The sequence below is a fragment of the Eubacterium segne genome (assembly GCF_014287775.1).
GTDB lineage: Bacteria > Bacillota > Clostridia > Lachnospirales > Lachnospiraceae > Eubacterium_G > Eubacterium_G segne.
The window spans coordinates 115,343-230,685 of record NZ_JACOOZ010000004.1; the positions used below are offsets into that span (position 1 = coordinate 115,343).

The following is a 115,343-nucleotide window of genomic DNA, read 5'->3' on the forward strand; positions in this document are numbered from 1 at the left end:
CCTTAGCTACTACCTTGTCCATTATTTCCTGAAACTGCTCCATTTTACTTCCTGAAGGCTCTGAAACCTCCAGCCTTCTGTTTTGCTGCATTGCCGGTGTCATTACCATTCCCTTGTTTCCATCCTGCCTGTCCGGGTCGGTAAGCATCATTTTAATGGTTCTTAAGCTATAACCCTGATTCTTTAAATCTCTAACGTTTTTTAATAAATTAATATGATTTTCCGTATAATAGCGATGCCCCATTTCGTTTCTTGGAATTGACACATTAAGTTCTTCCTCCCAATATCTTAAAACATGAGATTCTACTCCCAGCATTTTAGATGCATCTGATATAATATATCTCTTTTCCCCCATCTCATCCTCCTAAAAAATAAAATTAAACATTTTCCATGCTGTCTGCCCTAAAGATTCATTCCAGCAATTTTGCGGGCAAATTGCATACTTTTTATTAAACACAAATAAATTATAAATCCATTATATTCCCCCTTCAATATGTTCATTACCGCAAATATTGTAACCTTTTGCGGTAGTGTCGAGGAGGGCAGAAAAAAGGAGCTTAAAGCCAATGCCACTGACCTTAGAGATATTTTTCATAAAACATATCTATTCTTCACTGTTCCTTACAAAATCATACGTTACTTTCACTTTCTTAACGTTTTTTAATTTTGATTTCTTTGATTCAATAATATATGTGTTTGCTCCATATATGACCACGGCAGTTTTATATTGTCCCTCTTCCAACAAATCTCTTTTTTCAACATTTAAAGTGACCTTTTTGTCTTTTTTAGTTATAGAAAGAAGTTTATAACTAAAAAAATTTAAGTCAATATTTTCTGTTGCGAAAATCAATGCCTTCTTCTTAAAATATGATTTTTTGTATTTATTGAGTTTTTTTATATATTTTTTAGGATTATTATAATTTTTCTTTATGTATTTTTTTAATTTTACCAAATCTTTATATGATCTTATAATTTTCTTATAACTATTCTTATTGTTCGTATCAGAGTATTTACCGGATACACTAATTTTCTTACAAATATAACCATCTACATTTGCCGCTTTAACATTTACAGAACAGATTGATAAAACTGTCAATATAACCACAAAATATTTTAATCCCTTTTTCATATATTTAACCTCGTAATCTCCTCTTTCAACTTATAATTTCCTGAATTTTTCATAGTTAAAATAATATTTCATCCACGACAAATTAACATAATCCCTACCAAATTCCTGCATCTGAAACTTCATTAAACTTTGTTACTTAATACTGAATATGCGTAAGGTTTTTTCATTGTATCTTAAAAGTCAATTCGTGTCAATTTTTCACTAGCCTTTTGTTTTTCCGGTGAATTTTTTTAATAAATGTTTAAACATAACCAAAAAAGTTGTACTATAACAATTATAATTTGCTACAGTACAACTCCCAATGATTTCTATAAATAGTCCCCTAAATACATTAAATTTGCTCTTCTGCCTGTTCAGCGTCCTCAAATTTTGTAAACTGTGGTAACCAGACTAACTGAACCTCACCTACAGGGCCGTTTCTTTGTTTAGCAACATTTAAAATAATCCTATTTCTGTCTTCTTCCTTCTTTTCCTTATCATAATATCTTGACATAAGCATTACAACGTCGGCATCCTGCTCAATAGAACCGGATTCACGTAGGTCAGCCATAATAGGTTTTCTGTCTTCACGGGTTTCAGATGCACGGTTAAGCTGCGACAGTGCAATAACCGGCACATTTAACTCTCTTGCAATACCTTTAAGAGTTCTTGAAATTTCCGCAATTTCCTGCTCACGGCTTCCGTGAGGTGTATTAGTAGTCATTAACTGCAGGTAGTCCACTATAACCAACTGTATGTCTTTTTCCAGCTTGAACTTTCTGCACTTTGAACGCATCTCACCAATACTGATACCCGGTGTATCATCTATAATAATATTAGAATTTCCAATAATATTAGCAGACTCAACTATGTTAGCCCACTCATTATCACTTAAATCACCAATACGTATTTTCTGAGAGCTAACCATTGAATTCTGGGAAAGAATACGGTTAATAAGCTGCTCGCTGGACATTTCCAAACTAAAAATGGCTACAGGAATATTGTGCTTAACAGCAACTGTTTCCGTTACATTTAACACAAACGCCGTTTTACCTACTGACGGACGGGCTGCAATTAGAATTAAGTCTGACGGCTGCAAACCGGATAGCTGTGTATCAAGTTTCCTGAAACCGGTTTCAATACCTGTAATGGTGCCCTTGGTCTGGGCTGCCTGTTCTATCTTGTCAAAAACATTTAGCACTATCTGTCTTACCGGCACATAATCCCCGGTATTACCTGTCTGTAACAGTGAAAAAATATCCCTTTCCGTCTCTTCTAATATGGCATCAAGAGGTTTATTTCCTGCATAACACGTATTTGCTATTTTTTCATTTGCCCTGATTAAATTTCTCATAACGGCTTTCTCATAGACAATCTCAGCATATTGTCTGATATTAGCTGATGTAGGAACCATATCAAGAATATTTCTGATAAAGTCAATACTTATTACCTCTGAAGGAACCTCCATTTCCTCTAACTTATTTTTGATAGTTACAAGGTCACATTCTTTTCCTTCATTAAAAATTTCAACCATTGCCTTAAACAATGAACCGTATTGTTTATTGTAGAAATCTGCATCAGAGAGTTTTTCCATTGCAATGGGGATAGCCTCCGAATCCATAATCATAGAGCCGATTACAGCCTGCTCCGCCTCATTGCTGTGGGGCATTATCCTTTTAACAACTGCCTCTTCCATTAATTTTACCTCTGCATGTAATCTAAATTATTTTGCCACTACTTTAACTGCCAAAGTACCTGTAACATCCTTGTGAAGCTTAATGTTTACATTGTATGTTCCAAGAGACTTAATGGCATCAGGAATAACAATTTTTTTCTTATCAATGTCCATGTTAAGCTGTTTCTTTGCTTCAAGGGCGATTTCCTTGCTGGAAATTGAACCAAATACCTTTCCTTCAACTCCTGCCTGGATTCTTACGATAATGGACTTATTTTTAAGGTCTTCAGCTAAAGCTTTAGCTGCCTCTAATTTTTCCTTTGCTACCTTTTCTTCATTCTGTTTATGAAGCTTTAAATCGTTAAGATTCTTCCCTGTAGCTTCAAGTCCTAAATTTTTCTTTAAAATAAAATTTCTGGCATAACCGTCGTTTACTTCTACTATCTGACCCTTTTTACCAAGAGTTTTAACATCTTCTAATAAAATAACTTTCATTATATGTCACCCTCCTCTAATTTTCTTTCTATAATATCTTTTAAATGTTCAATGACTTCCTCTACGCTACTATCCCTAACCTGGGCTCCTGCTAAGTTCATATGTCCGCCACCGCCAAATTCTTCCATAATAACCTGTACGTTTACTTTATCTACGGAACGGGCGCTAATATATATCTGGTCTCCATAAGGAGTAAACACAAAGGATGCTTTTATATCCTTTATATTTAAAAGTTCATTTGCTGCCTGAGCCCCAACGACAGTAGGCGAAGATACATCCTGTGCGTTACATACGGATATGGCATATTCATCCATAAATACTTCCGTATTTTCAATGGCTTTGGCTTTTGCCTTATAATCATTTAAATCATCTCTGAACATTCTGCGAACCTTTGTAATGTCGGCTCCATTTTTCTTTAAATAAGCTGCTGCCTCAAAAGTTCTTACACCGGTTCTGTTTATGAAATTGTTAGTATCAATCATAATACCGCCGTAAATTGCTTCTGCCTCTAGCTTGGTAAGCTTAACTGTTTCGTTAATATATTGCATAATCTCTACAACCATTTCACATGTAGAAGATGATGATAATTCAATATAAGATAACTGTGCATTGTCAATAACGTCCGTACTTTGTCTGTGATGGTCAAATACCAAAAGACACTGGGAACGTCTTACCAATTCAGGATATTCCGTATAATTTGCCCTGCTTACATCCACCACAATTAAGGCATCATTTTTAGTCATTTTAAGGGCTGCTTCCTGACCTGTAATAAACATATCCTCGTCGTATATTTCCATTTCCTTAAAAGCTTCTACTAACGGAACAACACTGCTGCTTACCTCACCTAATACAATGTGGGCATCTTTTCCTATGGTTTTTGCAATTCTGTAAAATCCAATAGATGCTCCAAAGGAATCATTGTCCCCAATGTGGTGTCCCATAATGTATATGGTTTCCTTTGTTTCAATTAAATCACGAAAGGCTGTTGCCTTAACTCTTGATTTAACCTTTGTATTTTTTTCAACGGACTTTGTTTTTCCACCGTAATAATAAACCTTGTTGCCATCCTTCAATACCGCCTGGTCGCCGCCACGACCTAATGCCATGTCAATGGCAGTTCCTGCCAGGTCATAATTTTCAACCAATGTACTGCTTCCCATACCTATACCAATACTTATGGTAATTGGAAGCCCGTTTCCAATATTAACCGTCTTAACCTCGTCTAATACTGAAAATTTATTTGTCTGCATTTTACTTATATACTTTGTCTTGAAAATAACGAAATACTTATCGTTTTCCAGTTTTCGCACAATTCCGTCATACTGGGCAAAATATTTATTAATTTTTCTGTCAATAAGAGCAACCAAAAGTGTTCTTCTTGTTGCCTCAATACTTTGAAGCACCTCGTCGTAATTATCAATATATATATGTCCTGTAACTAAACGTTCTTCCCTGTTTTCCTTAGTCAGCTGTCTTACGTGGGTTTCATCAAACATATACATGGAAATAAGGGTTCCGCTACTTTCAGACAAAGCCGCAAGAGGACTTTCCTCACTGTTTCTCATATCAAACAGCTTAAGAACTACTCTGTATTCTCCCTGTTCCATTTCCACGTCAAATTCATTTCTTCCACTTTCGTCAAACTCTAAATATTCCGGTTTAAAGCTTTCAAAAAGTGCCATTGCAGATTTGCTTCTTACATCTTTTCCCTTAAAAATATTTTCCATCTCAATATTAGTCCATAAAATCTTTCCATCCATGTCTAAAAGACTATAGGGAATTTCCATTTCACGAAGCATATGCCTTTGAACCTGACTGTAATCAGCCCCAAATTCCACCAGCATTTTCATTATATTAGGTTTAAATCCTAAATATGCAATAACCGTTAAAACTAAATATACACCCTCGGCTAATGCCATAAAAATTCCGGCTTTAATATCCACTGCAAACATTACCACAGTAATAATTAACCAAAATGCATTGTAATAAGCCGGCCACTTAAGGTATTGCTTCATCTGACCCTTCAGTCGTAATCCTTTTCTTTTCTCTTTCATGGTTTTCTTATCCATATATCGCTCCATCACGCCTGTTTAACGCAGTTTACAATATTTTTTAAGATATTTGTAATATATTTTACGTCTCTTAATGCCTCTTAGTATACCATTTTTCCGTAAATAATAAAAGCATATAGTTTTGCAGGTGCAACTTATCCCTTTTCTAATTTACTTTTTTATGTTTTTGTCTTAAAATAATGCTGTGAATTAAGATTATGAACGGAGATTATTTATGTTTAGAGTTTGGGCAAGAACCTTTAAAAGTAACAAAATGCTTAAAAGCACCACAATAGAACTGGATATTCCTAACGAAACAAGAACTCACAAAGTGTTTATGGCACTGGAGCAGGTTTGTGAGGAATTTGATTTAAGCAATCCTATCTGGCTGGATACAAATATTAATGAATTTAAACGTATCGCCCGCACAAGGTTTTATTCTGACAGTTTTGTTGAAACTATAGATTTTGATTATTTGGATTTTTACGTTATAGAAGAGGATGATGTTTAGTACTTACATCACCGTAAATACTAAACATATCCTAAAACTAATTTTCACATCAAATATTTAGTTTTCCACTTTTGTCTTGTCTTTTCCGTTATTTTTTTCTTCCATTTTTCTTAGAATTATTTCCCCTTTTTTCTGCATATACACTGCTATTGCTTCTTTAAGTAATTTCTTTGAAATCATATCCTTCATCTCTTTACACCTCACTTATTTTTCTTAAGAGAACTTTTTTGGCATATATAGTACACTATATATAAATCTCTCTATATATACCAACGTGTGAAAAAGCATTTCGGAACAAAACTTTTTTATTTTCGTTGTTTTGCACAAATTTAGTTTTCTTTTTTGTACATTTATTCCCTACTTAGACATTGTTTTGCAAAAGGAATATGTAAACGTTCTTCTTTGGGTAAACTGTCCCATAACACTATTTTTCATTGCTGTTTCATGCATATATTTTAAAGCATCCTTTGCATTATTAAATTTTGCCTTTCCCTCATAATGCTTTATACACTCATCAGTTATGGCTCTTGCGTTTTTAGGATTTTGCCAGAACAAATCGCAGAAATAGGCAATTAACCGGCTGTTGGTAAGTCCATATTCACTGCGGGCAACATTTATTCTTACTGCTACATCTGACTGAACCTGTGATTTTTGTACTTCTATGCCAAAACTGCTGCCTAAAAGTGCCTTCACTGCCACTAATTCTTCCTCACTAAAGCTTCTGGCACCATTTTCCCAGCTATCTCCTGACAAAATATCCGAGTATAACTTATCAGCCTTTTTCTTTTGTTTCTTTTTAGAGCCGGTAAAGGAGTTGTTAATTATATCTCTCGCCTCCTCTACATTAGTGGCACATATTCTTTTAAGCAGATCATGGGCTCTTTCCCCATACCACTGCCATGCTCCTACTGTAATGGTCTTTTCTCCCTTAAACTGAGCCAAACCATTTCTGGCTGCCATATAGTTTCCCGACTCATTTTGTGCCAAAAGTGAAATAATGCTGTTGGTAAGTTCATCACTTCCGCTAAAAGAACCTACATTTATTACACTTTGAAGCTGAGCCTGATACTCTAACTCCTGTTCTTCTTTATAATCTTCATATTCTGACTTTGTCATTGCCAACTCTGCCACAATATCAATAGCTACGGAAGAAACCGGCACCCATCCTGTTATGGATTCCGTCCTTTGAACCCTGAGATATTTTTTATTATTGCTAAATCCGATAACCGGATATGAACGTCCTGAATATCCCATACCTACAGCCACATCTTTTCCTTTAGCTTCACTTTTTAACGCCACATCTTTTGTAAATTTCGCCTCTATTAAATTGTCATCTAATAAAACCGTCTCCACATCGCTGTCCACCACAACATCTTTAACAGACACATATCCGGTAATTTTTCCTGACTTTATTTTATATTTCTTACCGTCCTGCTCAACAACCTTCATTATTCCTTTATCCGGCAGATAACCGATAACTTTTGACTTTTTATCTTTTGTTTTGTAGATTTTGGCACACTCATCGTCGTTGTCACTTAAATCAACTACACCCATATCAAATATTTTCTTTTTATATTTATCAATTTCAGATAATTTGGTTTTCTTTTTATTCTTTTTCTTAACCGTCTTCTTTTGAAGCTTTGTAACATTTAAATCTTTATTTAATACGCTGATATTATTTCCTATGGTTTCAATATTATTTTGTATATTTATTGCTCCTAAATCAGCTGCCGGTGTATCAGCAGATACACACAATGTTAAAACCATACCTAAAATTAACGCTTTTGCTCGCATTTTCCGTCCATCCTTTCAAATAAATTTCAAGGCTTTTGTTAGTCTTTCTATTCAACATTATCATTATATCACCGGTGACAAATACCACCAGCAATTTACCCTATATTTCATAGAACTTTAACAATTTTATATCTCCCCTATTTGTTTATATCCATTATCATCCAAATTTAGCATAATTACCCCACAGTTTTTCTGTAGCCCCCCTGACCAATATTCATCAATGCCGTGATTTAACACGTAGCACATAATGCCTTTATTCATTGCCCCATGTCCTGCAATCAGCACTCTGTTTAGCTTGTTTCTTTGTGGCTCAATAACCTGTTTCATAAACTCCTTTGTTCTATGACACACTTCCTCAAAGGATTCCCCGTTTTCAGGTGGAATGTAATGCCCCGGATCATCAAAAAACTTACAAAAAGAGTTGCTTTTGTCCTTTTTTAGCTGGTCTGCCTGCATTCCTTCATTTATTCCGAAATTAATTTCCCTTAATCTATCATCCTTTATAATAGGTATATTACGCTCTCCCCTAATAATGCATGCTGTTTCGTATGCACGGTTAAGAGGTGAACTGTAAATTACATCAAAATCCACATTTTCAAGCTGTTTTCCCCTTTCTCTTGCCTCATTTCGTCCTACTTCACTTAAATCAATATTCCTGTTTCCCTGAAGACGTTTTGATTTATTCCAAAGGGTTTCACCATGTCTTACAATATATATTTCCATTTATTTCTCCTTTAAATGCTTTTGCCTTATGAATTATAGCACTATGATCTTTTTACTTCAAACCGTGTTTATTGACAATATCCTATTTTTTACTTATAATCATTTAAAACCATTGTTATGGAGTGGATTTTTTTAAGACTTAGGTTTTATTTTCGCCACACAGCTTAATACAAGTTGTGTGGCTTTTATATTGTCAAAAAAGGAGAATTATAATGAATCAGACTTTTATGAAGGAAAAGCCGATTTTTCCACTGGTTTTATCCATGGCTTTGCCTATGACTATATCTATGCTGGTAAATGCCTTATATAATATAGTAGACAGTTATTTTGTTGCCAGTATCAGCGAAAGCGCAATGACTGCTTTGTCACTGGTTTATCCTATACAAAACATAGTAACCGCAGTAACTGTTGGCTTTGGTATTGGAATTAATGCCCTGGTGGCTTTTTTTCTTGGGGCTGATAATAAGCATATGGCTAACCGTGCCACATCTCTTGGAATGCTGTGCAATTTTATTCACGGAATACTTTTAACTATTATCTGTATTTCCATAATGCCCGGCTATCTTGGGCTTTTTACGGAAGATGCAGGAGTAATTTCTCAGGGACTTACTTATTCCCACATTGTTTTTGCTTTTTCCATACCTATATCCGTGTCTATTAGCTTTGAAAAAATTTTTCAGGCTGTTGGGCGTATGAAGGTTTCAATGGTATGCATGATGATTGGGTGTGTTGCTAATATTATTTTGGATCCGTTTTTTATATTTGGAATTGGATTTTTCCCAAAACTCGGGATTGAAGGTGCGGCTATTGCCACTGTAATAGGTCAGATTGCCACCCTTTTAGGATATGTTTTGGTTTATTTTTTAAGACCTATGCCTGTTAAAATCAGAATTTCTGATATGGGATTTGATTTAACATTATTAAAAAGATTATATGTTGTGGGATTTCCGGCAACTCTTAACTTGGCTCTGCCTTCACTTCAGGTATCTGTTCTTAACAGGATTCTTTCAGTCTACTCAGGCAGTTATGTTTTAGTTTTAGGTGCCTACTACAAGCTTCAGACGTTTTTGTACCTTACGGCAAATGGTGTGGTGCAGGGAATGCGCCCTCTCATATCCTATAATTATGGTGCCGGTGAAAAGGTACGTGTCCAAAAGATTTTTAAAACAGCTCTTAGCATAATCATTGCCGTTATGGCTCTTGGAACCGTCCTTTGCCTGTGGATTCCTCAGTATCTTATTGGACTATTCTCCGACAATGAAGCTACCATTGAAATCGGTTGTACCGCTCTTCGCTTTATTAGTGCAGGATTTATTGTTTCTTCCCTGTCTATCACGGTATCCGGTTCCTTAGAAGCTTTGGGAAAGGGATTTTCTTCCCTTGTTATTTCAATGTTGAGATACATTGTAGTTATGTTAGGACTTGCTTTCATATTAAATCACTTCTATGGTACTTACGGAGTTTGGGCAAGTTTCGGTGTCACAGAACTTATTACCGCCTTGTTCGCCTATGTTATCCACAAAAAAAGCGGATGCGGGGCAGTTAAGTGAGGTGGTTAACGTATATTCACATCGCTTTCTAGTGATAGAATATTGTCCTTAGGTGACAATATTCTATTATCATGAGTTGCCACAACCACCATTGAATTGTTTTCTGTATTTATCTGCCTTAATTCTCTCATGATTATCCGGGCATTATCAGCATCTAATGAAGCCGTTGGTTCATCTGCAATAATAACATCCGGATTATTTATGAGTGCCCTTGCCATTTCAACTCTTTGCTTTTCTCCACCAGACAATTTTTCCACAATAACATTTTTTAAGTTGCCAATTCCCAGTCTTTCCAGTAGTCCGAAAGCCTTGGTATAGGCGTTGCCATTCACCTTTCCACCAATATATATGGGCAATAACACATTGTCTAATACAGATAGCTTAGATATTAACATAGCTTCCTGATGTACATATCCTATTCTGGAATTTCTATATTTTAATATTTCTTTTTTATTTTTATATTTAATGGGACTTCCGTCAAAATAATAAACTCCCCTGTCCATTTTTTCCACAAGTCCGATTATATTCAATAACGTTGTCTTTCCTGTTCCGGAATCACCTACAATAAAGTTAATCTTCTCACTATCCAATTTCAGAGAATAATCACTAAAAATTTGTTTACTCCTAAAATAATCCACCTGATATTTTTTATACATATTGTGTATTTCAATCTTCATTTTCTTTTCCTTAATAAAATCTACTTTATTTTATGCAACATTAACATGGTATAAATTCCCTGTAGTCCCATAATTATTGCAAACAATGAGCCAATTATTATATAGCTGCTTTCACTGTATAGTATTTTTTGAACTTCTCCATTATTTCTACTGTTGCACAAAATCTCTATTATAAAAACTATTCCAAAGGCAACTATGCACTGTAAAAGCATATCTAACATACATAATGCAAATATTTTTTTCTTAGACATTCCCAATGCATAAAACACTTTATATATTTCCAGATTTAAGTTATAAATCATTGCCGATATTAGAACAAAGCTATTAATGATTAATACCCCAAACATTAATATGTATATGCCTGATGTACTAAGTTTTTCTCTCATTTCATTGCTTGAGTTCCTTTTCACCTCTTCAAAGGATGTTATATCATAATTTGAAAAGGCTTTCCTTATATCCTGTTCATTTCCCTTTGCAATTAAAGATATAATTGAAACCTTTCCCGTAATACTTTTAGCCATCTCTTTACTATTTGTAATAAGGCAATTATTATCCATTTTCTCTAACATCAGCTGATAGTCCATTTGTTTTCCACCTGAATTAAGTTTTGCAAATACAAAATCCTTTTTTAATATTCCACTCACCTTGCCTTTAACCTGTGTGCCTGTACTTAATGTTATTTTTATTATATCTCCTATTTTATATTTGCGATTCCAATCATAGCCTAAAATAAACTGCTGTTTCTTTTTCCCTTCAAACCACATTCCATATTTCAGCTTATACCGGATTTTTTCCATGGTATCATTAACATATATCACAGTTACATACTCCCCATTTAGCTGTGCATTTCCCTGTAATTCATAACCTACCTCAATTCCGTACCTACCCTGAATATCCCTGCATTTCTTTGTCAATGTATTTACATCCTGTGATTCATTAACACAGTTTGATATATAGTACATATCACTATCATAGCGTATGCTTTCATTTATATTTTTTTGTTCCCAAAGATCAAATACTTCTCCCTTGATAAATAGCACAAATATTATTATCTGTATTATAAACAGAATTTTATATTTTCCGTTTACCTGTAATGTTTTTAAAAAAAGTGTCACTTTTTTTCTCCTTAATTTCTACTGCCCCAAACACACTTATTACCAAACCAAATGCCAGTGAATAAATCCCCCAAAAAACAGGCAACTCATAAATCACAAATTTAATAACCTGACTAATTGATATGAACCACCCTCTGGAAATCAGCAATATTCCAACAGCCGTTCCTAAATAAGCTAACAGAAAAAACATCAATTCAAAAATGTAATAGCATAATATAATTTTTTTCTTTCCTGCACCATATTTGTAAAATATTTTAAATAAATTACAATTTCTTCCTGTATATTCCCCAAAAAATATCAGATAGCCTACTGCAAAAAGAATCAGTACAATTTGAATATTTATATTTATCACATTTTCTATTGTATATTCTCCCCAATAATAACAGGAAATAAAATATATACAAAAAATGCATATTAGTTGAAATGTCAGTAATGTTCTAAATAATATATTATTTTTTATTAATGTTTTAAAAAAAATTTTAACCATAATGTTGATATATAAATAATGAGGCTATAAATAGCCTCATTATTTATCAAAAAATTTTGCAATACCTTTCTCTATTTTTGTATTATTTAACAGATGAATAATCAATATCGATAATATTATTCCTATAAAATTCAAAATAACATCATCCACATCACATACTTTATTAGGAAATTTTGTGATTATATCTATAATATACTGTGTTATTTCTATAAAAACAATAGCCATAAAGCAATAAACAATGCATTTTCTGTAAGATTTTATAAAAAAAACATAATACAAAAAAAATACTAAAGGCATCAATAAGAGAATGTTTCCTCCCACCTGTACAGCAAAATTATGCACGCTTCCGACTCCCGTAATGGTCCTAAATGGTACGAAATTTGCGTAATTCATTTTCATCTTTTCCACCATATCATCACTCATTGCCCTATTAAACACGATTCTAACTGGTGTGTATACAACCTTAACTAAACATAAAATATATAATTCAAACAAAATCAAACCATATATGTTATACTGGTTTTTCTTTTTCAGTTTATATATTAATAATGTAATACACAGTATTAATATATATAATAGGGCAAAAATTTCTAAATGTAAATCAATTACTATCATTTAGACCTCCATGCCTATGGAGCATCCCATGTAAATGTAACTGTTCCCTCCACATGATATCTATACGGAGATGACAAATATACCCTGTAGGTAGCCTTTTCTTTTGTCGTAAATGTTACTGTTTTAAACTCGTGACTATTAACACTCTTGGACGAAATGTCAGCGCCCCCCCAACCATACCAACGTTTTTGTTCAACATAAATATCAATTGGACAATCATAACTTCTGACACAATTAGGTTGCATACCTACCTTTAATTTGCCTTTCTTTTTTATGTTCATTGACTTACTATAAACCCCCGCACTCATAGAGTATGTTGTTTTACGAATCTTTGTATCCGCAAACACAACCGTTGTTGACAAAACTGTTATAATCAGAATTGCCAACACTTGTTTTAAATGATGTTTCATATAGATAACCTCCATTCCTTTCAATTTTTTCTACATTTTTCCAATGTAAACATCCCTCCCATTTTACATTTATTTTTATATGAAGTCAAATATTTTTTACTTTTTCATCTTTTTTGCAAATATTAAAATTAACATTTTATTCTATATCAATTCGATTTTTAACTATATTTTTATTCCCACTTCATATTTTATAGTAGCCTTTATAAATATTATTACTGTCTGCACTCCCTTTGTTTTAATGGGATTTCTCTATTCTTGTTTTTATCATTGTTCGTGATATGTCTTTCGATTGGTGTAGTAATTGGTGTAGTAGAAAACTAGGTTTGTATCTCCCAAATTATGAGATTTTTATATTATTTAATTTGCTCAACTCCTGTTGTTTCTTTTCTTCGGTAACATGCGTATAGATATTCATTGTCGTTTTAATATCAGCATGCCCCATTATGGATTGGGTTGTTTTCACGTTTAAATCATTTTCACATAATCTTGTACAAAATGTATGTCGCATTATATGTGCAGAAAACTCTGGCATTTCTATTGCTTCTCTGTTTTCTTTTTCCGCCTTTTGTATTTCCTGCTCCTGCTCTCTTAATTCAATTATATTATTTGCATATATTGTCTGTCGCTCGCCTGTATCATCCGTAAAGCGATACATATACAGACCGTCTTTTCTTTGGCTTTCTCCTACTTTTAAAACTCTGCCCTTTGAATCTACTCGCTTTTTTCTTGCCATAGTTTTATATCCTTTCTGAAATTAGTTTGAAAGAATACTCACACTATGATAAGATTATTTCGTAGTGCAGAGTATTCTTATTTTGTACTAAGTCAATGGGTTAGTCATTCGCTTTGGTCGGGGAGTGACTAACTTTTTTATTTACCTAATAACAAGTTTATTCCCTGTCGTATGGCTTCGCCTTTGGTTATATTGTTTTTCTTGCAATACTCTTGTAATGCCTGTTCCGTTTTAATATCTAAACGGACGCTAAACCTTATATCCTTTTTTACGTCAGCACTTGCTTTCGGTCTGCCGACTTTTTGTGACACTATCTTTTCACTTCCTTTCTATTTTTGTCACACCTATATTGTAATATTTGTCACGCAAAAATTCAACTATGAATTTTAATCAATGTATGTATCTAAAACTTTGCTTGCTGTCGGAATATCGATTCTTACGGATTTTCCAAAACGCTTTATTGCTCCTGTTCCGTCAAGCAAATTCATAAGGGTATTTCTTCCAAGTTTGTAATAATCACAAGCCTGTGGAACTGTTGCATATTTTTCTATTGTATCTGAATAACTGCCTTTTCGCATAAATAGCACTTCCTTTCAATCATATTAAATATTATCGTAGCCTGTAAATTTTTATTTGTTTCAGTTCCTCATCTGATATGGCATGAAACTCTTCATCCCTATGCAGATATTTTTCAACAGAATCATATACGTCTAGCGTTCCATCTGCATGATAGTGGTGTACTTCATGAATCCTGCGTAGAAATGCCTGCCAAGATTCAGGACTGTTTTTTTGTACCTCTGAATACTGCATTTCCAAACTCCAATTAGATATTATGTAAACTCTGCTGTAGCAGGCAAATTTATTGCTGTACCTTGCAGGAAGTTCAATCGGATATATGTCACAGTAGTTGAGCATATCAGATATTTTTATACCCGACCTAAATTCGTCGAAGGCAATTACTTCCTGCGTTCCATAACCATCAAAAGGATGTAAATAGTCACTGACCCTGTACACATTGGAATTGCCGTGTTCGTCTAATACCCCTCGGGTTTTGCCAGTGCCTGTTGCACCATAGATATATATCACTTTTAAATCCAATCGTCTTTCATTCTTGTATTTTTCCGTTAACAGCATAGTTCGGACTTTATCCAGTTTGTCAATGTTCAAGATATAATCATTATTTATAGCCAAAATTTCAGCGTTTGAGTATCCGTTTTTTATCATCTCATAGAGTTCTTCCATGTCGGCTTTTTTACCTCTTTGTGTGGGAATCTCTCCCCATTCCTCAAAAGTACCTTCAACGCTTGTTTCTGCCTTGTTTGTTTCTGCCCATTTTCCTGTTTTCTTAATATATTCAACATTAGATTGAGCAGAGCCTTTGGCAATTTCAATATGTGCTTCATCAAAATTTTTCTTCACTTTCGACCAACGAACTCTAGAAGAAAAGACAACATAGATATGCGTATGATACGTACCCTGTCCCCCGATTTCATCAGCCATACAGAAATACTTTAAAGTGGTAAAATTCATAATCAGTGTTTCTTTTATCTTTTCGTGAGTATAACCATATTCAACAGGGTTATTGATTGTAAGTTGAAAGGCATTTCTCTGCACATTCTTTATGTTTTCCTGTTGCAATTTTTATCAACTCCTTTCCTTACATATAAACTAACACATTACTTCGTTTATTCAAATTTCAATGCTCACCCCTAAAAGTAGGAGAGTACAAAGCTTATTTTGTTCGATTTGTTCATTTGGTGCGAACAGGAATTTTGAACCTTAAAACCCTTCATTTATGGGGATTTTATTAATGATTTTATTTGTTTGTGCATGGCACGGTAGTATTTACCAGTTTTGCTAAGGAAGCTTTTCCTATTATCAGATATCGTACAAAGGACATTACATATATCACAAGAGAGAAATGTAAATGTGGCAGAACTCACGCACGTATTCACAGACTTATGGGACGTTCAGATGACATGCTTATTATCAAGGGTGTTAATGTTTATCCTTCACAGGTTGAAGAAGTTCTTATTAAACACGGTATGCCTGCTAACTATCAGCTTATTGTTGACCGTGTAAATAACAGCGACACAATGGAAGTTTTAGTTGAGATGACACCTGAAATGTTTTCTGATACAGTTAGCTCAATTGAATCCAAGGAGAAAGAAATTGTTGCTGCTCTTAAGAGCATGCTTGGCATTTATGCTAAAGTTAAATTGGTTGAACCAAAGTCAATTACACGTTCAGAAGGAAAAGCTGTCCGTGTTATAGATAAACGTAAAATTTAAGGAGGTTTTTATATGTATATTCATCAGATTTCAGTGTTCGTTGAAAACAAGCCGGGTAACATTGCAAACTTTACCAATTTTCTGGCTGAACACAAAATAGACATGCGAGCATTCCAGATTGCTGATTCAAGCGATTTTGGTATTATTCGTATTATTGTAGACGATTCTTTTAACACTCTTACTTTATTAAGAGACCATAATTGGGTATGTAATCTTGCACACGTCATTGGCGTAAAGCTTCCGGACGAGCCGGGTTCAATGTCTAAGGCAATGAATGTTATTGCTGCCAACGGATACAGCGTTGATTATGTTTATGCCTTCCTTGCAAGAGGCACAGACGATGCCCTTATGGTATTCCGTGTTAAGGACGAATACACAGACAAAGTCGCTTCATTATTGGTTAAGAACGGAATGAAAACTGTTGACCAGGAAGATTTGACTAAGATGTAGTTTAGACGTTGATATTATTATTGAGCTAAACGGCAAATGCCATTTAGCTCTTTTTTCGTAGCATTATAGCAATACAAAAAGCGCCCCTCTACCTAAAGGAACAGGGCGACTGCTACGGTTACCAGTTTTCCAAACCGCTCCATTGACAAAATTCTAAACTACAATTTTTCGACAGATGCGCCTGAAGAAAGCTAAACCCGACGATCACAAGACCGTCGGGTTTTTCGTTTTCTCACTATGTATTTACTTTATTTTTACATTTGTTCCGTCCAGGGATTTGTTTTATTTCGGAAGTTTTACTTCGCTCTGATCACTTTTTTAATCTGCGGTCCCTGACCATTGCTCTTATTTAATCCTGTATTCATATAAATGTTCAGCTTCTTACCAGTCTGTGCTCCCTTTGGCAGCCATACAGTGTAGCTTTTCTTATTGCCTTTTATCCATGTATCACCAATCCTCATACCGCCGATCTTCGGAACTTTCTTCTTCAATGTTACTTTTACTTTATATTTTGTCCATGTGTACGGTTTGTGGTAAATCGGTGGGTACCAGTAATCTCCACTCCAGTGTCCTGGAGATGTCCAGCCTCTTACTTTCACCTTTTTCTTCTGTACAATCTTAATAGACTTCACAGCCGGTTTTACTGCCGAACCAGTCTTCAATGTCACTACGTCAGACGGTGTACCGGTTGCTCCATTCGCATAAGCCTGCGTACGGAACTTATAAGTTGTCAACGGCTTCAGATTCTTTACTATAGTTGCTTTATAACAATTATAATCTTTCACCGTTTTTACAGTTGTCCACTTACCACCTTTGTAAATCTGAATTCTAGCATTTGTCCCCATCATCTTCGTGGATCCTACGGTTACTTTTGCATAATTATGATAAGTCACTACTGTAGGTTTTTTTAATTTCTCTACCGGTACATAAAGATTTGTTGTATAAGTCTTTCCATTCTTTGTTTTGAAGGTAAGCCAACTCTGTCTACCAGCTTTAATATTATAGATTGGAACTTCGCCATGAGCAACCTTGTTGCTGTTATAGTTCCATGTCTTTCCAGAAATATGATCGTATACTTCTACGATTTTATCATCGGAATTTGCAGGTACCGTCTCTGCAACGACTTTTATGTTTCCTAACTGTGATTTCTTTACTTCTTGATGAGAACATTTAATCTTCTCAGCCGAAATATAGTTATGTCCATTCAGATTAAAATCAAAAATTGCCGGGTAATAAGCACCCTTGCTAGTAGATATGCATACATAATATATTCCACGCGTTAGTACCTTTGCTCCAGGCTCCCACGCCTCTTTGCCATTGTATTGTGAGGATCCTTCGCTATAGATTTGATTATTATTAGAGTCATAGACACGAATGAACGTACGATTCTGTCCGAAATAAGTTGCTCTTTCTGTGTTAACAAGGTGGAAGCTTGGATCAATCACTGCTTTGTCTGCAACATTAAACTTGTACCAACGTTCATCTGTTCCCGTTCCTGTCAGACCTTCATAAAGACTGTACGGATGTCCGGATAACGGAATCTCATATGCTGTATCTTTTGTAAGACCAATCTCGTCTTCTTTGAATCCGATTTTTTGATCAATGAATTCTGCGGTGATAGTAATATCCGTATAAGCTGCTGCATTTCTTGTAAATTCCACTTCACAGGCCTTTTCTACCCACTGACACGGATATAAATAAAGTACATTTGCATCCTTTACTGCTGTAGCCATACGGCTGGCAACTTCATGACCGCCTATCCATAATTTCGTATGGTAATTCCGCATAGGAATATTGTGCGAAAATGTTACTTTCATCGGCCTCTGTGTATTATTTGTTACTTCAATATGCTGTTCAAGCCCATCTGTTCTCTCAAATTGTACTATTTGTGATCCTTCAGATTTAAATTCCACTGAGTGCGTAACAGATTCCGCTTTCACTCCAATATCAGTTGTGAACCAGCCACCTACAACCAGGGTGCATAGCAGCAATCCCTTCAGTAAATAGTTACCTATTCGTTTCGACTTTAATTTCCTCATAACTTGTCCCTCCTTCTTATCTTCTTTTAATAAGTTCCAGAATATCTTTTAAAAACGACACGATTTTTCTAGTTAAAGTATAACAAATGCATTCGTTTTTTACCCTGTACTCAAGGACAGGTTTTCGTTATTTTACTGAGAATTTCAATATGTAAACAAATATTTTCTGAACAAAGTGCGAATATTATTGAATTTTTTCCGGGCTACTCGGAATGATAAAGTTTTTATTTGTCACTGCGATTGCCAGCCGCGTCTTATTGGCATAACCGGTTTTTGACAAAATATTAGAGACATGGTATTTCACCGTCCTTACGGAAATGTTCATCCGCTCTGCGATCTCGCTGTACTCAAGCCCATCGCACACAAAGCGAAGCACTTCTATCTCTTTATTGGTAAATTCTGAACTATCCGCGAGACCAAGCTGTACGCTCGGTGTTTTATCTGGAAATACACTTTCCCCGTCCATCGTCCGATTGATCACATCAATCAATCGTTCAGGGCTAATATCCTTATACCAGAAGCTGTCTACTTTCGCCTCTCTTGCCCGCTGCAAATATCCGACTTCCACCATGGAAGTTACGATAATGATTTTTATATTTGGAAACTCTGCCTTTATTTCTGCTGCCGCTTCGATCCCATCTTTATTTCCGGCTGTGCATACGTCCATCAACACAAGGTCGATCCGCTGTCTTCTACATATAGCAAGGGCGACATCCGCCCCATTTACGCTTGCCGCAAACTCATAATTATTGCTCTCTGAGATGACCCTCTCCATATTTTCACGGGGCATTCTCTGATCCTCTACAATTAATACCTGTTTCATGCTCTCTCCTCTTGAAATGTAATCGTCAACGCAAAGTACGGAAATGACTGTATTCGCATTTCTCCACCATAGTCAAATACATGTCGGGAAATATTATACAATCCGCCTTTTGGAACGATCTCTTTATCCGGCGCTGCTCCATTATTTGTGATGCAAATGCTGTATTGATGATTTTCATTTTGCATCTTGATGGAGAGCTCTGTCGCACCGGCATGGCAGACGCCATTTGTCAGGCACTCGCGCATTGCAAGGATGCAGATACTAGCCAGTTCCTCTGACTCCGACAAATCTCCCACACACACCACTTCTACGCCAAGTGTCTTTGCATCCTGCAGAAATCTTTCAAAATCGCCTTCTTCCAGCGGATATTGGTTGTCGTTCCAGATTGCATTTACGGCGTGGCGAAATAAGCGCACCGCCTCTTTATCATCTGCATTCTCCTGTGTCAGACTCTGTCGGATCGCAGTCAGTCCGGCTCCCATCTGATCGTGAAGCTTTGTCTTTGCCGCAAGTACTTCTCGTTCACGTGTCAAGATTAACACATTATCCGACAGATAGCGGAGTTCTTTTGCTATTTCTTTTAACTGTTCGGTCTGCTTTGTCAGATTTATTTTTTCTTCATATTTTTTTGTAATATCCAGGAAAATAGCTTCTGTATAAGCCTTTCCTTTCCGGTCTGTCACTTCATTTTCCCGATAGCTCCATGCCTTCCCGTCAGGAAAAAGGTAGATTTCTTTGTTGTTAATCCGGCTCACGCCATAACGCTCACACAGGCACAGTGCCTCTTTTAATTCCTCTTGCTTTTGCAAATCTCTGTGAGCGATTGTTTGAAATAGGCGATACATCTGTTCATTGCAAAGTTTCACATATCCATCTTCTGTAAAATAACAGATTCCAATGGGCAATACATTCATCGCCTCTTTAATAGAATTCTGTCGGATTTTTTCTTTTCTTGTACGATGCAGCCAAAATCCTTCCCAGATAAGCAATCCATCGATCACACCGACGATGCACCACCAAATCCACAGTGAGACATCCGGCATTTGAAAATAAGCTGGTTTTCCTCGCTCTGCCTCGTAAGAATAGGCCAATGCATTTACAAGAAGAAACAAAAATACGAAGATTGCGATATTCATATGCCACTTTCGATTGTCGATCTTCATATCGTGGAAAACAAGAAGCAAGATCAAACTCGCCACGAGACTTAATAATATTGCCAGCATCAAAAATGTCTGCATTACGATTCACCTGCCTTTTCCACTGTAAATACAAATCGCCATATGCCATCTTCGCATGTGCAGGACTGTGCCATTTCTGAAAAACAGGCAAGATCGGTCTCGCTTTCGATCTCCATACAGAATAGAATATCTTCACTCTGACTGCGGAGCTTTATCCACACCGAAGCGCAGCTGTCTACACATTTTTCCACTACATTTTCAAAAAATTGATACATAACAACAGCATCTCTTACATAGATTTTCTCCCCTTCCGGGAATGAGCATGCGCAGTCAATATCTAACAATCGTAAACTGGAAAAGGATTCCTCTATACAGGCTTCCAGCTCGACGACGTCTGATACTTTTGATCTTTCTTCGATAAACTCTAGATTTCCGCGTCTTTTTATATATGTTCCAATGAGGCTGATTTTCACTAAAAGGATACGGCTTTTCTCCAGCTCTTCTTCCTCTTCGTAACGATTGAGCAATTCATTTAAAAGATTGATCTGTTTGGCAGTCTGTGTCTGCAGTTTGTCGAATAAGCGGTTTTTCTCACGCAGCATATTGATGGCTGCCTTCGTCTGATAATTTTCCTGCTCGATACAGTTACTTTCTTCGATCGTCTTTCTATTTTCTTCCATTCTCTCAAGAAGCTTAATAATGTCTTCCATATCTTCCTGCCAGAGAACATGACCGCCACGAATTGTTCGATTCTGGATCCGCGTCTTTTTATCGATCACCACATCCTTCTCCACCGCATCCTTCATCGTCTTTTTCGATAATGGCATTGCATTCGCAGACGCATAACAAACGTTGTAATTCTGATCCGTAATCTGAGCACCCAATGTACAGACTTCAAACAGTTGATCGTACCCAGTATTTGTCTGGATCAATCCGCAGCGCACACAGCTTTCCAGTATTCCAACGAAAAACAGACATAAGACAGCGGTAATGTCTCCGCCAATTTCCTGTACCCACGCCACACCGCTTATGAAGAGCACTGCATAGAGAACTGCAGCGCCGATCCCAAAAAGGGGAAGGTATTTCTTTTTCTGTGAATGCCTGCACTTGTAAATCATCAGAACAAAAGCAGTTAGAGCGCAGACTACTTCCCAAACCAACACCACATAATAGCCCCATCCGTATGTGTAATGACTATCTGACCACGCAGACCCTACCGGAAAAGAAAATACAAGCTGGTGCAAATCATTGGACAGCACAAGCAGAACTAAGACAGCTGTTGGAATATATACTCCTTTTAACCATTTAGGCAACCGATATTCTTCCGACTTTCCGAGAAAGAATGCTGCCTGCAATACTGCTACAGGAATGAACAACATCGGTATGTAATAGCTGTACCACAAGTAACGCGCGATCTGGTTATCCATTGTGAAAAAATATTTTGTCGTGCGCACAACAAACCAGAATATGATCAATTCTGCTATAAAAATCAATACATTCCGCACCGATTTCTGAATAACTCTTTTATAAATACTGATGCCCCATCCGATATATACTCCAACGTAGATCATTGTCCGCAGCATACCACATATAATGCGGAGCGAACTTATTTTTCCTAATCTGCGACAGAGCAATGCCGCGAGCATACATAGCAAAAAGAGCTGGATATTCAACTGTTCTCTGGATTCGTTTTTCTTTTTCATTAGCGTATTCAAATGTATTCCTTTACTGTATTATTCTATATTTTCTATCACTTCTATCTTACTATATTTGCACAGTTTCGACCATATGATAACGCATTTTATACCATCGCCATAACTACTGTTGACACGCTTCGACTTGTAACCGTTTCGATAATCATCGGATTCTGAACGTTGTGATTTTGAATACCCCAAATGGTCATCCATTTCAGCTTCCATCATTTCCTTGATTGTACCTCCAAGAAGATCTTTTAATGCATCCTGGATGTCTTCAGCTGTCTGGATGTCATATTCATCCAATAGCTGGTGGATGATGGCACGTTTGCCATCGGTCATTTGTACCTTGTGTACTTTTTTTCTCTTGCCATAATTAAGGCATCCTATAATAAATTTTATCATAGAAGGCCTATTAATTATATTTAAATATTAAATTTACAGAAAAACTTTCACAAAAGAGGGTGCGGACAAAATTCTGGACTACTATAGGGCTTCGAAAGGAGCTTTTTTATGTATTCAAAAGAACAAAAAGATATTGCACTACGGATATATCATCAAACAGAGTCTGTAACTGAAACTATTAGGATTCTAGGGTATCCAACACGTAGAAATCTGTACACATGGATTGCTGAGGAAAATACCCCACCCAAAACAAGGAAAGAATATCCTGTAATTAATAATCCTCCTGATCATCCTCGCAATCCTCCATTAGAAGTAAAATTAGATGCAATTCACCGTTGCTATGAGCTCGGAGAAAATATAAAATATGTTTCAGAAGACATTGGGTATAGTAGAGCTAGTATTTATCAATGGCGAAAACGTTATTTAAAAGAAGGTACATTAGGTCTTATGAATCACAAAAACATTACTCCGGGAACATTAGTAGAAGGTTCTGTTTCAAGTACAGATATTTCTTCTGATGAAATAAATCAGTTGAAGACTCAAATACAAGATATGCAATTAGAAATAGATATTCTTAAAGAAACGATAAATGTATTAAAAAAAGACCCAGACATCGATCAGAGTGCTCTCAGCAACAGAGAGAAGGCGGTGATAATCGATGTCTTGAAAAATAGATACTCACTGCCATTATTATTACAGAAATTACAATTATCAAAAAGCAGTTATTATTATCAGGAACAATCCCTACAAAAAGAAGATAAATATACACTTTTACGTGTTAGAGTCATTGAATTATTTACAGAGAATAAAGGTCGATATGGTTACAGACGAATTCACGCCCTACTTAAGCGTGAAAATATAATTGTCTCAGAAAAAGTTATTCGTAGGATTATGAAAGAAGAACAACTTGTAGTAAAAATCAAACGAACTCGTAAATATAATTCCTATCAAGGTGAAATATCTCCAGCAGTAGATAATCTAATTAACAGAAATTTTTCTGCATCTAAACCTAACGAAAAGTGGTTAACAGATATAACCGAGTTTGCAATTCCAGCAGGAAAGGTTTATTTATCGCCTATAGTAGATTGTTTTGATGGCTTACTTGTCAATTGGAATATAAGCACTTCTCCAGATGCATTACTTGTCAATTCTATGCTTGACGATGCAGCTAAATTACTATCTGTAGGAGAAAAACCAATCATACATTCAGACAGAGGCGTACACTACCGCTGGCCAGGCTGGATTGACAGGATGGAGAAAAATGGTTTCATACGATCAATGTCAAAGAAAGGCTGTTCACCTGATAATTCTGCCTGTGAGGGCGTATTTGGAAGAATTAAAAATGAGATGTTCTATAATGCAGATTGGTCTGGGGTAAACATCTCAGAATTTATTGGTATTTTAAATGATTATCTTTATTGGTATAATGAAAAAAGAATAAAAAAATCATTAGGATATTTGAGTCCTATATAGTACAGACATAGACTTGGATTGGTCACTTAGATAGTCCAAGAAAATGTCCGCACCCTCAAAAGCGCCCCTCTACTTTCTTGAGCAGAAATGCGCTTTTTTGCTTTTTTCACTATTAACTTTTATTTAATTTTAACTTTATAAGCTTTAGACCAACTAGAATTTAAAACCTTTCCATTATATAACTGAGAATTCTGTACTCGCACATATAATTTTTTCTTTTTCTTCAACTTAGAGTTTGAAAGCGTGAAACTGCACTTCTTAACTTTCTTGTCCAGAATTTTCTTTTTGAAATTTTTAGTTGTTGAAACCTGAACTCTGTAACCATATGATGAAGCTACTTTTAAAATTTTAATCTTTACCTTTTTTGCTTTTTTCTTCTTGTTAGCTTTCAAAACCTTTGATGGCTGAACCTGTATCTTAGCAAAATGGATTGTGGCATTTTTAAGTTCCTTATTATTGTCACTTATTCTAATTTTTAGCCAGCCCTGCTTTGAGCCTCCATAATATATGTCCTTAAAATTTTTACAGCCTTTAAAAACTTCAAATGATATATTCTGAACATTCTCCGGTATGGTAATACTTTTTAGTTCTGAATTTGCAAATGCATCATAGTCAATTTCTTTTACTGATGTTGGCAATACTATGTTTTCTGCCGGCACATTGGCAAACATATATGAACCTATCAAGGTTACTTATGAACCTATGTTAATTGTCTTTAAGTTCTTACATCCTGCAAAAACCGGGCTCACCGTTCCTTCGCAGTTTACTGCATTAAAATTAACTGTACTTAATGACTCGCAGTTTTTAAACGCTTCAAAACTTATACGTGTTATCCCTTCCGGTATTGTAACTTTGCTAATTTTCGAGTTCAAAAAAGCATCATAATCTATCCCTTTTACTTCATAACCATCTAATGTTGACGGTATTATAACATCTGTTGCGCTGCCTAAGTATTTTTCAATAGTTGCATCTCCACTACTTAAAGAATACTCATACTCCCCACTTCTAATATTTTCCGCTTTCACTGTTCCTGAAATCATTCCCACTAACATCAATGTTACTATGAATGTAAGCACAATCCCTACATATTCTTTTGATTTTTTCATAAAAAACTCCTTTATACCTTCCTTTGATAATATAATTCTGCTATGTCTCTTAATGACTATAACATTTTTTTGCTTATAACTCAATATTTTTAAGTCTAATTAAATAAGGTATTATATGTGTTGGTTTTATAGGAGTTTCCTGCTCTGACAACACTGTTGTTCCACCAAAGTCTGCTCCACCACCTAAAATTGTTGTTTCTCCAAAATCGGCTGCTACATCTGCATATGATTTTCTCGGTTGCATAATCACATTCTGCTGTGCATTTTGTACCAATTGTACATACGAATTTTTATTTTCTACAGGTGATTGTGGTGCAACACTGTCTTGCATCTTAGGTGTTTCCAATCCCGGCACTGAGAAATTAGCTCCAGGAACTGAAAATGGTGCCTGAGTATTGTTCTTGCCCTTTTTATTTACATTGTTACTTTTTTTAGCTCCACTGTTTTTTTCTTGTTTTTGCTGTCTATATTTCTCCTTGTTTTCCTTGCTATAGTGCATCAGTAAATGAAACATAGATATCTCTTTTTCATCTTTTCCCTTTTTTCCGACATTAGTTGCGCCTTGCGGTACATTCATTGCTGACACCGGAGGTTGTACTGGTGGTACAGATATTCTGTTATCAGGTATGTTCTGTCTTACAACAGGTTCTTTTTGTATCGAATTTACCTTCGGCTGTTGTACACTATTCACATCAGTTCTATTAACTATCGGCTCAGCTTTTTGTGTCTGAGAAGAAATATTAGAATTTTGCTTTTGTACATTTATGTTTTGTTTTTTACTTGATTGTGTACTGACTGATTCTAACTGTATATCTGACAATAACTGTTTAAAATTATATACATTAAAAGATGAAGAACTGTTTAAAAAGTTCATCAGTTTAGCAACATAATCACAGTTTTCAGTCTGATCAAATTGATTTGAATATTGGGCGATACCTCTTTTTCTTTTTCAATTGGTGTAAAATTGGTGTACTAGGTTAAAAATAAGGCTCTCCCACTACTGGGAAAGCCTTTAAAAATCATTGTTTTACTCTACTGTATATGGCATTAATGCGATATTTCTTGCTCTCTTAACAGCTGTTGTAAGAGCTCTCTGGTGTCTTGCACAGTTTCCTGTCATTCTTCTAGGAAGAATTTTACCTCTTTCAGACACGTATCTCTTTAATGTTGCTACATCTTTATAATCAATTGCTTTATTTTCATTTGCACAGAATGCACAAACTTTTTTTCTTCTACGACCGCCTCTTCTTCTCATTGGAGAATCTGGTCTCTCGCTCTTATTGTATGGCATTTTTTTACCTCCTTAAATATTCTCTCTACTATATACTAGAGACTACTAAAAGTTGAATGGTAAACCTGAATCATCCACATTATCAGGGATATTCATAAATCCATCACCTGCAGGAGCTGTCGGTGCTGATGCTGCAGCAGGCTGCTGTGCCTGGAATCCTGCATTATCAGATGCTGCCTTACTCTCAGCAAATTCCTGATTTTCTACAACTACTTCTGTAGTGTATACTGTCTTACCATCCTTATCCTGATAGCTTCCTGTCTGAATACGACCCTCAGCTACTATTTTTGTTCCCTGATGGAAATACTTTTCTGCAAATTCACCACTTCTTCCAAATGCTACGCATCTGATAAAGTCTGCTGACTGCTCTCCATCTCTTTTAAATCTTCTGTCTACTGCCAATGTATATCTTGCAATAGCCAACTGTCCGTCACCAGATGTAGAATATCTGACTTCCGGATCACGGGTCAAACGACCCATTAATATAACCTTGTTCATATTATACCTCTCTTATGTCTCAAATTATGCTTCTACAGCGACACACATAAATCTGATAACATTTTCCATAATACGAAGCTGGCTTTCTATTCCGCTTGGAGCGTCTGTGTTATCAGTATCAAAAGTAATGAAGTAGTAATATGCTTCTGACATCTTCTGGATTTCGTAAGCTAATTTCTTCTTTCCAGCATCGTCAATGTTAGCAATAGTACCGCCGAATTTTTCAACAAGAGCTTTTACCTTCTCTAATTCAGCTGCTCTTCCTTCATCATCAAGTTTCGCACTAACAACAACTGTTAATTCATATTTGTTCATGCTTTTACCTCCTTCTGGTCTCTGGCTTTTTTCTTATGAAAAAGCAAGGATTATTAATATTTCACAAGTAGACATCATAACATAAAAAAGCCCTTATATCAAGGGCTTTTTCCGGTTTATTTGTTAAATTATTTATTAAATTTCCATTATTTACTGTAAATTTAACTTTCTTTTAAGCATAAAGTTTGTAATTGCAATAAATACAACAATCTGTATTATGGATAGCACTATGGAAAATGTCATTAACGGTTGGAAAAACGCATCTCCCATATCGGCATTATTAAGTGCATCAAGATTGCTTCCAAAAATTGCCACCATGGCTACTGATGAAATTATCTGCATTATAAAGTAAATTATAAGGTAAGCCACAAAAGCTCCCAATACCTTATTTTTACCTAATGTCTGACCTATGCTAAAGCACGCATATCCCATAACAATAGCACTGTAACAGCCTAACAAAAGTACAAATATAAGCTCGACCACATATCCCGTATATCCAAATTCCTGCATTTCCTTAATACCAAGCTCAATGCCCTCTTTAACACTGTTTAAAAATTCATTGTGACCTAATCCTAAAATTGTAACCAGCAAAACAGCTACCACTCCACTAATAACCATCCATGCAAAACCTACTATGGATTTTCCGGCAATGTGCTCACTCATTCTTACCGGAAGAGTAAATGACAAATATCCTTCATCTTTAAGCATATTGTCATAAAATCTTTTTATTACCAGCACAAAGGAACCTAAGAATATAGCTATAATTCCCAACACAAAGGCGATAATAGTTACCATGGTAATCATATTTAAAACGGTATTATCCACATTAAACACCGTCTGAACTTCTACTATACCTTTTAATATTAAAGTTATTACCAATACAACGCCATATAATGCAGCAAACATTCTGGCAGTTGACTTAAATTCATGTTTTATCAATTTTCCTAACATCTGAATACCTCCCTAAATACTTCATCCACTGATTTTCCGTATTCTTCTCTTATTTCATCTACTTTTTTGTGCATAACCAGTTCGCCGTTTTTTATCATTACCACATCATCTAAAACCTTTTCTATATCAGAAATTAAATGTGTTGAAATTATAACTGCCGCTTCCGGATTATAATTTGAAATAATAGTGTTTAATATGTAATCTCTGGCTGCCGGATCCACCCCACCAATTGGTTCATCTAAAAAGTATAATTTTGCCTGTCTGCTCATTACCAGAATAAGCTGTACCTTTTCCCTGGTTCCCTTAGACATGGTCTTTAATTTGTCATTAGGATTAATGTTAAGTTTTGAAAGCATATCATAGGCTCTGTTTTCCTCAAAGTCACTGTAGAAATCCTTGAAAAATTCAATAACATCTTTTACCTTGGAATGAACATCTAAGTAAGTTCTTTCCGGAAGGTAAGAAACTATCTTCTTTGTTTCAACTCCCACTTCCTTGCCATCAATATAAAGCTCACCGCCATTTTTAGTAAGTAGTCCGTTTGCCAGCTTTATAAGTGTGGTTTTCCCACTTCCGTTTGGTCCAAGAAGCCCTACAATCTGTCCACTCTCAATTTGTAAATTGAGTCCTTTTAATGCCTGATTTTTTCCATAATTTTTTCTCAAATCCTTACATTCAAATAAAATGCTCATTTGCTGTCTCCCTCCTTAATTATATCTATTATCTCCTCTTTTTTATATTTAAGTTCTGTCATTTTTTCCAGATATTCCGTGGTATATTCTTTTGCTCTGCTCTTTCTTATCTGGTTTAATATTTCCACATTATCTGTAACACATCTGCCTGATGTGCGATTGGTAATAATAAGACCTCTGCTTTCTAACTCAGTCATGGCTCTCTGCATGGTATTAGGATTCACCGATGCCTCTGCTGCCAGTTCCCTTACAGACGGTATCCTACTACCTGTTTCATATTCGCCTGTGACAATCTTCTGCTCAATCTGCTCTAAAATCTGTGCATATATGGGTCTGTCATTTCTAAATTCCCATGCCATTATTCTTCTCCTTTCTGTATTATTGTATTAAGTGCTTAATACAATAATACATCTTAATTAGAATTTGTCAATAGTTTTAGCAAAATTAACTTTTTAACACTCATATCATGTTATTGTTTCCCAAAAAAAACGTAGAAGAAATTTAGATTCATGTCCTAAATATTTCCTCTACGTTTTTAAGTGTTTTTAAGCAGTCTTCTAAGCCGGTTGTCTCTCGGCAAGCTGCTTCTTTAATTCCTCTATTTCTTTTTCATATTTGTCTAATCGGTTCTGCTTTTAATCCTCACATCACAATATCTTTATTACATCTTGTATTGATTATAATACATATGTTTTGTTATGTTGTCAACCTATTTTATTTTATTTATATATTTTTTGTGTATTTGCATATTATAAAAAATAGGAACAGATTTGCAATTTTCAGTCTTCATGCAACTCTGTTCCTATTATCTTAACTTATAACTTTTTTCACGCTTTTCTCAAATGCTTTTCTGGGAATCATAACTATTCTGCCACATCCCCTGCATTTCAGTTTAAAATCCGCTCCTGTTCTTATAACCTCCCACTCATTTGTACCGCAGGGATGTCCTTTTTTTAAAGTGACTATATTTCCAATAACGTAATCCATTAATTTACCACTCTCCCAATTCCTACAATATATTTTGTATTGTTGCTGCTCATTGTCTGACCACCTTTTTCTACAACCTGTCCGTTTCCTGCGTACATTGCCACATGATATATATCAAGAGTACGTCCCGGGGTACTATATTTTACTGCATTATTGTAATCTCCATAAAAAATAAGGTCTCCCGGCTTCATATCATCAGTTCCTGTATAACCAAAATAAATAATCTGATTTTTGCTGTACAGGTAATCAAACAACTCTCCTGCCGAATATGCCCATTTAGAACTGCCTAATTTTTTCTGATAATTATTGTATGCCTTATATCCCTTCCAAACCAGCGCTGAACAGTCATAATATCCACTTTTCATTCTTTTTGCCTGACTGTACTTCCAATGATTTACTATATAATTAGCCCTGTCAATGATTGTCTGCATTCCTGTTGCAGAAACCTCTATTCGGAAGCTTTTTGTGTAATCTCCCAGCTTTACATCTATATATGTAACACCTGACCTTACACCTTTAACTGTTCCATCAGATTTAACCGTGGCAATCTTTCTGTTTCTTGATGTGTATCGCGGAGTGATACCCTCTGCTCCCGACACTGTTATTTTAGTTGTCCTTTTCTTTTGGATGCCTGCTGCACCACACGTTACTATTGCATTATATGTAACATATTTTATTTTTATGACTTTGCCATCTATTGTCACTGTAATGGTACCGCTTCCCTCGCTTAGACCTGTAACAGCCATTTTATCATGAAAAATCTGAACCGATGCCGCTTTTTCATTACTATTACTAACTGATATGGTGCTAAACTTGTTTAATCCTGTAAAAGTTACATATTGCTGTCTGTTATTTCCTACACCCTTTCCATAAAGTGTAAGTTTACTCTTGTCCGCGGCAGGAGTTGTTACAAAAACATAACTGGTATATTTACTTACTTTTCCCGACTTATTAGTAACCTTTGCCGTAACAATTGCGGTTCCTGCTTTTAATGTATTTGCATCTGTTGTTATCAGACTTCCATCTCTTTTTTGAGGCTTAGACAAAACCGTTTTGTCAGAAGAACTCCATACGCATTTTTTTATGTTATTCTCATTAATATTATCAATTTTAAAGGATATGGCTTTATTACTTACCCAACAGATATTATCATAAACAACCGTTCCTCTTTTAGTTATTCTTCTGATACCTGTTGCAGATTTATTGTATATCCAGTCAGGGCTTGTAGCCTGCTCATCTGCTGATTGAACCTGTACAGTGCACTTTGAAAATGCTGTTGCGGTTTTTGCGGTAATAGTCACTGTTCCCGGATTAACTGCTGTTATAAGCCCATTATTATCAACAGTTGCTATATTGTTGTTTTCTGATATATACGTTACCTTACTGTTTGTTTCTGCCACAAGCTGAAAAGTATTATTTTCAACCAAAGTAACATTTTGTGAATTTAACTTAATTTGTCTGTCCGGATCCGGCACATTAATTTTGCAGGAATAGGTTTTATTCTTATATTTAACATATATAGTAGCATTACCTGCATTTACAGCCCTTACCGTACCTTTTTTAGAAACAACTACCGCATATTTATTAGTGGTCTTCCAGGTTATTTTTGCACCTTTCGGAGCATTTTTTAACCTTAACCTGGTTTTCTTTCCCTTAGTCAGCTCCATATTAGTGCTCGAAAGATACACTGTGCTTTTTGCCTTTATATTTACTTTCGGCAAATATACGCTAAAGCTCATTACAATACACATTATTAGTGCTAAACTTTTTAAGAGTTTCTTATTCATTCTTAACATTATTAACCTTCTTCCATGATTGTATGTTTCTTATTGCTGTATCATCATTTGTGTCATAATATATTTCAATTTGCTGCCCCTGACTTATAAATACAAGAGTTTCATCATCAGCAAATTTTTCTTTATAAACATTGCCTTCCTTATCTGTAATGTACACATATGTTTCATCTGCCATATTTATATATTTTATTTCTTTAACCTCAATAAGGGCACTTTCATATATTTTTGACAAATCTTCCTGCTTATCAGATAAGTTTACACCATTTTCCCTAAGAAGTTTTCTATAGGTTGCAAGGGTATCCTTCTGCGTCAGCCCCGTTGCAACTATGCTATATTTTTTTACATCAACAAGGGCATACTGTTTTACCAGATTTCCCTTATCCTTTAATACCATAAAATAAGTTGGTCTTCCATCAATATTAATAAGGGACGGAAACGCCGCATCATATCCTAAATTCTGAACCTGTCCCTCTGCCGCTTCCATTGCAGAAAATTCTTCAGCACCTGCCACATTAAAGTAACTTGCCTTTCCGGTTCTGGCATTTACCATTACAAATCCTATGTTTGATGAGTCATCAATAACAGAGGTTACTCCTGTGTAAATCCACACATCATTGTCAATGACCTTGTATCCATAATCCGCCGTGGTTTTCTTACAATCCTTCTGTCCTATTATGCTGTTGATAAATCCATCTGCTAACATTCCATGCCAATTGTATTTAGTTTCAATTAAATCTCCATCATAAACTCTGTCAACCCACTGCGGAACTTCGTCTAATGAATACTTTTTGCATTCTCCTGTACACGGATTGCATATTACCACACCATTTACGTCATAACCTCCAAAAAGTCCTATTTTTGCAGTCATTGTAGGGCAGATATAATATGGATTTCCCTCTTCATCTACCTCAAAATAATATCCTTCAAATATTGCTGTTGGATATTTAAATCTTAAATGTCTTTGAAGATTATCATTAAACCATCCTGATGTTGTGTACTTAATAGCCTGTTTTAATTTAACATAATTAGCCTCAAATTTAACGGCGTCTACTAACACGTACCCCGGAATGCCGTTTTTTCTGTTATTAAACCACTTGAAAAATCCAGCATATTCTAAAGTTGCCACCTTCATCGGCTCGCCATTTAATGCAATCTGGCTGTAGTCTTCATTTATCTGATACTGGCTGACTACATCTGACAATGCACCTATTGCCCTTTGTCCCACTACTCTGGCACTTCCTGTATCCATAAGGGCAATGTCATTTATTGTTTCCGACGGTTTTATTATATTTTCAAATTTTGTATTTTCTATGTCCATTATGGAAGCATATCTTTTTGCGTTAAAAATTTTTGCCGATACAAGATTTCCTATTAGCACCGCCAACACCCCTAACACTAAAATTATTCCTACAATTTTAGTGATTGCATTGTATTTTAATTTTATATTATTCTTTCCTTTGGTTTTAAATGTAAGAACAAAAAATACAAGGAGAAAGAATCCCTGAAACTCCCAAAATTCCATGGAATGGATATTAAACGCCGGAATCATTACATAAAATGCCACAAATTCTATTGCTATTGTTATTATTAGGCTTACAATTAATCTTTTTATATTGACTTTCCCCTTTACGGCAAAACTCTGGTTATACATCAAGTTGCTAAATATATTCATAAAAAACTCCTTATGATTTTCTTTCATTATGCAAAAGATTCCACATGAAAATTTATGTGAAATCTTTTGTGTCTGAAATGCCTTAAGTATTATAATACTCTCACATTCCTATTTTATAAATTTTACTTTCTTTTTCACAGTCCAGGTGCCATAATATTTCTTTTTACCCTTCACTATGTATGCCCTTGCTCTGACATAATATACTTTTTTTGCCTTTAAAGCTTTTATTGTACAGCTTGTCTTCTTAATATTTTTAGTAATTGTTAATTTCTTGACAAATTTAGCTGAGGTAGATATCTGCACCTGATATCCTGAAACTTTTTTAACCTTTTTCAGGGATATTTTTGCCTTTTTGGCTTTTTTCTGTTTAACAGCTTTTTTTATTGCAGTCTTTCCCACCTTAACCTTTTGAGCAGCTGTCGTTGTAACTGACTTAGTTGTAGGAACAACTGTAGTCGGTTTTATCGTAACCGGCTCTGTTATAATAGGCTTAGTTGTCGGTGCCTGTGTTGATGCTTCTGACTCTGTTTCATCCTTTGTAGTTGGTGCCACTGTAACAGGTTCTGTTGTAACCGGCTCAATATCCTTTGTGGTCGGAACTACTGTAGGTGTAGTCTCCACTTCCCTGTAAAGAGTTATTGATGTTTTTGCAACATTAATAACTCTTTTCGCTACTACAGACTGATTTCCATCAGCTGTTGATACCCAAAACTTTATTGTATACTTTCCTTCTTTATTAAATGTGACATGCACTTTCTGTTTTGTTGTATCCTTAAATACTATTTTTGAAGTAAACTGTTCCACATCATTCCACTTGCCATTTTCATAGTATTCAAATCCTGATACCGGGTAATCACCTGTTATTTCTATATGTCTTATTGCCTTTAATCCTACACTGTCTGATGGGTAATATGCTATTTCAAATTCCTTTGATGTTCCTAATTCATAATTACCTAAAAGCTTGTCATTTGTTATTCCCACATTCCATGGAGCATTATCATCTCCCCAGTTGCCATCACCTGCTGCCACAACAGGAATAGCCAGTGTAACCAATAAAGTAATTGTTAAAATAATTGCAATTATTCTATTCTTCATATACTTTCCTTTCATGATTGTTATTTGCCACAACTTCCTAATTTTATTTTATCTATGTTCACAATAGTAGTCAAGAAAAAAAGCACCCAGAAACTCTGAGTGCTTTCTCTAGAGGCGCAAACCAGATTTGAACTGGTGATCAGGGTGTTGCAGACCCGTGCCTTACCACTTGGCTATTGCGCCATATTTTTAGAACCACTTTATTATAACAAGGGTTCTTAATATCGTCAAGGCAATTTTGCAAATACAATTACATTTCGCCATAACGTCAATGACTCCAAGGGGATTTGAACCCCTGTTACCGCCGTGAAAGGGCGGTGTCTTAACCGCTTGACCATGGAGCCATAGTGGATTAACCACTTTAACAGCCTTTATAATGTATCAGATAGAATATATTTTGTCAATAAAATTTATATATTTTACTTAAGAAATTTCATTTATGGATTTTCCTTATAAAATCCTCTCTATAATTTATATTGAAAAAATCCCTGTAATAAACTTCTGTATAATATTATTGTCATAAATAAAACTTAATATACCATTATCTGAAATTGCCTTACAAACCGTCTGTCCCCACTGTGTTGAACTAAAAGCAGTTACAACAATGCAGGCTATCCATATGATGATTACGGACTCTGCCAATCCAACTAATGCTCCGCCTGCTGCATTAAATGTGCTAATCACCGGAAGCCTTGCAACAATATCCAGAACATTTATTAATATCTTAAGTAAAGCTGATAATCCAATATATAGTATTATAAATGCTACAGCACCTACTATCATATCTGCCAGCGATGCCGATATGTATGCAGAAAATGAATCTACTTTAAAAGAATTGTAGCTTTCTTCAGTATTATTTTGTTTTAAACTCTTTCTAATTTCTTTAGGAAGAGGTAAACCATCAATTATTTTCTGTTGTGCACTTACACCTGTCTGAGTCATATTTTTAGTTGCCAAATTAACATTATCATCAACATATTTTCCAATACTGGACGTAATCTCAGTATATACCGGTGTTGCCTTAAGTAATTGCTTAACTGACGGTGTTAAAATATTTATCAAAAATAAAATAACTATCATTGATAACAGTGAAAAAGCCATTCGTATAAGACCTTTTTTCAATCCTGTTAATATCATAATAATAGAAAAAACTCCAACTGCTACTAACAATATATTTCCCATATCTGCCTCCTTACTGGTATACAGACACATTCTCTCATTCTGTACCTAATTCTACTTTAATTTCACTTTTTGTACTTTTGAATTGCCCATTATTAAGAATGTTTTTTTACCATCCACCGGGATTATATCATTAATCTGTCCCTTAAAGGTATAGGTAAATTTTTCCACTCCTCCAAAAGATACTATTTTACAATTCATGTCATCATACATTAATACATTTTCTCCGGAAAATGTTACGTTATTATATAACACAGAGGTTTCCGCCCCCATAACTCTTTTGCCTCTTAAATTATAAACTTCTATTCTATATGGCTTTTTACTATTGGCATTTTTTAAAACAAAACCTACATAATTGTCACTATAAAAAACCTTCTGAATCTCATCCTTAAACTTCTTTTCGCACTTAACAGACGGCTTATCTCTCATACTATAAACTGTGAGAACATTTTCTCCCACGGCTATTGCCACATTGTCAGAAATAAACTTAACCATCGGCACCAGAGTTTCTCCATATTGGTCAAATTCTCCCACCATCATATCTGAAGCATTCTGTCCGGCACTTGAAAAGTTGTAGAATAAAACTTTATTCTTCATAACTCCGCCGTTTACTGTAACATACGACACCACCATCTTACTTCCCTTTTCAGATATGGAAAAATTAAGGGGATATCCATTTTCCCGTAACAATGTCTTGTGGGAAATAAGTTTCTCTCCATCCTTATCATATACTTCTATATAATTTGCATTTTTATCTTCCAGTAATGCGGCAACAACTCCCTGGGATGCCACCTCTAACTTCACAATAGGATAGCTTGTTGACGCGTGCCCTACCTTACCATCTTTATTATAAATAAAAATGTCATTTGTATTTTTATCTGCAACGGCAATGTAATCGTCACAAATATCCACAATAGGAGATTTCATCTCAAAGGATTCATCCCATACAGTCTCCGTCCCATCAATATAGGATATTCCATCACTACTATACTTTATGACAAAATCTCCATATGCCTCATATCTGCTATCTTTTCCGCTGTCTACTTTAAGTGAATCTATCACCTTATAATTATCAAATGTCTGATACTTTTTATAAAAGAAAATACCGATAATAACTGCCAACACTGCTACAACTGCAAGTACAACACCTATTCTGATTTTCCTGAAAAAAGATTTAATCTTTACTAATATATCTGCTATTTTATTATTTTTCTTAAACTTTCTTACTTTTTCGGAATATTCCTGTGCCACATTTTCACTTCCCATTGTATAATCTTCAATAATTTTTTTGAAACTATCTACGATTATACAATATCTCATAAAATATCGCACTACCTTTTTAACATTTATGGTAATAATATTTTCTGACCTTCCACGATAGTGTAATCATCATCTATATCATTATATTCTTTTATCTCATCTACCATTTTACTTGTTCCATAATACTTCATGCTTATGTCATAAAGGGTCTGACCTGCCTTAACTACATGACTTTTTCCTGAATATGAACTGTTTACGACTGTTTCTGTAGTATCTGTTTTTTCATCATTCTTTGTTTCTGAAATGACAGTTTCTTTGTTTTCACTAACCTGACTTTCTCCGTTATCATTTTTTTCTTTCCGGGTCGTCTCCGGGGTTGTTTCACTATTTAATATTTGATTAACTGCCTGAGCTTCCTGTTTCATATTAAAGTTTGACAATGTCTGCTTTATATTTTTTAATTCACCATAATTGTTTAGCATGACAACTGTAGATAACAACAATGCTATTATAAGAATACCGCTGACACCATATGCCATTTTCCCCTGTCGTATAACTGTATCCTGTCTTTCTTCCTTAGCTATGTCTCTGAAACTTTTTGCGCTATCAATTGCGGGTACCGGCGCTTTATTTCTTTTTTGATTTGACTGTCTTTTATTTTCAGGTTCATTTAACTTTATGTTATTAATTTGTCTGTCCTCTTTTTTGGCTTCACTTTTTGTCTGCTGAGCACTATCTATTGAAGATTTTCCATTATTAATACTTTTTACATACTTCTTCATTTTTTCATTTTTTTCATAATAGATATAGTATCCCGGCTGTTTTTCCAGACTTCCCTGCTCATAAATAAAGAAATTATCTTCTTTCTCGGTTCTGTCGCTTAAAAAACAAACCTTGTCATTTCCGGCAAAATTATCAAGATGCACCTTTTTTATTCCGTTCATATCGTCTGTAACTCTATAAGGAACCGAAACAAACCATCCTACAATGTTCATCTTGTCAAAGTACTTTTTTATGTTTGAATATACTCCTGACCAGATATCATCGTTAAATATAAGACTGTTTTCAATTATGTCCAAAACCTCTACCATGGCTTTAACAAATATGTATGTGTTTCCTCTTCCTTTTTTCACTTCACCAAGTAAAACACCATACCTTATGTCCTCTTCATTTTGAGTTTTTTTCTTTAATTGTGTTAAAACATAATCTTCTACATATATTTTTTTATTAGAATCGTTGTTTCCTATCTGGCGTATATTTTTAGGTAATTTTACCTCTCCCTGCTCTACCGGTTCTTTGCCATTATATACCATTTCTATCATGAGACCTCCTCCTTCTTCATATTACCTGTAAATATTAGCACAGAAGGGGTGTATTAATTTGTCAAATCAATGCCTTAATGTCACTAAACTTTACGACAAATACCTCAATATAAAAACAGCGTTTTCTCTCTTTTTACAAAAATCAAATTATAAGTCCACAACCTGACCTAAAACTTCTCCTATTGGCTGGTTTATAACAATATCTGCATAGCAGTCTCTAGCAGTGGTACTTTTATTTATTAAAACAAGCTTGTTTCCTTTATAGTAATCAATCAGACCTGCTGCCGGATATACTGCAAGGGAAGTTCCCCCTATTATCAATACATCTGCATTGGCAATGGCTCTTACGGAATTATTTAATATTTCCTGGTTAAGCCCTTCTTCATACAATACAACATCAGGTTTAATAATTCCGCCACACTCACATTCAGGTATTCCTGTTGAATTATACACATAATCAAAATCATAGAATTTTCCACATTTTTCACAGTAATTTCTATGAACTGAGCCATGCAATTCGTAAACTACTTTGCTTCCTGCCGCCTGATGCAATCCATCAATATTCTGAGTTACAACAGCCTTTAATTTTCCTTCCTTTTCTAGTTTTGCCAGTGCATAATGTGCCTTGTTAGGCTTTACGTCAGGAAACAACATCTTATCTCTGTAAAATTCAAAAAATTCCCTTGTTTTTGTTCTAAAAAAGGTATGACTTAATATAGTTTCCGGAGGATATTTGTACTTCTGATTATAAAGTCCATCTACACTTCTAAAATCAGGTACTCCACTTTCCGTAGAAACTCCCGCTCCACCAAAAAATACAATATTATTGCTATTTTCAATTGTCTCTTTTAATCTTTTTATATTTTCTTCCATTGGAAAACCTCCTTTATCACACTAGTTTATGTCAATTACCATCATTATATCATTTTAGTTTCTGCTACTCCACTATAAAGTCCACATCTGCTAATGTAATTTTATCACCTTTTGATATTCTTTCTTTCCTTCCCGGCTCTAGTTTTTTCCCATTTATAAAGGTTTTGTTTGTAGAATCCATATCTTCAATAAAAAAAGTATTATTCTTCTTTATTATTTTAGCATGCACCCTGCTTATTACATTTTCGTCTATTACATAATCGCATTTTAATCTGCTTTTACCTATTAGAAAAGGGAATTTATCAGGGTGTATTAACATATCTTTCTGCTCTAAGCTTCTAAGAATAATCGTCTCCTCATAAAGCACTGTAGTTTCATAATAATTATCCTCTTCCTCCGCAACTTCATCACCATTAAAATTATATATGTTTTCTTCCTCACTTACAGCGATTTGTTCTAACTGCTCACTACTTAAATAATTGCTTTTTCGCCTGAAAGATGAAAATATTCCTTCAAACCATCTCTTTTTTTCAGGTGTTTTATCCTGATATTTATCTATGTTTTGATTAACTCTAGTCTCCTGTATTTCATTATCTTTCCTGTGAACTTCTGACTGTGCCTCCACTTTTGTACAGTTTAATATGTCTGCCATAGTGAAATCTTTGTTATTTGTAACCTGTTGTATTTCATATGCCATTACTACTGCATCTTTATCATCATAATCAATTAATTCCAGAATTTTCTCGTAAATATTTCTTATTCCGCCATACATATCAGTTTCAAAAAAGGGGAGTAAACAGAATTCGTACCTTTTAGTGTTCCTATTAAAGAAAATAAATTCTGCATCTAAAATTACACACTCCATTCCAATAAGATATTTGCCAAGTTCATCAGAAAGAGACTTCATATCCTCTACAAACTGTCTTAAATTTTTAGCTGATGCCAAATGAACAGCAAACATATCCTTTATTGCAGTCTTTGAGGTTATATCATAATGAATTTCTTTTTCGTTATTTACATATTCTAAAGTCATAGGAACAATACCCTCTATTTTATTATTAAGAATCATTTTTGACTTATAATCATTTTCACTGTCACCTATATTCCTGATTATCATTACATTTCTGTCTGCATGCTTTTCATAGGATACATCCATTACTTTTTTCCTCTTTTCGACTCCAATTCTTCTAATAAAACCCTGCTTCCATACATAACCTCTTTGGATATTCTTTGGGGAATATGTATTATTTGCCTGTCACCTGAATTAACTATGATATTAATCATGTTCACATTACCCTTACCCTGTAAATCAATAGCTATTTCATAACTATCTAATCCTTTTGAAATCTTGATTTTTGGTGTTGCCACAAAAAGCGGCAAACCTTTAATACTGTTTTCTACGTCCTTTTCATCTATATTACCAAAACTGTACTCCATTCCAATCCTGTATGCTCCGCTTCTTACTTCCACAATATCATGTACATACATAATCATATAAAATAACCCACTTAATATAAGTAACACTATAGGAAAAACCAAGGCTGTCTCTATTGTAAGCTGCGCTTCTTCCTGCCTCCTTAAGTGCCTATTCAAGTTCCTGTTTAAGTTTCTTTTCATATACCTGCATCACCTCTGTATTATTAAAAATACCACCTCTCCCATTAATAAAAATGGAAGAAAAGGTAATTTTGTTTTAAGTTTTGTTTTCTTTATTATTACGCCTGTTATTCCTGTAGCTGACATTATTAAAAAAGATAATAAAACTATTATTAGCATACTTTTACTGTTAAAAACACATCCTGTCATTAGTATCGCCAGTCCATCACCTAATCCCATAATCTTTTTGGATATAAGGCATATAAGTACCAGTAGCACCGACAGTCCCACACCCAATGCATAGTGTTTAAAATCTCTTTTATAAACAGCTGCATTAACAATAATTCCACAAGCTGATGCCATTATAAACGGCATTATAAATACTTTTCTGTACTTAAAATCCATTATGGCACCTGATATCAGCACCGGTAATGATATAATAGTTTCAATCATTTTATTCCTTTCCACAACTACTGCATGCCGGCATATTTGTTACACTTTCCTTGTCTGTTGCTATAATATTTCTTACTATTCCACTACATGTAAGACTCAAATGATACCTGTTTCCATCTTCCGCAATAAAAACCTTTGTACCTGATTCCGGCTTTTTGGTTACACATATTCCACATTTGCTGTATTTTTCTCCGTAATTGTTTCTAAGCCCTTTTACAGATGCATAAGATGTACTGCTAATTGACAGTGCCAGATGACTGCACTCCTTCGTTAAGTGATACACTTTTCCATTTTGAGTTATGTAAACTATATTCTGACTTTTTGTTATGTCACTTCCTGTCCAGTCCCTAACCATGCTTCGTTGTTTTATGGCTATAGTCCTGTCTAAAAAAGATGTTTTTAAAACATAATTAAGTCTTATATCTGTCACATCATCAATTCCATTATTTTCATATATGGAACCTTTAACCTTGTTCCACATATCATTTTCAGTTATTTTATTCTTGTTTTCTTCAATTTCCGTTTTTATTTTCTTTAATGTATCATTATAGTCCGTCACTTTATCTGCCAGTTGAACATAAAATTTGCTTTTAGCAGTAATCAATGCTATGTTATTTAATTTCATTTGTACCGAAAACTGTGTGCTTACCATAATTAAAAAACTTACCATAAAAAGCACCATACCTATAAAAACCGTTAATGCCATTGCCGCTTCTATACTGATACTTCCAGGGGAGGTAAATGAACACACCCTTTTTCGTTTTTTTAAAAGGTATATATGAGATCTTTGTACTTGGAGATGAGCACTGTATTTTTGCTTATTTTTATTATATTTTCCGAAAAAGGGCATGTTCATTTACCTCCATTATTTTTAATATTTCATATCACATTTAACTTTATATGTATAAGAACCATTACTTTCATTTAGATTATTTAACACCCATGGCATTGCCACAAATAACGGTTCTATCTCATATACTGCTTTAAACTTCATACCTGAAAAACACTTACTCATTTGAAATTTACTGTTGTATTTCTTTTGTATATTTAATTGAATAAGATCCATTATCCTAAAAAGGCTTTTGTTTCCATCTGCAATCATCATCAACATCATGCAATATTGTTCATAATTTAAACTTAATTTTTTGCTATTTTTATCATTCTTAATGCTTCCTCCTAACAGATTTTTAATGTCTGTTTTCCAACTGATTTTATCCTTTATGAAAACTACTTCGTTTCCCTTTAAGAGACCTTTCACATCCGCTACTGCCTCCCCCAGGGACCACGCCTCTATTAAAACCGCCTTTATTACCGGCTCTAAAAAAGGTAATCCTATGGCTGTAGCCGCCGATGATGCTATAAAAGTCAATTGGCTCATTTTAACACTATCTGTTAAAAGATATCCTAAATTCATAACATTTCTTATTCCCACTATTTTTTTAACAACTTCCGTAAGATTATCCCTATCACTACTTTTTCCGCTTATTATGTACTCCATTTCGTAGCTTAAATCATGGTCTTTTATTTTACTAATGTAGTTACCAAATTTTCTTTTACCATACAACGCCAGCAGTGCCCTGTCAGTTAAATCTGTTTTGCCGTTTTTTTCTGTATTTTCTTTTTTTGATGGCAGATTTAAATCAGATATAGATGCATTTGATATATCAGATACGTCATCTGTTACCAACGATAATAGTCCTTTTTGTAATAATTCTTTAGCACTTTCATAAATAGACTTATTTCTATTATCTTCCTCAGTAATCTGATTTTCTTTTAAAGATTCTGTTTCATTAATATAATTATGTAGTAATGACATGGAGCTGTTTAAAATATTAATGTTTTCCGGAACAATACTTTCTAATTTTGAAACATCCAGTGCCTTTTCCTCTTGTAATATGCCCACCATTTTTTTCAGTATTAGTGTATTTTCCTCAACAAAATCTTTTTCGCCGGATGTATATCCACTTTCCCTAAGATAGGCTGCTTTTTTTCCCTCGTAGTCCTTTCCCTGGTCTATGGCTCTGCTAATCATACCCGCTTTCTTATCAAGTATTTTTCTCAGACTTCTATACTTTTTTTCAACCTTATCATTGTTTTTAGAGCTTACATTTCTCTCTATTATCCGGCTAACCGCATTAATTAATTTTTTCTCTTTTTCAACATCCTTAATTTTAACAATTAACTCATCAATATCCTTTACAAGATTTTGCAGCTCCTTACTATCATTTTCAGATATTTTTTCATCGAACACATCTGCAACTGAATCTGTCTTTTCGTCGCTGCGTTTCTCGTATTTGTTAAATAATTTAATTAACTCCTCTGCGGCTGTTGCTCCTGCAGCATATTTCGTATAGGAAGCTATTTGAGACAAAAGCAGCTTTTCGCCGTTATCCGTAACATATTCCACCTTGTCCATTTCTATGTTTTTAAGCCTTGTGGACATAAAATTAGTTCCCATACCATTTAAATCTGCCATGTTTATATTAGCTTGTATGTACTTTTTCAGTTCTTCTTCAGTATTCTGATTTTCCCATACAAGTAATAATCCATATTCATCAAAAACCTGCCTTGCATATCCCGCCATTACAGAATCAGCTGCCATATACGTAAAACTTTTGCTTTCCGAATATACAACGTTAATTCGTCCGCTTTCTGAAACAACACTAATAAACAACATTACTGCTACCATGACAATGCTTAAATATATGGATATGCTTCCTTTGGTTTTTCCTGAAATAATTTTTTTAATCTTAAAATGACTTAATCTGTGTTTTAATAGATTTATAAACGCCATCTGCCACTCCTGAAATTTGATTTTTAAACACAAGGGCTAGTCCCACTAACACTAATATAATAAGCACTACTTCTATTACCCCCATTCCCTTTTCGTCCTTCCAGAAGGTTCTTTTCCAATATCTTGAGAAATTTTCCATAATATATTTAAAACTATTGTTCATTTACTCCTCCTTATAAATTCATTGATAAAAATGCCGGAACCATTATAATTGCCATGGCAACAATCAGCATTACAATCATTGGTCCCATTAATTTTGTTGAGATTTTCCCTCCTGCCTTTAGCATGGTATTTTTCTTTTCTATCATTGAGCTTTCCAGTTCATTTTCTAGTACCACAGTCATGGCATTTGTCCCCCTTCGTATATTTTGTTCTATAATTCCCGATAATTTCACATAACAATGTAATCCACAGTTTTTTCCATAATTATTAATAGCTGTAATTTCCGATACGCCACTTTTCATTTGTATTAAAGAAATCTCTAGTTCTTCATAAGCATATCTTAACATTTCATGATATTCTTTTTTATCTTCCTTATAACCCGATACTATTTTCTCTATGGCACTTTTTACCGAAAGACCTGCATTATGATATAAAAGAAGTTTATTTACTATTTCCGGATAATCTTCTAATAACTGTTCATTTCTATCCTCAATTTTATCTTTTATGTCCCTGTCTTTAAAAAAGAACAATGCCACTGACAATATTAATCCTATTGTTACTACAACATAGCTATTTTGCCCTTTAGAACTATAATATTTAACCTTTTTGCCATCTATTTTTTCCGGCAGATTTACCTGGCTGTCATATACATCCTGATTATCAACATATGACTGGACCTGCCTTTTAGCATCACTCTCTCCCTGATGTGGATATACATTTACTGAAAAAACATACTCTAGTGTAACCTTTTCATAGGTCATTATTGCCGTAAGATAAACTAATTCTCCCTCTTTATCAACATTGCTATTTATTTTTCCATCATAATCTATTATGTCAGAATCGCTTATTTCCCAGCTGACTAATATATTTTCCTCACCAATGCTTCCTACCAGATTTAATGGCTTTGTAACATTTTGGGCATTATCATTTTTTCCCAGAGCCTTTTGAACCAATTCCTCCTGATACCCTTTTATGATTTTTAATATCTCCTCATCCTTTAATTCTTTCTTCCCTACCTCTAATTCTATTGGTTTTATTGCCCCTGAATCATCTTCATAATAAATGTTATAAACCTCATCATCTATGCTATCTCTTTTCACTGATGTAATAGGTTCATTGCTTTCGCTACCGGATATTTCTATTCCTAATCCCAACACTACCGCCAAAATACCACATAAAATGCAATAGGAAACCTTGTTTACAATATACAAATATTTTTCTTTTTTAATATCTTCTTTAACACTTATCTTTCTTATGGCTTTATTTAAAGAATTTCCTTTTCCGGCGTAAGCTATGGGAAACTTATCCACCATAAACATAGCCATACCAAATAATGCCTTTAAGGGATAATCCTTTCTGTTCAGATTTTTTCTTAACTTTTTCCTGTAAAAAAATGTAGATGTATAAAATATGGTAATTAACACTATTGCAATGACATATATTTTTATCATTCTCCTACTTTAATACTCCTCATTAAATTCAACTATTTTTTGTGCCCACAAAAAAGCCAAAACATAAAGCACAAGGCATATTGTCATAACAATTCTTCCTGCATTAGTCTCATACATAATGTTTAGAAAATCCGGAGACATCATTTTTACATACAAAATTAAAGCCATAGGTATTAACGTCATTATTTTCTGCTCTGTTTTTTTCTCTGTTGTGGACACTTCAATTTCTTCCCTTACGTTTTCCTTTAATACAATACTGTCCGTTACACTTCCTATTACTTCCGTCATGTTTCCTCCTGTCCTTTTTGCAACTGAGAAAATACGTGAAAATAATATAGCCTCCCTTAAACCTGTTCTTTTGGCAAAGTCCTTAAATATATCTTCCTCTCTTACATTTAACTTTATTTTAGATATCATAATTCTTAATTCTTCACATATGTAACTGTATCTTCCATACATTGAAACCATATCTTTATAGCTTTCCTTTAAGGCATTTGAAACGGAATATCCTGTTTTTAAGGAATCGGACATAACCATAAGCATATCTTTAAACTGCACTTTAAGTTCTTTCTTTTTCTTATTAATTATTCTTCTTTTTTGCTCCCTGTATATGGGAACTCCTAAAGGCAAAAGAATAACTACTGCATAAATGGTTCCGTAAAACAATATTGAAATAATAATTATAGCCATAAAAATCACCATAATTACCACTGCCTTTTCCTTTTTGGATACTTTGTAAATCATTTAAAGACTTAAACCACTCCTTTCTAATTTTTCAGTGTTTACTAACCTGTTTCTAGCTTCAAGCTTTCCTTCTACCAATTCCTCTGTCTCCCCGTACTCCACAAACTCAAAGAGAGGATTTAATTTTATTTCTCCATTAACACAATCTAATACCTCGTCTATTTTTAAAACCTTTCTGGTTCTATCACGAAGCCTCCCTAAGTGAACAATTATATCTATAGCAGATGCTATCTGGGAACGTATGGCATTCATAGGGATGTCCATTCCCATAAGTACCATGGTTTCTAACCTGTTAAGCATATCCTTAGTGTTGTTTGAATGACCTGTACTCATGGAGCCGTCATGCCCTGTCTGCATTGCCTGAAGCATATCAATAGCTTCTTTCCCACGAACCTCTCCCACTATAATTCTATCAGGTCTCATTCTAAGGGATGTTCTGATTAAATCTCTTATGGTAATTTCGTTTTCTCCCTCAGTATTCGCCTGCCTTGCCTCCATTCTCACTATATTCTTAATATTTTTTAGCTGTAATTCCGCAGAATCCTCTATGGTAATAACCCTTTCCTCTCCGGGAATGTAATCTGACAAAACATTTAAAAAAGTAGTTTTACCGGAGCCGGTTCCACCGCATATAAAAATGTTATAACCTGATACCACAAGCTTTTCCAAAAAATCCGCTGCTTCCTTAGTAATGGATTTAAGTTCAATTAACCTCTTCATATCAACTCTTTCCCTGGGGAACTTTCTAACCGTAACTACTGCTCCGTCAATTGCCACCGGTGGAAGAACAATGTTTACCCTGGAGCCGTCAGGAAGTCTGGTGTCCGCTATAGGTGATGATTCATTAATTCTTTTATTATTTCTGCTTACAATCTGCTGTATAATGTCATTTAGCCTTTCCGGAGAATCAAACTGTCCCTCCGTTTCATATATATGTCCCTTTTTTTCAATAAAAATGCTGTTATGACTGTTAATCATAATTTCCGTAATGTCTTCATCTTCTAACAATTCATCTAATATTCCCAATCCCTTAATGGAATTAAATATATATTTATGTAAACCTATTTTTTCACTAACCGACATATATCTGTATTCAGTTTCTTCTGCAATTATTTCATCTATAATTTCATGTATCTCGCTATTTTCAGCTTCCCTGGACATATCCAGATTGTCCACAACTTTATTTCTAATATCTTCTTTGTTAGTTTTCATATCATCATCCTAAAATTTTATGCAACCTCTTCTAACTCTTTTTTTATAACAACACCTAATTTTCCCTCTAACTGATTTTCTAAATAATTCTCACTGAAACTCTCCGTACTGATTTCCGGTATAAATATCTTTTTTGTCTTTTCTAGTAATTCTTCTTTTTCGCTTTTTAATAAAAATTCTTCGTAAACAGATGCTTTCATGGTATTAATCCATCCTGTATTAACAGGCATATACACCTTGTCACATATATCTAATAATTCAAAAATATTCTCCACCATATTACCTGTGTCTACTATTATTCTGTCATATAACCCCAGCTCTGAAATTTTCTTGATTAAATTAATCCACTCTTCTGTTTTGATTTTTCGCAAATCTTCCGAATACAATAATGGTGGAATATAATCCATATCCTTATACCTGCAAATAACAGTGTGAAGTCTTATGGCTACAGACTCCCTGCTTTGTCTGAAATAATACATAAGATCAGACAAATCTTTTGCGCATCTGGTATTTAGCAGTTTTTCAAACACTGAAAATTCTTCCAAATTAATATAGAGAACGGAGCTTTTCCGTGCCAGCATAGCCCCCAGTGTAATGGAAAATACTGTGTTTTCTTCATTACATGCAGGTGAATATATCCCTATAATCTGTGCCGCCTTTCCTAAAACCTTAACCTCTTCCACCTGATTATCCCTTCTATAACAGTCTGATATTTTTTGTAAAATATTCTCCGTAGACTGATATTTATATACCGCAGGATATGTCTCATATTCTAAGCTTACGGTTCCTGATGAAAGAATTATAATGTTTTGAATATTTTCATTTTCAATGTTTTCAAACATTAATTCCGGCGATATAAGAGCTATGGTAATGCTTTCCTTCTTCAGATATTCCTTAAGCGCTTCTACTCTGGTAAAAGAAATCACACGAAACACTGTTCCATGTCTGTTTCTAATATAGTTTGCCAGTCGGCTCACATATTCACTATCGTTATCACAAATAGCTAATGTTCCTGTGTTCATATTTTTATTGTTTTCCCTCCTTGCTTTTGTGTATGCTCATATTATATATGCACACTTTTAAAATGTCTATAGTTTTTTTAAAATTTTTTAATATTTTTTTATTGACTAAAAATATAATAAATGTTATCATTCAATGTAGTATTAATAACTACATGTTGTAGAATTGATTAATGGAGGGTTTAAATTTATGAGTAAAAGAATTAAATTAGCAGATAGGGAACTCCCTACATATTCAAAAGGTGAAGAGATTTTTAATATGGTATCCCATATTGTAGGTGGAGCTTTAGGTATTGCCGCTTTAGTGCTTTGTATTATTACCGCAGCTAAGGCTCACAGTGCCATTGGTGTCATTTCATCCTGCATTTATGGATTTACCTTAATAGCTTTATATACAATGTCTAGCGTTTATCACGGATTAAAACCCGGTATGGCAAAAAAAGTTATGCAGGTTTTAGACCACTGCACCATTTATTTCCTTATTGCAGGAAGCTACACACCTATACTTTTAGTTGCCATGATGCCTAAGTATCCTGTTATTGCATGGTTTATTTTCGCTTTAGTATGGGGCTGTGCCGTTGTTGCCTGTACCCTTACTGCCATTGATTTAAAAAAATACCGTGTAATGTCCATGATTTGCTACCTTGCCATGGGCTGGGTTATTATCTTCTTTATTAAACAGACCTACGATGTTATGTATCTTGGTGGTGTTGTTTTTCTTGTAACCGGAGGCATTGCCTACACCATTGGCTCTGTTCTTTATGGTCTTGGAAAAACAAAAAAATGGATGCACTCCATTTTTCATTTATTTATTCTTGCAGGAAGCGTGTTACATTTCTTTGCAATTATTTTATACGCACTGTAATGTAATTATTTATCACATAAAAAATACCTTAGCATATGAATTATTATGATTCTCTGCTAAGGTATTTTTATGTTTATGATATTATTTTTGTATTAGAATTTACCACTGGTTCCACCATGAGTTTCCCCGGATGATGAAATATGTATGCTGCTTCCGCCACCATTATTGTTATCATTTTTCGGTCTGGCTCTTTTAGTAATGTTTGAATAAAGATACAAATCCCTCATTTCGGAAATGTCAACGCTTCCGTCTTTAACATAATTGCCTGCTGCTGCCTGCATATGAACAGATTTTAATTTTGCTATCATGCATGCCACAATTATCAGGGCAATAACCAGTCCTGCCACAAAAGAAATCAATATCCACATTGAAGACAAAGGTTCGTGGGGCATATTGGAAGAATCATATGCAGCCCCTTCTTTCGCCTGGGTAAGGAATTTGTCACATTGTTTTGCATAAGTACTAAATGCCTTTTCATAATTACCGGCGGATAAGTCATCTAAAAACTTATTTTCTATATAATTTATTCCGGCATCAGTAAATGCCTTAATGGCATACCCACAAGTCGATATCCCATAATCCCTGTCCTCCATGGATACTAACAGCAAAATTCCATCTTTACCATATCCGTTATAATCGTAATAATCATCGGCATATGCTTCCGCACTTTTTCCGTCAAGGCTGTTGGTAGTTACCACTACCACCTGACAGTTTTGCCTGTTGCTTATTTCCTTTAAAGTTTCATTTAACGAGTTTTCTTCGCTATCTGTTAATAATCCTGCATCATCCACTACATATGCAGCCATTTCGTTTTGGGCAAACACCGGCATTACACACATTGTAGAAAAGATAAGGGTAAATAAAATTATGTACAATCTCTTTTTCATCTATTTATCCTCCTATAAAATTCCGGCAAACCATAAAATCCATGCCACAATATAAACTAAAATACTGCAAACTACAGTGAGACCTACAGCCCATTTGCAGGCGGCGACTTTGTCCACAGGCAGGTCTCCCACAAATTTTCCTGTCTGGCCATTCATTGCAAAAATGTAATTATTGCCATTCCATGATGTTGTAAGCATCCACACCGGATACAGGGCATACTTTGCCTTGCCGTTTTTAAGTTGTATACTGGTGCTTTCAGGAACCACTGTTGCATATCCTGTAACCGTGTCAGCAAAAACATCCTCCGTTGATTGTTTCACACGCTCATTGGCACGTTCAATACTTTGTTCTGCTGTTACATCGTATTTATCTGCCATATAGCCTGCTAAGTAAGCTGTCTGGAAATCCACTGCATCCTCAAAATTGTATGGTTCAATGGACTCCATTAAATCATCTGCCATTTTAGATGAGCCATCCACCGGAACTCTTTCAAATCCTATACTTCCACCTCTATGTACCATAAAATGGCTGGTTTCCGTATAATCATATTCGCTGTCGCTCCAGGTTCTTACGGTAGTTGCCCTATATCTGATTTTGGCTTTGGCATCTGTATCAAAAAGCCAGAAAGGAACATATACACCCTTTATTTCCTCTATGTGATTCTGACTTTTAAATACCTTTGGTAAAAGACGCTTTCCTGACAAATGCTTTTCAAATCCTGCCTTTGCCGCCTTTTTATCCAGCTTAAAAGGAATAATGTAATCCGGTCGCAAGTCACCTTTAAACTGTCCCATAAGTACCACAGGGTTTCCACAAAACGGACATGATGTTGCCGCCATGGTATCATCTCCCACAATTTCCCCACCACAGGAGTTACATACATAGCTATGAAGACCATCAGTTTCTCCATCCTGCCATTCTCCTCCTGCAGTAGTGTCCCAGGTCATATCATCTTCTGCTTCTTCCTTAAGTTCCTTATCGTATCCCTTAAGGGTATCCATTTCAAATTCCGTATCACAATACGGACACTTCATTTTCTGAACTGCGCTGTTAAATTCAATTGCCCCGCCACAGCAGGGACATTTATATTCCTGCATATCAGCCATAAACGTACCTCCTACTGTCTGTCATTTTCATCAAATATATCACCACATTCCGGACAGAATTTTGGTGGGTGAGCAGGGTCTTCAGGCTCCCATCCACACTTATCACAGCGATATAATGGTGCTCCCTCAGGTTTCTTCGCTCCGCAATTCTGACAGAATTTTCCTTTGTTTACAGTTCCACAGGAACAGGTCCAACCTTCATCAGCCGGCTTTTTAGCTCCACATTCAGGACAGAAGTTTCCTGTTGCCATTGCTCCGCAGGAACATTTCCATGCTCCACTTACAACCGGCTCCGGCTTCTTTGCTCCGCATTCAGGACAGAAATTTCCATTAACTGTGGCTCCACATGAGCATTTCCAACTGTTTTCTGCCTGTTGCTGTGACTGCTGTGCATTTTTCTGTGCTGCCTGCTGCTGTCCCATTGCATATAAATTTTCCGGATTCATTCCGCCGGCATTCATTGCCATGCCCATTCCCATAAATCCGGTCATTGCTCCGGCTTCATTAGATGCTGCTGCTCTCATGGCATCAGCCTGGGCACCAACCATAGCTGCCGCTCCCATAGATGGGTCACGCATAACTGCTGAACGCTGTAACTGCTTAATCATTTCAGCATCTTCATCCGGCAATGTAACACTGCCAAGGGCAATACTTACTACCTTTAATCCTCTAAGCTCACCCCATTTAGCTGAAAGAGCTGTATTCATTGCTTCCTCTAACTCTGTATTGTGGGTAACTATCTGGTTTGGTCTAAGTTCCAAATCTGACAATTTTCCAAATGCCGGCTGTAATGCACTAATAAATTCGCTTTTAAGCTGTCCCTCTAATTCTTCCCGTCTGTATTCACTGCTTACATTTCCGCATACATTTGTATAAAATAATAACGGGTCTGCTATTTTGTATGAATATACTCCTGAACATCTTACGGAAACGTCCACATCTAATCCGATTTTAGAATCAACTACCCTAAAAGGTATCGGATTTGGCGTTCCAAACTTATTATCAATTAATTCCTTAGTGTTAAAATAGTAAACTCTCTGGTCTTTTCCGGTGTCTCCACCGTATGTAAATCTCTTTCCTACTGTTTTAAAGGTTTCCTTAATTCCTTCCCCTAAACTTCCTGAGAAAATACTAGGTTCCGTAGATGAATCATAGGTAAATTCTCCCGGTTCAGCACATACTTCTACGATTTTTCCCTGTTCCACAATAATCATACACTGTCCATCTGCCACAGCTATTCCGGAACCATTTGAAATAATGTTATCATTTCCCTTTGTATTAGATGAGCGGCCTGTAATTTGTTTTTGTCCTCTCACCATTAATACTTCCTTGTCTATAGCATCACAATAGAAAAACTCCTTCCACTGATCAGCAAGTGTTCCCCCGAGTGCTCCCACTCCCGCTTTAATAAGTCCCATAATGAACTCCTTTCCTTTTTATTATATTTTTATGGATGCCTATCATATCATTCCCCATTAACTACTCACATTATAATATGACGTTTTAAAATATACATTACCCAAAAGAGTAGTGTTTTTTCGACAAATAATGATTTAAATCATATGATATTTTCCATATTATCCCTTGTAGTAAAAAAAGCAGAGCCAACCTTTGTGATGCCCTGCTTTTAACAATCTTATATTTAACTTAATTACATTAAACGACCATTTCTTCTTCGTCTTCTTCTGTACATTTCATTTAATAAAAGAACTGTTATTATATCCTTTAACCATGTGTCATCCGGATACTTAGTACATTCATCACCAACACAGTTTTCTTCGTCTTTTTTTATTTCATTGAATATGTTTTGGACGATTCTTGAAATTCCCAGTTTATCCGGATATTCATCGTACATCATACTCCCTGCAAATTCCTGACGGTTACATTCTTTTTCCACTAATTCCTGTAATCTTGAAAAAGTCATCGGATACATTTCCCTTACATAGTCCATGTCTCTATCCTCCGACATTTCCCACTGTCCATAGTATAATCCTGAAATTGCATTTCCCTGAACGTAAAACGGTATATATCTGTAATCCATATACTATTACCTGATAGTTTATCATTTTATACTATTCAAAAGTTAGCTTTTTGCTACATAAACTATAGCATATGAAACACATCAGGTGTTTCATATGCGTACCTGACCAGCCCCAAAGGGGCGTGCTCTGCGAAGCAGAGTTATGAAACGGTAATCCTATACCGTTTCATAAGTCATAGCTTAATAACTATTTCTTTTCCTGATTTTTCATAAGGAACAAATTCCACTCCCGAAGCCTTAAGCATTCGCTTTGATGCCTTAACTGACGGAGTATCTGCATATTTATCATCTGCGTAAATAACCTTCTTAATTCCACACTGAATAATCGCCTTGGCACATTCATTACATGGAAACAATGTAACGTATATTTTTGCTCCCTCTAAGCTTCCGCCACGATAATTAAGTATGGCATTTAGCTCACTATGGGTGGTATAAAAATATTTGTTATTATATGGGTCTTCACTTTCCCTGTTCCATGGAAAATCATCATCATTGCATCCTATAGGCATTCCATTGTAACCAATTGATAATATTTTATTATCTGTACTTACAATACATGCTCCAACCTGTGTTCCGGGATCCTTAGAACGCATTGCCGCTAAAAAAGCCACGCCCATAAAATATTCGTCCCAAGATATGTAATCCTGTCTTTTATTTCCCATTTTAGCTCCTTTCCATATCTTCACAGTATTTTTCAACAAAACCCATTGTCCGTTGGTTAAACCTTGGCAATGGGTTTTATATTATTTCTATTTTGTTCCAAAAATACGGTCTCCCGCATCTCCTAATCCCGGAATAATGTATTTATGCTCATTTAATCTTTCATCTAATGCACCAATGTACATATCCACATCCGGATGTGCTTTCTGCATAGCTTTTACTCCCTCAGGGGCAGCAATAATACACATAAGGGTAATATTTTTAACTCCCTTATCCTTAAGCATCTGTATTGCAGCTACTGAAGAACCTCCTGTAGCTAACATAGGATCAACCACAAATACCTCTCTCTTATCACAGTCTTCAGGCAGCTTGCAGTAATACTCGTGAGGCAATGCCGTAACCGGGTCTCTGTATAATCCGATATGACCTACCTTTGCTGATGGAATCATTGCAAGCATTCCGTCAACCATACCAAGTCCTGCTCTTAAAATCGGAACGATTGCCAACTTCTTTCCACCTAACTGCTTAACTGTTGTTTCACATATAGGTGTCTTAATTTTAACATCTTCTAATTCTAAGTCTCTTGTTGCTTCATAAGTCATAAGCATTGCTATTTCGCTTATTAACTGTCTGAAATCCTTTGTTCCTGTTTCTTCTTTTCTAATAATACCTATTTTGTGCTGAATCAATGGATGATCCATTACTACTGTCTTTGCCATGACATTTCCTCCGTATCTTATTATATTTATTTATGCCTTAATACCTTTAAGTTTATTCGCAAGCTTCTTTATAACCTCGTCTAAAGTCTCGTATAATTTTGCATAATCTGCAAGTTCTCCCCCGTCCGGATTAGTTATACTTCCATCTTCGTTTATATATTCCTTCAAAGTATAAACATTTTCAGCCTCTGTATAATCATCATATACCGTCTGCTTTTTGGTTGCATCAAGAACCAATACAAGTACATCTCCTCCAAAATCTTCCGATTCAAGCTGCTTGGAACTTCTGTTTATTTCAAGTCCCTTTGAAGCCGCAATGGCTACAGTTTTCGGATTCATAGGTTCCGGAAAAAGAACCGCCAATCCTCTTGAATCTATGTCCACTCTTTCAAGGGGAAGATAATGATTTAGAAGCGATGCAGCCAATGGTCCTGTTGACGTATCCGTTTCAGTTACGAACAATATTCTTGAAAATTCTAGCATCTTACCTCCCAACTTTTACAAACAATTATACATCTATAATGTTGTAACCTGCTGCTTTTGTAAGTCTGTTCATAATTGCCCATCCAACGTTATGTTGTGAAAATGCCTCACCAAAAATAAATTTTGTACCTGCCTTATCAAAATCCCTAAGAGTTTTAAACAGCATGTTGGCAATAGTTTCAGGCTTATCCAAATTCCCCAGTGATACTACCATTATGTCTTTATTAAGCTTTCTCTGATACAGATTAAGGTGCTGGTCAACCGTTATCACTCCGGTCTTAAAACCTTTATCTGCTTTTTCATTTGCAAGCATAATTATTTTATCTGCCACCTTTTCAGCAGTACCTCTATAAATACTATAGTCTGCTTCCGGTGCATAATGTCTGTATTTCATTCCCGGTGCTTTTGGTTTAAAATCAGCCGTAGGCTTCGATAATATAGCCTTGTCCACACCAACCTCGCCTATTACATCCTTAATCATTTCGTATGTAATAAACCCCGGTCTTAAAATCATAGGTGTCTTAGATGTAACATCTATAATCGTAGATTCCAATCCCATTCCTACCATTCCGCCATCAATAATCATGTCAATTCTTCCATCTAAATCATCAATAACATGTTCTCCCATAGTAGGGCTTGGCTTTCCTGATAAATTTGCACTAGGTGCTGCTATGCTGACACCTGATTTTTCAATTAATTCCAGTGCAATAGGATGATTAGGGAATCTCACTGCCACCGTATCAAGTCCTCCTGTGGTTCCCTTGGGTACTAACCCGCTTTTATTAAATATAAGTGTCATAGGCCCCGGCCAGAAAGCATCCATAAGCTTCTTTGCCACCTCCGGCACCTGTGTAACAATGTCATCAAGCATATTAAGATTTGATATATGAACTATTAAAGGATTGTCTGACGGTCTTCCTTTTGCCTCATAAACCTTCTTTGCTGCCTCTTCATCTAAAGCATTGGCTCCCAATCCGTAAACAGTCTCCGTTGGGAAGGCAACCAGTCCGCCATTTCTGATAATTTCTCCTGCCTTTTCTAACTGACTAACAGCAAAATCATCCTTTAAGTTATCTTTATCTATCTTTACAATTATAGTCTTCATCTTGCGCCTCACCTGACATATACTTGTTATATTTTATCATATGTACCTTCAAAATACAATGTTAGCCCATATTAACCTGTCCCTATTTTTCCCTATACATCTACTTGGTTTCTGTCATTTCGCTAAAATAATCCATAATTCCCCTGCAAAGTATATCTCCTAACTGTTTTTGATAATCACTGTTGGTTAGATTATCTGCTTCTTCAGGGTTACTTAAAAAACCACACTCTACAATGATTCCCGGACATTTTGAATTTATCAGCATATAATAACTGTCATTAGGCTTTTCGTTTTTTGCCTTCTCCATATTAATATCCTTATTGAATTTTTCCTGCATTATTTTTGCCAATTTCATACTTTGGGCAGATTTCTGATAATAAAATACCTGTGCACCATGAACTGATTGACCTGTGAAGCTGTTTTGGTGAACACTTATTAACACACATTTATTGTTATTATCATAAGCCTTGTTTATTATGCTACACCTTCCGTTTAAATCACCGATTTTTGAAAATCTGCCATTTTCCTTTAATGATGTATCCGTATCTCGTGTCATAACAACATTAATACCTTTTTTCTGTAATATATCCCGAAGCTGTAACGCAATGGCAAGATTAACGTCTTTTTCTTTAGCATTATTTATTCCTACTTTTCCCGGGTCTTCTCCCCCATGTCCCGGGTCAATTACCACTATGTAATCTTTCTCCTTTGTCTTAACTGTGCTTTCCCTGTTTTCAACTACTTTGTTCATATTGCAGGCAATTAACGTCACTGACATTAACAAAACCAGAGACATGAAAATTTCCATTTTTTTGCTATACTTAATAAATTCCGTCACTATTCTACCCTACATGCTTTTTATACAATATATGTAGGGTAGTTGCTTTTTATTTTACAATACTTCCTGACCATTCAAAATTAATTTTTTTATAGGATGGCTCTACTACGGAAATAATTGAGTCATACAGGTAATCATGACCTGATGCCGTTTTCATTAACTTGTTTTCGTACATTGCCTCAGCAATATTATATATTGAATAGGAATGTACCTTTCCATAGACATATGTACCATCACTTAACACTGCATATGCCCTGACCTTATATTTTGTGGAAAATTCCTGAGAATTATTTTTTTCAAAAAGCATAGTCATTACATAATTATTCTCTCCATCCTTATAGCCCATTAATCCATTTTGTGTGGATTCGAAGGATTTTATATAATCATTTTCATTTCCCACATACATTTCATCATCAGATATGTTATTTGTAACATCTCCTGTCTTTTCCAAAGCATATACAAAGCCTGTTTTTTCAACATTCTTTTCGTTTATTTCAGGTTTTACCCCACTTACAACCCTTATTCCACCTAATGTTGTACTAATCTGGTATCCCCTGATACTTACATCATCACTTACATTTAAAGTTTCTTTTCCCTTTAAATCCGGTAAATCATTTCGCACAATTGTGTTTTCAGCCCAATATAGGTTTTGGATTTCGCTGTTTGTATTATGGGAGAACGTAAGCTCTGCCCAGCTCATTACAAAACTCCATCTTGGTTGCTCCTTCAACTGCTGCGCAGTAGGAAGTTTGTCACACTCCCCTATGGCTATCAGCTTATTTTCTGCCACACTTAATGCCTGATTATATTTATATTCTGTAAAATAATCGCTATTATATATGTCTACTGCAAAAATATCCCAATAATCATTTCCCGGATTATATTCACTCCAGTCATAAGATAAATCCTGCATATCCCAAACCCATATAATATTATCAAGTCCTTTTTCCTTTTCAAGATAATCTCTTGTTAAACGGTACAATGCTCCGGTTCCGTTAGTGCCTTTTCTGCCTGCCCACCAGAACATACTTTGGTTCATTTCGTGGAAAGGTCTGAATAAAACCGGAACCCCATTATCTTTTAAGTAAGAGATATACTGTGCATATGTATCCAGTCTTTTCTTCCATGCCTTATTCAATTCACCACCATTTGTTATCAGGCTACTCCACTGTTCATCCGTCAGTTTACTTACAACTCCGCCATCCCAGTTTCCTGCCTCTGCCTGTGTAGGCGGTGTAACATGTAACATAAGCTGAACTATTGAGCCATTTTCCCATTGCTTTTTACATTCATATATCATATTCCATCTGTTTGAAACATCTGATGACGAAAATAGGAAATCTCCACTCCAAAGTGCCGGATACTGTCCTGTTACGGCATACGCCTGATTTGTCTGTTTTGAAGGTTCCGAATTTGGCTCACGGTTATGTATTCCAACAATGGTTTTCTGTCCCTGCATACTGTATAAATATTCCATAACCTTTTTTCTGGCACTTGCAGCATCGCTTTTTATTGTACTACCTCCTACGCTGTCCTTATATATCTCGAATTCATAAATTGAGAAACCATACTCCGTTGCACGTTTTATACAATAGATTTTTACATATCTGGCACTTACCGGCGTAAATTCAATGGTTTGTGTTCCACCTGTGGCATTATAATTTTCATATACAGTTGTCCAGGTTGTATTGTCATTTGACACCTGTACCTGAAATTGTGATGCATAAGCAGCTTCCCATGCTACTTTCACTGTTGATATGGTATATGACTGCCACAAATCCACAATCAGGTTCTGATTATCTGCAAATTCAGATGCCCAACGTGTTGTTCCGTCTCCATCTACAGCATTAGACGCCAAATATTCGTCTGATTCTACAGATGATGCTGTAATGGTTCTTTTATAGGCTATATTTTCTGTATCTGCAGCCTTTATATTCATATTTTTTACTTCTGACAATCCTGTTGTTATAATCATTAATGCCATCAAAAAAACAGCAATTATTCTTTTAGACTTCATAAAATATTCTTCCCTTTCCATGTTTTTGTTACTCATCTAAAATTAATGAAACCGCTATGCTGACATTATCAACATAACGGTTTCATAGCAAAAGAGAAATACAAATTTCTACTTATAAGCTTGTTACAATATCTGACCAATCATAGTCAACCTGTTTATATGATGGATTTACCAATTTCAAAATGCTATCGTACAAATATGTATGACCTGCATTTGTAGGCATTTTTCCACCATCGTATAATGCTGATGCCACATTATATACAGAATATGAATAAATATCACTATATACATATGAGCCATCACTTAAAACAGCATATGCTCTTACTTTGTATTTTGCTGTATATTCCTGTACTGTCTGGTTCTCAAATAATGTTGTCATTACATAATACTGAGCTGTCTTTGAGCTTCCAAATACTTTATCAACATTTCCATTGTTAGTTGATTCAAATGATGCAACATAATAGTTGTCAGCTGATACTGTCATATCGATATTCTTTACACCTGTATCCTTATCACCAAGTTTTGTTAATGCATATACAAGTCCATGTTTTACAACATTCTTGCCATTAACTGTTGGTTCAACAGATGCCACAACTCTGCTTCCCTTTAATGTTGAGCTAATCTGATATCCTACAACGTTTACATCCTTGCTTGTTACAACTGTTTCAGTACCAGGCTCTGTTGGTGTTTCTGTAGGTTTCTCTGTTGGCTGCTCAATTTCTCCTGTATTATCTAAGTCATCCGGCTTATCAGGATTTTCAATATACTGTACTCCGCCGTAAGGTACAGTGATTGTCTTTGTATATTTGTTGTTAGTTTCATTCATTTCGCCAAATACATTACTGTCATCAGCCCATGCTGTTACAGTATGTGATCCGGTTGTTGCTGTCCATGAACTTCCACTATTTCCACCGGTTGCTGTTAATTTAATTACCTGTCCCGGCTGAAGTCCATCAAAATACTGGTCATTCCATGTAATTGGAGATGGATATGGATTTCCATCAATCTGGAACTGTACACCTAATTTCTGACCTGCAGGAATTGCTGTATCTCCGGCATTTACAATAGTAGCTGTAAATGTAAGTGCATCTCCTACATTGATAATCTCTTTATCCCACGTAACATCTAAAACCTGAATATCATATCTTCCTGTTACAGGTGTATAAGTAGGTTCTCTGTCAGGAGCTTCCTGAACGTTAAATGATTTTGATCTTGTGTTGTTATCCTTTGAAAGCTCATTTGGAAGTTTATTTCTATAATCCACTGTAGCTTCAATTGTATGTCCACCTGCTGTTGCTGTCCATGTAGAGGTTGGTGAAAGCTTAATTGTTTCTCCTGCCTTTAAACCACCTTTATATGTTGTGTTTGTGTAACTTCCTTTTCCATCTACAGTTATTTTAATCTGAATTGCTACTCCTTCAGGAATATCTACATTTGATGTATTCTTAACTGCAGTTGTAAATGTTACTTTGTCACCTTCTTCAATAGATGAAGAATTGCTTTCATTTTTCCATGAAAGACCTGCAAGTGCAACGTCATATCCTGTAATTCCGTCTAACGGATCTATAACTCCACCACCCTGTGAAGTATCTGCTTCCGGATAACCCGGAACTTCATATGTAACATCATCATCTAAAAGTGTCACTGTATCATTGCCTGCTAAATTTTTAGGTGTAGCATTATCTGTATAGAAAGGCCATGTACTTGTGTTCTTTCCTGTCTGGTCAGAAACAACCGCACCAACAGTAAGTCCGTTAAATACAGCTGATGAATTTGCATTTTCTCTGATTGCTGCTCCTGAATAACCTGAGCTTGAGAAATCAGAAATCTGTTTTGAAAGACCTGCACCTAAAATTGTAGTATCATTAAATGTGATATTACTATAACTTGTTCCTAAAAGTCTTATTGCAGTAAACGGTGAATCGTAAATCTGTGTATTATTAAATACAATATTTTTTACTTCCTGTTCAAAGTCAATAGCCGCATAATCTCTTCCCCAACATTCTTTTGGTGTACCACATCTTACAAGAATGTTGTTGTCAAATGTATTAGGTGTAGAACCTGAGAATTTGTATCCAGGGAATGTTGTATTAAAGTGAATACCTGCTGCCATAAATGAGTCACATAAATAGTTGTTGTAAACCTTGTGACCCTGACCACCATAGATTGCCAATAAACCGGCTCTCCATCCTAAGTCAATTGTGTTATATGCAAATACGTTATTTACTTCATCTTTTGCACCCATGGTCTGGTCATTCCACATTGCCAAGCCATCATCACCATTGTTTCGTACTGAACAGTTATATACTACTGCATTACTTGTTCCCTGACAGAAGTTTACACCGTCAGCTAAGTTATTTCTAATTCTGCTATTTACAACTTTAACTCCATCACAGTAATCGATTTTTCCATTGTAATCGCCAAACCAGAAACCACACTCAAAGTGTTCTTCCCAAATATCATGAATTACGGAGCCATCTGCCCATATATCCATAAAGCATTTATAAATTGCCTGTTCATTATGTCTTGAACGTAATCCTGAGTTAAGATACATATTACAGAACTCAACATTTTTACAATATCCGTCAGCTACTGTGCTTCCCTTTGCATTTGGGTTTCCGCCTGAAACACCACCACCGGAAACTTCTTCACTTGTAAACTGAATATTTGTGTACCAAATTCCGGCACCTGTAATCTTCATATTTTCAGCACCGATAGTCCACATTCCGTCTAATAAATATGTACCTTCCGGAATGTATAAATCCATTCCCTTCTTATCCGCATCTGCTACTGCCTGCTTAAATGCTGCTGTATTTTTGCTGGCAATTGCAGCATCAAATGTATCACGGTCTCCATGTTCACCATAAGCTACAGCACCATATTCTTCAACACTTACTGAATTATCAGGCTGTTCAATTGCTTCCGGTACATCCTCGATTTCAAGGAAATCAACACCATATTCATATCCACCTGCACCTGTGCTTTGAATTTTAATCTTATCACCACTCTTTAATGGTGTATCAAGAAGAAAATGTACTTCATCAAATGCAAATGCGCCTATTGCTCCTGCACTATCGCTTGGGCTTCCACTACCAAAGTTAAAATACTGCCACATCCAGAATGAATCTAATTTTACGGTTTTTACTTTTTTGTTATTTACATATACATCCAGAGAACCCTTTACACCTGTTCCACCATTTCCGTCAGGCAGTGTAAATCTCATTGTTACACCTGCTCCTGTTGTTTTCATGGTCCATTCTACGGATGAACCACTTCCCGGAAGTCCTACATAGGACTGTGCTGAAGCCTGAGTTGCAATATTATTAGGATTCCAATCTGTAGATGTCTTAAGTATTGCTCCTCCGCTAAGCACTGCATCTGTTGAATCATATCTTGTGTATGGCATTTTTGCTCCTACACGTCCGTTTGCATCTGCTGTCGGAATAGTAAATTGATCCGCAACACCTGCTGCTTTTACTTCTTCCTGACCTTTCTTCAAAGCAACCGGCTGCACTGTCATTGCCAGTGCCAATGTGACTGCTAATACTTTTTTTACAATCTTTCTCATTAATTACTCCTTTCCGTTAGGTTTGCAGAAAGAGAGAACCAGCCCCCCAGTCAGTTCTCTCCTTCACTTTTAAAAGTTTTTTCCATAATTAATATTTAATTAATGACTATTCTATCTCAGAAGCATCAGCTACTGTATTTCCCCAATTGTAATCAACCTGTGCATAATCAGGGTTTACAACCTTAAGGATGTTGTTGTACAGGTAATCATGGGCTGTGATTGTATTCATCATCTTGTTTGAATACAATGTATCTGCTATGTCATATACTGAGTATGAGCTTACCTTGCTGTATACATATGTTCCATCACTAAGCTCTGCATATGCTCTTACCTTATACTGTGCTGAATATTCTTTTGCTGTGTTTGCTCCAAACAGTGTTGTTCTTACAAAGTATGTTGCTGTGTCTGATGATCCGAACTTAACATTTTCTGCTGTTCCAACCGGTGTTGACTCAAGTGCTGTTACATACTTACTTGTTGTTCCAACTACCATGTCATCATCTGATACGTCAAATGATGCATCTCCTGCCTTGGTTACTGCATATATGAATCCCCAGTTCTTAACTGCCTTATTGTTGATTGTAGGTTCTACTGATCCAACCACTCTGCTTCCTCCAAGGGTTGTGCTAATCTGGTATCCTTCAATCTTTACGCTGCTGCTTATTGTTACCTTTCCGGGATCGATAACTATGTTATCAAGATCATCCGGTGTGTCAGGATTTTCAATGAGTCCTGCACTTGGTACAACAAGTGTGATGCCTGTTGTGTTATTGTTTTCGTTTACTTCATTTGGAAGACGGTTTACATCATCTACCCATGCTGTAACTGTATGTGTTCCGTTTGTTGCACTCCAGTAATTTATTCCGTTTGAACCTGAGTTACATGTAAGCTTGATTGATGCTCCTGCCTTAAGTCCGCTTGAATATGTGACACACCATCTGATGTCTGATGTGTTTCCATCTACATGTAACTGGTATCCGATTACTGTTCCTGCAGGAATGTCTGTATCTCCCGCATTCATTACTGTTGCTGTAAATACTAAATGGTCTCCTGCATTTACTGTATTCTTATCATATTCAATGTCTGTTACCACAAGGTCATATCCTCCTGTAACCTTTGTTACGTTGGCTGACTTTCTTCCTACATTGAATTTCTTTGTTACTGAGTTCTGTGAATCTCCTGTTGCAGTTGCCACTACTGTGTGTCCGCCATATCCTGCTGTCCATGTTGTTGTGGCTGTAACCTTAACTGTTTCTCCTGCCTTGAGTCCACCTGTATATGCTTCATTCTTAACTGTTGTGCTTCCGTCTATTACCGCCTTGAATCCGATTGCCTGACCTGCAGGAATGTCATCTCCTGTGTTGTTGTAAAGCAATGCTGTAAACTTAACTGCGTCACCTTCCTTAAGTTCTGATAAACCTGATGCATTCTCCCATGCAAGTCCCTGTACTGAAAGCTCGTACTTAACTTCCGGTGCTTTTGTTGTTGGTTCCGGTGCCTTTGTTGTTGGAGCTTCTGTCGGTTTCTGTGTAGGTGCTACTGTAGGCGCCTGGGTTGGAGCCTCTGTTGGCTTCTGTGTAGGTGCTACTGTAGTAGGAGTCGGCTTTGTAGGCTGTTCCTCACCACCACCTGTTCCTGTAAAGTCGTCAGGGCTGTCAGGATCATCAAAATACTGTGTTCCACCAAATGGTACTTTTAATGAAATAGTTGTCTTGTTATTGCTTTCATCTACTTCACTAATTAATCCACTATCATCAACCCATGCTGTTACTGTATGTGTTCCTTCTTCTGCTGTCCAGTATGCACCATCTGAACCATTACCGCCGTTAGCTGTAAGCTGTACGCTTTCTCCCGGCTGTAATCCTGAATAATATGTATCACACCATGTAATAGGTGATGGGTATGCTTTTCCATCAATCTGGAACTGTACACCAATCTTTGTACCTGCGGCAATTGCTGTATCACCTGCATTTACTACTGTTGCTGTAAACTGAAGTTTATCTCCTGTTGCAATCTTGTCCTGTCCGTATGTAATATCTGTTACCACAAGATCTCCACCCCCTGTTACTCTCTTAACAGTTGTGCTTGAACCTGTATCAGCAACATTTATTTTCTTTGTTCTTGTATTATTGTTTTCATCTAATTCATCAGGTAACTTGTTTGAATCATCAACAACTGCTTCTACTGTATGTCCGCCCTTAGTAGCTGACCATATACTTGTAAGAGTAATTGCCGCTGTAGCTCCTGCCTTAAGTCCTGATTTGAATTTTGTATACTTAAATGATGTTGTATCATCAATTGTAACCTTAACAGGAATTGTTACTCCCTCAGGAATATCCACATTACTGTCATTCTTAATCTGCATTGTAAACTGAACTTTATCACCATGTTTAAGAACTGATGAACCGTCTGCATTAGCCCACGCAAGACCTGTTACAATAAGATCATATCCTGTAATTCCATCAAGTGGATTAACTATTCCACCACCCTGCTCACCGTTTACGGCATTTGGATATCCAGGAACAATGTATGTTGTATCTTCGTCGTATACTGTAACTGTGCTGTTTCCTGCAATGTTCTGTGGTGTCTGTCTGTCTGTCCAGTATGGCCATGTTGTATTTGCCTGACCTGCATTATTTGCATACTTATCAGGGCGGATACCTGCAATTTCAAGTCCGTTAAACTTAACGCTGGTACCAGCCGGCTCTCTGATTGCTACAGGTGAATGGGTATTACATGAGAATGTAATATCCTGTCCTGAGAGACCTGCACCAAAAATCTTTGTATTATTAAATGTAATTCCACTACAGTTATTGTCTAATATTCTGATAGCTGTAAACGGTGAATCATAAATCTGTGTATTGTTAAATGTTACATTTTTAACATCCTGCTTAATATCAATAGCTGACAAATCTTCTCCCCAGCTGTCTGAGTTTGTACCACATCTTACAAGAATATTGTTATCAAATGAAATTCCTGTCGTATTTCCAAACTTATAGCCCGGGAATGTTGTATTCAAATGAATACCGGATGCCATAAACATATCGCATATGTAGTTGTTGTAAATCTTATGTCCGTCACCACCGTAGATAGCTATACCACCGGCTCTCCAAACAAAGTCAATTGTGTTGTATGCAAATATATTTCCTTTTTCATCCTTTGCATTCATATATGTGTTATTCCACATAGCAAGACCGTCGTCACCGTTGTTTCTTATTGAACAATTGTAAACAGCAGCATTGCTGGTACCCTGACAGAAGTTAACACCGTCAGCTAAGTTATTTCTAATTCTACAATTTACTACTTTAACGTCATCGCTATAATCAAGTGCACCATTGTAATCACCAAACCAGAAACCACATTCAAAATGGTCTTCCCATACATCATGGATTACTGTTCCATCTGCAAATATATCCATAAAACATTTATATACTGCATTTTCACCATATCTTGAACGAAGGTTTGAATTAATATACATATTACAAAATTCAAGGTTCTTACAATAACCATCACCTGATGTTCCATCACCGGCATTTGGGTTACCACCTGAGATACCACCACCAAAAGCTTCTGAGCTGGTAAACTGAAGGTTTGTATACCACATTCCGGCACCTGTAATCTTCATGTTAGAACATCCAATGTTCCACATACCGCTTAAATGGAATGTTCCTTCAGGGAAGTATACATCCATATTGTTTGCATCTGCATCTCTTACAGCTGCTCTGATTGCATCTAAATCATCAATTCCATCATCAGGAATAGCACCGTAATCCTCTACGTTAACTGAATTATCAGGCTGCTCTATAGGATTTGGTACATTTTCAATTTCAAGGAAGTCAACACCGTATTCAACTCCGCTTGCACCTGTACTCTGAATACGAATTTTATCTCCTTCTTTTAATTGTTTATCTAATTTAAAATGAACCTCATCAAATGCGAAACATCCTGTTCCTCCCGGTGTATCACTTGGGCTTCCACCTGAGAAATACTGCCACATCCAATATGAATTAAGGTTAACTGTCTGTGCATAAGTGCCGTTTACATATACATCAACTGAACCTTTAATACCCATACCATCTGATGAATCAGGCATTGTAAATCTCATTGTTACACCTGAGCCTGTTGTGTTCATAGTCCATTCAGCATATGAACCGTTGCTTGGAAGTGCTACATAAGACTGCTCTGATGCCTGAGTAGCAATATTGCTCTTAGCCCAGTCTACTGAAGTCTTAAGTGTCGCTCCACCCCCAAGAGTAGCTACTGTTGAATCATATCTTGTGTATGGCATTTCTGCCCCCACTCTGCCACTTGCACTGGCTGCAGGTATTTCGAACTTATCTGCCACGCCAACTGCATTAACCTGTTTGCTTCCAAAATAGCCATTTACAGGTTGAAATGTCATTGCACATGCTAATACTAACGCACATGCTTTTTTGATACTTCTTCTCATAAATACTTCTCCCTTTTAAAATAAAACCACTATGCGTTTAACGTTAAACTAAACTTAACACGACTAAAGTTTTTTGTCAATTTGTTTAAAACTAATTTTTTTCACATATTTTTCGCATTTATTTTGTGCATTTTGCACAAGTGTTATATATTTACACTATATTTGCATTTATTTTACGTAAAAAAACGTTATTATACGCTCTTTATACAAAATATGTGTTTTAATATATTTTAAGTAATATCATTTTTCTTAAATATATCATTATTTAATAACCGATATTAAATAAAAAGGAAGGAATAACACCCGACAACTATGTCACCGGGCATTATCCCTTCCTTTTAAAACCTTGAATGTTTTTTATTACTGTACAGTTGATACATCAACAACTGTGTTACTCCAATTGTAATCAACCTGTGCATAATCAGGGTTTACAACCTTAAGGATGTTGTTGTACAGGTAATCATGGGCTGTGATTGTATTCATCATCTTGTTTGAATACAATGTATCTGCTATGTCATATACTGAGTATGAGCTTACCTTGCTGTATACATATGTTCCATCACTAAGCTCTGCATATGCTCTTACCTTATACTGTGCTGAGTATTCTTTTGCTGTGTTTGCTCCAAACAGTGTTGTTCTTACAAAGTATGTTGCTGTGTCTGATGATCCGAACTTAACATTTTCTGCTGTTCCAACCGGTGTTGACTCAAGTGCTGTTACATACTTACTTGTTGTTCCAACTACCATGTCATCATCTGATACGTCAAATGATGCATCTCCTGCCTTGGTTACTGCATATATGAATCCCCAGTTCTTAACTTCCTTATTGTTGATTGTAGGTTCTACTGATCCAACCACTCTGCTTCCTCCAAGGGTTGTGCTAATCTGGTATCCTTCAATCTTTACGCTGCTGCTTATTGTTACCTTTCCGGGATCGATAACTATGTTATCAAGATCATCCGGTGTGTCAGGATTTTCAATGAGTCCTGCACTTGGTACAACAAGTGTGATGCCTGTTGTGTTATTGTTTTCGTTTACTTCATTTGGAAGACGGTTTACATCATCTACCCATGCTGTAACTGTATGTGTTCCGTTTGTTGCACTCCAGTAATTTATTCCGTTTGAACCTGAGTTACATGTAAGCTTGATTGATGCTCCTGCCTTAAGTCCGCTTGAATATGTGTCACACCATCTGATGTCTGATGTGTTTCCGTCTACCTGTAACTGGTATCCGATTACTGTTCCTGCAGGAATGTCTGTATCTCCCACATTCATTACTGTTGCTGTAAATACTAAATGGTCTCCTGCATTTACTGTATTCTTATCATATTCAATGTCTGTTACCACAAGGTCATATCCTCCTGTAACTCTTGTTACGTTGGCTGACTTTCTTCCTACATTGAATTTCTTTGTTACTGAGTTCTGTGAATCTCCTGTTGCAGTTGCCACTACTGTGTGTCCGCCATATCCTGCTGTCCATGTTGTTGTGGCTGTTACCTTAACTGTTTCTCCTGCCTTGAGTCCACCTGTATATGCTTCATTCTTAACTGTTGTGCTTCCGTCTATTACCGCCTTGAATCCGATTGCCTGACCTGCAGGAATGTCATCTCCTGTGTTGTTGTAAAGCAATGCTGTAAACTTAACTGCGTCACCTTCCTTAAGTTCTGATGAACCTGATGCATTCTCCCATGCAAGTCCCTGTACTGAAAGCTCGTACTTAACTTCCGGTGCTTTTGTTGTTGGTTCCGGTGCCTTTGTTGTTGGAGCTTCTGTCGGTTTCTGTGTAGGTGCTACTGTAGGAGCCTGTGTAGGTTCCGGTGTATTTGTTGTTGTTTCTTCTCCATCTGATAAATCAGGAAGTGTATCTGTAAGCCATGCCTGTTCAATTGATACTGCTCCTGCTGCTCCTGTTGCTCCTGTATGAACATGGAATGCTGAGAAGAATGATGGTGATACACCTGTTGCACCTAAATCTACTACAACTGTCTTTGTAGCTGAGCTATCATCAAATGATGTTCCTGCTACTGTCTTAAATGGTTTATTTGTTCCATCATTATTCTGATTTGGATCAAACCAATATACTGCTGTAGGTGGGTTTGCATTATCACCTAATCTCATTGATGTAATATCACCTGAATATGTAACTACAAGATATTTCATTGATGATGAAATTGAATCTGATAAAGTTGCATATTTCTGCCATTTATAATCTGTTGTCCATGAGTAAGAACCTTCAAAACTTGTAAGTTCAACATCACCTGCACCAGGTCCTAAAGGTTTCTTTGTAGGAGCTTCTGTTGGTAATGTTTCTGACGGATCTCTTGTTGTTACTTCAGGATCTGTCTCCGGCTCTGTACCTTCTTTAACTATCTTCTGTCCGTTTGTAATGTCATAACCAGGAAAACTGTTTGCATTTGAGTTAGCTGTGTATACTCCACCACTGTATGTGTAATTTCCACCGGCATCAATTCCAAATTTGTAATTTGTATTTCCATATGCACTTTCGCTTGATGGAATAGTTGGAAGGTTGCTTGCATCATCACAGTAATATGGCCAATGCTTATCAGCACTCTCTGAAAGATATTTTGTTACTACGTTCTTTACAAGTAAATTCTTATATGTAATGTTTGTTCCGCTCTGTCTTACAGCAACTTCGCTATGTTTGCTACATGAGTAATCATCATTCATCTTATCAAGGCCAACACCAAAAATTAATGTGTTGTTCATTGATACACCTTTACCATTAAAATTAAATGTACGAATACCATTAGCCTGAGCATCATATATTTCATTGTTACTAAATGTTACATTATTTACTCCACCTGAAACATCAATTGCTCCAAGACTCTCGTTCCATGAATCTTTATTTGTACCTGTTCTTACAAGAACGTTATTTGCTACTTCGATTTTTGTTGTGTTGTTAAACTGGCATCCTGAGAAGTTTGTATTCATATGGATACCTGCTGCTGTAAATGTATCTCGGATGTAGTTGTTGTATACCTTATGACCTTCACCACCGTAAACAGCAATACCACCTGCTCTCCAGATAAATTCAACTGTATTGTAGCAGAATGTGTTATTGTATTCATCATCCGGCTGGAAGTCTGTTGCGTTCCACATTGCAAGTCCGTCATCACCGTTGTTTCTTATGTCACAGTTATGAACATTTGAATCTCTTGTTCCCTGACAGAAGTTAATACCATCGGCAAAGTTATTACGAACTCTACAATTGTAAATATTTAAATCACTTTCTTTGTTAATTGAATTGCTATCGTATCTTCCAATCCAGAAACCACATTCAAAATGTTCTTCCCAAACATCGTGGATACTTGTTCCTTTTGCAAACAAATCTCTAAAGCACTTGTAATTTGCCTGCTGGTCAAATCTTGAATGAAGGTTTGAATTGATATACATATTACAGAATTCTACGCCCTGGCAATAACCTGTCTTCTCACCACAGATACCACCTGAACCCATACCTGAGTTAGTGAACTGTAATTTTGTATACCACATACCTGCACCTGTAATCTTTACGCCGTCAGCTGCAAGAATCCATGTTTCATTCATATAATGAACACCTGATGCAAGGTATAAAATCTTATTTCCTGCTTCAGCTTTCTTGATGTAACTTTCCATCTGTGACTGTGTATGTGTTCCTGCAGGTACTACTGTTGCTCCACTTGGTGCGCTAATGTAATCTGTATATTCAACTTCAATAAAGTCGATTCCAAGTGTGTAGTCTCCTGTATTTGTAATAGTAATTGTACTTCCACCTGTTAATGGTTCGCTAAGTCTGAAATGTACTTCATCAAAAGCAAATGCAGGTGTACCGTTACTATTGTTAGCATCAACAGGATGTCCACTTGGGAAATACTGCCATGCATAGTCTGATGTAACCTTTACCTCACTGCTTGATAAATATGTATTATATCTCTTTGATGAATCTTCATTGTCATAACCCTGAACAGATGCACCATTGCTTGCCTTTACTGAAAACTTGCTCTGAAGTCCAAGTGGTTTTCCTGCACCGTCGCTTCCACCGCTTCCGTCAGGCAATGTGTATCTTACGTTGACACCGTCTCCTCCACGTCCTGTTTTAATAGTCCATGTAATTGACTGACCTTTTCCCAATTCAACATATGACTGGTTTGATGCCTGGCTGGCAACGTTAGATCTGTCCCAATCTAATGATTCTTTCTTTGTTCCTGTATAGTTATCCTGATAAGATACTGTTCCTTCGTCCATTGCAGCTAAATTCTTTGCATTGTTTGTGTAAGAATTTTCAATTGCCGCAGGGCTTGTGTCGTATCTGAAATATGGCATCTTAGCGCCTACCTGCCATTCAGTATTGTTCTGTGCAGCTTCTAATCTTGACTGTGCTGCCGGTACATCGGCTGTATTAGTAGCCGGTGCTGCTTCAACTGTATTAGGTGATAAATTAAAGAATTTACCTGATACAGGCTGAACCACCATTGCTGCTGTCAATGAAAGTGCTACAACTTTTTTGATTAACTTTCTCATATATACCTCTTCCTTTCTTTAAATTTCCCCACTTCTGCTAAGTTTAACGTTAAACTAAGCTTATCACGGATTTGAGCTTTAGTCAATTTGTTTAAATCTGATTTTTTCAACAGATTTTTGTTTATTTTTTTGTGCATTTTGTACAAAAATAGAGAGTAACACCTATTGTTACCCTCTATATTATGCATAAAAACGTTATTAACTATTTTATTTTTATATCTATTTTCCCATCAGTGCATTACTAAGCATTGCGAATTCTTCCAGAGTCAGTTTCTCGCCTCTTATGTTTTCGTCCTTTCCTATAGCTTTTATGGCATCTGCAATCTGTTCCTTGGTAAAGTCAAGTTCCGAAGAGTTCTTAAGACCATTAACTAAAGTCTTTCTTCTCTGATTAAATGAAGCCCTTATTATTCTAAACATAAGTCCCTCATCTGCTACTGAAACTACCTGCTGTGTATGTCTTGTAAGCTTAATTACTGCGGAATCAACATTCGGTCTTGGCATAAAGCAGTTTGCCGATACATTAAGCACAACTTTCGCATCTGCATAATACTGTACTGCCAAAGACAACGCTCCGTAGTCCTTACTTCCGGGGCCTGTCTGCATTCTGTCTGCCACCTCTTTTTGAACCATAATTGTAATGCTGTCTATTGGAACCTTACTTTCAAACAATCCCATAATAATAGGTGTTGTTATATAATATGGAAGGTTTGCCACGACTTTTATAGGTTTTCCACCGTTTTTTTCTTCTGCCAATGATTTTATGTCAACCTTTAATACATCCTCATTTATAACTTCAACATTATCATATTCAGATAATGTATCCTTCAAAATAGGTATAAGCATCTTATCAATTTCCACTGCCACAACCTGCTTTGCCGCCTCACAGAGATACTGCGTCATGGTTCCGATTCCCGGGCCGATTTCCAATACAAAATCATCTTTTGTAATTCCTGCTGCACTTACAATATTTTCTAATATGTTAGAATCTATAAGAAAATTCTGTCCGAATTTCTTTTGAAAGGCAAATCCGTATTTGTTTATTATCTCTTTTGTTGCTGCCGGTGTTCCAAGATACGCCATTATTTATATCCTCTTTCTTCCTATACCATATACATTTTTTGCATTTTCACATGTTATGTCAATAACCTCAGTAGGACTGATGCCCTTAATTTCAGCTATTTTATTTACAACATAAGGCAGATTAAATGAATCATTTCGCTTTCCTCTGTTAGGAACAGGTGACATATATGGGCAATCTGTTTCAATAACCATCTTATCCATTGGCATGTATTCTACCACTTCCTGAAGCTTTCTTGCATTGGAAAAAGTAACAACTCCGCCAATTCCCAAATAAAAGCCCATGTCCATAAACTGTTTCGCCATTTCCTTCGTGTATGAGAAGCAGTGAACAATTCCACCCATTTCGTCAGCCCTGTTAGCCTTCATGACATCATATGTATCCTTAGCAGCGTCACGGCTGTGAATAATAATAGGAAGCTGTGCCTCTCTCGCTATTTGCATCTGACGCTCAAAAGCTTTTATTTGCTGGTCTTTGTTTTCATTCCAATGATAATCCAATCCGATTTCCCCTACGGCAACAATCTTTGGCTTGTAAACACTGCGCTCTAACCATTCATAATCTTCTTCAGTTAAATCAGCCACATCATCCGGATGCACTCCAAGGGCTCCATATACATAAGGAAACCTTCTTGTAAGTCCTATGGTAGTCTTACATGAATGAATGGATGCTCCCACATTTACTATGTATTCAACCCCTCTGTTTCTCATACGTTCTAAAATCTGTTCACGATCATCATCAAATGCCTCATCATCATAATGAGCATGTGTATCAAAAATCATATTTCCTCCAACTTTTCCTTCATAAATGCTGACGGTAAAATGCACAATCCCACTCCCTAAGGAATGGGATTTTACATAACTTATAAAGTTTCTCTTTATATTTTAGCAGATTTCACTTCCACTTACTATATCTTTATCTACAGTTACTACTGAAAGATTTCCCTCATCATCCCCGGCTGCAAGTATCATTCCCTGAGACTCAACACCACAGAGCTTACAAGGCTTTAAGTTTGTAATAACGGCAACCTTCTTTCCTACCATCTCTTCAGGCTTATAATATTTAGCTATTCCGGATACTATCTGGCGGGTTTCTGCTCCAATCTTAATCTGTGAAACAAGAAGCTTTTTAGCCTTTGGAACCGGCTCACACTTAATTACCTCACCTACCTGAATCTGAACCTTGTCAAAATCATCAATTGTAATCTCAGGTTTAGCCTCTACTTCCGGATATTTTTCTCCTTCAGTATCTTTTTTCTGGGCTGCCTTAATTTCTTCAACTTTTTCCATAACGTCCTTTATGTCCATTCTGGCAAATAAAATTTCCGGCTTTTCAGTAACCTTATTACCTGATTTGTATTTGCCAAATTCTTCCATATCGTCAAAAGCTCTTGCTTCTGCGTTAATCTGCTGAAGAATTTTCTTTGATGTTTCAGGCATAAATGGCTCTAAAAGGCTTGCGCCAATATTAATACCTTCAATTAAATTGTAAAGCACTGTTGCAAGTCTGTCCTTCTTGTCTTCTTCCTTTGCCAGTGCCCAAGGCATTGTTTCATCAATATATTTATTACATCTCTTAAATAATGCAAAAATTTCAGTAATTGCATCTGCAACTCTAAGTTTATCCATTTTTTCAGCTGCCTTTTTAGGTGCTGCAAGAACAGTTTCCTTAAAGTCTGCGTCTACATCATCGCTAACCCCTTTATTTTCAACAGCTCCATTAAAATACTTATTTGACATGGAAATTGTTCTGTTTACAAGATTTCCCAATGTATTTGCCAGGTCAGAGTTCATTCTCTCAACCATAAGCTCCCATGTTATTGTTCCATCGTTGTCAAAAGGCATTTCGTGAAGAACAAAATATCTTACCGCATCAACTCCAAATAAGTTAGCCAAATCATCAGCGTAAATAACATTTCCCTTTGACTTACTCATTTTTCCGTCTCCCTGTAATAACCAAGGATGTCCGAAAATCTGCTTTGGAAGAGGAACGTCAAGAGCCATAAGCATTATCGGCCAGTAAATTGTATGGAAACGGAGAATATCCTTGCCAATAAGATGTAAATCTGCCGGCCAGTATTTGTTATATAACTCATCATTGTTTCCGTCTACGTCGTATCCAAGTCCTGTAATGTAGTTTGATAAAGCATCTATCCAAACATAGATAACGTGCTTTGGATCAAAGTCAACAGGTACCCCCCACTTAAATGAAGTTCTGGATACACACAAATCCTGCAACCCCGGAAGAAGGAAGTTGTTCATCATTTCATTCTTTCTGGATTCCGGCTGTATAAATTCAGGATGTGTATTAATATGTTCAATAAGTCTGTCTGCGTACTTGCTCATTCTAAAGAAGTATGCCTCTTCCTTCGCCGGTGTACACTCCCTTCCACAGTCAGGACATTTGCCGTCTACTAACTGTGATTCCGTGAAAAATGACTCACAAGGTGTGCAGTACATTCCCTCATAATATCCTTTGTAAATATCACCCTGGTCATAAAGCTTCTTAAAAATCTTCTGAACCTGTTTCTCGTGATATTCATCTGTTGTTCTTATAAATTTGTCATATGATGTTCCTACAAGATCCCAAATTGTTTTGATTTCTCCTGAAACTTTGTCAACAAATTCCTTTGGAGTAACTCCGGCTTCTGCTGCTTTTAACTCAATTTTCTGTCCATGCTCATCTGTTCCTGTCTGGAATCTTACGTCATATCCCTGCTGTCTTTTGAAACGTACAATGCTATCTGCCAAAATTGCCTCATAAGTATTTCCAATATGAGGCTTGCCTGATGTGTACGCAATTGCTGTTGTTAAATAAAATGTTTTCTTTGTCATCTTTTTTCTCCTTATATTTATTATCTGCTATTTTTTGCAATTATTAACATATTTGTGAAACCTTTATTTAATATAATGTAAGTACTACTGCCACCATGCTTACACAAATAAAAATAACTCCCATCTTTTTTTGCAAAGACGAGAGTTCAAACTTCGTGGTACCACTTTACTTCATATAAAGATGTTGTATCTTTATATCTCATTTGCGCTGTAACGGGTGCAACCGTCAATAGCTACTTCCAGAAATGGAATATATCCCATCTGTTTCACCATTGCTGCTCCAGGGCCATGTTCAGTAGTTTCTCTCACTGCCCGCTTCCACCTTACCGGGCTCTCTTTAAGCGAATCCGCTACCTACTCTTCCTTTCGTGGCATTTGTCTTCTGCTCATAATTCTATTATTTTATGGGCATTTTGTCAACAAAATATCATTAGGTGGGAATGGTATTATGATCACCTTAAAAATGGCGGGCTCCGCTACCGGAAACCCGCCTATTAGAAAGAGATTGTGAATTAGCAATTTGCCATTGTTTTTCCTTCTCCTGTAATTGACTCAAAGTCTTTGTTAAATGCGTCGATTGCTGCGTCGATTGCTGCATTTTTAATAAGACCTTCAATTACGTCTGTTGCTACTGTAGATGCCCCTATTCCATATTTAGTAAGTTCAAGTACCTGCTGTGAATTCTTGAAGCTTGCTGCAAGAACTTCACATGGAAGATTGTTATTTTCAAAAATATCCTGAATATCCATAGCTACCTGAACGCCGTTATATCCAAAGTTATCAATTCTATTAATGTACGGTGCTGTATATTTTGCACCGGCTTTTGCTGCTAAAAATGCCTGCATTGGTGTGTAAATAGCTGTTGCTGTAATGTTTACTCCCTCTGCTGCTAAAGCCTTCATTGCCTTAAGTCCCTGTGGTGTTGTAGGAACCTTTACAAATGTATTTTCTCCTAATTTTTCTCTAATTACTTTAGCTTCTTCAATCATGCCTTCTGCATCTTTTGAAACTACCTGAACATGAAGTTCTCCGTCTTTTCCAACGATTTCCCTCAGTTCTGAGAGAACCTCATATGGATTTCTTCCACTTTTAGCCAAAATAGACGGATTAGTTGTAACACCATCACAAGGATATAATTCCCAAACTTTTTTTACCTTCTCAATGTTTGCGTCATCAATAATTAACTTCATCTTTTTTACCTCCAAAATTCTCTCTTTCTATATTTAATTAACCGCCGTTAATTATTTACTTATACTTCTAATTACTTATATTTCCAATATAAGGTTCTTCACGCCATTGTCTGTGGCAATTTTTCCAAATGCCCTCATCTGGTCATCGCTGTATAACGGCGGATTGTTTTTAAAACAAAATTCCTTATCCACCATGTCATACTTTGCCTGTGCCAATGGATTGTAATTTAAAATCTCGTATTTGACTTCCGGGTACAAACCGCTTATAAACTTTGCAATTCCTGCAATATTTTCTTCAGTCGCAGTCATACCAGGTATTAGTGGTGTTCTTATTATAACATTTTCTTTCTTTTCTGACATAAGCAGCCACTTCAAATTTTGCACTATCCTAGTGTTATCTACGCCCGTATACTTTTTATGAAGGTTGCTATCCATTATTTTTAGGTCTGCGTATACATAGTCAATATACTTCATGGCTTCCTTATATATAGGCATAGGAATATGAGATGCCGTCTCAATGGTGGTAGTTATGTTTTTTTCTTTTAAACCTTTTAAAATTTCAATAGCAAATTCATGTTGAAACAAAGGCTCACCACCGGACAGGGTAACCCCGCCACCGTATTTAAAAAACGGTGCATCCTTACAGGCTTCCTCCACTACCTCCTTAGATGTCATTTCCGTAGAATCCATGGTTAGTGCCACTGCCGGACAACTATCAATTATATTATGCCAGTTCTCCACCTTGGAAACATCCAGCTTTATCTTTCCGTCAACTTCCGTTACGCCACCGTTTTCCGCCAAATGCACACATGTATTACAATGTATGCATTTATTTGGGAAATACAGAGGTCTTTGTTTAATTGAAATCCCCTCAGGATTCTGACACCAGACACAGTTTAAGGTACATCCCTTAAGAAAAACCGTTGTCCTGATGCCATGTCCGTCATGGGTAGAAAATCTCTTAAAATCGAAAACGTAACCTTTCAAATTCACATCATCACTTTCTTAAATTTAAATATCGTCATAACTTGTTCTGGCAATAATTTCATCCTGAAGTTCTCCCGCCAGTTCCACAAAGTATGCAGTATATCCTGCAACACGGACTGTAAGATTTCTATACTGTTCCGGATTCTTCTTAGCCGCCAACAAATCTTCTTTTCTTACAACATTAAACTGTATATGAGGTATCTCCAAATCCACAAAAGTTCTTAACATCTTAGCGAATTTGTCGATTCCATTTTCAGTTTTGAAAAATTCCGGTAGAAACTTCATATTAAGAAGTCCTCCGTTAGTAGTCCAGCTCTTATCTAACCTTGACACTGACTTAAGAACCGCTGTCGGTCCATGTTCATCACGTCCGTAAACCGGTGACATACCGCCATCAGCTAACGGTGTCTGGGAATATCTTCCATCAGGAGAGGCTCCCACATTTTCTCCCATTGGTACATGAGCTGAAACAGTATACATTCCTGTATGATATTTTCCGCCTCTGTAATTGGTAAACTTTCCAATTCTTTCACGGAAATATTTTGCCCATTTTGCTCCAAGATTATCAACCCACTCAACATCGTTTCCATATTTAGGAACCTTGTTAAGAAGCATTGTTCTTAAAATCTCGTCACCTTCATAATTGTTCTCAAGTGCCTTAAGAAGTCTTTCCTTTGACACCTTTTTCTCGTCATACACCATCTGCTTAATTGCCGCAAGGCTGTCTGCCAGATTTGCTACCTGTATCATCTGAATACCTGACAAATTGTACTTTGCACCGCCTCGTGTAACGTCAATTCCTTTATCCATACAGTTATTAATAACTGATGACAAAAACGGTGTAGGAAGAAGGTCCATGTGTGCCTGCTCAACCTGCTCACATGCCTTTATCATCTTATCCATAAAGTAGTCTATATTCTGTCTGAAGGCTTCTTCCAAATCTTCAAAAGTTTCATATGTTGTTAGATTTCCTCTATCCGGTGCCAGCTGCTTGCCTGTTATAAGGCACTTGCCACCTGTTAAAGTAAGTTCTAATGCCTTATTTAAGTTAAACATTGCTGCATCTGACCATCCCAGATTATCTCCCTGAGTAGTAAGTTCAACACAACCTACAATGGCATAGTTTCTTGCATCCTTTTCTTCAATATCCAAATCCTTTATCATGGCAGGAATAACCGCCTTGTCATTAAAGAACTGTGGCATACCACTTCCAAGGGAAACAACTTTTATGGCTGCCTTCAATAATTTGTCACTGGTTTTTTCACAAAGTCTTACTGAAAGATTTGGCTGTGGCAAACCGATATGTTCCTGAGATTTCAGGAATAAATAAGAAAGTTCATTTTCATATGGCTCTCCATTTTCATCCTGACCACCTACCGCAATGTTAAATCCAATAGGGAATCCCGCAAAGAATTTAGCACTGTTTGAGTTCCTCATATATACAATTTCATTAAATTTAAGCCAAAGGCTTTCTATAATTTCCAATATATCCTGGTCGCTTACACCATTTTCTCTGTCATGTTTATAATAAGGATACATATAAACGTCCATTCTTCCTGGTGAAAATGATGATGCATTTGATTCCATCTGCAGGATTACAAATAAGAACCACAATGACTGAGCTGCCTCGTGGAAAGTAACCGGCGGTCTTTCTGCAATGTTTTTACAGATTTCAGCCACTGTCTTCATGTTATCTGCCCACTTTGGATTTTCCTTAGCTTCCTCTAATAACAAATAATGATATCTCATAATGAAGTTAATAGCTCCGTCCATAACAGTTACAACACTCTTATAGAAAAGCTTCTTTTCTTCATCTGTTTCTTCATCTAAATGTTTCTGTGCCTCTGCCTTGAGACCTGCCGGACCTTTCTTAAGCCATCCTTCGCAATCAGGATTAATGTGTCCCTGTGCATGATCTTTCTGATTTATTTTTGCTACCTTTGATATTTCATCAATCTCTTTTCCGTAGCGTGCCTTAAGCACATCCTCTAATGATTTTCCCTGCCAATAAGGATATATTACTTCTCTGAAATATTTAATATCCTCTTCATGAACATTAAACTTGTCCTGTGGTCTGGTTGGAAGAGTTTCAAATTCCTTATCTACCCATGTGCTGCCGCTTTCTGGGAAAACTACTCCGTATCTCACACCGGCTGTTCTGTTTCCTACAATCAGTTCTTCCGGTTCAATGCTAATACCTATCTTTTCTAAGCAGTTCTTGAGTGAGTACGCTCTCTGCATAATACGTGGCTCACCTTCATGTGCTTTATATGTGTCTGTAATAATCTTTGCCTGTTCAATAGATGCATATCTTGGAACCGAGAGCATTCTATTCTTTAATGTTTCAATTCTGTCTGTTTTAACTAAACAACTCAACATATCCACCTCCTTCATTTCTATGGTTTCATTTTATAACGGGATATATGTAAAGTCAACGATTTTTTTATTATTTTTTATTACTTTTTATTGTTCCTTATTGTTTTCAATATGTAATGGTGATTTTGAGGGCTAAAATAAGCTTTTAAGTTATCATATTGTGGTGGGAATTAGTCCATAAGTTATGAAATAACTCCGGCGGATATGAATACATGAAATTTAAAATTATAATGGATAATTCTTGTAAAATAAGTCGTTTCATATGTTAAATATACCCAAACACTTCCTCACATTACTGTGTAACCAACACGATTACCATAAAAATAAAGAAAATTAACGATGCCTTGGTAATTCCACATGTGCTCGCACCGATTTGAGCTAAGAAACTACCTTAGATATAAGGCATTACATAATATTAGGGTATTTTGATGTCAAAAAAAGCCTGACTGGATTTTTTCCCAATCAGACTTCTTTATTTAAATATTCCTTTTATATACTATTCCACATGCTATTCTTCAAACTTCCACATACTACTCCTGAAAGCTTTGTCCTATATCTACAGGTTTCTGAACATCTTTAAATTGCTGCTCTTTTACTAACTTTTTCTTGATAGAATCCAGCTTGGTATTCCAATTCTGTGCCAATTGTTCTTCTGTAAATTCGTCCTGATGTGCATTATTATAATCATTTTCAAGGCTCTTAACATATTTCTGAATAGGCAGTTGTTTCTGATAAACCATATATTCATAATCCCAATATTCATCTTCTGAACCAAAACCTTTTAACACTGAATTAAGCTGTTCCTTATTCTCCGGTTTGTTAAGTTCCTCTTTTAGACTATCAACATATGTTTTTACCTCCTCATCTGTAGCATCAAAGCCATTCTTTACAGCTTCTACATACAGTGCATTATATTCCTGAGCATACTCTTTTGCTGTTTTGTCAGCCTCCTGTCGGCTCTTTCCCTGTAATACATAAAAGTCTGACATCTGATTGAGTTCCGAATCAGTAATTAATATATCCTTTCCAACCTGACTAACTTCATCACCTTCTACCTTATTTGCCGAGTAGTTTCCCACTAATGAAGTTTTATATTTCTGTTCATCTGCTACTTTCTTTTCGTCATAAGTTTTTTTGAGTGATTGACCCCACTTTTCATTTTTATCAGTTACCTGAGTTGCATTACTTATAAGTGGAATACTTATTCCAACGGCTAAAACCATAACTACAGCTATTGCAATAATTTTTTTCTTCATAGTTCATCCAACCTTTCTCTATATTGTTTGTCAATATCAACATATTCCTTCTTTTATTAACTTTCAATCCTTTTGTTGTAAACGCAACCTTTTTGTTGTAAACGCTATTCACTACCTAATTTATTATATGTAAATTTTTATATTCGTATTTTTTTAGTTCATTAAATACCTTTGTACGCATTCTTGTACTGACAGGTATTTTCGCATTATCAATTATTAATTCGTTTTCTTTAATATTGGAAACATACGCAAGATTAGCTATATATGACTTGTGCACTTTCACTAAGTCACTTCCCCTCAATTTCTCTTCCATCTTCGTAAGACTCACTCTTTTTAAAAAGCTGGTATTATCTTTCATAAAAACTCTACAGTACACATCCTCTGCCTTAATATATAAAATATCTTTACAATTTCGGCCGTCGATATCAACATTCTTTTTCACCATACCCATTGCTTTGTTCAGATATTGACCAAGCTCTTTTTCCAAATCACTTTTCTCTATAAAACCTACTACATTCTTTCCAAAAGCTTCGTGTATCAGTTCTCCGTGATTAGTAACAAAAATTATCAAAGTATCCTTTTTCTGTTCTTCAAATATATTTTTAACTTCAATACCGCCAACCTTTGGCATTTTAATGTCTAATATTAAAACATTAATATTAACATTGGTATTTTCGACTTCCTCTCCATCTGCAAATTGTTCATAATGTACATTTTGTATGTTGTAATTTTTTCTGCACAGTTTTTCAATTTTATCTCTCATCTGCTCTTCATCATCACATATACCTACAATCATTGATTTTCCTCCCCTATGTTTTTCCGGTAAAACTATAGTTATGCAAACAAAAATATTTTTCAAGTGATATGTTTCGTAATTTTACGTCCTCTTTTGTGATTCTCTAGTATAAAAACAAATGGAAAACATAATGATCTGAAGTACAATTTCATATGCCACTAAACAAATTGTTATTGGTAAGGCTTCATTAATATAACCATACTCTCCTTAACTAGAATTTCACTTGAGCGTAAAGAGAATATCATCATTTACAAAATATGTCAATACTTTATAATAATTTTTTTATTTCTTTTAATTTATTTTTATAAATTTTACCACCACATAAAATCAGGGGCACCCCGAAATGTAATCCAACATTCTAACTTCTTGAATTACACCCGGGATGCCCCTTTTGAAAGATAAATTATGACATACTTATTAAAAACAATATTTTTGTTTATCTAATCTATTTTAATAGAACAATTCCACGTTGTACTGTTGCAAGTCCTTCAGTGCTTTTTCCTCCGGTTTGCTATCCATTACAATTCCTGCGAAATCACTAATATTTGCATATTTATAATTACCTTCACGGGCAAGCTTTCTCGTTTCCAACATAACGTAGGACTTGTTGCTGACATCCATTATCATCTTTTTAGTTAATGCGTCATCTGTAGCATATGTATAAACTTTGTCCCTGTCAGTGTCTACACCTACTGCACCCATAAAAGCCTTATCAAAATTAAATTCCTGAATCTGTTTGTTTGTATATGAACCAATGAAACCGTCTCTTCCCCTGTTCATCTTTCCACCAACAAACACAAAATTTGTATCTGAAGGTTGCACAAAAGAAAGCATAACATCTATCATATTACTTACAACGGTTATCTTCAGATTGGCTTCAATAATTAATTTAATCAGTTCTATATTACTGGTAGAAATATCAAGAAAAATCATATCCCCTTCTTCTATCAGTTCAAACGCCTTTTGCGCTATAAGCTGCTTTTCTTTTACATTCTTTCCCTTTCGCTGGGAAACATATATTTCATGGGTATTCACACGATTCTTAATGGCACCGCCATAAGTCTTTTTTAACAGCCCTTTTTTCTCTAACGCAGATAAATCTTTTCGAATACTGTCTTCTGTAACTTTAAATAACTCGCTTAATTCCTTAACTAATACGGAACCTTCTTTGTTTACAATTTCGACGATTTTATTTTGTCTTTCTCTTGCCAGCATAAATCCTCCTTAGTAAAATTTATACCTACTATTGTGTACCATTATTTAATTTATGTCAAATAAGTCTTCTTATATTTTGCCGTTTTTTAACCATTCTTCTATGGTAATTCCAACGCCGCCGTCTGCGTTGCCTTCTGTCGTAATAAACTTTGCTTTTTCCTTTGCCAAATCATTTCCTGTCTTTAATGCATAAGAACATCCGGCATACTCAAGCATTGTGGCATCATTTCCTGAATCACCAAATGCCATAATATTTTCACTATTTATTCCAAGAAAATCTGCTAACCATTTAAGTCCATTCCCCTTGTCAGCTCCCACAGCAGTTATCTCCATATTTCCTTTATATCCTGCCGAATAAACCAAATCAGAAATTTCACTTAAATCCTTCATCAAAGGTTCAATACATTCATCAGGAATATGTGAAACATTAAACTTTTCAACATTTTTAGTCCTTATAATATCCCACGGGCTGTCGCATCTCTCCATTATTTTTCTGTATTCAGTTAAAAAGACTTCAGGAAGACCTTTAGCTTCAAAATAATGTTCATATGTATAATCCGTAATGTAACCTGCACCATCTGCATAAATCTCATATACCAACGGATATTTTTCAAAAACACTTAATATTCTCTCTAGGGATTTAAAAGGAAGGTAGCAGCTGCAGAGAACCTTTGCGCTGTGCATGTCCACCACAGCTGCTCCGTTTGATAGTATCAAATAGTCTACGCAACCTAACAAATCGCATTCCCTTTTTGTTAATGAATATGGTCTTCCGGTGCTTACGGCTATTAATGCACCGTTTTCTTTAGCCTTTCTAAACGCATTAATATTAATTGGGGGGATTGTTAAGTGGTCATCTGCAACGAGAGTACCATCTACGTCAGTGGCTATAAGTTTGATATTCATTTTGGGCTCCAATCCATTAAATATTGTAATACTATTTGCATTTCGCAAATTAAATTATAATAACTTTAAGACTTCCTCCTCAGTAATGCACTGCATAACCTTTTCGGCTAATTCCTTACATGCCCCAACATCGCAATCAGAAATAATCTTTCTTGTTTTCAAAACACTTGTGGCACTTACACTGAATTCATCCAGACCAAAAGCCAAAAGTAATGGTATTAACTTTGGATCAGCTGCTGCTTCACCACACATACCAACCATGATTCCTTCTTTTCTTCCGCACTCAATTATTCTCTTAATAGCACGGAGAACCGCAGGGTTATATGTGGAATACAGGTATGCTACCTTTGCATTACCTCTGTCAACTGCCATAGTATATCCTGTTAAATCATTTGTACCTATACTAAAGAATGCAGCTTCCTTTGCCAACGCATCTGCCATCATACATGCTGCCGGTGTTTCCATCATAACACCAATTTCTATGTTTTTGTTATACGGAACGTCTTTTTCGTCAAACTCTTTCATAATGTCAGCTACCATAGTCTTAACCTGACGAAGCTCATCTACTCCTGTAACCAATGGAACCATTATCTTTATTTTACCATATGCACTGGCTTTTACAAGTGCTTTTAACTGTGTTTTGTAAATATCTTGTCTCTGAAGGCAAAACCTTATTGCTCTAAATCCTAAAAAAGGATTTTCTTCCTTTTCAAGTCCAAGATACGGTACATCTTTGTCGCCTCCTATATCAAGGGTTCTTATAATTACCGGCTTACCTTTCATTGTTTCGGCAACCGCTTTATATGCTTCAAACTGTTCATCTTCCGTAGGAATGCTGTCTCTGTCCATAAACAAAAATTCAGTTCTGAATAATCCGATACCTTCTCCGTCACATTCAACAGCTTTCTTTGCATCTTCCGGCTTTCCAATATTGCATACTAATTCTACCTTTGTTCCATCTTTTGTAACAGACGGCTTTCCGGCATATGCCTTAAGAAGAGCCTTATCCTTTGCAAACTGTTCACGTTTATCTTCAAATTCCTTAACAACATCCTCTTCCGGATTAACTAATGCCTCACCACTTGTTCCGTCTAGAACAACAGTGTCACCATTCTTTACAATATCACATATTCCTTCAATACTTAAAACCGCCGGAATTTCCATTGCTCTTGCCAATATAGCTGAATGAGATGTTTTTCCACCCATCTCTGTAAGAATACCTTCAATATTTTCAGGCTTAATTCCTGCTGTCATAGATGGAGTCAAATCTTTTGCCACTAAAACAGTTCCTGCCGGTACCTGGGAAATATCAACATCTTCAATTCCCATAAGTAACTTAATCATTCTTGCTTTAATGTCTCTAAAGTCTGTAGCTCTCTGCTGTAATAATTCATCAGGTATCTGTGAAAACATTTCTGCTGTCTGCTCTAACACCTGATCAACTGCCATTTCAGCAGTAATCTTTTCAGCTATAATAAGTGAGGAAATCTGTTCCTCAATCATTGGATCCTGAAGCATTTGTATATGACCTCTTAAAATGTCTGCGTCCTTTTTACCAACAGTTTCATCCATTTTATCAGCCATCTTATTTGTAATTTCCACAAACTTTTCAATTGCCTCCTGTAATCTGGCAATCTCTGAGTCTGTTTCCGGAACATGCTTTGTTTCAATAGTAATATCGTGGTCTTCAATTATAACAACTTTTCCTATTCCGATACCTTCGGAACCTGCAATACCTTTGTACATAATCTTACCTCTTATTATTATTCACCAAAATTCTGACTTCCAAGTTCAACAATCTTTGCCATTGCTGCTTCTTCGTCCTCACCATCACACTCAAATGTTACTTCTGCACCTGTTTTGATACATGCTGAAATGATGTTTATAAGACTCTTTGCGTTTATTCTCTTTTCACCAAATACAATTGTTATGTCGCATGCGAATTTACCCATTTCCTTTGCGATAACTCCTGCCGGTCTCATGTGTAATCCCTCCGGATTGTTTACTGTTAATGTCTTGCTTATCATATTTTCGTTCTCCTTCTTATTCGATACTTTATTTAAATTGCTTTCGCAACAGTTTTCTAATTTAATGTTTTACTCTACGATTCTCTCTTAATTTTATATATCCGGGCAGGCATACGCTCCACCCACCCGGATAAATTTGGCTTAATAATTTTAATTTGAGTTTGGCTTAAACAGCTATCTGCTATTATTTAAGCATTCCAACCATCTTAGCTACGATGGCATCTGCCTGCTTAATTGCCTGACCTGTAGTGATTTTAACTTTCTTTAAGTTATCAAAACGACCTGCATTCTTAATAGGCATATCTGTTGTTAATATTACTGCATCTGCTGTAGCAATATCTTCTGCTGTAATAGCATTTTCAATACCAATAGAACCCTGTGTTTCAACCTTACACTCGATTCCTGCTTTTTTGCAAGCCTGCTGAATAGCCTCTGCTGACATATAAGTATGTGCAACCCCTGAAGGGCATGCTGTAACTGCTAAAAATTTCATATCATTCACTCTCTTTCTTGTTAATTTAAATCCGACTTATCAGTTTATTTTATACAAGTTATATTTTCCTGACTTAAATCCGACTTATCAGTTTATTATACAAATTATATTTCTTATATGATTTATTCAAATGAGATATCAACATCTCCTAAATCCTCCGGTTCAGGTGCAACATAATCTTTCTTTAATAATGCACACAAACCAACGTAAATTGCTACACCAACTAAAATACAGATTACGTAAAGTGGCCAACCTGACATAAAGCTTTCACCCTGAATAACAGGAGCTACAATTAAACCACCCCAGCAAGCTGACATCTTAGCACCAACTCCAAGGAATCCTGCAAGACCACCTGCAATTGCTGATGCAATCATGTTAATAGGAATCATTCTTGTCGGATCAGCAGCTGTATATGAAATAGCTCCTTCTGTAATACCACAGCAACCCATCGCTATAGCACCGATGCCTGCATTCTGTTCTTCCGGTGAGAACTTCTTTCTTAAAACTAATGAAGCAACACCACATCCGATTGGAGGAATACAAATAGCAATACCAACAGGAGCTGCGAATGTGTAAATACCTGTACCTACAAATGCTACCATTAAAATTGAGTAAGCAACTTTGTTTACAGGACCACCAAGGTCAAATGCTATCATAAGTGATGCCAAAGCACTAATTCCTGCAAGGGCAAGACTTCCATGATTTCCATGTGCCATATCTGTCATTACACCTTCAAGCCATGTCATAAATGATGCAATTGGTGCTCCACATGAGAACATTATAGCACCTACAATTAACACACCAACTACAGGGATAATGATAATCGATTTAAGTGACTGCATTGACTTTGGAAGAGGAATCTTCTTTAAGTAATGTGCTACAATACCTGCAATTAAACCTGCAATAGCTGCTCCTATAAATCCGGCTGAAGCTGTCTGTACTGTTCTTGTTGAATTTACATAATACTGAACATTGTCAATTGTTGTTAAAACTGCTCCATCAGGAACTGTAACACCCTTAGTAATTTCTACCAAAGTCTGAACAGGTGCTCCTAAACCTGTAGGAATATTCAGTGCCATAAATCCGCCTGCCATACCTACTGCAATTCCGGGTCTGTCTGCAATTGAGTAAGCAATATATGCTGCAAATACAGGACACATTAATCCAAGAGCATCAGCTCCGATTGTCCATAACCAATAAGGAAGACCTGAACCCCATCCCGGAGCTGCTCCTTCACCTGTTAATAATACTGCGATGGCCATTAAGATACCACCACCAACAACAACCGGAATCATATATGACACACCATTCATAAGGTGCTGTTTGGTGTTTTTTAAGATATCTACCAATTCTTTCATAACTTTTCTCCTTTTCAAAACGTATTTTATCCTGACCTCAGGATTTAAACTGTGCCAATAAGTTCAATAACTTCATCGGCATTTTTTGCATTCTTTAATTGTTCTCTAAAGTCTTCATGCATAACCTTTCTGAACAATCCTGCAAGAATTTCTAAGTGTCTGTCACCCTGTCCCGGTGAAGGAACACCGATTTGGAATATCATGTCAACGCTTTCCGTATCATCCCATTTAACAGGATGCGCAAGACGTACAAAAGCAAGTGATGGTTCCTTAACATGTACTGACTTTGAATGTGGTGTAGCAACTGAGAAACCAACTGCCGTACTTGAACTTGCCTCTCTTGCCATAACATCTGCTACATAACCTTCTTTGTCAATAAGTCTGTCGTCCTTGTCCATCGCATCAGCTATTAATCTGATAATCCCTTCTGCATTCTCTGCCTTAACGTCAAACATAACAATCTCTTTGCTCATTAGTTCTTTAGCCAAACCTTTGTCCTCCTTTTCTTAAAATTATTACCACCATTGTGTAATTTCATTCTAAGGGCTTTATTACTTTTTTTCAATTCTCGCAAAAAAAGAAAATTGCACTAAAGTTAGTGCAATTATTCTCAAGCTTAGTATTTTTCTTGCATTGAAACGTTTTGAAAAATCAAAAGCTTTTCATTATTTTTTATTAATTTTTATTGTTTATAATGCAATTCTCTTTTGAATATGTCCCCTATCTCCTCCGGAGTCTGACATTTACGTATTTTTCCTATTCTGGTTTCTGAACCTACCAATCTGGTAAATGCCATGAAAAATGACTTAGTAGTTTCAATGTTGTTAAAGTTAAGGGCTAAAAGGAATATTGTGCTAACCATTTTTCCTCCCCAGTTTACCGGATACTCAAGTTTAACCACAAAAACTTTTGGTTTTATAACATTTTCCGGCATTCCATGAGGAATGGCAACTTCATTTCCAATAGCTGTTGATTCTATTTTTTCTCTTGTTATTACATCATCGTAAAATTCTTTTTTTACATATCCACCTTCGCAAAGACGCTTGCAAACCTCTTTAAGAATGGCCTCACGCTCCACTTTTTCCCTGACAATCAGTATATGGTCCTTATCAACTATTTCATCAAACTTTTCGCTTCCAAACCGTGGATTTGACAATGCCTCAAAGCATGCATCCTTAATTTTCTGTTCATCATCCCTGCTGACAATAGGCGATATATGTACTACCTTGTCCTCATATTCAAAGTTTGGCAGTAACGACAGGATAATATCAGAATCATAGTCCTCTATATTCTCTATTTTTTGGGAGGATAATATGGCAACTATCTTTACATCATCAATTTTGTTTTCTATTTTTCTTGCCACAATATTAGCTGCGGCAATTCCGCTGGTACCAATTAACACCGCTTTGACGTTTTTCACATTTCTGTGAAGTGCACCTCCTAAAAACAGTGCGATAAAAGAGATTTCATGGTCTGTAGGTATCTCTCCTGTATATTCTTCGTAGAATTTTCCCAATGTAAAGCATGTGGCAAAAATTCCCGAATACATTTCCCTTATATCTCCTAAGAAAGGATTGCTAACCTCAAAACCATACTGTGTTCTAATAAATGACGGTGGAATAAACGCTTCTAAGCTGGTTCTTAAAAGTTCATTTCCCTCTAAATCCGCATTTAAAATTTCAGAAAGATATTTTAAAATTTCAGCGCATATTTCCTGATTTTTGCTGTCAAATCTGCTATTATTTACCAGTTGTGTACGATTTTTCTTAAGCTGCACTGCTGCCGCTGCAAATAGTATGTCTATATACTGCTTCTCATATTCATTAATCTGCACTTTTCCCAGCTGCTCATACATCTGACACACTTTTCCAACAATTTCAGGATTGCTTAATTTTCCTTCTTCTTTGACAATATCCTTCTCTATAACATTTCCCATTCTGATTCTAAATAACTGGATGCTAAGATATTCTGCCAACATTCTAAAGGAATAGTCTGTATAGGCAACATCAAATTCCTTCTCTATTGCCCCTATTACTTCAATGGCCTTCTCATAATTATCCCTTCCAAAGTTATTTATCCACAAATACTCTTCTTCATAATTAACCCTGTAATCGTGTACATTGTCTACTTTATTATTTCCAATGGCATATCTGCAATAACTTTTCATTGCCTTTCTAATGGAAAATTCCTCACCGGAAATAAACACACCATGCCCTGCAACCCTGTTAATATGAATATTATATTTTTCAAGTTCCTTTGATATGGTGTTAATGTCATCGCCAATCATTTTCTTACTAACATTTAATTCCTCTGAAAACAATGACAGGGTATAAGTGTCCCATCCGCTTAAAAGAATGTACATTATATAACCCATTCTCTGTTTTTTGGACATTACCATTTTTTTGTCACGTTTCATGGCACTAACCTGCTCAATCTGGTTTTCAGAAAAGTCTGCCACAAAACCTATTCCCGGCTTTCTTTCCAAGGTCATTCCCTGCTCCTTACAAAAATCCGAGACCTCCTTAATATAGGTTTTTACACTTCTTTCTGATACGCCAAGATACAGTGCCAGAGTCTTTGACGTAATAGGTGTACGGTTATTGTCAATTAATTTTTCTAATATCTGAAGACTTCTTTCTGATAACATATCTCTTTCAACTTTCTTAATATCTTTTAGCAGTATGATATCATTACTGTTAATTTTCCCTCAATGTTACATTGTTTTAATGTAGCAGGAATAATAAAATGTTCACCCTTTCCTATCTTCTGTCCGTTTATCATTCCGCTTCCATCTATAACACTTGCATTAATAAATGGTTTATCATTTTCAAAACTGTATTTTCCGTCTATTTCCCATCTCTCTAATGTGTAGAAAGGACATTTTACTAACCTTTCACTGCTCATTCCCGGATAGTTATTAACAATTCTCTCCTGGTTGTAATCAACGTGAGGAGCTTCAATACAGTCTATACTTTGTTTTAAATGCAACTGTCTTGGTTTTCCGTTCTGCAGTCTGTCATAATCATAAACTCTATATGTTATGTCACTGCTTTGCTGTGTTTCTATGAGCAATGTTCCGCCTTTAATTGCATGAAGACATCCGGGGTTTATCTGGAAAAAATCACCTTTTTTAATTGGAACAACTCTTATTAATTCATTCCATCGTCCCTGATTTATCATATCTGCAAGTTCTTTTTTATCCTTTGCATTATGACCTATGACAATACTGGCATCTTCCTTGCAGTCAAGAATGTACCAGCATTCCGTTTTCCCTAATGAACCATTTTCATGTTCTGCCGCATAGGCATCATTAGGGTGTACCTGGATGCTTAAATCCTGCTGCGCCCCTATTATTTTTACAAGAAGTGGGAACACGTCGTTTTCAATATTTCCAAATAACTCTCTGTGATTTTCATAGCACCATGACAATTTTTCTCCGGCAAATTCTCCGTTTAAAATTGTGCAGTCACCACTTTTGTGTGCACTTATTCCCCAACATTCACCTGCATTGTCTCCAGCCTGCTCATATCCAAAATTTTTCAATAAATCTCCACCCCAGATTGCGTCCTTAAATACCGGCTGCAAAAGAATAACTTCATTTGAGTAACTTTGTCTTTCCATGTTAAATACCTCTTTTTCGTTTTTTCTCAGTAGCTAATTTCAACAATCCTCTTTCCAATATAACTTTGATTGTAACATATTTTACAAAAATATCATACATTTTAATATTTTTTTATATTTTATTATAAAAGGACTTTGGAGTCACTACAAAAATGACGTTAAAATTAACTACTTTTTCTGATTTTTTCAAAAGAAATCTCTTTTCATCGATTATTATTGGCATTTTTATTATCTTTTTATGTGCCATTACTGTTTTCCCTCTTTTGTCTGAAAAAAAAGAAAATTCCTTTGAAAACAATACACAGCAAAACTTTAATATCTACGCAGACAAACTTTTAACAGACCAGCTCTCTTCCGACACTCTCAGTTTGCATTTTTATTTATCTGATACTTCAAAATACGGACTGGATAACATTACCCCCACTTTGGGAAACTATACATATGAGTCTATGACTTCATCCCAAAACCACTTTATAAACGAAATTAATCTTTTAAAAAACTTTAATTATAAAGACCTTTCCACGGAGCAGCAGATAACCTATGATGTTTTAATGGAGTATTTTAAAGATCAGCTGGATTTTTCCGACTTATGCCTTTGTTCTCAGGTATTAAGTCCTACTACGGGGCTTCAGGCTCAGCTTCCTGTTCTTTTATGTGAATATTCCTTTTCCTCCCAAAAGGATATTGAAAATTATCTTTCTATTTTGTCTCTCATAAAGGATTATTATGGACAAATATGTGAATTTCAAAAATTAAAGGCTGAAAATAATTCTTTTATAAGTAAATTTGCCTGCGACAAAATAATTGCCCAGTGTAAGGAATTTATCGGCAACAAAAATACCTGTGAAAATCTTTTGCATACATCATTTTTAAACAGATTATCCGGTGTTACATTTTTAACTGACCAGGAAAAAAATAATTATATAACAAGGGATATTAATGTAATTGAGGAAAGCATTTACCCTGCCTACGAGAATATCGCCAATACCTTGTGGTCATTGCAAAAAAAGGGAGCCTGTAAAAACAAAAACGGTCTTTTCTACCTGAAAAGCGGCAGGGATTACTATGAATATCTTGTAAGAAATTATACGGGAAGTTCTAAATCTGTCAGTGATTTAAAAGCTGAAATTCAGCTTAATCTCACAGGGTATGTGCAGGCAATTTATTCTATTCTCACAAAAGACCCTGAACTGGAGAAAAAGTTTTATGGTAAAACAGAATCCGACTTAAAGCCCAATGACATTATATCTTCACTGTCAAAGAAAATTTCCAATAATTTTCCTACAACAGTGGGAGACAGCCGGCTTTCCGAAATTTCATACACCTTAAAATATGTGGATAAAAGTCTTGAGGATTTTTTAAGTCCTGCTTTTTATTTAACTCCTCCTATAGATAATCCACAACATAACATTATTTATATAAACGGTAGCGAAAGTATGAAAAATCAGGATTTTTATGCCACAATTGCCCATGAAGGAATACCGGGGCATATGTACCAGTCATGGTTCTTTTCATCTACTAATCCCCACCCTGTAAGGCACATTATTAACTACGGTGGCTATACTGAAGGGTGGGCAACTTATGTGGAATTTATGTCTTATCAGTATCGTTATAAAGACCAAAATCTTGCCAAAGCCTTTGCCTGTAGTTCTGCATATTCTCTGGCTCTTTATTCTATTTGCGATATTGGAATTAACTATGACGGATGGACTTTTAAAGACACTACTAAGTATCTGGCAGATTATAATATCACTGACAAAAAGGTTTGTGAATCCATTTTTCAGTCTGTTATAGAAGAGCCTGCCAATTATCTTCAATATTATGTAGGCTTTATGGAAATAACCCGGCTTAAGGATTCTCTTAAAAAGAAGCTGGGAGATTCCTTTAACTTAAAAGATTTTCACAAGGCTTTTTTGGCTGTGGGACCTGCGCCTTTTGATGTGGTAAATAAGTGGATTATGTACGAATATGCCAAATAATTTCTAAATTCAACAAAGCCGGATATTCTGCCTGTATATCCGGTTTTGTTTTAGGTATTAATATTTTATCTACAGCCCTTTTCAACTGTATATTATGATGTGATTGACAAACTCGCGTAGCAACGAAATAACCCCATTACATCATTGGATGGCACAATCTATTTTGTGCACTCACATCACAATATCATTATAACAATACTACTTAATAATTTACATTCTTGTACTGAAATGTACTTTTTCTGTATTGAACGGCGATTTTTAACTGCTAAACTTACTTTTCATACTTTTTATCATTGATGGCCCGATATCTATTTCCTCTTTAGTTCCTGTAATTGTTATAATTCGGTTTACATAATCTATACTTTTAATGTGTCTTTTATTTACCACGTAAAATCTGCTGCACCTTACAAAATCCCCTGAACTTATTTCTTCAATGATATTTTCAAGAGTTCTGTTTTTTACGGTAAAAGCTTCCTTTTTCGTGTATATGTAAAGTCGTCTTCTTTCACTTTTTATGTACAATATATCCTGTATTTTCACAGAATATATTATGCCCTCATCTTTAATATAAAGATTCCTTTTTTTAATTTGAGGTTTGGGAAATTCTAATGCAGTTTCTACAACTTTTATAAGTTCACTTCTATCGTAAGGCTTTTCCATAAATGCATAGCAGTGTAACTGCTCGTACATAAATAACTTGGGATCTTCTAAATATGACAAAAAAATAATAGGTGTAAAACAATATTGTTGCACCCTACGTATTGCCTCTGCAAAACGTATGCCCCCTACACTGTCTCCGTCACTGTCAGTTGCCACGGTATCTATAATAAAAAGGTCAATATAATCATGTAACATTATTCCACATGCCTCCTGAAAGTTATCTGACCTATAAATTTTTATTTTGTGATTTTTAAATTCCGGTAAATTCAATACTCCCTTTTTATTATCATTTAATAATAGAATTTTTTTCATTCTTCATTCTTATCCTTTGTTTTTCCATAAATATTATCTAATTTTAAAAGCAATAACATTTTATCATGCTCAGAATACTTTCTTATATCTTTTTTCCCCTTTTTATCAAATAGAATTTCGTCCGCCGAAATATTATATGCCTGGTTTAACTTAAACAAACATCCCGTAGATAAATTTCTCTCTCCGTTTTCTATTTTTCTGTATGTTGAGTATGACATTCTAATATCCTCAGCAACCCTTTCCTGAGATAAACCTATCTTTCTTCTGAGTTTTATTACACGTTTAGAATATTTCAACATTTCATCTCTTGTATATCTTTTCATATTTCACTCTCATAATGTATAAGTTAGTAAAAATGCTATTCTTTTTTATTTATTAACACCAGTCACTATTACTGTACCAAAGGGACATAATTTTGCAGAACCGGCCTTCTAATGTATTTGGGATTACCTATATTATTATTCAATAAAGTTTCATTATTACTTTAAATTGTTACTTTTTCCTTTTATTATTATATTCTTATAACTTTTTTAAAAAATAATTTTCTTTTTTACACATATACCGTTATTGTTGCACTAAATATGTTATAATTATAAGTACTATTTTCTTTTATCATATTTCACACACATCTTATATGCTAAAAGGAGAACTATTTTCATGAATAACAAAGATGAATTCCTTTATTATTACAAAACCGTAATTATAAACAATATCTATAGAAAACTGTACTTTTATAACTGGTCTCTCAGGCAATTATCGGAAGAAGCAGGTCTTCCCTATGAAACCATTAAGAAATTAACAGGTGGAAAAATAAATAATCCATCTATATATAATTTGATAAAGATTTCTGAAGCTTTTCAATGTAGTGTTGACGAGCTTATTTCAGATACTGCTTCTGTGCAAAATAACAGTCCCTCTTTGTCAAACAGATGCTTCAGTTTTTTATCCGAATTATGTGATCTTGAAGATCATCTTTTAGAACATAATCAAAAATTTGACACTGATTATATTGCTATTGTTAATGCACATGGCTTCTATTCCCGTGGTTTTTCATGCACAAACTTAAGCTCTGATATTTACAATTTTGCTAAATACAGAAAAAAGTATGGTGATTTAGATATTTTAGGGATAACCATTTATGACTCATCCCCTGACCGTTTATTTTACAAAGATGAACTTATTCTGATATGTAAAGACAGATATCCTTTTTACGGAGACTGTGGAATATTTATGTATAAAGATAAGATTTATATTAGAAGATATGTCCCTGACAGGTATTTTTGCCTTGAGGCATTACGTGGTTTTGACAAGCCCCTCATTCTTAAACATATTGACGAATGTCTTTTCTTAGGAAGAATCATTGGTATTATTAAAAAATAAAACAGAGCAGGCTTAAACCCACTCTGCTTATAATAAAAACACTTATAAATTACATTTCAAATGTTTTTCCTAAATTTTCAACTTCTTCTTTTGTGGCAAGATTATCGCTGAAAGCACTGGCACTTCCTGTAAGTAAGCCGTTTCTAAGTGCCTCTTTGTAATCCCCTGATTTTAGGTATCCTGCAATAAATCCCGCTACCATGGAATCTCCGGCACCAACGGAATTTTTCACCTTGCCTTCAGGGCATTTGCTCTTATATACTTCACCGTTTTCCGCCACTAAAACAGCTCCTTCTCCTGCCATGGAAACTAAAACATTTCTGGCACCTTCCTGCTGCATCTTCTTTGCATAAGGAACAACATCCTCTCTTGTTTTAAGCTCTACGCCATATATTTCTCCCAATTCATGATTGTTAGGCTTAACAAAAAATGGTTTATATTTAAGAACATTTAAAAGCAAATCCTTTGTGGCATCCACAACTATCTTTACATCCTTATCTTTTAAGTGTTCCATTATGTCACTATACATTGTTTCAGGCATTACTGATGGAATACTTCCTGCAAGAACCAAAATATCTCCGTCCTTTATTTTGTCTAACTTCTTGTACAATTCCTTAATGTCTTCGTCCTTTATTGCCGGTCCCATACCGTTTATTTCGCTTTCTTCCTGAGCACGAATTTTAACATTAATTCTTGTTATTCCATCTTTAACCCTGATAAAATCAGCATTTACTCCGTTTTCTTCCAACATTTTCTGAACATTGTCACCGGTAAAACCTGCCAAAAAACCAAGGGCTGTATTTTCTATTCCAAGATTACTAAGAACCATGGAAACATTTATTCCCTTACCTCCCGGAAACATAAGCTCCTCAGATGTTCTGTTTACACTTCCTAACTTTAAGTCATCCACTGAAACAATATAATCAATAGATGGATTAAATGTAACTGTATATATCATTTCGTACCTCCGCATTTTCACTTCTTAATTCAAAATATATATTATTTAAATTACATTTGCAAGCATTACACTGGCAATTGTCCCTGAAATTGTTGTCAAAATTGCACCAGCTAAAGTCCATCTTGTTCGCGTTACTTTTGCAGTTATATAATACACGGACATTGTGTAAAACACAGTTTCCGTACAGCTCATCATTAACGATGTTACCTTTCCCATGTATGAATCCGGACCATATTCCTTAAATATATCAAGAACCATTCCCGTAGCTGCTGATGATGAAAATATTTTGACAATTGTAACCGGCATTAGTTCTCCCGGAAAACCTATGGGATTGGTAACCTTTCCAAGCAATTTTCCCAACACTTCCATAAATCCTGATTCTCTTAAAACGGCCACTGCCACCATTAAACCAATAAGGGTGGGCATTACTTTTATAACTGTTTTAAGTCCTCCCGTGGCGCCGGTTACAAAATCATCATATACATTTTGCTTTTTTATTATGCCATATAAAACTATAAATAACATAATTCCCGGAATAATAAAGGATGATATTGACACTATTACTGACATACAAATAACCCGAAAACAATTCTATTCACATATATTTTATGGCAAAAAATAAGAACCTATGACTTTGTGCCATAGGTTCTTACGTTAAATTCTTTATTTCTTTACTCCGATAACCATTTCAGTTCTCTCTTCAACATTTTCTACTAACTTACTTGTAGCAACCACATCTGCATTTGGTCCCTTTTTCATAAATACAGGTTTTAATATAATCGGTGTAATAATTGTAGTTACAATTACCACTATAATAACCGGTGCTACAACGCTTGAACTCATTAGTCCTGCCTCAATACCTTTGTTTGCAACTATAAGGGCAACTTCACCTCTTGAAATCATTCCCACACCGATTCTCAAACACTGGTAATCCTTGTATCCGCACGCCTTAGCTCCAAGCCCGCATCCTATAATCTTTGTAAGGATGGCAATAATTGCAAGACCTACAGCATACAGTGCAATAACCGGTCCCATATGCATAACTGCGTTTCCATCTACCTTAAGACCTATACTTGCAAAAAATACAGGGCTTAAAAACATATATGCCACAACATCAAATTTTGATGCAATAAACTGATCTTTCTGTGTCATGGAGATAATTACACCGGCAAAGAATGCTCCTGTAATATCTGCAACGCCAAAGAAATATTCTGCACAAAACGCCATAATCAGACATATAACAAATGCTATAATTGCGTGTCTGTGCATTCCTTTTCCAGCGTGCTCGTACCATTTCTTGTATAATTTGTAAATAATAAATCCAAATACACCTACAAATACGAAGAATAATAAAATCTTCAAAAGCACTATTCCCAGTGATTCTGAATTACCTGATGCACCAGAACCACCTGTTCCAAGACTTATAACCACTGTAAGGGCTATAATTCCCAATATATCATCGATAATTGCAGCTCCTAAAATTGCATTTCCTGAAGCTGTCTTTAATTTTCCCATTTCCTGAAGGGTTTCAACGGTAATGCTAACAGATGTTGCCGTTAAAATAACACCTACAAACACCGCCTGTACAAACACTGTACTTCCCTGCGCCGGTTCAATCCAGCCTTCTTTTAAGAACCAGAACGTAAATGCTCCGCCACCAATAAGGGGTACTATTACACCACAAAGTGCAATTATAAAGGATGCCAGTCCGCATTTTTTCAGTTCGTTAATATCTGTTTCAAGACCTGCACAGAACATAAGAACAATAACACCTATTTCCGCAAGATGGTCAATAAACGCTGTCTGGTGAAGTGTTAATGCCTCTAAATGATGTCCTCCTACAACTACTCCTGACAATAAGTTACCTAAAACTGCCGGTCCTAAAATCAGTCCTGCTAAAAGTGCGCCTACAACCTGTGGCATATTAAAACGCTTAGTTACAAGTCCCAAAATCTTTGTACTTGCAAGTATTAATGCAAGCTGCCACAAATAACCGTATTCTTCCATGATTTTTCCTCTTTTCAATTGCTAACATATTCTTTTATCAAATTTCACACCGTATCATAATAACACCTTATTATTGTTTATTCAACTTTTTTCGTCTTTTTTTTACCAGACCTTAACTAAACATTTTATACTTAATTTTCAACCGCTCCAGCTTCTTTATGGTGGCATTTGAAATTAAAAATAATACCACAAAAGTGGAAGCTGCATGAATTAAATTAAACCCAATTCCGCTTAAATATGTTGCCACAAAAGTTTCTGTTTTAGGGGTATCAGTATACATAAAAACCGTGGCTGTATCCAGTATAAATCCGTATATAACAAAGGTTGCCAGAAAACCGTATATGGAAATTATCCACTTATTGTAAGCATACTTTATGTTCTTTTTTGAAAATAAAACTCCTGATAAAAAGCCGATTATGCCAAAGGCTATCATCTGCCACGGTGTCCACGGGCCCTGCCCAAAGAAAAATCCTGATACAAAAGCCGTAAGGGCTCCACATAAGAATCCTGACTGCCTTCCTAACATGACCCCCGTTATTATAATAATGGCTGCACAGGGCTTTACCTGAGGTGTCATAAAAAACGCCAGCCTTCCCACCACAGCTAATGCCGTCATAACTGCCAGTGTCACTATTTCTCTGGTTTTTGGTTTTCTTTTTTCAAATGACCACAGGAATATAAATATGGATATGACAATAATGCACATTGACGTGAAATAATACCCTCTCATCATTAATCCATATATATCTATTGAGGCAGTATGCATTATACATTTTTCAGATAACATACAATATCCTCCATTTTCACTGCACCTTTAATGGTGCTTCTTGACATTTTTGCCACTGTAGTAGTGTAGAAATTGTTTGATGTAAAAAAATCTCTGCTATTATTTACTGCTATTAATTTTCCATCGGCAAACATTCCGCATCTGTCTGCGTACTCACCACAAAAATCCAAGTCATGACTTACAATAATAATTGTTTTGCCGTCAGCACTTAATTTTCTTAACAAGTTTCCCAGTTCTTCTTTATAAACTTCATCTATTGCCTTGGTAGGCTCGTCTAACAAAAGTATATCAGGATTTCCCATTAAAATCTTTGCCAGCGCCACCTTTTGCTGCTGCCCTTCACTTATATCATAGGGATGCCTGTTTAATATATCCTGAATTTCCATTTCTTCTATTAGACTGTTCTCACAACCTTCAAGTTCCTTAGAAACCTTGTCCCTGCTAAAGAGGTTTTGCACGCTTTGAGGAAGCAATGCCACCTTTCCCTTTTTGGCAATTTTTCCGCGATAAGGCTTTTTCACCCCGGATAAAAGCCACATTGTTGTACTTTTCCCCGTTCCGTTTCCTCCTAGAATAGCAAATATTTCACCTCTTTTTACGGAAAAATACAGGCCCTTTATTATATCTCTTTCATATTTTTCGTACCTAAACCACAGATTTTTACAGGTAATTGCCATCTCTTTTTTATTAATATCTGCTTGTTTATGATTTTCCTGAATGAATTTTCCCTTTGACGAATCCCCCTTCCTGTCTGACCGGTCAGTGGGGGGTTCTTTATCCTGTAATTCCCTTTCAAGCCATTTTCTTCCATCTTTTATGGAAACAGGGGGAGTACCTTTTTTGCCACATTCATAATAAACTCTCGTAGCATAAGGCATAAGCTTAGAAATCTTCTGATTTTTGATTTTATCTGCAATTTCTAAAGGATTTCCCCATTCCATGATTTTTCCATTATTCATAACCACCAGTTTATCCGCCATATCCAAAACATAACTTAACCGATGTTCCGACATAATAATGGTTACACCTAAATCTTCATTGATTTTTTTTAACATACTTACAAACTTTTCCGTTGCAATGGGGTCTAACTGGGAAGTTGGCTCATCTAACAATAAAATTTCCGGATTCATGGTCATTACTGCTGCTAAATTAAGCAGTTGCTTCTGTCCTCCTGATAATTTATCAGGCTTTAAATAATACAAATCCGTCAATTCAAAGTATTCTGCTATTTCTGCGGTTTTCTGTCTTATTTCTTCAGATTTAAGGCCAAGATTTTCCAAACCGAAAGCCAGCTCGTGCCACACCTTATCTGTCACAATCTGATTATCAGGATTTTGCATAACAAATCCTATTTTTTCTGCCTGCTGCCTCTCCTTTAAATCCTTTATATTGATGCCATTATACAAAACATTTCCCGTTATTTTTCCATTAGGACATATAGTAGGCTTTATGGTTCTCAAAAGTGTACTTTTTCCACACCCTGTCTGACCGCATATAACCATAAACTCCCCTCTATGTATCTCCAGATTAATATTACATAAAGCAGGATTTTCCAAATATTCTCCCTTTTCCATATCCGGGTAGAAAAATGTTAAATTTTTGATTTCAATCTGCGCCATCTTATGCCCTCCAAAATATTTACCGCCATAGGGGTAACACACAAAAGTATATATGCCACGTAAACCATAATTTGCCCTTTTGTCCTAACAAAAGGATAATAATAGGTGTACAAATCTCCTGCTACCCACCGACTTATAACCACCCCAAATAATATTATCATCCACAGGCTTAATAAAATATCTCTTTTTTCTATTCTATAATTATTGTAATTAGTTCTTTTAGCACATCCATATCCTCTTGCCGTCATCGAATCTGCCGTATCCACGGAATTTTCCAACGCCCATGTTATGGTAATGGAAAAAATATGAAGGCTTGACTTTATTTTATTAAAGAACCCTTCCGGTTCCCCTTTAAGAGCCCTGTGGGTCATGGAAATTTCCTTAATTTTCTTTGTAAATTTTGACACAAACCTGAAAATCATAGTTAAAAGCAACGCCACCGATGGCATTATCGCTCCTATTAATGCCAGAATTTTATCCTCAGTCATTATTTCATTAAAGGTGGAAAGCCAGAAAATCATGGCTACTATTACCAAAGCTGCGAAAACTCCGTATACTATAGATTCCAGGGTTACGGGATTTCCCGTAAACATATAAAACAACAATGTTGCCCCTTTATGGGAAAAAAGCGGATTTATTACTGCCGAGGCCGTAAAAATAAAAAATGCCATAATACAAAACTTTACACTTTTTTGTTTTTTTAAATATATGTGGTAAATTATGGCACACACTGTGGAAATAATCACCATTACCTGCTGCATTTGAAACATTGTGATTATTAAAACCACCATATAAAAGATTATGTTCACCACCGGGTGAAATCTTGAAAATTCATCTGTCAATTTTTTAAATCCTCTCCTAAATCACAGGTGTAATGCCACTCAATGTTGTCTCCATCCTTTATTTTGTAATCGCTACACCCCACATTTGGGTATTCTCCATTTACGCAATACATCCATCCTGACAGCTCCCCACAGGAAAATTCGTAAATATTATTAATTCCCTCTATATATGCAGTTCCTGTGGTAAAAGATGCTTCCATTAATATATTTTCATTTTTAAGTTCTCTTTTTAAAACGTCATAAACATTTTCCCCTTCATTAAAACTAACTTCTTTTTTCTTTAAAATAATTCCATCTTTTGGAATATAATCCTTAACTGCCTTATCAAGCTTGTCCTGATTATCAAAAATTTTGGAACATTCCACCATTATTGTGCATTTCTTTCCACTGTTATCCGGGGTTTCTTTTTTTCCACACCCTATAATAATTAAACTTAATACAGCAATTAAAACAAACAATATTGCCTTTTTTAAATAATATTTCATCTTTTCACCTTGGTTTACATAATTTTATGAATTTAGTTTCATAATAAAGTTTATCGGAAGGAACTTTATTAAACTTCCTTCCGATATTTAAGTCTGATTCTAATATGTTTTTATAATTTATTTTTTGATTTTAACAGCTTTAACCTTGCTCCATCTTCCATAGTATTTAATACCATTAACCTTCTTGTAAGCACGAACTGTTACATAACATTTCTGATTCTTTTTAAATTTCTTAGTTGTTAAGGTGTTCTTCTTTGTAGACTTAACTACCGCCTTTTTGAATTTCTTATTGTTAGAATATTTGTACTGGTATCCTGTAACACCTTTGATTTTCTTAACAGCTACTTTTGCCTTAAGTCCCTTAACATTCTTAATTCCCTTAACAGAAGCCTTTGTAACAGTTGTTTTCTTTACAAAATCCTTCTGAACATTCTTAAGCTTTATTAATTCATTCTTAACCTCTGTCTCTGAAGGATTGTACTTTTCAAGAACTTTAATTGCATTGTTATATTCTACCTTTACATTAGCATCCTTCATCATTGTCTTGTTATTTACAAGAGTTGCTGCTTCCTTTATAAGTTCATCCTTGTTAGCAAAGGTTACTTTCTTAATTCCTGTATAGCTTTCTGTGTCGCTTCCAATATCTGCACCGTAACCATATACTGAGAACTGCCATCTGATAACGTCACCGTCTTTAACAGGTGTTGAAGCTGCTCCTTCATTAGAAAATACATTATTTATGGTAAACATCCAGCCTGCCATTGTATGATATGAAGAACTTCCAAGGCCTTTGTTTGCGTATGAGTTTCCATCATTTGCTGTGTTAGTTGGTGCTTTAACAGGATTTGGATTGCCCCAAACTGTTGTGTCAGGCATTGCAGATATTTCTGCCGGAATGTTTATCTTGCCTGTATCTGCATTTTCAATGCTTGCAAGGTATCCATTGTCATCGTACTTAAATCCCTTTGCATCCATAACTCTCTTAAATACAGTATCTACTGTATCTCCATTCTGGATTTCTACCTGAACCGGTCTTACAAGATATCCCTGACCTATGGTAATTCGCTCAACAGTCATTGTTACAGTTCCTGTTTTTGCAACATTCTCAGCAGCAATAACAGCATTATCTGTTGTTTTAGCCGGCGTTGCCACTCCTGCCACTACCAACATACATGAAAGTAAAATGGCCAAAAATTTCCTTGTTATCTTATTCATTTGTTCCTCCTTCTTCGCCTTGCCTGCGAAATCCGGACAACTGTGTTGACGTATCCTGACTTTAGTTCAACCTACTAAAAGCGCCTTCCGGTTTTATCCGTGGCATAATGCTTTTTTCGTCCCTATTACAGTAGAGAAAGACTGTGCCGGATTTTCACCGGACTTCCCTTAAACTGAAAATTTTCCCTTACATAATCTATATTGGATTTTCTTCAGACCACAGTTATTCCATGTATTTTTTACGTTCCTATTCTATAACACCCCCTATTTCCTGTCAATTTACTTTTCCCTTTAAGGTACATTTACACATTATTTTACAAAAAATAATTCCCACCACTGTGCTTATGGTTGTGGCGAGTATTGCCGGTGCTACAATTGATGCAGGATTAGCAGAGCCGTATTGGCTTCTGTATGCAATCATATTTACGGGAATTAATTGAAGTGATGATATGTTAAGTACCAGAAATGTACACATTTCATTTGTGGAAATGTGACCGGGAATTATCCGCCCCTTTTGAGGTACCGGGTCTGCTGCAAGTTCCTCCATTGCCTTAAGACCTGCCGGGGTTGCTGCCCACCCCAGTCCAAGAATATTTGCTATTATATTGGTTGTAATGTGGGTCCGTGCTTTGTGATTAACGGGAAGTTCCGGAAACATCCACTTTATTGCCGGCTCTAACATTTTTTCAGCCTTTGCTATAAGTCCGCTTTTTTGTGCCACTTCCATAAATCCCATCCACATGCTCATTATCCCCAGCATTGTAATACACAGTTTAACCGATTCCTCCGCTGACTCAATGGCACCGTTTCCCACCTGTTCTATGTTTCCTGTCAAAAGTCCATATACCACACCAATAATAATCATAAATGCCCATATATAATTAAGCATAAATTTACCTCTTAAATGGTTGTTAATTAATAATATGATGGAATATTGGTGATTTATGTTACAGGCTTTATAGTATACAAAAACAAGAGCCATCCCATTAATTTCTAAGGGAATAGCTCTTGTATATTTTAATCTTTATGATTTTTTTCTTTTTCATGAATGCTGGCTGTTTTCTGATTTTCATCAACACCTTCTGTATTGTCCTTCATGAACATAATCTTGAAAGTCATTAAAATCAGCTGTATATCCATCCACATTTTGTAATGCTGAATATAATACATGTCAAGCTTTAGCTTGTCATATGGTGTAGTATTATACTTACCATAAACCTGTGCATATCCGGTAAGACCGGCCTTTACCTTTAATCTGAATCTAAATTCAGGAATTTCTTCTTCGTATTCAGCAGCAATCTCCGGTCTCTCCGGTCTTGGGCCCACAACTGACATCTGACCTACCAGAATGTTAAACACCTGAGGTAATTCATCTAAATGTGTAGCACGAAGAACCTTTCCTACCTTTGTTATGCGGTTGTCGTTCTTTGCTGCAAGTCTGGCGCCATCCTTTTCAGAATCAACCTTCATGCTTCTGAACTTTAATATTTTAAACACCTTACCATCCTTTGTAAGTCTTGGCTGTGTATAGAAAATCGGGCCTCTGTCCCAAATCAGATTGCCTATGGCAACAAGTATTGTAACCAATATGGTTGGTGGACAAAGAATAAGTGCGATAATTATATCCACAATTCTCTTTACAAAATCCTGCTCCCACTTAAGTCCCTTAACTTTAGTAACCAAAAGCGGTGAGTCAAATAATGTATTCTGACCTGCTCCCGTAATGATAATATCTGACAGTTTAGGAGTAATATATGCTCTCTTATCATATAAATAACAATCCTTGACTATTTTATTTCTCTTAGCACTTGGAATGTCACACAACAAAACTGCCTGATGGCTTTTTATTGCCTTCTGCAATTTTTCCGAATCCTCATCACAATGGATAGAGTCTTTTATGATATATTTATCTTTTCGCGTTTCTATTTTATTCACCAGATTATCAGGATCCCTGTCACTATATATAAGTAATATGTCCTTAGGCGGATACATCCATTTGTAAATTCCCATTGCCAATCCACACCATACAAGACAACATAAAACATTGTCAAAACACATTCCTATAATTGGTGCAGGATTTACCATTTTCATTGAAAGTAATGAAATCTGTAAGTAAATAATGAAGTTTGTAAACAGCAATGCAAGCAGCTGGGAGAACACCAGATTTGAATACTGGAGACTTCCTAATTTGAACGCCCCGTATACGTTACTGAATATAGTAAACATTAACGCATACACAAAAAGAAGTACCATGTGTCCTTTACGGAAGAATTCCTGCATCATTCCACTGCTATAATAATGGTCCCAAAAGTACCAAAATATAGCTGTTTGGGATGCAATTACCGTTGCAAGAAGCAACAAATAGATAATTCTTCTAAATGCTCTTGAATTTCTCATTTCTTCTCCTATTAAACTAATAAGCTGGCTTGTACCATATTTCCAATACAACTCCAGCTCCAAAGATAACATTATTCTACCAAAGCATACATTATTTGTCAATTAATGCTATGTCCTATGCCTTAGCCATTATGTTGTATCTTTGTTTTTTTTTAATTATGTAGTATAATGAGCACACACTTATTATGTACATAGTTTGTTCATTAATTTGTGTTTTAATTACTTTTGCAACAATTTGATATATCTTACGATAAAACAGATTTGTAACCAATCTGTAGCTTTAAAATTGGAGGTTTTTATGAGCAAAAAGCAAAACAGAGTTTCTGAAGCCAAAACCGGTGATTACGGTTACCGCTCCGAAACAAGGAATTTATCCAAGTCATCTTCTAAAAAACGTAAATCCGGTGGTGGAAAAGCCCTGGGCGTTATTTTAGTTATGATACAACTTATTTTATCTATTGTATTTACAGGACTTATTGTGTATAAGAAGCTTGCCTTTTTAACAGCTCCGGTACTTGCGGGAGTTATAGGGGTTCTTATTGTTTTTCTTGGTCTTGTATTTTTCCTTTTGCAGAAATCAGGCAAAGCTCCTGTTTTTGGAAAGGTCATCTCGGTAATTGTTATTATTATATTGTCACTGCTTATTTATTTAGTAGCGCCGATTCCTCAGATGTCCGGTTCAAAGGTGTCAAAGGATCCTTTTATTGTTGTAATTTCTGCAGCAGATACTTTTGGTGAATTGAATTCAAAAGAAAATACAAGAACTGATACTAATATTTTGGCTGTTGTTAATCCTAAGACTTATTCAGTTTTAATGATTTCAACACCTAGAGATTACTATGTTCCTGTTCAGGCAAAAAGTGTCGCTCCTGAGTCCTATGATAAGCTGACCCACGTTACCCTCTATGGAAACGGAATTGCCCACAAGGACGGCAAGGACCTGACATCCAGCGACTGGCAGTGGGCATATGAAGTACAGTGGCATCCGGGACAGGACGCTTTGATGGATACCTTAAAGTATTTATACAAATATGATATTAAAAAATCTGATTATCATTACGCAAAAGTAAACTTTACAGGTTTCGCTGACTTAATTGATGCTTTGGGGGGAGTTACGGTAAATGTTGAAATTCCTTTTTCAACTGAAGCTTATGCATCATATGACGCAAAGCATGAAGGAAGTAAGATTTATACTTACAAAAAAGGAAACATGGAAATGGATGGTGCCACAGCCTTAACTTATGCCCGTGAGCGTCACTCCTTTGCCAACGGTGATATGCAGCGTAACAGAAACCAGGTAGCAGTTTTAAAAGCTCTTGAGAAAAAATTATTAAGCGGCACAATGCTTATTAATTATAACAAGATTCTTGATGCCATTAAGGGAAGTTTTTCAACAGACCTTGATATTTCATCCCTTGCTAATATGCAGCTTTCTCTTTCTACAAAGAAGGATTACAATGGTTGGAATATTATGTCCTACAGCGTAACAGGTCAGACTTCCTGGCAGACATTAACATACACAGGTTCTTCAAAATCCGTTGTATTACAGGATGAACAATCAGTAAGCAACGCCACAAACCTTATTAATATGGTATTAAACGGTGACGATGCTTCTGCCATAAAAAAACAGATAAAAAAATATAATAAATAGATGTTTAATGGAGTAAGACAATGAAAAAAATTATATTAACAGGTGGCGGTACAGCCGGCCATGTCACACCAAATATCGCATTACTTCCTAAGCTTAAGGAATCCGGTTTTGAGATTAAATACATTGGTTCTAAAGGTGGCATGGAACAGAAATTAGTGGAAGATGCAGGTCTTGATTATTACGGAATATCTTCAGGTAAACTTAGAAGATATTTCAGTTTTAAGAACTTTACAGACCCTTTCAGAGTTATTAAGGGATACTTTGAAGCTAAAAAGATTATTAGGAAATTCAAACCCGATATTGTTTTTTCAAAGGGTGGTTTTGTAACGGTTCCTGTGGTTTTTGCTGCAAACAGATACAAAGTACCTGTTATTATACATGAATCAGATATGACACCGGGACTTGCCAACAAGCTTGCCATTAAAAAGGCAACTAAGGTTTGCCATAATTTTCCGGAAACAGCTAAATATCTTGGAGCTAAGGCAGTTCATACCGGTTCTCCTATTCGTGCGGAACTATTTACGGGAGACAAAATTGCAGCTCTTGACAAATGTGGCTTTACTGCCAACAAACCTGTAATTATGGTTACCGGCGGAAGCCTTGGTGCTGAAAATGTCAACAGGCTTGTAAGAGAAGCCCTTCCTGAACTTTTACCTGATTTCCAGATTGCCCACCTTTGCGGCAAGGGTAAATTAGATGAATCATTAGTAGGAACTTCAGGTTATGCCCAGTTTGAATATATTAGTGATGAAATGAAGGATTTCTTTGCAATGGCTGACTTAATTATTTCCAGAGCCGGTGCTAATTCCATATGCGAGATTTCTGCACTGAAAAAACCTAACATTCTTATTCCTCTTTCTGCAAGGGTAAGTCGTGGTGACCAGATTTTAAATGCCCGTTCCTATGCGAAGCAGGGATTTAGTGAGGTTTTAGATGAAGATGTGGCAACAAAAGATGATCTTATTGCCATGGTACATAAAGTCTTTGATAACAAATCACATTACATTGAATCCATGGAAAAATCAGCCGGAACCGGCGGAGTTGATAAAATTATAGGCTTAATTAATGAGATAACTGATAAATAAAATTATACACAAAAAGAAAGCGTGACCTGTCATAAACAGTAGCCACGTTTTCTTTTTGCTTTTATTTCAGGTATATACCTGTATTTTCTCTTTCTAATAGTATAGTCTGTATTTTCTTTTGTTTTTATATCCAACCTAGTATGTAACCGTTTTTGAGTAGCATGCAGCAGCTTCCGTAACTTTTGAACCGGAATATACCTTTACTACCACTCTTAACCTGTAGTCATAACCTTTTGTAACAGTAGGTTTCTTCTCTAATAAAAAGCTACCTGTTCCACTACAACTCTTTGTCCACTCTTTGTAAGTTGAAAAACTATCATCTTTAGATGTTGACCTGCGCTGAAGTGTTAATACCAATTCAGACTTAAGGTTTTTCTTCATAACATGTCTTCCGGTGCATATTGCCGTGCCACTGCTTAATATGGCTAAATCTGACGTTATGCTTGAAATATTGGTATACCGTAATTCCACATCACCGGGATTTGTAGTAGTTGTACCTGATTCCCCTATGCCTTCATCTGCATATACATTGCCTGAAAACAACAATGTCAAGGTTAATAGCATACATAACAATTTCTTTATTCTCATAACTTACCTCCTTTCGCTACATCCTTATAATTAACAACGTACGAAAAGGCAAATCGGAACAAAAAAATTTTACTTTTGTATATTTGCACAATTTTTAATTACATTTTTTAGTACTTTTTGCTATTTTAATTACAGTATCTTTGTCAATTTCATTTGCGGAAAGTTCAAAGAAGTATTCATCCTCTTTCCATGTTATGACTATATAATTATCTTCTTCTGATACTAATGCTTTATTTCCATTGATGTCTACATATTCCACCTTTGCGCCTTCTGTATCTACCTGTAATGTGGAATCTTCTGACATTTGGCTGAATATAAAACTCTTATCTCCACAGCTGTACTCATAATCCTTAATTCTTGTTGTACTCTGTGATTTTGTTAAAGTGAATCCCTCCGGAATATATGAAATTTCATATGTATTGTCTGTTCCTATGGAATATTCACTATTTTCTTCATTGTATATTGAACCTTTACTGTCATCACTAACAATTTTGGTATTAGTTGCAGATGATGACATTTTAAAATTCAATATTATCTCTCTAAGTCCCGGTACTGTAACAATTGAAATATTAATGAGAATCAAAATAACGGCAACTGCTGTAACAACCTTATATGGGAAGGCTTTTATGCCATTTCTAAGCCATATTTTTTTAAATTCTCTGTTACATATTTTTCTAAAGCCTTTAACCTGTTCCTCATCAGGATATGCAAAGCCATCATTAACATCATAATGCTCTTTATCAAGAATCTCCTGTCCCTTTATATTCATATATCCTGACAAAGCTTTTCTTAAAGTATCTTCCGTAATTTTTTCATCTTTCAATTTCAGTACCTCGTAACCTATGTATAAAATCAGCTATTTGCTTAAAATTTCTTTAACCTTACCTGCTAACTCGTTTAAATAGTCACTATCTGCTGTTCCCTGTTCCCACTTAATATTGGCAGTATCACCTTCATAACGGGGAATAACATGAATGTGGAAATGAAAAACTGACTGGCCTGCCATTTCCCCATTATTCTGTAAAATGTTAATTCCCTCACATCCGGTTGTTTCCTTAAGTGCCTGGGCAATTTTCTTTGCCACTGAGTATGCTTTTCCTAATAAATCATCAGGTATCTCAAAAACATTTGCCACATGTGCCTTTGGTATAACAAGGGCATGTCCCTTAGTTGCCGGCCCTATGTCAAAAATAACTCTTACATCATCATCCTCATACAAAGTAGTTGATGGGATTTCTCCTGCTGCTATTTTACAAAAAATACAATTATCCATAATAAATTTCCTCCTGTTTTCTTTTTTTAGGTCTGTATAAAATAAAAGCCAATAGCACACCAATCAGGGCTCCCCCTAAATGTGCCATCCAGTCTACGCCTTCTTCCATGTTTCCAAATACCATAAGGACAAACAATATAATTAATCTGATTGCAGTTCCGTTACCGTCTAATCTTCTGTTTTTGAAAATTATCACAAGCAGTACCCCGAAGATTCCAAATATGGCACCTGACGCACCAATGCTTACAGGGGCATCATTTAACTTCATTTCAATAAGTGATGAAAATACTGCTCCACCTACTCCACTAACCATATACGTTATAAAGTATTTAACAGCTCCATATTCCTTTTCCATCTGGTAGCCTAAAATCCCCAACATAAACATATTGTTTAATAAATGCTCCGGACCTGAATGAATAAACATATGGGTAATAAGTCTGTACCACTGTTCCCCTTCATATACACTAGGCCAGTACATTGCACCATGCTGATAAAGGTACATGGAATCCTCAGTGTCCCCAATCAGCTCCATCCCCAGAAATATTACCACGTTTATCACTATAAGCGCTATTGTCACATATGGCAGACTTCTGTTTACTAATTTACCGTTTTTATTATAATAATATCTATCCATGCTGTGCGTCCTTTTCCACTTTATTCTGCATTTAATATAGCATATTTTATTATACTTTACAAAAATAATTTATGGTATTATTATGGGGTATGTGCCTTTAAAATGCACTACATTGATTTGAGGAGGAAACCAAATAAACGAAGTTTATTTATTAAGATGTTTCCGACGACTTGCCGACGACTTAAGGAGGGGGCACTACATTGATTTGAGGAGGAAACCAAATAAACGAAGTTTATTTATTAAGATGTTTCCGACGACTTGCCGCCGACCTAAGGAGGGGGCACTACATTGATTTGAGGAGGGAACCAATGAAGACTATTAAAAATCTTTATTATCAATATAAGGAAATTATTATGTATTTAATTATGGGAGTTTTAACAACTCTGGTGAACTGGGTTGTATATGCCGTTACTGTCAGGGCACTTCCCATAAGCGGTGAGGTTACAAAAGTTGCCGTTGCTAACGTTATAGCCTGGATTGCAGGTGTAATCTTTGCATATTTCACCAATAAAATCTGGGTTTTTGAAAGCTATAGCTGGAAACTGAAGTTTGTACTTAAAGAAATGTCCATGTTTGTAGGTGCCCGTCTTATAACCGGTTGCATCGAATGGCTTGGAGTACCGGCGTTGGTTAAATTAGGACTTAACCAGAAATTCCTTGGAATTGACGGAATGTTCAGTAAAGTTTTAGTAAGCGTAATTGTTGTTATTTTAAATTATGTATTTAGTAAGCTGTTGATTTTCAAGAATAAAGAAAATCAGGCAGATTAAAAATAAAAGGTAGTTGGAGAATTTCCGACTACCTTTTATTTTTTCGTTGTTTTTCCTCTTTAACCCTTTTTCTTATATATTCAAAGGTTTCTTTTTCTCCCTTTTCATAATTCATAACAAGAAGTTTTGACAATTCCTCCTTTGTTTTGGGATTGATGCTTCTATGAGGTGTTCTGTAGTTAAAATAATCCAGTGGGGATTTATCCGTGTAATTTTTCCCGTTATAGATTTTACTTGCAGCTAATCTGTCGCAAAACATTTCTGCCACATAATTATATGGCATTTCCACCGGTTCATTTCTCTTTGTTTCCAAATTATAATCCACCCAGTATTCGTAATGATGCCTATTTCTTCCTTTATGGTGCATCCACGCCTTGGAATATCCGTATTCTTCCCTTTCGCCTTCGTTAGGACTTCGCTTTCCGGTATAATATTTCACTCCCGGCACAAACTCAGTAGGTGTATACTTTGACAGATCATGTCTAAGTCCCTGCCACAAAATTCCTGCTTTTGCACAGTTTGCTATAACCTTATGTCTATGTTTCGTTATTGTTCTAAAATGCCCAAACAGCCTTTTCCAAAAATTCATCTGTCACTCCTGATTTCAAATTTATTTTCTAACTTTCCTTGCAATATACTCTGCAAATAGTTTTACGATATGAATGTCAGTATTTTCATAAATCATTCTGGCTCCTACGGCATCCTCTATTTCATTAAAAACTGCCTTGCCTTTATGAAAAATAAAGTCAATTCCGGCGTAATCCATTGGCAAAACATTAAGTATTTTTTTAACCATTGAGATTTCATAATCCTTTAATGTATAGGGTTCTGCCTTTCCCCCTAAGCTATAATTGCTTTTGAAACTTTCAGCAGAAGTCCGCTCCATTGCCTGTACAATTTCATTTCCAATAACATACACCCGTACATCTCTTCCTAAATCTGAACAACATTTCTGGAAAATAAAATCATTTCCCTTCATTTCATTTATAGCTTCATTCTTCTGCCGGAAGTTTTCAACCATAAAAACCTGGGTTCCACCGTGACCATTGCAGCTCTTTATAATATAAGGCTTTCCTGAACTTTCTGCTTCCTCTTCACTCATGAGAGGCATAAAGGGAACAATTCCTTCTAAATATTCATAACTTTTTCTTTTATCATTGGCTATTTCCGTTATTTTTCCACTATTAAAGACTCTTATGTTTTTTCCCTCAAAATATCTTGAAACATCAGCATTCCTGCTACGGTTTATAACAAAATCAGGATTTTCAAGTTCTGCTAATTCCACCCTGTCAATAATAACCAATTCCACATCTATATTATATTCATTTAGTGTTTCTGTGATAAATTTAATAAATCTTTTATTTTTAGTCAAATCCTCTGTATTGTAAATAATGTACCCTTTCATTGCAACTCCATTAATTAATTTTCTTTAAAATATAATCAATAATTTTTTCTGCCACATTTACACCTGTGCAGTCATAAATGTTTTTAAAATGGGCATTGGAATTTACTTCGCACAAAACCGGTTCTCCATTTTTTCCGAACATTATGTCAACTCCCGCGAAATCCAATCCTAATTTTTCGCATACTTTAAGTGCCATTTCGCATTGTTCTTTAGTTGGCTGATACTTTTCCATTGAACCCCCGTTAGTTATATTAACCCGAAAATCATTCTTATTAACACGTTTCATTGCCGTAACAATCTCATTTCCCACTACATGTATTCTTACGTCCTGACCTTTAGAACTTTCTATATATTCCTGCATAATAAAATCACAGCCACCGATTTTCTTTATTTGCTCCACAGCCTCATAGTAATCTTCCACCTTATACACCTGCTCCCCGAAAGAGCCTTTATTTTCCTTGATAATCATAGGATATCCCAGGCTTCCTTCTACCTGAAGTACAAAGGTGTAATCAGAATATTCTTTTTCAAAGGTCATTGGTGCACAGTAGGTTTTCGGCATTTTTATATCTGTGTTTTTTAGTTTTATAAAGGTAAGTGATTTATCATCACAGGTTTCTATGGCATCTGCACTGTTAAAAACCCTAAAGCCTTCTGCCTCAAGAAGCCTTGCCAGTTTCACATCCTTATCCCAGAAAATAACGAAATCAGGTTTTTCCCGCCAGTTTACCTTTGAAGAATCTGCCGGAAGTATGGAATCTAACCTGTCATTTTCCAATATTCTCAGTTCACATTCTGCTTCCTCTGCCGCCTTTAAAAGCCATGCATATATTTCATCAAACTTTTTGCTCTTAAGATAACCGTTTACTATAAGCCACCCTTTTTTCATGTATGTTCCTCTTTTCTCTATACTAAATGTTTTGTAATTATTTCCCCATAACATCAAAGAACGGTTAAGGCCCCCTTGCCATTAACCGTTCCGGACTGAAAAATATGTTAGTATACTTATGAGTCTTAGGAGAGACTCTCCTGACAGATAAAAATCTGCCTGGGAAATAAGTATTAGGTACTACATTGCTATTATAACAAAATAAAATTAATATTCAACATTATTTTTGTTTAACCTGCCT

General features: G+C 35.7%; 107 protein-coding genes, 2 tRNA genes, 2 pseudogenes, 1 riboswitch and 1 other annotated feature (1 of these 113 cut by a window edge). Of the genes and pseudogenes, 11 read left to right on the forward strand and 100 right to left on the reverse strand.

The genetic code is table 11. From position 1 onward, the window contains the following. The 5 genes from H8S00_RS06900 to H8S00_RS06920 all read right to left on the reverse strand — a co-directional run. Positions 1–355, reverse strand: partial view of a MerR family transcriptional regulator gene (locus H8S00_RS06900; RefSeq protein WP_118589489.1) — the 5' portion only. 371 nt of this gene lie to the left of the window's left edge; the window shows 355 of its 726 coding nt (coding positions 1–355); it begins with the start codon at positions 353–355; its stop codon lies off the left edge, out of view. A 249-nt stretch (positions 356–604) separates the two neighbouring features. Beyond that, entirely contained in the window at positions 605–1,129 is a 525-nt protein-coding gene (locus H8S00_RS06905; RefSeq protein WP_021953452.1) for a hypothetical protein, read from the reverse strand. Between the two features lie 331 nt (positions 1,130–1,460). Continuing rightward, complete coding sequence (gene dnaB, locus H8S00_RS06910) at positions 1,461–2,804, reverse strand: replicative DNA helicase (protein ID WP_021953453.1); 1,344 nt, start codon at positions 2,802–2,804, stop codon at positions 1,461–1,463. Between the two features lie 27 nt (positions 2,805–2,831). Continuing rightward, positions 2,832–3,278 carry a 50S ribosomal protein L9 gene (gene rplI / locus H8S00_RS06915; RefSeq protein ID WP_021953454.1) on the reverse strand — a complete coding sequence of 149 codons (447 nt, stop codon included), beginning with the start codon at positions 3,276–3,278 and terminating at the stop codon, positions 2,832–2,834. Continuing rightward, the gene (locus tag H8S00_RS06920; protein ID WP_243169565.1) at positions 3,278–5,347 is read right to left on the reverse strand and encodes a DHH family phosphoesterase; all 2,070 of its coding nucleotides are present in this window, start codon (positions 5,345–5,347) and stop codon (positions 3,278–3,280) included. The genes rplI and H8S00_RS06920 overlap by 1 nt, the downstream gene beginning before the upstream one ends. Before the next feature lie 217 nt (positions 5,348–5,564). Between H8S00_RS06920 and H8S00_RS06925 the strand changes: the two genes are divergently transcribed. Then, positions 5,565–5,840: a hypothetical protein gene (locus H8S00_RS06925; RefSeq protein WP_021953456.1), complete on the forward strand. Its 276-nt coding sequence runs from the start codon at positions 5,565–5,567 to the stop codon at positions 5,838–5,840. A gap of 57 nt (positions 5,841–5,897) precedes the next feature. Here the strand turns inward: H8S00_RS06925 and H8S00_RS13960 are convergent, their stop codons facing one another. The 3 genes from H8S00_RS13960 to H8S00_RS06935 all read right to left on the reverse strand — a co-directional run bounded on the left by H8S00_RS13960 (position 5,898) and on the right by H8S00_RS06935 (position 8,357). After that, positions 5,898–6,029, reverse strand: coding sequence for a hypothetical protein (locus H8S00_RS13960; RefSeq protein ID WP_279220115.1), 132 nt, complete (start codon positions 6,027–6,029; stop codon positions 5,898–5,900). A 168-nt stretch (positions 6,030–6,197) separates the two neighbouring features. Continuing rightward, positions 6,198–7,634, reverse strand: coding sequence for a hypothetical protein (locus tag H8S00_RS06930; protein WP_118589490.1), 1,437 nt, complete (start codon positions 7,632–7,634; stop codon positions 6,198–6,200). Positions 7,635–7,760: 126 nt separating this feature from the next. Further along, positions 7,761–8,357, reverse strand: coding sequence for a histidine phosphatase family protein (locus tag H8S00_RS06935; protein WP_118589491.1), 597 nt, complete (start codon positions 8,355–8,357; stop codon positions 7,761–7,763). Between the two features lie 212 nt (positions 8,358–8,569). Here H8S00_RS06935 and H8S00_RS06940 point away from each other — a divergent pair, with 212 nt between their 5' ends. Beyond that, positions 8,570–9,907: an MATE family efflux transporter gene (locus H8S00_RS06940; RefSeq protein ID WP_118589492.1), complete on the forward strand. Its 1,338-nt coding sequence runs from the start codon at positions 8,570–8,572 to the stop codon at positions 9,905–9,907. Positions 9,908–9,912: 5 nt separating this feature from the next. On the opposite strand, the gene H8S00_RS06945 is transcribed toward H8S00_RS06940, so the two are convergent. The 9 genes from H8S00_RS06945 to H8S00_RS06985 all read right to left on the reverse strand — a co-directional run bounded on the left by H8S00_RS06945 (position 9,913) and on the right by H8S00_RS06985 (position 15,582). Further along, positions 9,913–10,584: an ATP-binding cassette domain-containing protein gene (locus tag H8S00_RS06945; protein ID WP_118589493.1), complete on the reverse strand. Its 672-nt coding sequence runs from the start codon at positions 10,582–10,584 to the stop codon at positions 9,913–9,915. Between the two features lie 20 nt (positions 10,585–10,604). After that, positions 10,605–11,699 (reverse strand): ABC transporter permease, encoded by a 1,095-nt coding sequence (locus H8S00_RS06950; protein ID WP_021953462.1) that lies wholly within the window; start codon positions 11,697–11,699, stop codon positions 10,605–10,607. Beyond that, a complete protein-coding gene (locus H8S00_RS06955) occupies positions 11,656–12,051 on the reverse strand; it encodes a hypothetical protein (RefSeq protein WP_147365663.1) in 396 nt (131 codons plus the stop codon). Before H8S00_RS06955 ends, H8S00_RS06950 begins: the two co-directional genes overlap by 44 nt. Before the next feature lie 174 nt (positions 12,052–12,225). Further along, positions 12,226–12,801: a VanZ family protein gene (locus tag H8S00_RS06960; RefSeq protein WP_186840305.1), complete on the reverse strand. Its 576-nt coding sequence runs from the start codon at positions 12,799–12,801 to the stop codon at positions 12,226–12,228. Positions 12,802–12,815: 14 nt separating this feature from the next. Further along, positions 12,816–13,211, reverse strand: coding sequence for a hypothetical protein (locus tag H8S00_RS06965; RefSeq protein WP_021953465.1), 396 nt, complete (start codon positions 13,209–13,211; stop codon positions 12,816–12,818). A gap of 337 nt (positions 13,212–13,548) precedes the next feature. Then, on the reverse strand, positions 13,549–13,944 hold the full coding sequence (locus H8S00_RS13965; RefSeq protein WP_021953466.1) for an integrase DNA-binding domain-containing protein: 396 nt from the start codon (positions 13,942–13,944) through the stop codon (positions 13,549–13,551). Positions 13,945–14,081: 137 nt separating this feature from the next. After that, positions 14,082–14,255 carry a ribbon-helix-helix protein, CopG family gene (locus tag H8S00_RS06975; RefSeq protein WP_118589494.1) on the reverse strand — a complete coding sequence of 58 codons (174 nt, stop codon included), beginning with the start codon at positions 14,253–14,255 and terminating at the stop codon, positions 14,082–14,084. Between the two features lie 75 nt (positions 14,256–14,330). Next, positions 14,331–14,522, reverse strand: a complete 192-nt coding sequence (locus tag H8S00_RS06980; RefSeq protein WP_021953467.1) for a DUF6462 family protein — start codon at positions 14,520–14,522, stop codon at positions 14,331–14,333. A gap of 31 nt (positions 14,523–14,553) precedes the next feature. Continuing rightward, entirely contained in the window at positions 14,554–15,582 is a 1,029-nt protein-coding gene (locus H8S00_RS06985) for a hypothetical protein (RefSeq protein WP_207721409.1), read from the reverse strand. Positions 15,583–15,776: 194 nt separating this feature from the next. Here H8S00_RS06985 and H8S00_RS06990 point away from each other — a divergent pair. After that, positions 15,777–16,235: pseudogene (locus H8S00_RS06990) on the forward strand (phenylacetate--CoA ligase family protein); the annotation flags it as partial. A 12-nt stretch (positions 16,236–16,247) separates the two neighbouring features. After that, positions 16,248–16,685: an ACT domain-containing protein gene (locus H8S00_RS06995; RefSeq protein ID WP_021953470.1), complete on the forward strand. Its 438-nt coding sequence runs from the start codon at positions 16,248–16,250 to the stop codon at positions 16,683–16,685. Between the two features lie 296 nt (positions 16,686–16,981). On the opposite strand, the gene H8S00_RS07000 is transcribed toward H8S00_RS06995, so the two are convergent. The 5 genes and pseudogenes from H8S00_RS07000 to H8S00_RS14145 form a co-directional block, all read right to left on the reverse strand. After that, the gene (locus H8S00_RS07000) at positions 16,982–18,724 is read right to left on the reverse strand and encodes a fibronectin type III domain-containing protein (protein ID WP_021953471.1); all 1,743 of its coding nucleotides are present in this window, start codon (positions 18,722–18,724) and stop codon (positions 16,982–16,984) included. 184 nt (positions 18,725–18,908) lie between these two features. After that, on the reverse strand, positions 18,909–19,547 hold the full coding sequence (locus H8S00_RS07005) for a response regulator transcription factor (protein ID WP_021953472.1): 639 nt from the start codon (positions 19,545–19,547) through the stop codon (positions 18,909–18,911). Next, on the reverse strand, positions 19,544–20,785 hold the full coding sequence (locus tag H8S00_RS07010) for a sensor histidine kinase (RefSeq protein ID WP_021953473.1): 1,242 nt from the start codon (positions 20,783–20,785) through the stop codon (positions 19,544–19,546). Before H8S00_RS07010 ends, H8S00_RS07005 begins: the two co-directional genes overlap by 4 nt. Beyond that, complete coding sequence (locus H8S00_RS07015) at positions 20,785–22,428, reverse strand: histidine kinase N-terminal 7TM domain-containing protein (RefSeq protein WP_118589495.1); 1,644 nt, start codon at positions 22,426–22,428, stop codon at positions 20,785–20,787. Before H8S00_RS07015 ends, H8S00_RS07010 begins: the two co-directional genes overlap by 1 nt. 105 nt (positions 22,429–22,533) lie before the next feature. Then, positions 22,534–22,761, reverse strand: a pseudogene (locus H8S00_RS14145) (transposase); the annotation flags it as partial. 171 nt (positions 22,762–22,932) lie between these two features. Here H8S00_RS14145 and H8S00_RS07025 point away from each other — a divergent pair. Beyond that, positions 22,933–24,297, forward strand: a complete 1,365-nt coding sequence (locus H8S00_RS07025; RefSeq protein ID WP_186840306.1) for an IS3 family transposase — start codon at positions 22,933–22,935, stop codon at positions 24,295–24,297. 119 nt (positions 24,298–24,416) lie between these two features. Here H8S00_RS07025 and H8S00_RS07030 read toward each other — a convergent pair whose 3' ends face one another. The 29 genes from H8S00_RS07030 to H8S00_RS07170 form a co-directional block, all read right to left on the reverse strand. Continuing rightward, positions 24,417–24,983, reverse strand: a complete 567-nt coding sequence (locus H8S00_RS07030) for a leucine-rich repeat protein (RefSeq protein ID WP_186840307.1) — start codon at positions 24,981–24,983, stop codon at positions 24,417–24,419. 6 nt (positions 24,984–24,989) lie between these two features. Next, complete coding sequence (locus H8S00_RS07035) at positions 24,990–25,403, reverse strand: leucine-rich repeat protein (protein WP_186840308.1); 414 nt, start codon at positions 25,401–25,403, stop codon at positions 24,990–24,992. Positions 25,404–25,476: 73 nt separating this feature from the next. After that, on the reverse strand, positions 25,477–26,277 hold the full coding sequence (locus H8S00_RS07040; RefSeq protein ID WP_186840309.1) for a hypothetical protein: 801 nt from the start codon (positions 26,275–26,277) through the stop codon (positions 25,477–25,479). A 153-nt stretch (positions 26,278–26,430) separates the two neighbouring features. Next, the gene (rpsR, locus tag H8S00_RS07045; protein ID WP_021953479.1) at positions 26,431–26,694 is read right to left on the reverse strand and encodes a 30S ribosomal protein S18; all 264 of its coding nucleotides are present in this window, start codon (positions 26,692–26,694) and stop codon (positions 26,431–26,433) included. Between the two features lie 45 nt (positions 26,695–26,739). After that, entirely contained in the window at positions 26,740–27,192 is a 453-nt protein-coding gene (locus H8S00_RS07050; protein ID WP_021953480.1) for a single-stranded DNA-binding protein, read from the reverse strand. A gap of 24 nt (positions 27,193–27,216) precedes the next feature. Continuing rightward, positions 27,217–27,507 carry a 30S ribosomal protein S6 gene (gene rpsF, locus H8S00_RS07055; RefSeq protein WP_021953481.1) on the reverse strand — a complete coding sequence of 97 codons (291 nt, stop codon included), beginning with the start codon at positions 27,505–27,507 and terminating at the stop codon, positions 27,217–27,219. A 150-nt stretch (positions 27,508–27,657) separates the two neighbouring features. Continuing rightward, positions 27,658–28,458 (reverse strand): hypothetical protein, encoded by an 801-nt coding sequence (locus H8S00_RS07060; protein WP_186840310.1) that lies wholly within the window; start codon positions 28,456–28,458, stop codon positions 27,658–27,660. After that, positions 28,452–29,150 (reverse strand): ABC transporter ATP-binding protein, encoded by a 699-nt coding sequence (locus tag H8S00_RS07065; RefSeq protein WP_021953483.1) that lies wholly within the window; start codon positions 29,148–29,150, stop codon positions 28,452–28,454. Before H8S00_RS07065 ends, H8S00_RS07060 begins: the two co-directional genes overlap by 7 nt. Beyond that, positions 29,147–29,509 (reverse strand): GntR family transcriptional regulator, encoded by a 363-nt coding sequence (locus H8S00_RS07070; RefSeq protein ID WP_021953484.1) that lies wholly within the window; start codon positions 29,507–29,509, stop codon positions 29,147–29,149. Before H8S00_RS07070 ends, H8S00_RS07065 begins: the two co-directional genes overlap by 4 nt. A gap of 451 nt (positions 29,510–29,960) precedes the next feature. Continuing rightward, positions 29,961–30,137 carry a DUF951 domain-containing protein gene (locus H8S00_RS07075; protein ID WP_021953485.1) on the reverse strand — a complete coding sequence of 59 codons (177 nt, stop codon included), beginning with the start codon at positions 30,135–30,137 and terminating at the stop codon, positions 29,961–29,963. Next, entirely contained in the window at positions 30,137–31,933 is a 1,797-nt protein-coding gene (locus tag H8S00_RS07080; RefSeq protein WP_186840311.1) for an Ig-like domain-containing protein, read from the reverse strand. Before H8S00_RS07080 ends, H8S00_RS07075 begins: the two co-directional genes overlap by 1 nt. Then, positions 31,917–33,605: a hypothetical protein gene (locus tag H8S00_RS07085; protein ID WP_021953487.1), complete on the reverse strand. Its 1,689-nt coding sequence runs from the start codon at positions 33,603–33,605 to the stop codon at positions 31,917–31,919. The genes H8S00_RS07080 and H8S00_RS07085 overlap by 17 nt, the downstream gene beginning before the upstream one ends. 108 nt (positions 33,606–33,713) lie before the next feature. Continuing rightward, a complete protein-coding gene (locus H8S00_RS07090) occupies positions 33,714–34,700 on the reverse strand; it encodes a hypothetical protein (protein ID WP_186840312.1) in 987 nt (328 codons plus the stop codon). 112 nt (positions 34,701–34,812) lie between these two features. Continuing rightward, a tRNA-Cys gene (locus tag H8S00_RS07095) sits at positions 34,813–34,883 on the reverse strand. A gap of 89 nt (positions 34,884–34,972) precedes the next feature. Beyond that, a tRNA-Glu gene (locus H8S00_RS07100) sits at positions 34,973–35,044 on the reverse strand. Between the two features lie 127 nt (positions 35,045–35,171). Then, positions 35,172–35,882, reverse strand: coding sequence for a CvpA family protein (locus H8S00_RS07105; protein ID WP_158576865.1), 711 nt, complete (start codon positions 35,880–35,882; stop codon positions 35,172–35,174). Positions 35,883–35,933: 51 nt separating this feature from the next. Next, positions 35,934–37,199 carry a DUF5711 family protein gene (locus H8S00_RS07110; RefSeq protein WP_021953490.1) on the reverse strand — a complete coding sequence of 422 codons (1,266 nt, stop codon included), beginning with the start codon at positions 37,197–37,199 and terminating at the stop codon, positions 35,934–35,936. 26 nt (positions 37,200–37,225) lie between these two features. Next, positions 37,226–38,461 carry a LysM peptidoglycan-binding domain-containing protein gene (locus H8S00_RS07115; protein WP_118589502.1) on the reverse strand — a complete coding sequence of 412 codons (1,236 nt, stop codon included), beginning with the start codon at positions 38,459–38,461 and terminating at the stop codon, positions 37,226–37,228. Positions 38,462–38,608: 147 nt separating this feature from the next. Then, positions 38,609–39,334, reverse strand: coding sequence for an NAD-dependent protein deacylase (locus H8S00_RS07120; protein WP_021953492.1), 726 nt, complete (start codon positions 39,332–39,334; stop codon positions 38,609–38,611). 64 nt (positions 39,335–39,398) lie between these two features. Continuing rightward, positions 39,399–40,490, reverse strand: coding sequence for a DUF6382 and FHA domain-containing protein (locus H8S00_RS07125; RefSeq protein ID WP_118589503.1), 1,092 nt, complete (start codon positions 40,488–40,490; stop codon positions 39,399–39,401). Further along, a complete protein-coding gene (locus tag H8S00_RS07130) occupies positions 40,490–40,951 on the reverse strand; it encodes a TadE/TadG family type IV pilus assembly protein (RefSeq protein ID WP_021953494.1) in 462 nt (153 codons plus the stop codon). The genes H8S00_RS07125 and H8S00_RS07130 overlap by 1 nt, the downstream gene beginning before the upstream one ends. A 9-nt stretch (positions 40,952–40,960) precedes the next feature. Beyond that, entirely contained in the window at positions 40,961–41,383 is a 423-nt protein-coding gene (locus H8S00_RS07135; protein ID WP_118589504.1) for a prepilin peptidase, read from the reverse strand. A gap of 1 nt (position 41,384) precedes the next feature. Beyond that, positions 41,385–42,089: a hypothetical protein gene (locus H8S00_RS07140; RefSeq protein WP_147365745.1), complete on the reverse strand. Its 705-nt coding sequence runs from the start codon at positions 42,087–42,089 to the stop codon at positions 41,385–41,387. Positions 42,090–42,254: 165 nt separating this feature from the next. Further along, on the reverse strand, positions 42,255–44,177 hold the full coding sequence (locus tag H8S00_RS07145; RefSeq protein ID WP_118589506.1) for a DUF5702 domain-containing protein: 1,923 nt from the start codon (positions 44,175–44,177) through the stop codon (positions 42,255–42,257). Then, a complete protein-coding gene (locus tag H8S00_RS07150; protein WP_021953498.1) occupies positions 44,134–44,340 on the reverse strand; it encodes a Flp1 family type IVb pilin in 207 nt (68 codons plus the stop codon). Before H8S00_RS07150 ends, H8S00_RS07145 begins: the two co-directional genes overlap by 44 nt. Positions 44,341–44,350: 10 nt before the next feature. Further along, positions 44,351–45,790 (reverse strand): immunoglobulin-like domain-containing protein, encoded by a 1,440-nt coding sequence (locus H8S00_RS07155; protein WP_118589507.1) that lies wholly within the window; start codon positions 45,788–45,790, stop codon positions 44,351–44,353. A gap of 9 nt (positions 45,791–45,799) precedes the next feature. After that, entirely contained in the window at positions 45,800–46,534 is a 735-nt protein-coding gene (locus H8S00_RS07160; protein ID WP_118589508.1) for a type II secretion system F family protein, read from the reverse strand. Next, positions 46,535–47,746, reverse strand: a complete 1,212-nt coding sequence (locus H8S00_RS07165) for a TadA family conjugal transfer-associated ATPase (protein WP_021953501.1) — start codon at positions 47,744–47,746, stop codon at positions 46,535–46,537. 17 nt (positions 47,747–47,763) lie between these two features. Continuing rightward, positions 47,764–48,768, reverse strand: a complete 1,005-nt coding sequence (locus H8S00_RS07170; protein WP_186840313.1) for a P-loop NTPase family protein — start codon at positions 48,766–48,768, stop codon at positions 47,764–47,766. Positions 48,769–48,955: 187 nt separating this feature from the next. Here H8S00_RS07170 and trhA point away from each other — a divergent pair, with 187 nt between their 5' ends. Continuing rightward, positions 48,956–49,630 carry a PAQR family membrane homeostasis protein TrhA gene (gene trhA, locus H8S00_RS07175; protein ID WP_118589510.1) on the forward strand — a complete coding sequence of 225 codons (675 nt, stop codon included), beginning with the start codon at positions 48,956–48,958 and terminating at the stop codon, positions 49,628–49,630. Between the two features lie 92 nt (positions 49,631–49,722). On the opposite strand, the gene H8S00_RS07180 is transcribed toward trhA, so the two are convergent. From H8S00_RS07180 to manA, 30 genes are all read right to left on the reverse strand, one after another. Beyond that, a complete protein-coding gene (locus H8S00_RS07180; protein WP_118589511.1) occupies positions 49,723–50,517 on the reverse strand; it encodes a TPM domain-containing protein in 795 nt (264 codons plus the stop codon). Positions 50,518–50,529: 12 nt separating this feature from the next. Further along, entirely contained in the window at positions 50,530–51,624 is a 1,095-nt protein-coding gene (locus H8S00_RS07185; RefSeq protein ID WP_118589512.1) for a TFIIB-type zinc ribbon-containing protein, read from the reverse strand. 11 nt (positions 51,625–51,635) lie between these two features. Further along, a complete protein-coding gene (locus H8S00_RS07190; protein ID WP_021953506.1) occupies positions 51,636–53,042 on the reverse strand; it encodes an SPFH domain-containing protein in 1,407 nt (468 codons plus the stop codon). A 233-nt stretch (positions 53,043–53,275) separates the two neighbouring features. Continuing rightward, positions 53,276–53,665, reverse strand: a complete 390-nt coding sequence (locus tag H8S00_RS07195; protein WP_021953507.1) for a hypothetical protein — start codon at positions 53,663–53,665, stop codon at positions 53,276–53,278. A 173-nt stretch (positions 53,666–53,838) separates the two neighbouring features. Then, positions 53,839–54,327 (reverse strand): deoxycytidylate deaminase, encoded by a 489-nt coding sequence (locus tag H8S00_RS07200; protein WP_021953508.1) that lies wholly within the window; start codon positions 54,325–54,327, stop codon positions 53,839–53,841. A gap of 87 nt (positions 54,328–54,414) precedes the next feature. Next, positions 54,415–55,044 carry a uracil phosphoribosyltransferase gene (upp, locus tag H8S00_RS07205; RefSeq protein ID WP_186840314.1) on the reverse strand — a complete coding sequence of 210 codons (630 nt, stop codon included), beginning with the start codon at positions 55,042–55,044 and terminating at the stop codon, positions 54,415–54,417. Positions 55,045–55,074: 30 nt separating this feature from the next. Next, the gene (locus tag H8S00_RS07210; RefSeq protein WP_021953510.1) at positions 55,075–55,527 is read right to left on the reverse strand and encodes an arsenate reductase/protein-tyrosine-phosphatase family protein; all 453 of its coding nucleotides are present in this window, start codon (positions 55,525–55,527) and stop codon (positions 55,075–55,077) included. A gap of 25 nt (positions 55,528–55,552) precedes the next feature. Beyond that, positions 55,553–56,632 (reverse strand): L-threonylcarbamoyladenylate synthase, encoded by a 1,080-nt coding sequence (locus H8S00_RS07215; protein WP_021953511.1) that lies wholly within the window; start codon positions 56,630–56,632, stop codon positions 55,553–55,555. Positions 56,633–56,732: 100 nt separating this feature from the next. Beyond that, positions 56,733–57,440 (reverse strand): N-acetylmuramoyl-L-alanine amidase family protein, encoded by a 708-nt coding sequence (locus tag H8S00_RS07220; protein WP_186840315.1) that lies wholly within the window; start codon positions 57,438–57,440, stop codon positions 56,733–56,735. A 79-nt stretch (positions 57,441–57,519) separates the two neighbouring features. After that, complete coding sequence (locus H8S00_RS07225; protein ID WP_186840316.1) at positions 57,520–59,487, reverse strand: glycosyl hydrolase; 1,968 nt, start codon at positions 59,485–59,487, stop codon at positions 57,520–57,522. 112 nt (positions 59,488–59,599) lie between these two features. Continuing rightward, positions 59,600–63,055, reverse strand: coding sequence for a CARDB domain-containing protein (locus tag H8S00_RS07230; protein WP_186840317.1), 3,456 nt, complete (start codon positions 63,053–63,055; stop codon positions 59,600–59,602). Positions 63,056–63,161: 106 nt separating this feature from the next. Beyond that, entirely contained in the window at positions 63,162–67,505 is a 4,344-nt protein-coding gene (locus H8S00_RS07235; protein ID WP_186840318.1) for a CARDB domain-containing protein, read from the reverse strand. A gap of 360 nt (positions 67,506–67,865) precedes the next feature. Further along, a complete protein-coding gene (locus H8S00_RS07240; RefSeq protein ID WP_186840319.1) occupies positions 67,866–72,026 on the reverse strand; it encodes a CARDB domain-containing protein in 4,161 nt (1,386 codons plus the stop codon). Positions 72,027–72,245: 219 nt separating this feature from the next. Continuing rightward, positions 72,246–73,109, reverse strand: coding sequence for a 16S rRNA (adenine(1518)-N(6)/adenine(1519)-N(6))-dimethyltransferase RsmA (gene rsmA / locus H8S00_RS07245; RefSeq protein WP_186840320.1), 864 nt, complete (start codon positions 73,107–73,109; stop codon positions 72,246–72,248). Between the two features lie 3 nt (positions 73,110–73,112). Continuing rightward, on the reverse strand, positions 73,113–73,889 hold the full coding sequence (locus H8S00_RS07250) for a TatD family hydrolase (RefSeq protein ID WP_021953516.1): 777 nt from the start codon (positions 73,887–73,889) through the stop codon (positions 73,113–73,115). A 102-nt stretch (positions 73,890–73,991) separates the two neighbouring features. After that, on the reverse strand, positions 73,992–75,941 hold the full coding sequence (metG, locus tag H8S00_RS07255; RefSeq protein ID WP_186840321.1) for a methionine--tRNA ligase: 1,950 nt from the start codon (positions 75,939–75,941) through the stop codon (positions 73,992–73,994). Positions 75,942–76,072: 131 nt separating this feature from the next. Beyond that, positions 76,073–76,320, reverse strand: a binding site (T-box leader). A 133-nt stretch (positions 76,321–76,453) separates the two neighbouring features. Beyond that, complete coding sequence (locus H8S00_RS07260) at positions 76,454–77,131, reverse strand: fructose-6-phosphate aldolase (protein ID WP_021953521.1); 678 nt, start codon at positions 77,129–77,131, stop codon at positions 76,454–76,456. A 75-nt stretch (positions 77,132–77,206) separates the two neighbouring features. Beyond that, positions 77,207–78,124 (reverse strand): glycyl-radical enzyme activating protein, encoded by a 918-nt coding sequence (locus H8S00_RS07265; protein WP_366459592.1) that lies wholly within the window; start codon positions 78,122–78,124, stop codon positions 77,207–77,209. 18 nt (positions 78,125–78,142) lie between these two features. Next, positions 78,143–80,497, reverse strand: a complete 2,355-nt coding sequence (locus H8S00_RS07270) for a glycyl radical protein (protein ID WP_366459594.1) — start codon at positions 80,495–80,497, stop codon at positions 78,143–78,145. 527 nt (positions 80,498–81,024) lie between these two features. Continuing rightward, on the reverse strand, positions 81,025–81,750 hold the full coding sequence (locus tag H8S00_RS07275) for a hypothetical protein (protein ID WP_186840323.1): 726 nt from the start codon (positions 81,748–81,750) through the stop codon (positions 81,025–81,027). Positions 81,751–81,865: 115 nt separating this feature from the next. Beyond that, positions 81,866–82,546: a LytR/AlgR family response regulator transcription factor gene (locus tag H8S00_RS07280; RefSeq protein ID WP_186840324.1), complete on the reverse strand. Its 681-nt coding sequence runs from the start codon at positions 82,544–82,546 to the stop codon at positions 81,866–81,868. 450 nt (positions 82,547–82,996) lie between these two features. Next, positions 82,997–83,761, reverse strand: a complete 765-nt coding sequence (locus H8S00_RS07285; RefSeq protein WP_186840325.1) for a DeoR/GlpR family DNA-binding transcription regulator — start codon at positions 83,759–83,761, stop codon at positions 82,997–82,999. A gap of 69 nt (positions 83,762–83,830) precedes the next feature. Beyond that, the gene (locus tag H8S00_RS07290; RefSeq protein WP_186840326.1) at positions 83,831–84,667 is read right to left on the reverse strand and encodes a Cof-type HAD-IIB family hydrolase; all 837 of its coding nucleotides are present in this window, start codon (positions 84,665–84,667) and stop codon (positions 83,831–83,833) included. Between the two features lie 54 nt (positions 84,668–84,721). Then, positions 84,722–86,413 carry a phosphoenolpyruvate--protein phosphotransferase gene (ptsP, locus tag H8S00_RS07295; protein ID WP_186840327.1) on the reverse strand — a complete coding sequence of 564 codons (1,692 nt, stop codon included), beginning with the start codon at positions 86,411–86,413 and terminating at the stop codon, positions 84,722–84,724. Between the two features lie 17 nt (positions 86,414–86,430). Further along, a complete protein-coding gene (locus H8S00_RS07300) occupies positions 86,431–86,694 on the reverse strand; it encodes an HPr family phosphocarrier protein (RefSeq protein WP_186840328.1) in 264 nt (87 codons plus the stop codon). Positions 86,695–86,878: 184 nt separating this feature from the next. Next, the gene (locus H8S00_RS07305; RefSeq protein ID WP_021953529.1) at positions 86,879–87,187 is read right to left on the reverse strand and encodes a PTS fructose transporter subunit IIB; all 309 of its coding nucleotides are present in this window, start codon (positions 87,185–87,187) and stop codon (positions 86,879–86,881) included. Positions 87,188–87,309: 122 nt separating this feature from the next. Next, positions 87,310–88,545: a PTS fructose transporter subunit IIC gene (locus H8S00_RS07310; RefSeq protein ID WP_021953530.1), complete on the reverse strand. Its 1,236-nt coding sequence runs from the start codon at positions 88,543–88,545 to the stop codon at positions 87,310–87,312. 44 nt (positions 88,546–88,589) lie between these two features. Continuing rightward, positions 88,590–89,033 carry a PTS sugar transporter subunit IIA gene (locus H8S00_RS07315; RefSeq protein WP_021953531.1) on the reverse strand — a complete coding sequence of 148 codons (444 nt, stop codon included), beginning with the start codon at positions 89,031–89,033 and terminating at the stop codon, positions 88,590–88,592. A 194-nt stretch (positions 89,034–89,227) separates the two neighbouring features. After that, positions 89,228–91,192 carry a BglG family transcription antiterminator gene (locus tag H8S00_RS07320; RefSeq protein WP_186840329.1) on the reverse strand — a complete coding sequence of 655 codons (1,965 nt, stop codon included), beginning with the start codon at positions 91,190–91,192 and terminating at the stop codon, positions 89,228–89,230. Between the two features lie 26 nt (positions 91,193–91,218). Further along, positions 91,219–92,166: a mannose-6-phosphate isomerase, class I gene (gene manA, locus H8S00_RS07325; protein WP_021953533.1), complete on the reverse strand. Its 948-nt coding sequence runs from the start codon at positions 92,164–92,166 to the stop codon at positions 91,219–91,221. 152 nt (positions 92,167–92,318) lie between these two features. On the opposite strand from manA, the gene H8S00_RS07330 reads away from it, so the two are divergent. Then, a complete protein-coding gene (locus H8S00_RS07330; RefSeq protein WP_186840330.1) occupies positions 92,319–94,145 on the forward strand; it encodes a DUF885 domain-containing protein in 1,827 nt (608 codons plus the stop codon). 258 nt (positions 94,146–94,403) lie between these two features. On the opposite strand, the gene H8S00_RS07335 is transcribed toward H8S00_RS07330, so the two are convergent. Together H8S00_RS07335 and H8S00_RS07340 are read right to left on the reverse strand one after the other, a co-directional pair. Beyond that, the gene (locus tag H8S00_RS07335; protein ID WP_186840331.1) at positions 94,404–95,000 is read right to left on the reverse strand and encodes a LytR/AlgR family response regulator transcription factor; all 597 of its coding nucleotides are present in this window, start codon (positions 94,998–95,000) and stop codon (positions 94,404–94,406) included. 113 nt (positions 95,001–95,113) lie between these two features. Then, entirely contained in the window at positions 95,114–95,440 is a 327-nt protein-coding gene (locus H8S00_RS07340; RefSeq protein WP_186840332.1) for a helix-turn-helix domain-containing protein, read from the reverse strand. Positions 95,441–95,774: 334 nt separating this feature from the next. Between H8S00_RS07340 and H8S00_RS07345 the strand changes: the two genes are divergently transcribed. Next, entirely contained in the window at positions 95,775–96,497 is a 723-nt protein-coding gene (locus H8S00_RS07345; RefSeq protein ID WP_118589835.1) for a helix-turn-helix domain-containing protein, read from the forward strand. A 49-nt stretch (positions 96,498–96,546) separates the two neighbouring features. Here H8S00_RS07345 and pfkB read toward each other — a convergent pair whose 3' ends face one another. The 10 genes from pfkB to H8S00_RS07395 form a co-directional block, all read right to left on the reverse strand. After that, entirely contained in the window at positions 96,547–97,455 is a 909-nt protein-coding gene (gene pfkB / locus H8S00_RS07350) for a 1-phosphofructokinase (protein ID WP_021953538.1), read from the reverse strand. A gap of 45 nt (positions 97,456–97,500) precedes the next feature. After that, positions 97,501–98,025, reverse strand: a complete 525-nt coding sequence (locus H8S00_RS07355) for a spore maturation protein (protein ID WP_021953539.1) — start codon at positions 98,023–98,025, stop codon at positions 97,501–97,503. 93 nt (positions 98,026–98,118) lie between these two features. Then, entirely contained in the window at positions 98,119–99,462 is a 1,344-nt protein-coding gene (locus H8S00_RS07360; protein WP_186840333.1) for a cation:proton antiporter, read from the reverse strand. Positions 99,463–99,574: 112 nt separating this feature from the next. Beyond that, complete coding sequence (locus tag H8S00_RS07365) at positions 99,575–100,249, reverse strand: ECF transporter S component (RefSeq protein ID WP_243053107.1); 675 nt, start codon at positions 100,247–100,249, stop codon at positions 99,575–99,577. Further along, a complete protein-coding gene (locus tag H8S00_RS07370) occupies positions 100,228–101,868 on the reverse strand; it encodes an ABC transporter ATP-binding protein (RefSeq protein ID WP_186840334.1) in 1,641 nt (546 codons plus the stop codon). The genes H8S00_RS07365 and H8S00_RS07370 overlap by 22 nt, the downstream gene beginning before the upstream one ends. After that, a complete protein-coding gene (locus H8S00_RS07375; RefSeq protein ID WP_118589833.1) occupies positions 101,841–102,710 on the reverse strand; it encodes an energy-coupling factor transporter transmembrane component T in 870 nt (289 codons plus the stop codon). Before H8S00_RS07375 ends, H8S00_RS07370 begins: the two co-directional genes overlap by 28 nt. Then, positions 102,707–103,195, reverse strand: a complete 489-nt coding sequence (locus tag H8S00_RS07380; protein ID WP_118589832.1) for a DUF4430 domain-containing protein — start codon at positions 103,193–103,195, stop codon at positions 102,707–102,709. The genes H8S00_RS07375 and H8S00_RS07380 overlap by 4 nt, the downstream gene beginning before the upstream one ends. 117 nt (positions 103,196–103,312) lie before the next feature. Further along, positions 103,313–104,410: a DUF4430 domain-containing protein gene (locus H8S00_RS07385; protein ID WP_118589831.1), complete on the reverse strand. Its 1,098-nt coding sequence runs from the start codon at positions 104,408–104,410 to the stop codon at positions 103,313–103,315. A 27-nt stretch (positions 104,411–104,437) separates the two neighbouring features. Next, positions 104,438–104,647: riboswitch (cobalamin riboswitch) on the reverse strand. A gap of 37 nt (positions 104,648–104,684) precedes the next feature. Beyond that, complete coding sequence (locus H8S00_RS07390; RefSeq protein ID WP_021953546.1) at positions 104,685–105,299, reverse strand: nucleoside recognition domain-containing protein; 615 nt, start codon at positions 105,297–105,299, stop codon at positions 104,685–104,687. 128 nt (positions 105,300–105,427) lie between these two features. Next, the gene (locus tag H8S00_RS07395) at positions 105,428–106,807 is read right to left on the reverse strand and encodes an exopolysaccharide biosynthesis polyprenyl glycosylphosphotransferase (protein WP_118589830.1); all 1,380 of its coding nucleotides are present in this window, start codon (positions 106,805–106,807) and stop codon (positions 105,428–105,430) included. A 298-nt stretch (positions 106,808–107,105) separates the two neighbouring features. On the opposite strand from H8S00_RS07395, the gene H8S00_RS07400 reads away from it, so the two are divergent. Then, on the forward strand, positions 107,106–108,458 hold the full coding sequence (locus tag H8S00_RS07400) for an LCP family glycopolymer transferase (RefSeq protein WP_118589829.1): 1,353 nt from the start codon (positions 107,106–107,108) through the stop codon (positions 108,456–108,458). A 20-nt stretch (positions 108,459–108,478) separates the two neighbouring features. Next, on the forward strand, positions 108,479–109,543 hold the full coding sequence (murG, locus tag H8S00_RS07405; RefSeq protein WP_021953549.1) for an undecaprenyldiphospho-muramoylpentapeptide beta-N-acetylglucosaminyltransferase: 1,065 nt from the start codon (positions 108,479–108,481) through the stop codon (positions 109,541–109,543). Positions 109,544–109,678: 135 nt separating this feature from the next. Here the strand turns inward: murG and H8S00_RS07410 are convergent, their stop codons facing one another. From H8S00_RS07410 to H8S00_RS07425, 4 genes are all read right to left on the reverse strand, one after another. Then, the gene (locus tag H8S00_RS07410; protein WP_021953550.1) at positions 109,679–110,131 is read right to left on the reverse strand and encodes a hypothetical protein; all 453 of its coding nucleotides are present in this window, start codon (positions 110,129–110,131) and stop codon (positions 109,679–109,681) included. A gap of 94 nt (positions 110,132–110,225) precedes the next feature. Then, positions 110,226–110,954, reverse strand: coding sequence for a DUF4367 domain-containing protein (locus H8S00_RS07415; RefSeq protein WP_021953551.1), 729 nt, complete (start codon positions 110,952–110,954; stop codon positions 110,226–110,228). A 33-nt stretch (positions 110,955–110,987) separates the two neighbouring features. Then, on the reverse strand, positions 110,988–111,404 hold the full coding sequence (locus H8S00_RS07420) for an HIT family protein (RefSeq protein ID WP_118589827.1): 417 nt from the start codon (positions 111,402–111,404) through the stop codon (positions 110,988–110,990). Then, positions 111,397–112,038: a rhomboid family intramembrane serine protease gene (locus H8S00_RS07425; protein WP_118589826.1), complete on the reverse strand. Its 642-nt coding sequence runs from the start codon at positions 112,036–112,038 to the stop codon at positions 111,397–111,399. Before H8S00_RS07425 ends, H8S00_RS07420 begins: the two co-directional genes overlap by 8 nt. A gap of 308 nt (positions 112,039–112,346) precedes the next feature. On the opposite strand from H8S00_RS07425, the gene H8S00_RS07430 reads away from it, so the two are divergent. Further along, complete coding sequence (locus tag H8S00_RS07430) at positions 112,347–112,808, forward strand: GtrA family protein (RefSeq protein ID WP_021953554.1); 462 nt, start codon at positions 112,347–112,349, stop codon at positions 112,806–112,808. Positions 112,809–112,836: 28 nt separating this feature from the next. Here H8S00_RS07430 and H8S00_RS07435 read toward each other — a convergent pair whose 3' ends face one another. From H8S00_RS07435 to H8S00_RS07445, 3 genes are read right to left on the reverse strand one after another with little or no spacing between them, the layout of a single operon-like run. Next, positions 112,837–113,397: a DUF5662 family protein gene (locus H8S00_RS07435; RefSeq protein ID WP_118589824.1), complete on the reverse strand. Its 561-nt coding sequence runs from the start codon at positions 113,395–113,397 to the stop codon at positions 112,837–112,839. A 21-nt stretch (positions 113,398–113,418) separates the two neighbouring features. Beyond that, complete coding sequence (locus H8S00_RS07440; protein ID WP_186840335.1) at positions 113,419–114,213, reverse strand: ATP-grasp domain-containing protein; 795 nt, start codon at positions 114,211–114,213, stop codon at positions 113,419–113,421. Positions 114,214–114,223: 10 nt separating this feature from the next. Then, positions 114,224–115,102 carry an ATP-grasp domain-containing protein gene (locus H8S00_RS07445; RefSeq protein WP_186840336.1) on the reverse strand — a complete coding sequence of 293 codons (879 nt, stop codon included), beginning with the start codon at positions 115,100–115,102 and terminating at the stop codon, positions 114,224–114,226. Positions 115,103–115,343: the final 241 nt, after the last annotated feature.

What these genes read in the sequence shown, in the direction of transcription:
- H8S00_RS06905 (WP_021953452.1), bottom strand. Translation starts at nt 1,129, where the DNA reads ATGAAAAAGGGATTAAAATATTTTGTGGTTATATTGACAGTTTTATCA.
- dnaB (WP_021953453.1), bottom strand. Translation starts at nt 2,804, where the DNA reads ATGGAAGAGGCAGTTGTTAAAAGGATAATGCCCCACAGCAATGAGGCG.
- rplI (WP_021953454.1), bottom strand. Translation starts at nt 3,278, where the DNA reads ATGAAAGTTATTTTATTAGAAGATGTTAAAACTCTTGGTAAAAAGGGT.
- H8S00_RS06920 (WP_243169565.1), bottom strand. Translation starts at nt 5,347, where the DNA reads ATGGATAAGAAAACCATGAAAGAGAAAAGAAAAGGATTACGACTGAAG.
- H8S00_RS06925 (WP_021953456.1), top strand. Translation starts at nt 5,565, where the DNA reads ATGTTTAGAGTTTGGGCAAGAACCTTTAAAAGTAACAAAATGCTTAAA.
- H8S00_RS13960 (WP_279220115.1), bottom strand. Translation starts at nt 6,029, where the DNA reads ATGAAGGATATGATTTCAAAGAAATTACTTAAAGAAGCAATAGCAGTG.
- H8S00_RS06930 (WP_118589490.1), bottom strand. Translation starts at nt 7,634, where the DNA reads ATGCGAGCAAAAGCGTTAATTTTAGGTATGGTTTTAACATTGTGTGTA.
- H8S00_RS06935 (WP_118589491.1), bottom strand. Translation starts at nt 8,357, where the DNA reads ATGGAAATATATATTGTAAGACATGGTGAAACCCTTTGGAATAAATCA.
- H8S00_RS06940 (WP_118589492.1), top strand. Translation starts at nt 8,570, where the DNA reads ATGAATCAGACTTTTATGAAGGAAAAGCCGATTTTTCCACTGGTTTTA.
- H8S00_RS06945 (WP_118589493.1), bottom strand. Translation starts at nt 10,584, where the DNA reads ATGAAGATTGAAATACACAATATGTATAAAAAATATCAGGTGGATTAT.
- H8S00_RS06960 (WP_186840305.1), bottom strand. Translation starts at nt 12,801, where the DNA reads ATGATAGTAATTGATTTACATTTAGAAATTTTTGCCCTATTATATATA.
- H8S00_RS06965 (WP_021953465.1), bottom strand. Translation starts at nt 13,211, where the DNA reads ATGAAACATCATTTAAAACAAGTGTTGGCAATTCTGATTATAACAGTT.
- H8S00_RS13965 (WP_021953466.1), bottom strand. Translation starts at nt 13,944, where the DNA reads ATGGCAAGAAAAAAGCGAGTAGATTCAAAGGGCAGAGTTTTAAAAGTA.
- H8S00_RS06980 (WP_021953467.1), bottom strand. Translation starts at nt 14,522, where the DNA reads ATGCGAAAAGGCAGTTATTCAGATACAATAGAAAAATATGCAACAGTT.
- H8S00_RS06995 (WP_021953470.1), top strand. Translation starts at nt 16,248, where the DNA reads ATGTATATTCATCAGATTTCAGTGTTCGTTGAAAACAAGCCGGGTAAC.
- H8S00_RS07000 (WP_021953471.1), bottom strand. Translation starts at nt 18,724, where the DNA reads ATGAGGAAATTAAAGTCGAAACGAATAGGTAACTATTTACTGAAGGGA.
- H8S00_RS07005 (WP_021953472.1), bottom strand. Translation starts at nt 19,547, where the DNA reads ATGAAACAGGTATTAATTGTAGAGGATCAGAGAATGCCCCGTGAAAAT.
- H8S00_RS07010 (WP_021953473.1), bottom strand. Translation starts at nt 20,785, where the DNA reads ATGCAGACATTTTTGATGCTGGCAATATTATTAAGTCTCGTGGCGAGT.
- H8S00_RS07015 (WP_118589495.1), bottom strand. Translation starts at nt 22,428, where the DNA reads ATGAAAAAGAAAAACGAATCCAGAGAACAGTTGAATATCCAGCTCTTT.
- H8S00_RS07025 (WP_186840306.1), top strand. Translation starts at nt 22,933, where the DNA reads ATGTATTCAAAAGAACAAAAAGATATTGCACTACGGATATATCATCAA.
- H8S00_RS07035 (WP_186840308.1), bottom strand. Translation starts at nt 25,403, where the DNA reads ATGAAAAAATCAAAAGAATATGTAGGGATTGTGCTTACATTCATAGTA.
- H8S00_RS07040 (WP_186840309.1), bottom strand. Translation starts at nt 26,277, where the DNA reads ATGAACTTTTTAAACAGTTCTTCATCTTTTAATGTATATAATTTTAAA.
- rpsR (WP_021953479.1), bottom strand. Translation starts at nt 26,694, where the DNA reads ATGCCATACAATAAGAGCGAGAGACCAGATTCTCCAATGAGAAGAAGA.
- H8S00_RS07050 (WP_021953480.1), bottom strand. Translation starts at nt 27,192, where the DNA reads ATGAACAAGGTTATATTAATGGGTCGTTTGACCCGTGATCCGGAAGTC.
- rpsF (WP_021953481.1), bottom strand. Translation starts at nt 27,507, where the DNA reads ATGAACAAATATGAATTAACAGTTGTTGTTAGTGCGAAACTTGATGAT.
- H8S00_RS07060 (WP_186840310.1), bottom strand. Translation starts at nt 28,458, where the DNA reads ATGTTAGGAAAATTGATAAAACATGAATTTAAGTCAACTGCCAGAATG.
- H8S00_RS07065 (WP_021953483.1), bottom strand. Translation starts at nt 29,150, where the DNA reads ATGAGCATTTTATTTGAATGTAAGGATTTGAGAAAAAATTATGGAAAA.
- H8S00_RS07070 (WP_021953484.1), bottom strand. Translation starts at nt 29,509, where the DNA reads ATGGCATGGGAATTTAGAAATGACAGACCCATATATGCACAGATTTTA.
- H8S00_RS07075 (WP_021953485.1), bottom strand. Translation starts at nt 30,137, where the DNA reads ATGGATTACGTTATTGGAAATATAGTCACTTTAAAAAAAGGACATCCC.
- H8S00_RS07080 (WP_186840311.1), bottom strand. Translation starts at nt 31,933, where the DNA reads ATGTTAAGAATGAATAAGAAACTCTTAAAAAGTTTAGCACTAATAATG.
- H8S00_RS07085 (WP_021953487.1), bottom strand. Translation starts at nt 33,605, where the DNA reads ATGAATATATTTAGCAACTTGATGTATAACCAGAGTTTTGCCGTAAAG.
- H8S00_RS07090 (WP_186840312.1), bottom strand. Translation starts at nt 34,700, where the DNA reads ATGAAGAATAGAATAATTGCAATTATTTTAACAATTACTTTATTGGTT.
- H8S00_RS07105 (WP_158576865.1), bottom strand. Translation starts at nt 35,882, where the DNA reads ATGGGAAATATATTGTTAGTAGCAGTTGGAGTTTTTTCTATTATTATG.
- H8S00_RS07110 (WP_021953490.1), bottom strand. Translation starts at nt 37,199, where the DNA reads ATGAGATATTGTATAATCGTAGATAGTTTCAAAAAAATTATTGAAGAT.
- H8S00_RS07115 (WP_118589502.1), bottom strand. Translation starts at nt 38,461, where the DNA reads ATGATAGAAATGGTATATAATGGCAAAGAACCGGTAGAGCAGGGAGAG.
- H8S00_RS07120 (WP_021953492.1), bottom strand. Translation starts at nt 39,334, where the DNA reads ATGGAAGAAAATATAAAAAGATTAAAAGAGACAATTGAAAATAGCAAT.
- H8S00_RS07125 (WP_118589503.1), bottom strand. Translation starts at nt 40,490, where the DNA reads ATGGATGTATCCTATGAAAAGCATGCAGACAGAAATGTAATGATAATC.
- H8S00_RS07130 (WP_021953494.1), bottom strand. Translation starts at nt 40,951, where the DNA reads ATGAAAAGAAACTTAAACAGGAACTTGAATAGGCACTTAAGGAGGCAG.
- H8S00_RS07135 (WP_118589504.1), bottom strand. Translation starts at nt 41,383, where the DNA reads ATGATTGAAACTATTATATCATTACCGGTGCTGATATCAGGTGCCATA.
- H8S00_RS07140 (WP_147365745.1), bottom strand. Translation starts at nt 42,089, where the DNA reads ATGGCATTAACGGTTTTTATAGGTATGGTGCTTTTTATGGTAAGTTTT.
- H8S00_RS07145 (WP_118589506.1), bottom strand. Translation starts at nt 44,177, where the DNA reads ATGGCGTTTATAAATCTATTAAAACACAGATTAAGTCATTTTAAGATT.
- H8S00_RS07150 (WP_021953498.1), bottom strand. Translation starts at nt 44,340, where the DNA reads ATGAACAATAGTTTTAAATATATTATGGAAAATTTCTCAAGATATTGG.
- H8S00_RS07155 (WP_118589507.1), bottom strand. Translation starts at nt 45,790, where the DNA reads ATGATAAAAATATATGTCATTGCAATAGTGTTAATTACCATATTTTAT.
- H8S00_RS07160 (WP_118589508.1), bottom strand. Translation starts at nt 46,534, where the DNA reads ATGATTTACAAAGTATCCAAAAAGGAAAAGGCAGTGGTAATTATGGTG.
- H8S00_RS07165 (WP_021953501.1), bottom strand. Translation starts at nt 47,746, where the DNA reads ATGAAAACTAACAAAGAAGATATTAGAAATAAAGTTGTGGACAATCTG.
- H8S00_RS07170 (WP_186840313.1), bottom strand. Translation starts at nt 48,768, where the DNA reads ATGAACACAGGAACATTAGCTATTTGTGATAACGATAGTGAATATGTG.
- trhA (WP_118589510.1), top strand. Translation starts at nt 48,956, where the DNA reads ATGAGTAAAAGAATTAAATTAGCAGATAGGGAACTCCCTACATATTCA.
- H8S00_RS07180 (WP_118589511.1), bottom strand. Translation starts at nt 50,517, where the DNA reads ATGAAAAAGAGATTGTACATAATTTTATTTACCCTTATCTTTTCTACA.
- H8S00_RS07185 (WP_118589512.1), bottom strand. Translation starts at nt 51,624, where the DNA reads ATGGCTGATATGCAGGAATATAAATGTCCCTGCTGTGGCGGGGCAATT.
- H8S00_RS07190 (WP_021953506.1), bottom strand. Translation starts at nt 53,042, where the DNA reads ATGGGACTTATTAAAGCGGGAGTGGGAGCACTCGGGGGAACACTTGCT.
- H8S00_RS07195 (WP_021953507.1), bottom strand. Translation starts at nt 53,665, where the DNA reads ATGGATTACAGATATATACCGTTTTACGTTCAGGGAAATGCAATTTCA.
- H8S00_RS07200 (WP_021953508.1), bottom strand. Translation starts at nt 54,327, where the DNA reads ATGGGAAATAAAAGACAGGATTACATATCTTGGGACGAATATTTTATG.
- upp (WP_186840314.1), bottom strand. Translation starts at nt 55,044, where the DNA reads ATGGCAAAGACAGTAGTAATGGATCATCCATTGATTCAGCACAAAATA.
- H8S00_RS07210 (WP_021953510.1), bottom strand. Translation starts at nt 55,527, where the DNA reads ATGCTAGAATTTTCAAGAATATTGTTCGTAACTGAAACGGATACGTCA.
- H8S00_RS07215 (WP_021953511.1), bottom strand. Translation starts at nt 56,632, where the DNA reads ATGAAGACTATAATTGTAAAGATAGATAAAGATAACTTAAAGGATGAT.
- H8S00_RS07220 (WP_186840315.1), bottom strand. Translation starts at nt 57,440, where the DNA reads ATGGAAATTTTCATGTCTCTGGTTTTGTTAATGTCAGTGACGTTAATT.
- H8S00_RS07225 (WP_186840316.1), bottom strand. Translation starts at nt 59,487, where the DNA reads ATGAAGTCTAAAAGAATAATTGCTGTTTTTTTGATGGCATTAATGATT.
- H8S00_RS07230 (WP_186840317.1), bottom strand. Translation starts at nt 63,055, where the DNA reads ATGAGAAAGATTGTAAAAAAAGTATTAGCAGTCACATTGGCACTGGCA.
- H8S00_RS07235 (WP_186840318.1), bottom strand. Translation starts at nt 67,505, where the DNA reads ATGAGAAGAAGTATCAAAAAAGCATGTGCGTTAGTATTAGCATGTGCA.
- H8S00_RS07240 (WP_186840319.1), bottom strand. Translation starts at nt 72,026, where the DNA reads ATGAGAAAGTTAATCAAAAAAGTTGTAGCACTTTCATTGACAGCAGCA.
- rsmA (WP_186840320.1), bottom strand. Translation starts at nt 73,109, where the DNA reads ATGGCGTATCTTGGAACACCGGCAGCAACAAAAGAGATAATAAACAAA.
- H8S00_RS07250 (WP_021953516.1), bottom strand. Translation starts at nt 73,889, where the DNA reads ATGATTTTTGATACACATGCTCATTATGATGATGAGGCATTTGATGAT.
- metG (WP_186840321.1), bottom strand. Translation starts at nt 75,941, where the DNA reads ATGACAAAGAAAACATTTTATTTAACAACAGCAATTGCGTACACATCA.
- H8S00_RS07260 (WP_021953521.1), bottom strand. Translation starts at nt 77,131, where the DNA reads ATGAAGTTAATTATTGATGACGCAAACATTGAGAAGGTAAAAAAAGTT.
- H8S00_RS07270 (WP_366459594.1), bottom strand. Translation starts at nt 80,497, where the DNA reads ATGTTGAGTTGTTTAGTTAAAACAGACAGAATTGAAACATTAAAGAAT.
- H8S00_RS07275 (WP_186840323.1), bottom strand. Translation starts at nt 81,750, where the DNA reads ATGAAGAAAAAAATTATTGCAATAGCTGTAGTTATGGTTTTAGCCGTT.
- H8S00_RS07280 (WP_186840324.1), bottom strand. Translation starts at nt 82,546, where the DNA reads ATGATTGTAGGTATATGTGATGATGAAGAGCAGATGAGAGATAAAATT.
- H8S00_RS07285 (WP_186840325.1), bottom strand. Translation starts at nt 83,761, where the DNA reads ATGCTGGCAAGAGAAAGACAAAATAAAATCGTCGAAATTGTAAACAAA.
- H8S00_RS07290 (WP_186840326.1), bottom strand. Translation starts at nt 84,667, where the DNA reads ATGAATATCAAACTTATAGCCACTGACGTAGATGGTACTCTCGTTGCA.
- ptsP (WP_186840327.1), bottom strand. Translation starts at nt 86,413, where the DNA reads ATGTACAAAGGTATTGCAGGTTCCGAAGGTATCGGAATAGGAAAAGTT.
- H8S00_RS07300 (WP_186840328.1), bottom strand. Translation starts at nt 86,694, where the DNA reads ATGATAAGCAAGACATTAACAGTAAACAATCCGGAGGGATTACACATG.
- H8S00_RS07305 (WP_021953529.1), bottom strand. Translation starts at nt 87,187, where the DNA reads ATGAAATTTTTAGCAGTTACAGCATGCCCTTCAGGGGTTGCACATACT.
- H8S00_RS07310 (WP_021953530.1), bottom strand. Translation starts at nt 88,545, where the DNA reads ATGAAAGAATTGGTAGATATCTTAAAAAACACCAAACAGCACCTTATG.
- H8S00_RS07320 (WP_186840329.1), bottom strand. Translation starts at nt 91,192, where the DNA reads ATGTTATCAGAAAGAAGTCTTCAGATATTAGAAAAATTAATTGACAAT.
- manA (WP_021953533.1), bottom strand. Translation starts at nt 92,166, where the DNA reads ATGGAAAGACAAAGTTACTCAAATGAAGTTATTCTTTTGCAGCCGGTA.
- H8S00_RS07330 (WP_186840330.1), top strand. Translation starts at nt 92,319, where the DNA reads ATGACGTTAAAATTAACTACTTTTTCTGATTTTTTCAAAAGAAATCTC.
- H8S00_RS07335 (WP_186840331.1), bottom strand. Translation starts at nt 95,000, where the DNA reads ATGTTACATGATTATATTGACCTTTTTATTATAGATACCGTGGCAACT.
- H8S00_RS07340 (WP_186840332.1), bottom strand. Translation starts at nt 95,440, where the DNA reads ATGAAAAGATATACAAGAGATGAAATGTTGAAATATTCTAAACGTGTA.
- H8S00_RS07345 (WP_118589835.1), top strand. Translation starts at nt 95,775, where the DNA reads ATGAATAACAAAGATGAATTCCTTTATTATTACAAAACCGTAATTATA.
- pfkB (WP_021953538.1), bottom strand. Translation starts at nt 97,455, where the DNA reads ATGATATATACAGTTACATTTAATCCATCTATTGATTATATTGTTTCA.
- H8S00_RS07355 (WP_021953539.1), bottom strand. Translation starts at nt 98,025, where the DNA reads ATGTCAGTAATAGTGTCAATATCATCCTTTATTATTCCGGGAATTATG.
- H8S00_RS07360 (WP_186840333.1), bottom strand. Translation starts at nt 99,462, where the DNA reads ATGGAAGAATACGGTTATTTGTGGCAGCTTGCATTAATACTTGCAAGT.
- H8S00_RS07365 (WP_243053107.1), bottom strand. Translation starts at nt 100,249, where the DNA reads ATGTTATCTGAAAAATGTATAATGCATACTGCCTCAATAGATATATAT.
- H8S00_RS07370 (WP_186840334.1), bottom strand. Translation starts at nt 101,868, where the DNA reads ATGGCGCAGATTGAAATCAAAAATTTAACATTTTTCTACCCGGATATG.
- H8S00_RS07380 (WP_118589832.1), bottom strand. Translation starts at nt 103,195, where the DNA reads ATGAAATATTATTTAAAAAAGGCAATATTGTTTGTTTTAATTGCTGTA.
- H8S00_RS07385 (WP_118589831.1), bottom strand. Translation starts at nt 104,410, where the DNA reads ATGAATAAGATAACAAGGAAATTTTTGGCCATTTTACTTTCATGTATG.
- H8S00_RS07390 (WP_021953546.1), bottom strand. Translation starts at nt 105,299, where the DNA reads ATGCTTAATTATATATGGGCATTTATGATTATTATTGGTGTGGTATAT.
- H8S00_RS07395 (WP_118589830.1), bottom strand. Translation starts at nt 106,807, where the DNA reads ATGAGAAATTCAAGAGCATTTAGAAGAATTATCTATTTGTTGCTTCTT.
- H8S00_RS07400 (WP_118589829.1), top strand. Translation starts at nt 107,106, where the DNA reads ATGAGCAAAAAGCAAAACAGAGTTTCTGAAGCCAAAACCGGTGATTAC.
- murG (WP_021953549.1), top strand. Translation starts at nt 108,479, where the DNA reads ATGAAAAAAATTATATTAACAGGTGGCGGTACAGCCGGCCATGTCACA.
- H8S00_RS07410 (WP_021953550.1), bottom strand. Translation starts at nt 110,131, where the DNA reads ATGAGAATAAAGAAATTGTTATGTATGCTATTAACCTTGACATTGTTG.
- H8S00_RS07420 (WP_118589827.1), bottom strand. Translation starts at nt 111,404, where the DNA reads ATGGATAATTGTATTTTTTGTAAAATAGCAGCAGGAGAAATCCCATCA.
- H8S00_RS07425 (WP_118589826.1), bottom strand. Translation starts at nt 112,038, where the DNA reads ATGGATAGATATTATTATAATAAAAACGGTAAATTAGTAAACAGAAGT.
- H8S00_RS07430 (WP_021953554.1), top strand. Translation starts at nt 112,347, where the DNA reads ATGAAGACTATTAAAAATCTTTATTATCAATATAAGGAAATTATTATG.
- H8S00_RS07435 (WP_118589824.1), bottom strand. Translation starts at nt 113,397, where the DNA reads ATGAATTTTTGGAAAAGGCTGTTTGGGCATTTTAGAACAATAACGAAA.
- H8S00_RS07440 (WP_186840335.1), bottom strand. Translation starts at nt 114,213, where the DNA reads ATGAAAGGGTACATTATTTACAATACAGAGGATTTGACTAAAAATAAA.
- H8S00_RS07445 (WP_186840336.1), bottom strand. Translation starts at nt 115,102, where the DNA reads ATGAAAAAAGGGTGGCTTATAGTAAACGGTTATCTTAAGAGCAAAAAG.